The sequence below is a fragment of the Idiomarina sp. 017G genome, assembly GCF_004362265.1.
Lineage (GTDB): Bacteria > Pseudomonadota > Gammaproteobacteria > Enterobacterales > Alteromonadaceae > Idiomarina > Idiomarina loihiensis.
This window is the reverse complement of sequence record NZ_SNWT01000002.1, coordinates 1-115,343: the sequence shown is the minus strand read 5'-3', so window position 1 is coordinate 115,343 and position 115,343 is coordinate 1. Positions and strand designations below refer to the sequence as shown.

The window sequence follows — 115,343 nt, the reverse complement described above, 5'->3', positions numbered from 1 at the left end:
CAACGGGCGCAGCAGTCACCGTATCAACCGCATTACAGGGCTGTGCAAGTGTTGGCAAAACCAGTGAGCGCAGCTCCGTCAAGTTTGACCATGGCGTAGCCAGTGGCGATCCAACTTCAAACGCCATTTTGTTGTGGACGCGCGCCGTGCCGGAAAATAGTACAGAAAAACAAGTAGCGCTGGGCTGGGAACTGGCCGCCGATGAAAACTTTTCAAGTATCATTCGTTCTGGAACAGCCACAACAAGCGCCAGCAGAGACTACACAGTTAAAGTCGACGTTACTCAATTATCGCCAAACCAGCGTTACTACTATCGTTTTTTAGGTAAGAACAGCAAAAGCCCCTCTGGCAAAACGCAAACGCTTCCTGAATCTGGCTTAAAACCGCTGAAGTTTGCGGTTTTCTCCTGCTCTAACTACCCCGCCGGTTACTTTAACCCATACTCCGAAGCAGCAAAGGACGATTCTATTGATGCGGTCATTCATTTAGGTGACTACATTTACGAGTATGGCGCAGGCGGTTACGCCACCCAAGGTTCGCAAGAAATTGGCCGCGGCTTACCCGACAACAATAATACAGAACTTTTTACCCTGACTGATTATCGTCGCCGCTACGCGCTTTACCGCACCGACGAAGGGTTACAGGCACTGCACGCACATGCCCCTTTTATTGCCGTGTGGGATGACCATGAAATTAGCAATGACACCTGGAAAAACGGTGCAGAAAACCACCAGGAAGATGAAGGCAGCTTTATTGAAAGGCGCGCAGCCGCAGTTCAGGCGTATTATGAGTGGCTGCCTATTCGTCCGCCACAGGGCGAAGCCAACCTCACTATTTATCGTGATTTCAAATTCGGTGACTTAGTTGATTTGATCATGCTGGATACCCGCGTTATCGGACGTGATAAACAGCTGAATTATGACGACTACCGCGATGCAGAAAGCGGTCAGTTCAATACCCAAAAATTCCAGCAGGACATGTCTTCTGACCGCAGCATCATGGGCAAAAAGCAGTTACAGTGGCTGGTTAATAAACTGAATAACAGCTCAGCGCGCTGGCAAGTTTTAGGTCAACAATTGCTTATGGGGAAAATGAACTTTCCTTCGGCCGCATTCGCGGCAGATGACCGCAGTAAAGTCACACCACTGCTGTTACAAATAGCAGAGCTTAAAAAGCGCCTGCAGAACGGCGAAGAGTTAACACCTCAGCAGCAGGCGATGGTCACTCAGGTTACGCCCTACAATCTCGATGCCTGGGACGGTTACCCCATTGAACGTGAAATGCTCTATCGGGCAGCGAAAAAAGCCAACAAACAACTGGTGGTTATTGCCGGTGACACTCACAACGCGTGGCACAGCGAACTGCGTAGTTCAGATGGAGCTCATATTGGGGTGGAGTTTGCCACGTCTTCGGTATCATCTCCGGGAATGGAAGCTTATTTAAGCCTGGACACAAAAACCGCAGAGCAGTTGGCCAAAGCATTGCCTACCCTTATAGAAGACTTAAAATATACCAACCTGCATCAGCGCGGTTATATGAACCTCTTTGCATCCGAGGACGCGGTAGAAGCAGAATGGGTGTTCGTGGACACGATTCGTAGCAAAGACTATCGGGTAGTGAATAAGCACAGAGCGCGCTACACGGGAAGTTAGTTTCTAGCTCGTAAAATAAAAAGGGAACCATGACACAGGTTCCCTTTTCTCGTTTAGCGTAAATTTACATGCCAAACTTCTTGGTAAACTCTAAATAGAATAAACGCGGTGGACCTGAAATAAAGGTTGGGTTACCAAAACTCCCGCCCGTATTCCCGGCATCAACCAGGTATTCTTTGTCGAACAAGTTAGTTGCTTTCAACGCCAGACTCCAGTCAGCAGAGTCATTATAAAGACCCAGCGACGCATTCACTAAAGAGACCGAATCCTGACTGATATCCAGGCCAGCTACCGGTGCATTTTCTGGTTCAAAGAACACTTCTGACCGATAGGTACCGACTACAGAGCCACGCACTGCGTATTGACTGGAAAGCGCTGCTTCGTATATCACCCCAAGGCTTGAAGTCCATTCAGGCTGAAGGCGGAAGCGGTTACCGGCTAAACTCCCGTTGGTGCTGTCGTCATCAATTTTCGCATCCAGATACGCCAGGTGGCCAAATAGCTCAATGCCTGCGCCTAAATTCGCATTAATTTCAGTTTCGACACCAAAGTTCGTCGCAGAGCCTGCGTTTGCGGTGTAAAAGTTACCCGAATCGTCCTGCAGCGTTACCTGAAAGTCTGAATAGTCCTGATAAAACACTGACGCAGAATAACGTACGCGGTTTTCCGTTAAGCTTCCTTTAAGGCCGGTTTCGTAGTTCCAGATAACTTCCGCCGGAATTAACCCAAAATCCCCTACGGCTTCACCGTCGGCATCAAGAGTCGAGCTCACATCAACAACTTCCGAACGACGACCTTTTGAAACCGTTGCAAACCAGTTGTTATCGTCATTCAGCTTGTAAATAATATTAAAGCGAGGCAACCATGCGTCTGAACTGTTACTAGCAGTGAACACTTCTCCATCCGTTGAAACAGTCGGCAACAAGGTTTGTGTTGGCAGACCCAACAGAGGTAACAACTGGCTGTTCGGCATGGTCGCAGCAAAGCCACTTTCCCGATCTTCTGAAACGTAACGAATACCCGCAGCAACTTCGGTTTTATCGTTTAACTGATAAGTGAAGTCAACAAAGGCAGACCAGGACTCATTATCGCCAAAGTTGGTAAACTCGCCGGCGTATGGAATTTCCTCTAAGGCTCCCCCGGTTAATACCGGTGTCAGTTGGTTGACTGAACCATCGGCATTAATACAGGGCAAACCACTGGGTAAAGCCCCGGCGCAGTTCAGGAAAATAGATTCTTCGGTGCTAAAGGGGACACGCTGGCTGCCGTCTTCTGTAAAGTAATTGATACCCCACAGCATTAATAGGTTATCGCCAGCATAGTTAAAACGAAATTCCTGACTGAACTGGTCGCCCTCGGCATCTTCACCAAACTCCAGGAACCATGCCTGAGTGCCGTCTGCGTCAAACACTTCCAGTGAATCGAAGCTGCGGTAACCACTCACCGAGGTAAAGCTTAAGCGCGGGCTAATGGTCCAGTCCAGGGTTAAATTAATATCATCGACGGTTCTGTCCAGACCCAGTTTTTCGCGACCTAGTACCGAGGCCGAGTAAGGACTGCCGGTCATTTCAACAAAACTGTAGGGGCTGGTGTCGCCGCCGGTTGGTGCGAAAATACCATTTTTAAATGAGGTTCCGGTATCTTCGTTTTTCTCGTAACTGTAAATTAAGTCAGCAGTTACCGTATCGCTGGGCTGAAAACGAAGTGAACCACGCAAGGCTTGTCTGTCAACGCCGTTCATGTCGTCCTGGTCAGGAGCTATGTTCTCAATAAATCCGTCGCGTTCACGGTAACTGAACGCCAGTCGTCCGCTGACTAAGTCGCTGCCGCCGTTAATGAAGCCGCCCACTCGTTTCTGAGACTCATTACCCGCGCCAACACTCATTTCGGCAGAGAAATCCGCTTCTGGCTTACGGGTTATAACACTAATGGCGCCAACCGATGCAGCCGTACCAAATAACGTTGCCTGCGGGCCTTTAACCACCTCAACACGCTCTATATCAAACAGTTCAAAGTAGGAGCCACGTGAGCGTGAGACATCCACTCCGTTGTAATAAACCGACACCCGCGGAGATGCCTGAGCCGAACCGCTGTCTGAGGTAATGCCACGAATAACAAAACCAGGGTTGTTCGGGCTTTGTTCCTGAATAACCAAACCCGGCGTCAGATCGGAAATCATATCCAGTTCGTTTAAGCCCAGCTCGTCCAGACGGCTTCCTTCAAACGCACTGATACTGGCAGGCACATCATTAATAGACTGCACACGCTTTTGTGCAGTCACTTCAATTCGCTCAAGTTCATCTGAGGTGTCCTGTTGCGCAAAAGCAACCGGCGCACTTAACGCACAAAGCGCAGCAACAACAGAGTTTAATACTTTATTTGTTGGGAACGGTAATGCCGATGTTTTCTTATAAGTAGTCATAACCCTTAAAACCTTAATGTGAGTGGTTAACGCGTTAACGCCGGGCTAATGTACTGAGGTCAGTTGACGATACGATGACGAATAAATGACGCATTTGTTGCTGATCTGTCAATTTTGTTGAGCCGCCTTTTAAATACTTGTATGGTCTCTAGTCCTTTATATTTAAAAACATTAAAGCGGGTGGTATTACTTGATAAAGCTTCCTCCAAAACTGGCAGTCTGCGGGCTTATTATTTTCTGCCTGACTTATTCTCATGCCTCTGCTGGTGACAATTCTTTGCAGCAAGTGTCTTTCCAGTCAGTGCTCGAACTGCCTTCCGGCAGCCCCGATAACAGCTACAGTTACGGCTCTCACCCCTCCCAGTTTATTCAGTATTGGAATGCACCAAAGCAGCCAAACACGGCCGCTAATGTGATTTTTATTCACGGTGGTTGCTGGCTAAAAGAATACGATATTACTCACACCAACCCGGCAAGCAGTGCAATGAGAAAAGCGGGTTTTAATGTCTGGTCTGTTGAATATCGCCGTTTGGGCGAGCAAGGCGGAGAGTGGCCGGCGAGTCTCAATGACGTGAAAACCGCAATTCGCTTTATACAGCAAAAGCTCAATAATCAGCCGGTAGCGGTTATGGGCCACTCTGCCGGTGGGCACCTCGCACTTCTGGCTACCACCCGGAATACGCCCTCGGCTGAAAATATAAACGCAGTTATTGGCCTAGCCGCCATTACAAATATGGTCAGTTACACTCAGGCGCAAGGCAGTTGCAACCGTGCAGCCAGCAACTTAATGAAAACAGCTTACACCAGCGAAGAAGACTATCGTGCTGCCAGCCCAACAGCACAAAAGCTCCACGCCAACACCTGGCTGATGCAGGGTACCAAAGACAAAATTGTCCCCATGAGCCAAACCGCTGATATCAACGTAAAGACAGAACAACTTGAAGGCGCAGGTCATTTTGACTTAATACACCCAAACTCAACTGCCTGGGAAGCCATTATTCAGCGACTGAACAAAGAGCTAAAACCATGAACTTTACTGACATACAGGAACTCGACAGCATTGACCCCTTTGCCCGGCACCGTGAACAATTTAAGCTGCCGGTTAATAAGGTTTATCTGGATGGCAACTCGCTGGGTGCAATGACCAAAGCAACGGCAGCCCGTATACAGCAGGTTATCCAGCAGCAGTGGTCGCAGGATCTTATCAGCAGTTGGAACGAACATAACTGGATTAATTTGCCGCAACATGTCGGCGAAAAAATTGCCCGCCTGATAGGCGCAGCACCAGAGCAGACTATTTGCTGTGACTCAATATCGGTGAATTTATTTAAGACGCTGGCAGCGGCACTGTCACTGGCTCAAAGCCATGACTCTGAGCGCAACATAGTGCTATCCACCAAAGATAACTTCCCGACAGACTTATACATGGTGCAGGGAATTTCACAGTTTGTTGGTGAACACCGTTGTCAGCTAAAGCTGGTTGATGAAAACGAGCTGGAGCAACAGATTGACGATAAAATCGCAGTAGTTTTAGCAACCGAAGTGAATTTCAGAACCGGAAGACGGCTTGACGCTAAACAACTTATTACCAGCGCACACAGCCACGGAGCCCTGGTTATTCTGGATTTAGCCCACAGCGCAGGGGCAATGCCCGTGCACCTGGACGACTGGAAAGCAGACTTTGCGGTTGGCTGTACTTACAAATATTTAAATGGCGGCCCTGGCGCGCCAGCCTTTATTTATGCCGCAAAACGTCATCACCAGAATATGAGTCAGCCTTTAAGCGGCTGGTTCGGACACGCCCGCCCGTTTGATTTCACACCAGACTACGAGCCCGCTACCGGTATTCAACAAATGCTGACCGGCACCCCTTCTATTCTCGCCATGGCAGCGGTCGATTCCGCGCTCGAAGCTTTTGAGAACGTGGACCTGGAAAAGTTAAGAGAAAAGTCCTTACAGCTGGCCGACGTTTTCCATCAATTACTAGAAGCCGCGTCACTGAATAGCAACCTGGAACTTATTTCTCCTCCGCAACGGGAGCAGCGAGGCAGTCAGTTGTCGTATCGTTATGAGCACGCCTATGGCTTATGTCAGGCGCTTATTCAAAGAGGTGTAATAGCTGACTTTCGTGCCCCAAATTATATCCGCTTTGGGTTTACCCCTCTTTATAACAGCTTTGAGGATATCTGGCAGGCTATTGAGCAATTAAAGCAAGTTATTGAAGCCAAAGAACATCTCGATCCGCGCTGGCAAAGCCGTAATACCGTAACCTGAAATAAAAAAGCCTCAGTCGAATACATTCGCTGAGGCTTTTCATTACTACCTTTTTATCACCAAACAATAATTACATCATTTTCGCGATTGGAATTTTCTGACCGTTCAGTACACCTTCACCGTTTTCCATCTGGAATTCGCTGCGGTACTCGTCATCTTCTTCCTTCAGCAAACCTTGTTGTATGTACATATCAATCATCATTGGCGCTTGTTGCTCAGCCATTTGTTGCAGTTCAGCTTCATCGGCACCTGGCATTTGCATGCGCATTGTTGACAACATCTGCTGTTCAGCGACCCATTTCAACAACGGCTTATCAATAGCAATGGATGAGTCAACAATCAGGCTGGAAAGCCAGAATTGCGTGTCTTCCATATTGTCCGGCATTTGGTTTACACCCGCCAATTTAGCGCTTAGGTCACCTTTAAATTCGCCCGGCTCCATTTTCCCGCTAAATTCACTAATAACGAACTCAGGCTCTGCCTGCAGTAACTTAGGTAGGTTTTCCTTTACCAGCTTTTGCGTCGCAACTTCTATTTCGTCGGGGTTCTGGTCATAAATCTTTTGCATCATTTGGTTATAAGCAAGCAAGAACTCAGAATCGATGTTATTAAAAGCCATCTTTAACTTCAGATCGTCAAGGTCAAAGTCTTCGGCTTTCAGCGACTCTACAGAATAGTTCATATCAATATTCATGCGTTCTTTATCGTCGCTGAAATAACTAACGAATTCAATTCCAAGATCTTTCAATTCAAACAGGGCGACATCATCCGGCTGGCCTACAATGACTTTATCAAGCTTCATAGACATTTCGCCTTCATAAAGCTCGCCCTTCACAATTTCCAGCATGTTGCCTTTAGCTTCAGTGCTTATTTCAAACTCACCAATGCTGATAGCCTGGCCCTCAATAAGACCTTCTGCGCCTTCCAGTTTTCCTTCGTAACTGAACTCATCCGAAGAAATGGAACCTTCACCTTCATAGCCAGTAAAGGTCAGTGACGTTTGCTCATCATTCGGTTTAGAACTGAACGCGACAATTTCATCGTCATAACTAACACCACCAAAAAAACCAGCTGAACCAGTCAGGTGATAAAAAGGCGTGTTCTCTTCCCATTCAATATACTCACGTAACCCATCGTCCTTGGCATGAGCTTCAAACGAAGCCATACCCAGACCAGGAGAAAATTGAGTCAGAACCGGACCGTGCTGAACATCAATAACCACTTCAAAAGACAAGTCATCAGGTGCTGACCCTTCCGGGTAAATAGAACCGAAATCTACGCCCAGCGATATTGTTGCAGTTGAACCGAACCAGCCACTATCGAATGACACCATACGGGCGTTATAAGTGGGCAATTGATTGATAACTTCGACATGTTGTTTTAATGCATCCTCAACTTGAGGACCAACGAATTTAGGGCCGATTAGAGCGGCAGCAACAATGACGATACCGACGCCACCTAGGAGTCCTTTCTTATTCATATTATACCTTTCATTTATAGGGCTGGATTGTAATTATAATGTTGTAAATCATACAGAAACTTTTTATCGACGGCAAAATTTTTGAGTGTAAAGCCCTCGTAAATCAAACACGAGTTATGATGTGAGCTTTTATGTAAGCTATAGAGTAGTAAGTAACAGGTTTTTGTTTAAAACAGGTGTAGCCAATATGACCAGAGTATTAATTTCTACAGCTATGGCGCTGCTTTTGCTTGGGTGTTCGTCAGGAGACTGGCGCGATGCGTCCAGAGACCCCGCTGGTATTGCGCCTGATCCTGAAATTGAAAAGCAAGCCATAATAGAAGCCTATGCAGCCGACGCCTTTGGCTGGCGTGGCTGGTTTGCGGTTCATACCTGGTTGGCAGTAAAGCCTGAGAATGCCAGTGAGTATACTGTATACGAGGTTGTGGGTTGGGGTGTCGAGCACGGCCGTCCCGCACTGCGGGTTTACCAGACAGCAACTCCCGACCGTTACTGGTATGGTGCCGAACCCGAAAAAATACTGTCCGTATCGGGAGGTCAGGCTGCCGAAATGATCTCACGCATTGAAGAAGCGGCATCGCGCTACCCCTGGGCAAATGAATACGAAGTGCTGCCCGGCCCCAACAGCAATACCTTTCCGGCCTGGATAGCCATACAAGTTCCTGAGCTTGGCCTGAAATTACCTTTTAGTGCCATTGGCAGTGGCTACGCGGATAATGATCAATAAGTAAAAAAATGGGATAATGCCGCCTATTGCTCGCTGACAGCAGTCAACTTATCAACCGCGGTGCCCCTTAAATGGAAATCAATGTAAACTTTCTCGACAATATGCGCCTTGAGGCAAAATTCGATGACTTCACGGTTATTTCGGATCAGCCTATTCGATACAAAGGCGACGGCTCCGCCCCCGGCCCTTTTGACTACTTTCTGGCGTCTTCGGTTATGTGTGCGGCACATTTCATTCGACTTTATTGCGACACACGCGATATTCCAACCGAAAATATCCGTATTTCACAAAACAACGTTGTCGACCCCGAAGACCGCTACAAGCAGCTGTTTAAAATTCAGGTTGAGTTACCGGCCGATATTTCCGAGAAAGACCGCAAAGCCATTATTCGTGCAGCCGAGCGTTGTGCTGTTAAGCGCGTTATAGAAAACGATTTAGAGTTTGACGTCGAAGCCGTTGAAAGCATTACTCAGGACGCTCAGGCGTTACTGACCATACGCCCGGACAGCGACAGCCGAACCTTTATTGAAGGCAAAGACTTACCGCTGGAACAAACCATAGCTAACATGACGGCGATACTGGCCAATTTGGGCATGAAGATAGAAATATCCTCCTGGCGTAATATTGTCCCGCATGTCTGGTCGCTGCATATTCGCGATGCCGCCTCCCCTATGTGCTTTACCAATGGCAAAGGCGCCACCAAAGAAAGCGCTTTATGCTCCGCACTGGGCGAGTTTATTGAACGTTTAAGCTGCAACTTCTTCTATAACGACCAGTACTTTGGTGAAGAAATAGCAAACGCAGAGTTTGTACACTACCCCAACGAAAAATGGTTTAAACCCGGCGCAAACGACGAGCTGCCAATTGAAATTCTGGATGAATACTGCCGTGAACTTTATGACCCGGAAGGTGAACTGCGCGGTTCACACTTAATTGATACTAACTCAGGTCGTGCTGACCGCGGTATAGTTTCATTGCCGTTCACACGCCATTCCGACGGCGAGACGGTCTATTTCCCGTCGAACTTAATTGAAAACCTGTATTTAAGTAACGGCATGAGTGCGGGTAATACATTGCCCGAAGCTCAGGTTCAGTGCTTGTCGGAAATTTTTGAACGCGCCGTTAAAAAGCACATTATTGAAGACGAAATTGCCCTACCCGATGTGCCCCAAGCGGTGCTTAACAAGTACCCGAATATTCTGGAAGGAATAAAAGCCTTAGAAGAACAAGGCTACCCGGTGTTAGTTAAAGACGCATCATCGGGCGGTCAGTTCCCGGTGGCCTGCGTTACCTTAATGAACCCACGCACCGGCGGTGTTTTTGCTTCTTTTGGTGCGCACCCAAGCTTTGAAGTGGCGCTGGAGCGCAGCCTGACCGAGTTATTGCAAGGCCGCAGCTTTGAAGGTTTAAACGACCTGCCGGCACCAACTTTCAACTCCATGGCCGTAACCGAGCCAAATAACTTTGTTGAGCACTTTATTGATTCGTCGGGTGTGGTGTCCTGGCGTTTCTTTAGCGCTAAGTCCGACATTGAATTCGTTGAGTGGGACTTCAGCGGCTCTAACCAGGAAGAAGCCGATACGCTGTTTGGTATTTTGCAGGACATGGGCAAAGAAGCTTACATAGCCGTGCATGAAGATTTAGGCGCGCCGGTATGCCGTATTCTGGTGCCGGGCTATTCGGAAGTTTACCCCGTGGAAGACCTTATTTGGGACAACACCAATATTGCTCTGCAATACCGCGAAGACATTCTCAACCTGCACCGCTTAACCGATGAGCAGCTAGAAGACTTAGTTGAGCGCCTGGAAGACAGTCAGCTTGATAACTACATGGATATCATCACCCTGATTGGCATTGAGTTTGATGAAAATACGGTTTGGGGTCAGCTCACCATTCTTGAATTGAAACTGCTCATTTACCTCGCGCTGCAACGCCATGACGACGCTTTCGAATATGTAGAAATGTTCCTGCAATTCAACGACAACACGGTTGAGCGTACGCTATTCTACCGTGCCATTGAGGCCGTACTGGAAATTACTCTGGACGAAGAGCTAGAGTTGGATGACTACCGCTACAACTTAGGCCGTATGTATGGCGAAGAGACCATAGAAGCCGTTATAGGCTCTGTTAAAGGCACTACGCGCTTCCACGGTCTAACGCCAACAAATATGCAGCTTGAAGGTCTGGACAGACATTTACGCTTAATAGAAAGCTACAAGAAACTGCACGCGGCACGGGCTGAACGGCAGGTTTAAAACTAAAAGTTCAGCCCGACAAAGGCTCCGCGGTTACGTTTAGCAACAGCCTGCATGAAGGCAGCAAAGGTTTCCGCGTTGCCTTGCGCGCGGCTAAAGCCTATTCCATGAATACGCATTACCGGCTTGCCATCGGCTCCCTGGTTCTGACTGGTTATCTGCCGAACTATGGCGTCTAAGTCACTGGCCCGGTAGTCGTCACCAAAAACGTACAAGCTGGTTGTGCCTTTGGTTTTTTTATAAAGGTTAATGGCTTTCAGAATACCCAGCTCAGGCGCACTTTTACCGCCGGTAAAGTTTGGCATTTGTTGCATGGCCATTTGTCTGAACCGTTTGCTGTCCGGTAACCAGTCACCCGCTTTACTGCTGAACATAAAGTCACCGTCGGCGGCCATAATCTGAAAGCCCTTCATTTTCGGGTGACTTTCTATAATGTCGTTAACGACGCTAATGACCCGGCTCCAGCCCCGGCCTCCCGACATGGAGCCGGAATTATCAATAACAAACACCACGTACTCAGCGTCGGTTGGGATACCGCCTACGTCATCATCCGGTGTGTCAGTGCTGTTCGGCGTGTTTAGCATTGCCGTGGCTTGGCGTATTTCAGCCCTTAACGACGAGGCTTTATCCTGCAACTGTTGCAGGGTTTTCTGTGCCCGCGGAATAGAGCTTTCTAAATTCTTCTCCTGCTCAGTGACTGATGCGGTCTTTTGCTCGGCGGCAGACAGTTCATCTTGTTTGTCTGATAAAGCGCCCTGAAGCTCCTCCACCGACTGCTGCGCCAGCAATACTTCTGCAACTAAGGTACTGAGGTTAGCCGGCCCACGTTCAGTGTCTTCAGTACCGTTTTTCGCTAACAACACCAGCATAATCACCGCACCAAAGGCACAGGAAATAATGTCCAGAAAAGCCAGGTTAAACACCTCTATTGGCGCACGCTGAATTTTTCTCATTATGGCCACTCCGGAGCGGGTGATAAGAAAGTACCGCCGCTAACCCGCGACCAGTTCCAGTAAAGCGGAGAAGCGTAGGGGTCACCCTCTATCGGCAGCAGTATAATATTGTAGCGAACACCTTTAGGCGCAAGATCAACCGTCTTTACCATCAGCGCCTGACGGCAGTCTGAGGAAATAGATTTCTTCGTCGAAATAAAATTACGACAGGTGAGAGGCAGGCCGTCTCCCAATGTTGGCAGGCCATCCGTTACTATGTATACGTCAGTAATATTCGGGTTCGTCTCAAATAACGTACTAATGCCCAGCTGAAGGTTAGTGCCGCCCTCTGGCACAACCGCGCCTAAGTCCTTCACAATAGAATTCATAGAGCCGCTGACAGAGGCGGTACTGACATCTCTCTGCCCTAGGCGTTTTGCCGTATCGGAAAAGGTCACCACACTCACTTTTGAGGTTTGCGGAAGCCGTGCCAGCAACCATTGAGCAACCCGGCGCGTCCTTATCCATTTAGCGGTAGACACTTTTTTGCCGTCGCTCAAAGCCAGTTTGCTCAGCACGTCAATTAAGTTATCGCCCATCATAGAGGCGCTCTTATCTACCAGAATGCCTATTTGCTCGCCTTCCACTTTCATGCCGGTAATAAAGTTCTGCTCACCCGTACCCGAAAGCTCAACGTTGGCTGACTTCTCAACTTCTTTGGACAAGGCCGCTAACTGGTTTTCCAAATCGGCAACTACGGCCAGCTGAGTCGACAAGTCCTGCAAAGCTTTGGTTTGATCCTGGGTGGTGTCGTTTTTCGCTTCTTTAGAGTCTTCCTGCTTAGCCGACTCCAGCGCAATTTTGTCATTAATTTCGTCAATGGATTTTTTCAGGCGCTGCTGCTCATCCATTGACGCCGCCAGCTCCTGCTCAAGCTTTTCTTTTTCTTCTGAAGGGTCGGGCGTAAAAGCTTTAAAATCTATCAGGATAAAAATAAGGATAACGGCGCCCAGCCCGCATGCCATGACATCCAGAAAAGATAGATTAAAGCCGTCGCCAGCCTGGCGTGTTCGTCGCATCTGAGTCGCTCAATTAACTGTGTAAATGAGACAGCAAGTGTTTCTCGCAGGACTCTTGCGTGCGGATCACCATCTTGTCCTGACGGCTGTTCAGCAAGTGCATAAACAACATCAGAATCAAAGAAATGAACAGCGCAACCAACGTTGAGTTAAAAGCCACCCCCAGCGATGCAGTCATACCCGCAATGTCACCATCCAGTGCTTTGTCAGCCTGCGCCAGCGCCGAGCCAATACCGCGAACCGTACCCACGAAACCAATAGACGGAATAGCCCAGATAATGTAGCGGATCATGTTGTTGCCGCTTTCTAACTGAATGGCAATATTGTCTACCGACGACTCGATGGTGTCAGCCGCATGCTGAACGTTTTTGGTGTTCTTAAAACGACGAATACAGTTAATCCAGGTGCTGTATGCGGGGGTTTCTTTATAAGCCGAGCTTTCTAAATCATTTAATGCCGCATCAACGTCCAGCGCTTCAGATTTGTCGTAGCTTTCCAGTAAGTCGCGCGAGTAAATTTCTTCTTCGTCAATTAATCGCCACAGCTTATACAGCATAAGGAACAGACAAAACAACATAAGCGAAATACACACCTGCTGCTCAACATCTTTGAAGATAACCGAAAACGCAGTTAAAGCTTCTGTTCCTTGCTCTGCCATTGCTACTTCGGCCGCGGGGCGAATAAGCCCTGCATACAGCAAATGTATCAGGGTAAAAATAGCCAGTAGCACACCACCACTGACAAAAAAGTTTGGGCTCATTGAAAGCGTATTATTTTTAGACATTATGCATTCCGGGCGTTAAATGTTGGTGGGGAAATCTTGTGGTGCATCCAAAGACACAAAATAAGCCGTCGCGCTGCCGGCCAAAGCCAGCAGTATGACGCCCAAAATCACGCGTTTTTTCATGATGTTTCTCCTCATCACTCATAATAGCGGGCTATTCTAAAGCCGATATCATCTTTTGTATCATTCTCACCATCGCGAACGCTGGCACGAATATTCTTCATGCGTCCGGTTTTATAAGACGCACCTTTGACCACATTCCCATTGCCGCGAGCCGCGCCCAGGTAATCGGTGTAAACCCGGTCAAGGTCAGGCGGGTTTAAAGTGTAACTGTCGTGTACCCACTCTTTGACGTTGCCGTCTAAATCAAAAAAGCCGCCACGCTCTGCTTTAAAACTGCCTACCGGTGCTTTACCGGCAAAGCCGTCATTGTAGCCGCGTAAAATGAAAGTTTGCTGACCTTTTGCGGACTCATCGGCAAAGTTGCCCTGCTTGTCACGCAAGTGATCCTGGCTACCCCATACATAAATAGTGGAGTCAGCTCTGCGATTAATTTTGGCTATGTATTCCCATTCGGCTTCGGTCGGCAAGCGGTAACCACGCGAGCTCGCATCGGTTCCCACCACCTTACTGTTACGAACTTTATAAAAAGGCTGCAGGCCTTCCTGTTCACTCAGCCAGTTGGTAAATAACGCAGCTTCATCCCAGGACACATTCGTAACCGGCATTTTGGTTTTACTACCCGAGCCTTTAAACGCGGCAAACTGCGCTTCGGTAATTTCGTGGCGCGATATCCATACGTCCCGTGAGAAATCCACTTTCACCTGATGCTCATTACGTCCGCGGTTTGGCTCATTAACCGGCGATCCCATAGTGAATTTTTTCGGCGACAGACGGTTCATTTCAATGCCTAAAGTACTGACAAACAACGGTCTGCCTTCTTTTCTTCTGGCATCAAACTCACGCAGCATCTCGGCTTTTACGTTCACCAGCCGATCGCTGCTTGGCTGAAACTCCTGCTTAACCGTACGGTAACCGGTTTTACGAAACTCAACGTCAGAAGGCAAAGCTTGCAAAGTGGTCCGAAGCGGCGTTACGCCCTGCTTTTGTCCGTTAATGTAAACGTCGCTGGGTTCGTTGGAGGTAAAAGCTACGTCGCCCATTTCCAGGTCTAAGTTAAAGGTCAGCTGCTGATTTTCGGCCGGCCCCAGCTTAATTGTCCGGCTTTGCTTAATGTAGCCGGCCTTTTCGTAACGAATAACATGTTCTTTATTGGCATCGACGCTAATTGGACTTTTTGCCGGCGCGCCGTTAACCAGTAACGCGCCGCCCTTCGGGTTCACTGAGACATTAACAGTTGCCTGCACTGGCTGAAGACGGTAATTACGCTTCGGTTCTTTATTGCGCACGGTTAAAGACACGGTGTCCGTTACCGGTTCATACCCCGGATAATTCACCACCACAGGGTAGTCGCCACCCACTTTAGCAACAGTTACCGGCGTTGAACCCACCTCTTTGCCATCAAGAGTAACCGACGCGCCAGCCGGGCTGGAGTTAATAGAAATAGTGCCACTAATAGGGGTTAGCCGAAGTTGATATTCAACTTTACCGTCTATTAACGCCTCAATAGCCACTGAGGCCGGTTCGTAAGCCGGATGCGAGGCCGACACCGTATAAGTTCCGGGCGCGAATTCACCCTCAAAGGTAGAAGCCGTTTCTCGCTGCTCACCGTTAACTGACCAGACAATATTATTTGCGCCCGGCTCTGTTGTTATCGTCACTTTTGCCGGCTTAGGCTCCAGCTCAACTTCAATGGTTGAAGGGCTGTTGTCATTTACCTGCACTTCTTTGCTTTGGTACTTGTCGGCAGACACGGCTACAAGGCCACCAGAGCCTACCGCGTAATATTTATTGTCGATGAAAAAACCAATACCGGAATTAACCGCAAAGCGCTGAGTTTGCGCCGCTTCTGCTGGCTTTACAGTAAAACTGTAGCCTTTGGTTAAAAACAGCCAGCCAAAATAAATAACCAGCAGTGCAAGAATACTGACCGAGAAGCCAATAGCCATTAACCGTCGTTTACGTCGTCCTTTCTCAATGGCTTCGTCAAGTGTGGCCACGAAGTCTCTCCTGTTTTTTAATTATTCTACGCTAAATTATGCTAAACGCGTTCGTTACACTGAACGTTAATAACAATTGGCGTGCCCGACTTCTCCACCACAACATCGACAATGGTTGAGCGGTAGCCTTCGCGGCGGCCTTCTAATTGGTACTTACCCGGCTTTAACTGGATGGTTTTTTCTCTTACCTCACCCACAACACCAACACCCAGTACTTTTATATAAGTGCGGTTGTCAGAACGAATCGTCACATCTATGGGCTGATTTTCCTTTTCAATAAGCTGCTCAACCTGGTTTATTTTTTCACCCAGCTTTGCGCTCAATTGCGTGAGCCCACTGTATTTGGACACCGCATTCACGGCATTTTGGCGAATGTTGCTGTCAGCAAGCCGGCCCGGTCTTTCAATATAAACATCCAGCGCACTGCTGGCGGCTAATATTTCTTCCGCGCTTTGTTTAGCCTGCTGCACAACCCGGCTGTCCGGATAATCGACCAAACCCTTTTCTGCCAGCATCTGTACCGTCTGCCATTCGTCGGCACCGGCAAACACCTGAATGCGTTTTTCTAACGACTTCACACCCTGACTTTTTAGTTCAGCGTCAATTTGCGCCTGCAGGGTTGCCAGTTCCGGCCGGTTGTTGTCTATAGCTGAAGCTTTGGTTAATGCCTGCTGGGCGCGATCAAAGTCTTTTTTATCAATGGCATTGACCGCCGTTGACAAGGCACGGGCAAAACGTTGTTGTTTAATTTGCTGTTCCACTTTCGCTAAGGCTGCCTTGGCTTCCTGCTGTTGCGGATCAAGCTTTAGAATTTGTTGATAAGCAGCGCGTTGCTTCTCTATATTGCCTTCTACACCGCCCACTCTGGCCTGTTCATACAAATCAGCGACTTCATGGTAGGTATCTATACGTTTCTGCAACGCCAGCGCGTCGCTAAAATCGCCTTTTACCTTTAAAGCCTGAGCATTCAACTGGGCGGCGTCATCAATGTCGTCTGCAGTAAAGGCTTTTGCTGCGTCTGCATAAGGTTGTTTATAAGCCTTTTCAAACGCGCTTTGGTAGTTTGCAATATCCGTATTAAGTTGCTCGATAGTGGTTTGCGCCTGGCCGTAATTACTGGCGCCATAGTCATTAAAAGCCTGAGCTATGTCGGCCTGAAAAGCCTCAACTTTGGCGGGCTGCCACGTCGATATATACTGGGTAGCAACAAGCTCAGAAACGCGCTGATTGGTCTCATTTAAGGCCGTTTGCAGCGCTTTTCTGTCTATTGCCTGGTTAGCGGAGCTTGTTTGCGGCTCGCTTTTTTCTTGCTTTTCCGCGGCTACCGGCGTGTTACCCGAAACCGGAAAATAAGCGAGCAAAGTAACGACAACGCCAATCAGCAAACAGGCAAAAACAGAAGCAATTACGCCTGTTACTATGACTTTTTTCTTTTTAGCACGGTTTTCTGCTATTTGCTGATCAACAGACGACATCGTTACCTTTCCTTAGGTGAATTAAAGCTGAGTTAACGGCGTTGATTCGAGATCATAAATCTCTTTCAGCTTTTCGCGTAATTGCGCGTATTGCTCACCCGCAGTACCGGTTAATTCAATGTTCTGGTCATTAAGCTCAACTACCTGCGGTGTTACTTTTATATCCAGGTTTTGTCCCATTTCATCAAGCAATGCGCGTTGAGTGCCTAATTCACGGTTGGTTTTTATTGCTTCGCTTAAGCTGTAAACCGCACCTAAACCTGCCGCAGCACTGGCCACCTGACCCGCGCTAGAGCCTGAGTTTTTACCCAGCAAAATAGCAGCCGTAGCTAAAATACCAGCACCAACCTGCGCACGGGTTCTTTCTGCTTTTTTGCGGCGAATATCAATAGCAACCGGTAAAGTCTCTTCCTGATAAGCACGGTACGCGTCATGAGTGGTTGCATAAAACGTGTCGTAGCTGTCCTGCAATGAGTCAACAAACTGCTGGTCTTTCGCTTTAATCACATTAACCCGCTGATACATTGGGTCTGATTCAGCCGGAGCTCCATTCAACGTAATCGTTGAGCGGTTCGAGAAGAAGCTGCTGGACTCACCCAGGTAGCCACCAAAGGCTTCAGGGCTGTACATAGAGGCGTAACGCATATCAGAAACCGCCTGAATGGTTTTCTTCTCTTCTTCAGACTTTTGAATTAGCAAGTCATAAACATAACCCGCAATGCTTTTAAAAATTGGCCCGTAAGGGTTCTCGCCTTTTCTTAACGCGTCACGGTAAAAGCCTGCGCCTACTTGATACTCAAACTCTTCCTCGCCCCAAATTTGGTTACTGGCGTCCATAACACGAACACCAATTTCAACGGTTTCGGTATCTGAGTAATTAATTTTTCCCAGGACGTAAACATCGGCGCTGACATTCGCATCGGGAGTAACATTCACAGCACCAAAGGCTTCCGTGTCAGAAAGTGCTTCGCGGGTATTTACCGCAAAACGGTTCGCTTCTAAACGGCGTACCTGTGGCCAAATGTCTTCTTCAACTATGGCTTCATCATCAATATTGCCGGAACTGTCTTTCGGCAAACCCGGGTCAAACACCGGAATAGCCACATTAAGGTAAATATCAGAGTTGTAACTGTAGCTACGCTCTTCTTTGCCCAAGGCTTTAGAGTCTGACGGACCATTCATGCTTGGACCAACGCTGGTAACATTAGTTTGGGTTGACTGGCAGCCGGCTAATGTAAACATTGCTGAAAGCGTCATAACGACTGAAAATCGCTTTAGTTTTTTTAGTTGAGCTAGTGTATTCATGGTTCTTCTTCCGTTAATTATTAACATCCATACTCGGCCATTAAGCCTTTAAAATGCTCTTTCTCAGCTTCTGTTGTTGCCGAAGCCATGCCTTCTTTCACAGCGTCGCACACAGCCGAACTGCCACTACCCGTGTTGCCACGCTGATGATCTTTGGTGTCCACCGAACTTTCCGATGCCGTAGATGTAGATTGTTGTTGCTGTTCACTGGAGTTTGCGCCGCTATTACCCGAGCTGCCATCAGAGCCCGAAGCACCACCTGCAGCACCAGAACCGCTGCCACTGGCAGCATCAGCAAGGCTACCGGAAGCCGACGCAGTGGCCTCTTCCATACACTCTGCCGAGTCATCTAAAGAGGCAAAAAGCGCAGCTTCTTCAAGCGCAATGCGTTCTTGCAGAGTGAGCGTGCTGGGGTCGACGTCGTCGAACTCTATGTAAGCGCAATCGGAATAGCTTTTTTCCTGTGCTTCAGCCACACCACTACCCAAGCACAACACCGCCAGAAAACACACGGGCACGTAGGCAAAGAAGTTAATGAGTGATGAACTGATTTTATCCACGGTAGGAACCTATAAAATGACTTGAGGGCAGTACTCAGATAACGTTAAGTTAAGGTTATTATATTCCCGAATGTAAATAAACTGTAAATGTAAATTTTTTGTGGGGAAGCCGTTCGTTTGCTGCTATTTACAGCACACCATCATTACCCTGGAAGCGCTGTAACATAAAGTCAATCAACAGCCTTACCCGGTAAGGTATATTGTCTCTGTCGCGGTAGAGCATTTCACACCCGCGAGCCTGGTTGCTCCAGTCCGGTAAAATGTGTTGAATTTTGCCCGACTCGAGCAGAGGTTGTGCGTGGTAGTCGGGAATAAAGCCAACGCCTATGCCACCGGCTATCACTTCAGTAAGCAAACTCATGTCATCCACTTTTAAGCGTATGTTGTCGGTAGCCGTATAAGCCTGCTTTTCACCCGAGTGAATATGTTGCAGACTCCAGGTCAGCATAGGCGAACACAGCACCGTGGGTAACCCGGCTAAGTCGGCGGGAGCCCTTATGTGGGATACGTCCAAATTTGCCGGAGCGCAAATAGCAAAACGAATATTGGTTAACTGTCGGCCAATCCAGTGAGTTGCGCTTTGATTATGGCGCTAAGCCCGTTAACCACATCGCTAATTGGTTCTTTATTACAGCGTAAGCTGCTGACCCGCGGCGCCGTATTCAGCCTGGTGGTGTGCTTGTCGGGCGTGTTGCTTGTGCTGACCAACGGCGAACTGAAACGCTTACTCAGTTTTGAATTCAACCACGGCGACCAGATCATCTTTTTAGGTATGCTGTGCTGGAGCCTGTACACCTATTTAACGCAAGGCATTAGCCGCTGGATGCCCATGATCCCCTATACCTTTATTGGCATGTTAGCCGGCCTTGGCGTTATTTCTGTAGTAGCGGCGTTTAGCGCGGAAGCCCACCCTGTTCAGGAAAGCCTGGCAATAAGCCAAATTGTCTTAGCCGACTTACTCTTTATTGGTGTTTTTGGCACCGTGGGTGGCTACCTTTTATGGATTTCCGGCGTCAAACAGCTTGGTGCAGCAAATGCCTCTTTGTTTTTTAACTTCGTGCCCATTTTCGCTGCACTTACGGCCGTAACTTTTGGCCAGAACGTTACCGGTTTGCAGCTGCTTGGTATGGCGGTTGTCATTTCAGGACTGCTACTGCCCCGACTAACTCATTGGCGACAGCAGCGTTTTGCGCGGATGGGGTGAGATGTGTTTTAGCGTGACAGTAGTGCTTCTAATTAAGTGACCACATTTAGTTGACCACTACAATTCACAGATTTTTTTAAATTCGAAGATCGCTAGAAAGATTTTACGTAAAACACCTTGCAGATTGTCAACTAATAGTATAACTTTATACAACAACTTACCCATCTTCCACGCGTGGCGACATACAGACCCCTGGAGTTGGGCGAAAGAACCGACCTTTGCGTCGGTTTTTTCATTTCAGGGATGGAAAGTTTGAGAACAAGAATTTATATCGATGGCTACAATTTGTATTTTGGCTGTTTAAAGGGGACTCCCTATAAATGGCTTAACCCAGTCTCGTTATCTGAAAAACTTCTCACTCGCTCAGGCGCTCCGAATTCGAAGTTAGACCCGCTTGCAGTTAAATTTTTCACAGCTGAAATTAGTCAACGAGCAGCTGCTGACTCCAATTCTCTTAATGATCAACGTGCTTATCACTTAGCTCTCAAGCTCCACTTGGGTGACCGTCTGGAAACCTTCAAAGGTAGCTACTCAATTGATAAAACAAAATTCCCTAAAGTAGAGTACGGTAACGACGGTAGGGAGTTAGAGCCACGCGCTTCTGAACGCATTAAAATCTGGAAAATGGAAGAAAAACAAAGTGATGTTCACCTTGCGCTTGAAGCTGTTTACGACGCGATGATGGAACCAGAGCTAGAACAAGTCGTTTTTGTAACGAACGACACAGACTTTGTACCTGCTCTAAAGAAAATTCGAGAATACAACAAACTAAACCGTCATCGTCAAATACAAATAGGTGTTGTTATTCCTATAAAACGGTACGAAGACTACCGTAAACCCAATAATAGCTTAAGCACCCTATCCGATTGGACTATTCATTTTATAGATGAATGTGAGCTTGCTCAGTCTCAGATGCCTTGCCGCGTTCGAGGCGCAAGAAAATCGGCAATAAGGCCTTTTAGCTGGTTCAAGCACCCCGAAGAAATTGAAAAAATTATATCAATTTTAAGTGATAAAACCCTAGAAGCAAGTCCTGCTAAAGCTTGGAAGTGGCTTGAAAAACCACTTTATCCATCGGAAGATCTTGAGAATATTAACGGCTTACCCTGCGACCAGCTAGACAATAAAGATTCGCTAAAAATCATTCTACAGCACGTTCAAGCCTATGCGGCCTATAAACGCTCACGACTCTAATTGACAGTGTTAGTTAAATCGACATTAATCTTGTAGTTAAACCATCGACTCACCAACTAATTTTCATTAGTAATAACTAATACTGAAAGCCTTTAAAAATGGTGGCCCCTCCCAGATTTGAACTGGGGACCAACCGATTATGAGAGAGTTTTGGCATTGTATCTCGGTGAACAACGAAGAACAAATAAAAACAAAATAACCTTTAATTTCATTAAGTTAAATGAATAAAGATTGTTTACTCTTGTTCACCGAGATCCCATGTAGCACAATCACTTTGCTACATATTTGCTACATGGGAAATTTCAATGGCTATACGAGCTAAGATCACGAACGCCTCAATCAAAAAACTGACACCTTCTGATCAACGTCTTAACGATACAGAGATCAGTGGCTTTCACGCTCGTATAACAAACAAAGGAAGTGTCTCTTACTACCTTTACTATCGCAAGGATGGAAAGCAGGTAAATTATCGCCTTGGTACTCATGGAAAAATCACACCTGCTGAAGCCAGAGAACTGGCTCGAATAAAAGCGGGTGAAGTGACCAAGGGTACAGACATTCAGGAAGAGAAGAAAAAACAGAAAGTTGAAGCCGAACGCGAACGGGCTAATCAACTCGAAAAATACCTAAACGAACATTACGAGCCTTGGCTTAATGCAAAAAATGCCAAAACAGCGAAGCGCATCATAAAAACCATAAAATCTGGCTTCCCTGACTTTCTGAAACTACCCCTGTCAGAGATTAAAGCTCATAAAGTAGAACAGTGGCGAAACAAGAAGACTAAATCCAGCGTGACCAAAGCTACGGTTAACCATTACGTAAACTCGTTAAAAGGGGCTATGAGCCGCGCAGTGGAATGGAACCTGATTAGCTATCACGACCTTAATAAAGTTAAAACCCTAAAGACCGACAACACGCGATTGCGTTATCTGACCAAAGATGAAGAAGCTAATCTGTTAGAAAAACTTCGTGAACGTGATGAACAAATCAAAGCCGCCAGAGACAGCGCAAATGAACACAGAAGGATTCGCGAATACGAGGAAACCGATAGTTTACGGGGTCAAATGTATGCAGACCATTTAGAGCCGATAGTGTTACTTGCTATGAATACCGGAATGCGGCGCGGTGAAATCTTTCAACTGAAATGGTCCGACATAGACTTTCTAAGTAACACGCTCGCTGTCAAAGCCGACAACGCGAAATCAGGTAAGTCTCGTATTTTGCCGCTGAATAAAACAGCTATGACGGTCTTGGAAGAATGGCGAAAAGTAAGCCAAAGCCAGTTCGTTTTTCACGGCAAAGAAAAAGATCCTTTAACTGATATTAAGAAAGGCTTCCTGAAAGTGCTTGATGAAGCCAACATTGAAAATTTCAGATTCCACGACCTACGCCATCACTTTGCCAGTAAACTTGTCATGGCGGGCGTTGATTTGAATACTGTCCGTGAGCTGTTAGGCCATGCTGATATTAAAATGACTTTGCGGTATGCTCACTTAGCACCTGAGCACAAGGCAAAGGCAGTAGCGTTGCTCAGCTTCAATCAATAGAAATGCGTGGGGAAAATGGACGAAGAGCTAATACGCTGGGGCATTACTACACTTATCGCAATATTAGGTGCTTCAGTTGCCTTTTATGCACTTAGCAAGAAGCTGTTCATAAAAATACGAGCTTCGTTTAGGCTAGTTAATTCTGCAATGTACGATGATATCTATATTTCATCAGTTTTACTGATCAACGAAAAAGACAGAACTGAGGCAATATACGGAATCTATTTAAAATGTGATAGGTACATCTATATTCAACTCAAAGAATTTGAGTCGCCTCTACTTCTGGGGCCTTATGAAACTGTAAATTTAGATTTGGAACCTGTTTCTTGGTACGGTCTAAGTGATACCAAAGTAAATTTAAATAGTTTCCTATCAGATAATCCTGACCTCAGGATTATCTTAAGTACACGGCGAGGGAAGCATAAAACTAAAAAAGTCAAAAATTATTGGAATCCGATTTACGAACAGCTGAAAAGTGGTCAAGCAGCAACAGTTCATAAAGTTCAGCTAAGAAGCACAATCGACTCTACTAATTCTCCAATTATTAGTAACAACGCAGATTACCTGATTCATTGTCAAATTGCTGGCCAACGATTTCTATTCCAGATATTTAACTCACAAATCAAAAGGATTAATAACCCTAAATTCTTCAACCTTAATAGTTCGTCACTCGAAAGCGAATCTACGTTGATTAACCATTTAACGAATAACGAGTTTGAAGACCATCTAGGTAATATTATTGATATCTTATCGATTAAGAGATTAGACGATGATCAAGAAGTTGAAATCTATAGAAATATATACCAGAACAGCATTGAACTGCCTAGCTGGGGAGTTTTTGATTATTATATTATCGCTCCTCTCTCTATGTGGATACACGATATCTATTTAAGTAAAAAAAACTTCCGACCTGATAATTTTTCGTCATTCCTCGAAAGAGTTTTTATGTCCGCTTTACCATACATTTTAATCGCAATTTTAATTTTTATTGTTATTCTGTCTAATCTAAGAAATTGAAAAACTTATGAATTTAGAACGAATTGAAAGTAAAAAAACTATAAGTATCGCAAGCTTAGCAGATCTTCTCACTTTGGTTGAGCAAAGAAAAATCGTACTTTTCGCCAATATCAAATCGACATTAGCTATAGCTCGACGACTTGCTTTTCCAAATGAGTTTGTAGGCATGGCTACAGCTTCGATTGATACATTCGCTCCTGTCTCAAGTAAAATTGCAGAAGATGTGATTCGGAAAGGTGAATCAACACTTAAAAGAATACGAGTGAGGGCGTCAGAATTAACTGAGTGGAACCCTGAATTCCCTTACGACAACATAGACGATATTGACGGTCTTGACGATTGGGAAGGCACTGACTTCGACACGGCAAAACAAAAGTCAGTCGAGCTACTGTTAGAGCCTACTGTAGCCCCAGACCTTAAGTCATTAGCAGACTTACTCACTCAGTTAGTTGCTAAGAAAATGAATAACGAAAATGCAGGTGGATTGGATAGTCAGAAAAGGTTATCGAGTAAAGGGTACAAAATTACTAAGTTCGATTTGTTTGTTGAAATCGATAAACTTCATGAAGCTCTAAATGAAACGTCACTCACCGTCAACGATCAGTTAGCTGGTTGGCAGTCTCTGAGCGAGCAGGAAATTATTCATTTAATCAAAGAAGCTGACGCACAGATTGATCCACTTAATATCATTCTTTTTCGCCTATTAGCGGCTCATCCAGAATCACCAATGAAAACCTTATGGGCTGAATTAGAAAGCGAACATAAAAATGAAATACGCTTTTACGACACCGAACATCTAATTGAAGATTTTGATATTGATGCATTGTTTTGGCTGAATGGTAGACGGACTAAGCGTTGTTCATATCGAACCGCTGAAAATCGCATTTCTCAGGTCAAGATTGCAGTAAATAACTATTTTTCACAAAAAGTCTCATAGTTTCACAGAAAGTCTCATTCCTTTAAAACACCACGCTAACCTCACTGTGAATCCATAAACACAGAAGGTTGACACTATGAACGTTGAGAAACGTGCATTTTCAGAAATTGAAGCATCCGAGTACATCGGAATGAGCCGCTCATACTTGCGTCAGTCACGCATGGATGGGCAAATTGGTAAACGCAAACCTGCCCCACCATTCATTAAAATTGGGCGGACTATCCGCTATCTCAAAGAAGACCTAGACGCTTGGCTTAACAGCTTTTGTCGCGCTTCCAATTTAACGGAATTGGAGGTTCGCCATGACTAAGTTATCCGATGACCAAAAAGCACTGCTGAACTATTTACGGAACGGGAAACCGCTCCATATCTGCATTGACTTAGTTCCTTTTATGGGTGCAGTCATGGCATTAGATGAACTGCCAAGCTGTGACCGAAAAGCATTGGTCTCTCTCAAGGAAAGGGGGCTGATTGAAACAGAAGCGAGAAAAATATACGGCGTTTGGTGCTTACTAGTATCTGCTACCGAAGGAGTTTCATCATGCTAAATGACGCTCAGAGAAAACATTACTCATTGCTTTATCCTGAATTGGCAGACGACATTGAAAAGTTTGATATTGGTAGTGTCGAATATTTTGCTTATTACTTATACAAGCTTCCTCAAGAATTTAGTTCGAGATTGCGTAAAGCCTATTTCAAACGCCCTACCATTCGTGAACGTAATATATTTATACGAGATTTAAGCGACAGAATATTCTCAGATGTACCGACTTTCGTAAGGAACCTGAACGCTGATCAGTCCGATATACGTTTATGGGCAAATCAACAGTCTGAAAACTGTTTACGGATGATGAGAAATACCCCTTATACCTATACGGGAAAATCCGGCAAGAAAATCCCTTATACGGAAAAACAACAAAATACCGAAAAACTGTATACGAGGATGGCCTCTTATACGAGAAGCCTTAATCTCGAGCCACCAGAACCTAATTCAATGGTTACCATTGAAGGCTGTATAAGGAGGATGACTGACGCAAGTTGGTGGATGCGCCGTATAAAGACAAGCTTGAAACAAGCCCGAGAAAATACGGCTATCAACTTGAATATAGTTTCGAAAAACCGCGACATTTATTGCAGCAGTTTAACAGCAAAAGCACGACAAACTGAAAAAGCCATGGAGAAAGAGTTTTTAAAGAACAGTTTTCGCGAGAACGAAAACGGAGAGCGAGTATCACTGTTCGATCTTTCGCAAACAACCGTTGCTAACCCTGTAAATAGACGGAATGAAATGATGATTCGCATTCGCGGCTTCGAGAATCAAGCTGATAAGCTAAATCACGAAGCTTTATTTTTAACACTCACTTGCCCCTCGAAATATCACAACAACTACGCGAGATCGGGCAAAGCTAACCCTAAATGGATGGGAGCAACACCCAAACAAGCTCAAAGCTATTTAACGAATTTATGGGCCCGCATTCGCGCTAAACTGAACCGTGACGGCATTATGATATACGGAATGAGGGTTGTTGAGCCTCAGCACGACGGAACCCCACATTGGCATCTACTGGTCTTTTTACCACCTAGCCAGGTTGAAGCCTTCTCTCAAATATTCCGGCATTACGCCCTCCTTGAAGACGGAGACGAATCAGGAGCACAAGAAAACCGTTGCGATATTACTCGCATCGACAAGTCTAGGGGCAGTGCATCCGGTTATATCGCCAAATACGTTGCTAAAAACATAGACGGCGCACACCTTGAAACGGGTACTTATGGCGAATCAGTTAACATCACCGTAATGCACGTAGAAGCATGGGCCTCCTGTTGGTCAATTCGTCAATTTCAACAACAAGGTGGTCCTCCTGTTTCTCCTTACAGAGAATTACGCCGCGTACGTCACGAACAACCTGAAGATTCGCCTTTTGAGATTCCAAGACAAGCGGCAGACAAAGGCGATTGGTGCGGCTACCTTGAGGCCATGGGCGGGCTATTCGTAAAGCGCAAAGACCTGAAGTTAAAACTCGATTATGAAATCGAAGTGGACGAAGAAACAGGAGAGATAAAGTCGACCAAATACGACTGCAATATCAGCAGAAAGTTAACTGGATTAAAAGCGGGCAACGAACGCTTAAAAACCCGTTTTCATACGTGGCGTCCTGTGTCTTTAGGAGCCGATTAATCGGCTCCACTTGGAGTACTGGGAATAACTGTACGGAAACTCATAGTCCACTATAGCTACTCCTACTTGTTTAATTTAAATATTTCTGGTAGCAATAGCTTATATCTCAAAATGGTTGAGCCAAATGAAAAATACAATTTCTGATCACGAGCTACAAAGTATAGCCCGTATCGTAAAAGAGAAAATATTTGTTCCTAGAGGAGAAAAGAAGACTACGATTTTCCTTTGCGGAGCAGATATAAAAGATAGTTCGACCATTCGCGCAAAAGTTGCCTCTATATTCCAAGAGTACCCTAGATTCGAGCTACTATACCCAGAAGACTTGTTCGACGACTTGCTTTCCGGACAAGGGCAACATAGCCTGCTGGAGCTTGAAAACATACTAGCGCGGAGTGTTGACTCAATAGTAATAATCCCTGAAAGTCCAGGGTCTTTTGCTGAGTTAGGTGCGTTTTCAAACAATCAAACACTTGCCGCTAAAATAGTTTGCATAGCCAATAAAAAATTCAAGAAAGAAAAGAGCTTCATTAATTACGGCCCTTTTAGGCTCATCAAAAAGTCTAATTCGGGTAAAGTAATTTTTGAAAACTATAGTGAACTTTCGAATCGAGAGGAAAGGCACAAACTTTATAGACGGATAAGCAGCATTATAGCGAAAATCAAAAAGAGTAATCCTGTTAAGAAAACCATAACAAATATACTCGAAACCGATAACTTCATTTTACCTTGCATCTATCTGATGGATGAAGTTGATAATGTAAGTCTATATAAGCTGGTAGAAAGTGCGACAGGTGCTAGCAACTCGTTATGTGAAATCGCTACAAAATCGTCTTTAAGCTCCCTTATTAGCTCACGAAAAATAACCCGAACACCTGACGGATACGTAGTAACCCAGTCAGGGATAAAGCATGTAAGAGAAACTTACGAGAAGCTATATTTAGATAAAGCAAGAATCGAGTTGTTAAATAGAAAAAACCGTAGAAATACTAAGATTAAATATGATAGGGTCGATGTTGGCGCTCACTTTTAGCAAACAGACGTCAGTCTGTTGGACGGCGCTTCGCCGCCCTAGTAATAATCTAGTGTCTGCTGTTTTAAAATCTGTACCTCAAGTATCTCTCGATACTTGATCTACACCTTTTAACACATTTCTTTAGACGTAAAAGTGACGCGCCTATGCCTCAAGACTCTCATATTTATAGACTAAGAAATCTTGGCTTACCGGTAATGAAGTCATCGGAAGACTTTGCTAATTATACAAAGTTATCAGCTAGCAGAATTCGATTGCTACACCTGCGGGCAGATAAGTTTTATAAAGTATACCGTTTACCTAAAAAATCTGGAGGGACTCGATTAATTGCGCAGCCGTCCAGAGAGTTAAAAGCCTTACAGGGATGGATACTTCGCAATATTCTAGACAAGCTGCGAGCTTCAGATCAATCTAAAGGTTTCGAAATAGGCTCTAGTATTTTAGATAATGCAGCTCCTCACACTGGTGCTAATTTTATTCTAAATATAGACCTAGAGGATTTTTTCCCAAGCATTAAGGCCAACAGAATATTTAGTATTTTCCGAAGTATTGGCTATAACAAAGAGCTATGCGTTTTACTCACCAACCTCTGTACATATTCAGGTAGATTACCGCAGGGAGCTCCTACATCTCCCAAACTTGCAAACTTAACTTGTGCTCAACTTGACGCCAGAATACAGGGCTACGCTGGCCCTAAAGGGATAATTTACACTCGCTATGCAGATGACATAACTCTATCAGCACAAACAGCAACTAAAATATATAAAGCAAGATATTTTTTAGACTACTTAATAGCAGATGAAGGCTTCACAATTAATAGGCAGAAAACTCGCGTTTATGGAACGATGAGTAGAAAATGCGTAACTGGTCTAGTTGTATCTGAGTCAGCCGTTGGAATAGGGCGAGAAAAATATAGAGAAATACGCGCTCAAATTCATCATCTTTTTTCTGGCAAGGCTGATTCTTACAGATACTTAAATGGGCTACTGGCATTCTGCTTCTCTGTAGATACAAAATCATACCGGAGGGCATATAAATATATGCGAAAATTACAGGAAAAATATCCAAATTCCAATGCAATGAACTCAATAATTCCCGAGAAAGAATGATAATCAGCTAAAGACGGCTACGTAATTGTCGCTTAATAATAGCCTAAGCCTTATTCTCCCACGTACTTTAATCCGTCATCTTTAACCAACTGTTCCCACTCTTGATTATCCAACTCTTGCGCTATAGCCAAAGGATCATCTTTTTCATCTTCTCCCACCACTTCAACTAAAAAGAAGTCCGCAGAGTCGCCATAAACCCCCTCCACTCGCAAGTTTAAACTTCGCCCTTTAGACGAAACGTAGAGGCCTACTTTGGGCTTTGAGTTCATATAGGTTAACCTCGTTGAAATATAGAGAATTAAATTATAGTTGTTAAAAATACTCTTTTTATGAAAAAGAGTATCCCAATAAATTCACAAGTTCATTTTTCGAGCGTTGTGTCAAATCAATATGCCCTTCTAAAAAATTTCTAACTCTGGACCAAGAGTTGTAGGGCTTATCAGAGCTAGGAGCTATTTCATTTTCCATTTGGTCCCAAAGAATATGCTCGAAAGTATCATTGATCACAAAAGGCTCACACCTACCACATTGTTCTTTAATTTTCGTATTCGCCCTATAAGGATGGAGGTGATGTAATTGATCAAGCTCATCATCCCTTTTTTCTTTTTGATCTTTATCATGCACAACCCTGAAGTCGACACCTAAACCATTTAAAGTTTTTAATATCGCAGGGATAGTCCATTTCCCACCTGCTGAGACAACTGTAGTGTCTTTATATAAAGGAATATCAACGCCTAACTTATCTGCCAGTTCCTTCGCTAAGGAAAATACTGCAAGCTCGGTATCCCCTTCCACTATCAAAGCTCTCTTTGCAAAGAAGCTTTCGGCAACAGATGGGTGAAAGTCTAATGCTGCTCTAAGATGGTTTCTCTCGTTATAATCATCATTTTCTTCAAAGATCTGACTAGTTACTTCTGTAATGGTTCGGTCACCATTTTGATCTTTTCTCATTAATTTTAAAGATTCAGGATTATTCCCTATATCAACAAGAAATGGCGAATGCGTTGAGCAAATCACCTGAAATCCATTTTGCTCACTGCGGCTTACAAGAACGGATTTTAACCTCCGCATTAAATGGGGATGAATATAAAGCTCTGGCTCTTCATACAAAACTATAATAGATCTGCTTTCATCGCCTCGCTTTGCAAGTTGATAAGCATTACTCTCCAACAAAGCATAAGCTAACGCGCGCTGAACGCCGCTTCCTTGATAAATTAAATCTGTATCTATTTCTTCATTGATGATCAATTTCGAAGCTTTCAGAAAAGACTCTTCGATTTTTATGTCACCTAGCTCAAGTCGAACAGAAGAGCTAAAGTCTAAAACTTCATTTATAGAATCAGATAACTTGGATAAGGTATCATCGAGCTCGGGAATTGGGCCATCCTCGCCTTCGCCTTTAACTCTTCGATTTAACTCATCCGCCACTTTCTTGTAGTCCTCAAAGCAATCATTCTTTTTTATGCTCGGAAATAAAGTTTCATTAAACAAAATTGCAAAAGGACTAGTTTTATTTGTGTTCCGCAGCTCTTCATCAATAGTAAACGTTGCAGGCACATACATTACGTGGGGAACCGCTTGCTGAAGAGAGTTAGGGAAGCCTTTTTCAACCCAATCCGCGACGGTAGGACACTTATCTGCGTGATAAGTATCCATATATTCTTCAACTTTACTAATGTCGCTAAAAAAATCTTTTTTACTTTTTCCAAAATGTTCAGACAACTCACCAAAAAGATCATGCGATTTAAAATCTGCCCATTTTAATTCTACCCACGGATAGTTTGTATACTCGCAATACACCGAATACTCAGTTTCGACTTTTAATGTTTCTGCATTGCATGACGCCTCCATCCTTACGATTAGAGAGTCACGGTACAAAAGTTTTGAAATTGATGGTCGACGTTTCTCCCAATCTTCTAGCTCCTCAAAGCGGCATGTGATTCTCATCAAATCGCCATTAGGATCTCTATTTGGCCAATCATCTAACGTCGGTTTCTTATTATCTAAAACTAAATTGAGCGCAGCTAGCACTGTTGATTTCCCGATGTTATTGGGGCCTACAAGGGTAGTAAAGTTCTCAAAATTTATCTTGGTTTCTCTAATTCCTCTAAAATTATCAATCTCCACTTTAGATAATTTCATAGTTAGTCGTCCCTGATTACTTTGTAAATATAAAGTTAATAGGCTGCCAGCTAAAGAAAGTTAGTTCAAGAACTATTCAGGAACATAGTGCTTTCTGCTACATATTTGCTACATGGAAAATAAAAACAAAGAAAAGTTAGTGGAAACTTCGGCTGAAAGCCTTTAAAAATGGTGGCCCCTCCCAGATTTGAACTGGGGACCAACCGATTATGAGTCGGGTGCTCTAACCACTGAGCTAAGGGGCCATTTTTGATTGGAAGCTGTGAAGCGGCGCAAATTATACGAACTTTTTAGGCTTTTGTCATGGGTATCAGCACGTTAAATCGTGAAGTTTTATCAACTTTTTCATAACTGATGTCGCCACCCTGGCTGTGCAGTGTGTCCCGCACTACCTTAAGCCCTATGCCATACTGGGTTGGTGCCAGCTCGTCGGCGTGGAAAAGTAAATGCTTGTTTTTCTCTTCTATGCCCGTGCTTTCGTCGCTAACGGCAATTTTTATAAAGTTTTCTTCAGCAGTTGCCTGCAACATAATTTCGGAATTTACCGGCACAAAGCTCATTATATGGCGTATTAAATAGTCCATTGCAAAACGCACAAGTAAGGGGTCAGCCTCTAGCTTCAGCCCTTTTTCTGCTATGGCGGTTAGCGTAATATCTTTTTCGTTACTATGGCCTTCGTGGTAGTCGGCCAGGTTCTGCAGAAAGTCTTCTACATCCAGTGACACGGCTTTGCCATTGCCCATTTCTGAGGTAACTTTCTCAAACGAATTAAACAGTTCGGTTAGCTGCGAAACCTTGCCCTTAATGTCGTCTTCACTCATTTTTGAGAGCTTGCGCTGCATGTCTTCCAAATCGGCTAATACCAGCGCTGTCATTGAGCGCGCAATGCGCCCTACCAGGGTTTTCTGGTTAGCCATAATAACTTTGTTCATCTGCTGGCTAAGCTCACGCTCTTTGGCCTGAATTTTCTGACGCGCCTGGTACAACAACAGCAATAATGGCTGAATTTCTGGTATCTCGGTGGTAACGGTAACGGCCTGAGAGCTGTCTTCGGCCTGCACCACAATGCGGTCACGTTCAGAGTGCCAGTTGCGGTTAAACACCGACTCGCACACCACCAATATGCCACCAATAATGGCCAGCAAAACAAAGAGTACGCTGACAATAATAGAGAAGTCTGCCGGTACCAGCTGCACTTCTTTTTTCAGCCAAATGCCCAGGTTGTAATGGTTGGTCTCGGGGCAGGCGGCGACCACGGTTGCCACACGGTCATTCGACTGTACCGAAACTACCTCGCGTTGCTGCTCTAAAGAGCGCTGTACTGCGGAACGAACAATAGGAACATCGTCATTACTAATGCCAATTTCCGAGGCGCTACTGCCGCTGGTTGGGAATGCGAAGCCCATAAAGCCTTGGGCTGTGTGCCAGAAACCACCTTTAACGCCCTTAGTGTCAGCTATAGCGTCGCTGAGCGCCTGATGCATTAAGTCGGGGTTGGCTACTTGTTGTTGCGGTGATTCAGAAGCAGGGAACAGGCTATTTACCGCTAATTGCACATTCTGGCAGGAGCGACTCATGGCATTTTGATTGCGCTGCAGGGTTTCGCCTGCAGAAAACCAGAACGCAACTAGCAAACCGCCGACAGCCACTGCAATTAACGCAATAGCCAGACGGCGGTTATGTTTAGTGTGAGATGAGAGAGACTGCACTTACCTCACTCTCTATTTTTAAGGTAAATTGTAAAAACTGCGGGCATTTTGATAAAAGACTTTATCAACTGCCTCTTCGCTATCCAGAGCATTCACAATATTGGTGATATCTGAAGGCTCGAATGAACGATTACTGCGTGTGCCCGGTAAATCGGTACCAAACATCAACGCGTCCGGGTTCGTTTCATTCAGGGTTTTAATGGCCTCTTCAATATTCACTTCAGTACGACCAAAACCACTGGCTTTAATTTTTACGCCACCTTCGGCTAAACGACGAACCTGAGACAAGCCCGACTTCGCCATACCTAGGTGGTCAACACTGAGTTTCGGCAGTTTAAGCAGAGTAGGAACCATGTCGTCCAGCTCGCGGCTGTCAACATAGATTTCCAGGTGCCATCCGGCTAAGTCCCAAATGCGCTTACCAAAATCAACAATACCTTCAATATCACGATGCACACCGCGCTTCAAGTTAACGCGCACACCGCGAATGCCGTGCTCTTTCAACTGCTGAATTTTTTCATCGCTAACAGTTCCCGGCAACTGGGTAACACCCACAAAGTTGTTGCCCAGGTTCTCCAGCGCGGCTTTCAGGTAGCGCTGTTCAAAACCCTGGAACGAACCTGACACAATGACTCCGCCTTCAATAGGCATGCCACGTACCAGGTTACGATAGTCATCAATGTAAAAAGGCTCAGGGATATGACCTTGGTTTTCAATTAGCGGAAACTCGTCATCATAAATGTGTAAATGCGAGTCAATAATACGTTTCGGCCAATTGTCACGGTTGTTACCCATGCTGCCTCCTTTGTCAGAGAATATCTTACTCATCCAAGAACGATTTAAGCTGCTCTGAGCGGCTTGGATGGCGAAGCTTTCTTAATGCTTTGGCTTCAATTTGACGAATTCGTTCACGCGTCACATCAAACTGCTTGCCCACTTCTTCTAAAGTATGGTCGGTATTCATATCAATACCAAAGCGCATACGCAATACTTTCGCTTCACGTGCCGTTAAACCACCAAGCACATCGCGAACCGAGTTACGCAGGCTTTCTGATGTTGCCGAGTCAATTGGCAAGTCCAGCGTGCTGTCTTCAATAAAGTCACCCAGATGCGAATCTTCATCGTCGCCAATTGGGGTTTCCATTGAAATAGGTTCTTTCGCTATTTTCAGTACTTTGCGAATTTTGTCTTCCGGCATCATCATGCGCTCTGCCAGTTCTTCCGGCAGTGGCTCGCGGCCCATTTCCTGCAACATTTGGCGAGAAATACGGTTCAGCTTATTGATGGTTTCAATCATATGAACCGGGATACGAATAGTACGCGCCTGGTCCGCAATTGAACGGGTAATTGCCTGACGGATCCACCAGGTTGCATAAGTTGAGAACTTATAACCACGGCGGTATTCGAATTTGTCCACGGCTTTCATCAAACCAATGTTACCTTCCTGAATTAAGTCCAGGAACTGTAAGCCGCGGTTGGTGTATTTTTTCGCAATGGAGATAACCAAACGCAGGTTAGCTTCAACCATTTCTTTTTTCGCACGGCGCGCTTTGGCTTCGCCAATGGACATGCGACGGTTAATTTCTTTAACTTTACCAATGGTTAAGCCAGTTTCGCGTTCAACATCAACCAGCTTGTTTACACAGCGTTCAATTTCGCCGCGCACTTCTTTCAATGTGTCGGAGTAGCTTGCACCAGAGTCAATTTCTTTATCAACCCAGGCCATGTTGTTTTCATGGGTAGCAAAAGCTTTCATGAAGTTGCGTTTAGGCATTTCGCCCTGTTCAACGCTTATCTTCATAATAATACGTTCCTGCACACGAACACGCTGCATCATGGCACGCATGTCTTTAACCAAACGGTCAAATTGCTTAGGAACCAAACGGAACTGTTTGAATAAGTCGCTTAACTTATCGATTTCAACACGAGCACCGGCACCATCACGGCCATGCTTAGCAATCGCCTGACGTGTAGCTTCGTATTGTTCGCGCAGTGCATTAAATTTGCTGCGTGCAAATTCCGGATCAATACCAGTATCCGCTTCTTCCTCGTCTTCGTCATCATCGTCGTCTGATTTTTCCAGCTCTTCGGTTGGAAGTTCAGAACCAACGTTAGTAGCGGCTACAGGCGCTTCGTCTACTTCGTCTGGGTCGATGAATCCGGAAATAATGTCGGTTAAGCGCAGCTCTTCGGCTTCGTAAGAGTCCCACTGCTCAAGCAAGAAGTTAATGGCTTCCGGGTATTCTGCAACAGAGCACTGAACCTGGTTAATGCCTTCTTCAATACGCTTGGCAATGTCAATTTCGCCTTCACGAGTCAGTAGCTCAACGGTCCCCATTTCACGCATGTACATGCGCACTGGGTCAGTTGTGCGGCCAATTTCGCCATCGACAGAGGCTAATGCTTGCGCAGCTTCTTCGGCAGCGTCTTCATCTGCAGCACTTTCTGCCATCATCAGATCATCGGCATCGGGTGCGCTTTCAAACACGCGAATACCCATGTCGTTGATCATGCGAATAATGTCTTCAACCTGATCGGAATCAACAATTTCCTGCGGTAAATGGTCATTGACCTCAGCAAATGTCAAAAACCCTTGTTCTTTGCCTTTCGCAATAAGGACCTTAAGTTGCGATTGCCGATTCTGCTGCATACAGACGTTCCACCTGTGACTGTGAATGTAGAGTATCCAAAATGACCAAATAGTATATCAGAATACTGATTTTGAAGCTAGCGTAAGGCGTACCCTGATGTACTATCTTGCCTTACTTAAATACTGAATCAGCGTCTGATATTCCTGACGCTCAACTCGTGTTAATGCACCTTCCTGCTCTTTCTTTAAAAGTGCGTTCGCGCGCTGCTCAAAATATTGGTCAATTAGATAAATAAATATATCGTTAAATTCTTGCTCAACGTTATCTTCGTCAAGCTGATGTTGCCATAACGCGAGTTTCTGCAAAGGCTGGTAATACTCGGTATCGCGCCAGCCTTCTAACACCTGCGCCGTGGTCATTTGGCGTTCTGCACACTGCTTGTGCAAAGCTATTAGTAAATCAATGCCGCTAACCTGCAGTTCTCGTAGTTCCTCACGAACCGGAACCGATTGCGCCAGTTGCGGGTATTGCAGTAACAAAGCAATGGCTTTGCGTAACGGCGTCATTTTTACGCTTTCTTTTGGTCGCGACTGACGTTGCGGCTTTTCAAACTGACGCTCCAGTTGCGACGTTTCGCGGCGAAGCTTTTCTGCTAACCGCTGCATTAAGGTGTCGCGATAATATTCACTCGCCACTTTCTCAATTAAGGGTTTTGCAATATTCAGTAATTGAGAGCGTCCGGCATCGCTACTAACGTCAATGTCGGCCTGTAAATGCTCGAAGAAATATTCAGTGAATGGTGTCGCCTTTTTTAATTCACGCTCAAAGGCTTCGGCACCGTGCTCGCGCACAACTGAATCTGGGTCTTCACCTTCCGGCAAGAACAGAAACGCCATATCCAGGCCGTCGCGCAACAGTGGCAACGCATTTTCTAATGCACGCCAGGCAGCGTCGCGGCCTGCGCGGTCACCGTCGTAACAACAAACAATTCTGCCACTAGTACGGAATAAACGCTGTAATTGTTCACTGGTAGTAGCCGTACCCAACGACGCAACGGCGTAGTGAATGCCCGCTTCGGACAAAGCCACCACGTCCATATACCCTTCGACAATACAAACCTGTTCTGGTTTCCTTACGGCCTGTTGCATATGCCAGTAACCGTATAACTCACTGCCTTTGTGAAACAGGCGGGTTTCCGGAGAGTTTAAGTACTTAGGTCCGTCGCCATCAATAATGCGACCACCAAAGCCCACCACCCGGCCACGCCGGTCATGAATAGGAAACATGACCCTGTCACGAAAAAAGTCGTAATGCCGGCCTTTCTCGTTACGGTTAATAAGCTTTAATTCCAGTAACTGCTGGCGTTGCGGGGCCGAGCTACCAAATGTGCTTAGCAGGCCGTCCCAGGCGTCGGGTGCATAGCCAATTTGAAAACGTTTTACCGTTTCGCCGCTTAAACCCCGACCTTTTAAGTAGTCTATAACCCGATTTGAGTTTTCATGGTGCTTTAACTGATGCTGGAAAAAACGAGCTGTTTTACTCATAAGCTCCGAGTCGTCCTGCATCTGTTGTTGTTTCTTTTGTGCTAGCTGAGGGTTCTCCGGTTGTTCCCGAGGAACCTCCACTCCCATAATGCCGGCCAGTTCTTCCACCGCGTCGGGGAAGTTTAAACCGTCAAATTCCATTAGAAAATCAATAGCGTTACCGTGCACCCCACAGCCAAAGCAATGGTAAAACTGCTTGTCTTGGCTAACGGTAAACGACGGCGTTTTCTCATTATGGAACGGGCAACAGGCCTGATGGTTTCTACCGGCCTTTTTCAACGGTACGCGGCTATCAACTATTTCAACAATGTCTGCTCGTTCGAGCAAGTCATGGATAAAGCTTTTGGGGATCAGGCCTGCCATATTGTTTCAATACCGAAGTTGCGAAAACAAGAAAGTTGCGAAAACAAAAAGTAGCAGAAACACGAAAGCCGCGACGATATAGTCACGGCTTTCAGCACTTTACGGAAAAGTGAACACTCAAATTGTCGTAGGTATGGTCTTAGTAAAGACGAGTACGACGAGCGTTATCACGAGACAGTTTTTTCGCGTGACGCTTTACCGCAGCAGCTTTCTTGCGCTTACGCTCTGAAGTCGGCTTTTCATAGTGCTCGCGACGACGAACTTCAGAGAGAACACCTGCTTTTTCACAAGAGCGCTTAAAGCGACGCAAAGCTACGTCAAACGGCTCGTTTTCTTTCACTTTAACGACTGGCATTAAAAAATCACCTCGGGTAAATTATCTGTTTCGGTTAAAAATTAACCACTACGGGTTCAATTGGTGCTGAATTGTACCGACTCAGATTCGCCTTGTAAAGTGTTATCCGAAGCATCCCATCCAGGGTCATTATCGCTAAGCAGTTCGCGGACTGGCGTAGAGTGCAGGAAAAGCGTACTGACTAAATCCTGTAAATTATTTGGTTTTTCTTTGTACGACAAACCGAGTTGCCATAACTGTGGGCCGACCGACCTAATACTTCGGGTTATCAATTGCTGAAGCAAAATGGTTTCGTCGTCTGTTTTGACTCTGACTTCAGCTTCTAAGCCTCTGCTGTCCTCGATATTAACCGGCGAGGTGCCAAAGTAATTAAATGCGATGCCTTTATTGGAAATATCCACAATTTTACCGGTAAGAGGCTCACCGAGTTTATCTTTTAGCTGCAGCTGGAGTCTTGCATCGCAATTTACGCCAACCCTTGGTGACGACCGCAGAATTTCCACACTGGCATTTCTGGGGTAACTGACAAACAAAAGTTTTTGTGGGTATTGAGTAATGTGGAGAATGTCGACCACGCCGGTTACCTGCTCGCCTTTTGGAGAGACCGTTTTTATTGCAACATTCTTTTCTGTAGCCAGCATTGGCAAGATATCTTGCCAGCAATACTGTCTGGAAAGTTCCAGAATAAGATAATCGGGATGCTGTTGACCCACCAGCGTCATATTTAAGCGTTTATAGCTCTGCTTATCTTTAATCTGGACTTCGACGGACTGCCTGAATCCACTGTTTGCCAAAACATCGCTGTTCTCCCGCATCAGTGTTAACCCCTGCTTTATTATTTTTATGAAACTCATCATAGCTTATATCTAAGGTTTTTTAAGCCACAGACTAATTATTTTTATTTGATGTCAATTGACGTCATTTAATGCATACACTGTAAGCTCTTCCTCAAAACCTGTTGTTTGGTGTTTGTCATCGTTAGACTGGATTTGAGCTTAAGTAGTAAGGATACGAGTTTGGCTGAAGTGCATCCGGACAACAATTTTCCCTATCCAATACCAGCGCGTTACCAGTCAATAAAATTGCTGGGACAAGGTGGTAGTGGCCTGGTCTATAAAGCCTACGACCAGCGTTTAAAACGCACGGTTGCGATTAAGTTTGCCCGCTCGCCCTCTATTGTCAGCCGCCACAGGCTGGTAAATGAAGCGCGTTTGTTATCCAGTGTTGACCACCCTGCTCTTTGCCGCGTGTTTGATGTTGGCGAACCGGAAGTTTCTTCCTCTTCACTGTTTATGGTGCTTGAGTACATTGAAGGCAAACCTTTAAGCAAGCAACGCAGCTGCCTGTCTGTTTATGACGCCGCCAAAGTGGTTAAATCTCTTACTGACGGGGTTTGTCGTATGCACGAGGCTGGTTACGCTCACAACGATATTACCGCCCAGAACATTATGATCCGCTCAGCAGACAATGCTGAAGGCGAGAGCAATAATTCCGCGGTTCTGGTTGATTTGAGCATTGCGGCACCGAGTTCACCCACAACCATTAAGCGCGATATATACCAACTGGGCGCGTTACTTTTGTCGTTACTGACTAACATGAAGCCGGAGCATTTTTTTCAGCACCCAATAACGCACCGCAACCGGCTTCCTGCCGAACTCAGTCGCATAGTAAAGAAAGCGCTCTCGGCTGAGCCAAATGAAGGTTTTCAGCATTGCCGTGAGCTTCAGCAGGAGCTTGATGGCTGGCTCCGTAACTATCAGTTAAGAAAACGTTTCTTCTGGCTGGGGGCTGGTGGTGCTGCCATTTTGGTTATTATTTTTGTCTTGTTCATTTTTTTGCGGGAGCAGACAAACCGACATTTGCTGGACGGTTACTCGGTTGAACAGAACCAATACGCACATGCGCTTGTTTTTGCTCATTATTCACGACATCTTGCCAACGGCGGCCAGCTTCAACAGGCAGCGGAGCAGGCTGAGTTAGCGCTTACCCACTTCGACGACGCTGTAGCAAGCAGTCCTGAGCTGCTGAAGTACCACTCTGAACGCGCTCATTTTGTGCTAAGTTCAGACAATATTTTTACCCGCTCACAACGCACGACTATGCTGCTTAATGCCATTAATGAACTGGGTAACCCGGATATCTATGAAGAAAAAGCGGCTGCCCATTATTTGCGGGCAGAAATGTATTTAGGTCTCGCTGAACTGAATAGCGAACAACCACATTTAGTTGAACGATGGAAAGCATCTGCGCTGAGTTCAGTAGAAGCAGCGATCAAGCACCAGCCTGATGTCGATCGCTACCAGCAATTACGTACTGAAATCGATAAGTCTCAGTCCAGTGCCGGGACGGATTGATCTCTTAAGCGGTAAAACTCTTTTACATAGTCATCAAAAGTACCGGCATCCAGTGCGTCGCGCATATCACTCATTACTTTTTGATAAAAGCGCAGGTTATGAATGGTATTCAGGCGTGACCCCAACATCTCATTGGTACGATCCAAATGGTGCAAATACGCCCGCGAATAATTTTTGCAGGTATAGCAGTCGCAGTTTTCATCCAGCGGAGAGGTGTCTGTACGGTGCACCGCATTACGGATTTTTACTACGCCAGTGCTAATAAATAAGTGACCGTTACGCGCGTTACGCGTTGGCATAACGCAGTCGAACATATCAATGCCGCGACGTACGGCTTCAACTAAGTCTTCCGGCTTGCCCACACCCATTAAATAGCGAGGTTTTTGCTCGGGCATTTGCGGCGCAGTGTGCTCTAAAATGCGCATCATATCTTCTTTCGGCTCACCTACCGACAAACCACCAATAGCGTAACCGTCGAACCCGATATCGGTCAGACCTTTCAGAGAAATATCGCGCAGCTCTTCGTACATGCCGCCCTGAATAATACCGAACAACGCGGCTTTGCTCTCACCGTGTTCTTGTTTAGAGCGTTCGGCCCAGCGCAACGAAAGCTCCATTGAACTGCGTGCTTCTGCCTGCGTGGCAGGAAACGGCGTGCATTCATCAAATATCATGACAATATCTGAACCCAGCTCGCGTTGAACCTGCATAGACTTTTCCGGGGTCAGCAGTATTTTCTCACCGTTAATGGGCGAACGGAAAGTCACGCCCTCTTCGGTAATTTTACGAAGCTCACCCAGACTGAACACCTGAAAACCGCCGGAGTCGGTCAGAATAGGCTTGTCCCAGTTCATAAAGTCGTGCAAGTCGCCATGCTGCTGGATAATTTGCGTACCCGGACGCAGCATTAGGTGAAAGGTATTACCCAGGCAGATTTGTGCGCCGGTGTCTTTTACCTCTTCTGGTGTCATACCTTTTACGGTACCCAGAGTACCTACCGGCATAAACGCTGGCGTTTCTACGGTTCCACGTTCAAATACCATGCGCCCACGACGCGCGCGACCACTGGTTTTGTCTAATTCAAATTTCATTGTCATAAGTATTCACTTCAGTGTATTAAGTTTAGCGCTGTAACAGCATGGCGTCGCCGTAGCTAAAAAAGCGATAGCGCTCTTTAATGGCTTCATTATAAGCCTTCATAATTAAATCACGACCAACAAATGCCGAAACCAGCATAATGAGCGTGGACTCGGGCAGGTGGAAGTTGGTTATCATGCTATCGACCACTTTAAATTCATAACCCGGATAAATAAAAATATCGGTGTCATCAAAAAACGGTTCAATGCTTTCATTAGTTGATGCCTGAGCGGCCGATTCCAGCGAACGAACCGAGGTTGTGCCTACAGCAATAACCCGGCCACCCGAGGCTTTGGTCTGCTTAATGGCGTTACAGGTTTCAGCACTGACTTTCGCGTATTCGCTATGCATAACATGGTCGTTAATGTCTTCCACACGCACCGGCTGGAAGGTTCCGGCGCCTACGTGCAGAGTCACATAGGCAAAGTTCACGCCTTTATCGCGCAGCTGTTGCAGTATCTCGTCGTCAAAATGCAGACCGGCGGTAGGGGCAGCAACAGCACCCGGCTCGCGGTTATAAACGGTTTGGTAACGCTCTTTGTCAGAGCTTTCATCCGGACGGTCAATGTACGGCGGCAAAGGCATATGCCCGTATTGCTCAAGCAGTTCCAGTACCGTCTCGTCATGCTCAAACTTCAGTTCAAAGAGTGCGTCGTGGCGCGCCAGCATCGTTATCTTTACGTGGCCTTCCAACAGCAATTCAGCACCCGCTTTGGGAGCGCGGTTAGCACGGACATGCGCAAGCACCCTATGGTCATCCAGTAGGCGCTCGACCAGAACCTCGACTTTACCACCGGACACTTTTTCGCCCAACAAACGCGCAGGAATAACCCGGGTGTCATTAAACACCAACAAGTCACCGGCGTTTATCTCATCCACAATATTTTTAAAGTGTTTATGCTCAATGCTGTTTTCATTGGCTTTTACCGAGAGCAACCTACTGGCACTACGTTGCTCCTGCGGATAGCGGGCAATAAGCTCATCGGGTAGCTCAAATGAAAAGTCACTGACTTTTAAAGTAGAATGATTGGTATCTGACATATCCGTGCTGTAATTGCGAGATGTAGTGAAGCGCGGATTTTACTGGAAAGTAGGCAGCCTGTCACTGTTGCAGGCTGCCCGTTTATCGCAAGTTTATGCTACGCCGAAAATTGCTTTTAAAATGTAGAAGAAAATAATCGACATAATGGCACCCGCCGGCAAGGTAACGACCCACGAAATAACGATGTTGCGAACAACACCAAGATTCAGAGCGGCAATACCGCGCGCCATGCCGACACCCAATACCGCGCCGACTAGCGTTTGCGTGGTTGATATTGGCAACCCGGTACCTGAGGCAAGAACCACGGTTGACGCAGCAGCAAGTTCCGCCGCAAAACCACGACTGGGGGTTAAGTGCGTAATACCATTACCAATGGTGGCAATAACACGTTTACCCAGCATGGCAAGACCAGCCACAATACCAACAGCGCCTAAAGGTAATACCCACCAGGCTAATGTCGCTTTACTGCCAATATCACCACCGCTGGTAACCACGCTCACTACAGCGGCCAGTGGCCCGATAGCGTTAGCAACGTCGTTTGAACCATGAGCAAAGGCCATAGCACAGGCGGTTACAACCATTAATATCGCGAAGACCTTCTCCACGTTGGTGTAGTGCATGTCTTTGTCGTCTGAAGGGTTAAACTTAAGACGTCCAATTGCCATCTTACCAATAGCAAAGACCAGTACCGCAATACCTAATGCCCACAGGTAACCTTCAATGCTGCCAAGGTTTAACCCTACGTGCTTAAGACCTTTTTTGATGGTGACCAGCGACAACACAAAGCCCGCTAACCCCATATAGTAAGGAACATAACGCTTGGCCATTGCTAACGGATTAGAGCGGTCAAAAATGAGCTTCTGTGCACTCATAAATATGAGGTAAGCAATGAACCCGGATATGGCCGGAGTGACGACCCAGCTTCCAACCACCCCCCCGACTTTTGCCCACTGTACCGACTCCATGCTAACGCCGACAGCAGAGAAACCAACAATGGCACCAATAATGGAGTGAGTGGTTGATACCGGCCAGCCAAGATAAGAGGCAATTAAGAGCCAGAACCCGGCAGCTAATAACGCTGAAATCATACCGAACACAAGCAGTTCTGGCTGATTGACAAAGTAAGCCGAGTCAATAATCCCCTTCCGAATGGTTGAGGTAACCTCACCACCCGCCAGGTAAGCCCCCGCAAACTCAAAAACCATTGCGATAACAATCGCCTGCTTTATGGTCAGCGCCTTGGATCCAACGGAGGTACCCATAGCATTGGCAACATCATTTGCGCCAATACCCCAGGCCATAAAGAAACCAAAAACCGCAGCCATCCCGATAAGCAGGAGGCTATAGCTAGAAATAATATCCATAAATCAGACTCCGCTTAGACGCGTGCTAGCATTAGTTCAAAACGCGCACCGACTCGCTCGGCCAGGTCGGCTAAGTCGCCAACCCAGTCGAGAATACGGTATAAGAACATCGCATCCACAGGGTTCATATCGAGTTCGATTTTGCGTAGATCCTGACGTAGTTTAATTTGAAGCTGATCGGTATCCGCTTCAATGGCATCAAGCTCTATAATGAAGTTGTCGACAAGGTCTCGTTCGCGTCCTTTAAAACCGGTTTCCAGCAAGTCATCAAACTCGCCGATGGTTTCGCGGGCTTTATCTGTCGCGTCCAGACAGCGGCTTAAGTAAGCGTCAAAATCTTTGACCAGAGGCTCAGGAATAACCAATTCACGCCCCGTAACCAGACCGGAGATGTCTTTGGCTTTATTGGCAATTTTGTCCTGCTGAGAAACAAGCTCGAGCAAGTCGGCACGCTCTACAGGCATAAATAAGCCACTTGGGAGGTTCAGACGGATTTTACGTTTCATATCATCCGCGGTTGATTCGTGTTTTACGATGGTTGCACGAGCCACTTCTGCGCTCTTCCAATCCTTCGAATAAACCGCCTTAAAGAAATCTTTAAGCGCATAGGCGCAGCGGTGCACTTCGTCCATGTGCTCAATCATCGGTTTGATAGGGGACTTTGCAAATACCCCAAGAAATGAGTTCACTGACATAACATTATCCGATTTTTTTCAGCCGATGTTAGCTGCCGCGAATGTTAGCGAAATCTAAAGGTAAAGGGAACCGTAAGATTTCATTAATTCATCATGCGCTGAACGCCCGTTCTATTTCAGTTCTCTGAGTATCGACTTCAGCCTCCACTTGCCTTAACAACTGGTGCGCGTTGTTCATTTCGTTAACTAATTGCTGTAACTGTACTGAGAATCCGTTAACTTTGTCTGTCTGCTGTTCCGCCAACCGGAATGAGGTTTTAGCTTCTTCGGTTGAAGCCTGTGCCTGCGCAGACACCTCATTTGCAGTTTCCACCAAACGTTCAACGAATTGCTGCTGCGAATGACTTGCCCCGGCAATGTCCTGATAGCCTTTTTCAATGGAAAGCGAGGCGTCCGTCAGTTGGTTCAGAGAGTCGTTAATGCCACCAAGAGAGGACTGTGTTTTCTGCGCCAGCTGCCGGACTTCGTCAGCCACCACTGCAAAACCGCGCCCTTGCTCGCCCGCTCTGGCCGCTTCAATAGCCGCATTCAGTGCTAATAAATTAGTTTGGTCGGCAATACCCGAAATAATAGACAGCGCGTCTTTTACCTCTTTTACCGAATGGTCCAGCTCTTCTGCCGAGCGCTTGGCCGTTTCTATGGCTTTTTCATTTTGCTCTGAGGCGTCTCTCAATTTCAGAATATGCTGGCGGCTCTGCTTCATTGAGTCCTGGGTATCGAGCGCATTCTTTTCCAGGGTATTGGTGCACTGGTTTAATTCTTCGGTCAACTCGCTCAGTTCAGTAATACCGTGAATAGTGACCGAAGCGGATGACTGCGTATCGGCAGAGGATTGCACAATCTGCTGCAACTCTTGTATTACCCGCTTCAACGCTTCATTGACCACCGTCATTTGCTGAGACTTTTCCTCGTCGCTACGCTGAGTCTGTTCGAGAATGCCGTTAAAGAATCGGGCTATCTCTGCCATCTCGGTATCGCGATCGGCGTTGGGTAAATAATTGAGCTCCTGCTTAACCAGTAAAGTTTCCATGGCGTCGCGTAAGCTTCGCAGAGGAGTCAGAACCATGCGTTTAAGTAACACAAAGTTCAGTATTGCAAACACCAATAGCACAGCCACCAAGGCTACAAGACTCAGCTTCATCTGCATCAGGCTGGCTTGCTGGTCTTTCAAGAGACTCTGCTCTACCTTTACCGCCAGCGACTGAATGTTGGCAATGTCATCAGAAATTGAAGCAAAGGCTTCACGGCGCGACTCTATAAGCTGTAACGTTGAGGACAACTCTTTGGGGTAACGCTGAATTAAGCTGTTCATTTCTGAAATGATTTTCGGACCCAGCTCTTTGGCTTCTCTCGGTACAAGCATCATTGACTGATCGGGAAGCTGTTCTTTTATCCCCAGCTCGGGTAGCTGTTGCAACCGACCAATTTCTTTTTGCATCGCATTGAGAACCTGGTTCAGAGCCTGCTCATCAGCTTCACCGCTCGATAGCCGTTCCCGCGTATGTACCAGGTCGGCAATTAATAATACTAAGTCGCTACCGATACTTTGGTAACTTTCGGCAGCTGCAGGGTTATTGCTGCTGCCTTTTTGCACGTAGTCAAACAAACGAGATAATTCGTTAAATAAAGACCGCTCGGCATTAACCAGCAAAGCAGCCTCCTGGCCGGAGAGTTTACCTATGGCGCGATAGTCATCAGAAATTCTGCTACGGATATTATCCAGCTGTTCCTGCATAACCGAAGTGGAGGTTAAGTTCAGCGTATCGAGCTGAGCGTTCACTTCATTGACCGAGGCCTCGGCTTGATTCAATAAAAGCGCATTCCCCGATTGCAGATAACCACTGAGCTCGGTTACCACTTCAACCATGAGTTTCTCTTTTATCGATGAATAAATATTCTGCTGTTGTTCAAAGTGCTGTAATTGACTATTAGCCCAAATAAGCACTGACAAAAACACTAACGATAAGCCCAGCAAAGAAAACGACGAAACACGACTAAAGGTTGAAACGCGCATAAATAAGCCCAGTTGGTATCACCCGGACAGCTTAAGACGTTTTTATGACAGCTTAATGAAAAAAGCCGCGACAATTGCCGCGGCTCTGAGGTTTCTCGAGGTATAGAACGCTGTTTTCTTAGAAAGAATAAACCAGTGTAACGGCCGTTTCTGTATCGAGCTTCTCAATACTCTCATCAGAAACATGAGAGTTGTGATTCGCACCCAGAGACACTTTCATAGCCAACGCGCTGTTAATGTTCGCTGACACTGACAGTTCGGCTTTGCTCTTCGTGTTGTCTTCACCAACTTCAGACGACAGTAAAGCACTGAAACGCGAGTTTTCACTGATTTTCCAGTTTAAGCTACCGGCTAAACGCAGAATCATTGAGCCATCGGATTCAACCGGTGGTTCACCTTCAACCTGCACAGGTTTGGTGCGTGAATAACCCGGACCAATTTCGTAATCAGCGTAAATGTCTTCGTCGTAACGATAACGAGCACCATAACCCGTTGCGACAGTAGCTTGATAAGCAAAGCCACTGAATTCATCTTCTTCGTATGAACCGAATACAAACAATGAATCGCGACTGTCAGGATCAAACTTATAGTTGCTCTGCGCCGAAATAAATATCCGGTCTGCAGTTTCGTTCATTTCACCTGTATCCTGATCTTTCTGCTCAGAGGTGTAATAATCGAATACGCCTTTATGGCGCCAGTTCTGCACGTCCCGCGATGCGGTAAACTTGCCTTTAAGACTTTCTGTTTCAGTGTTACCTGAGGTGTAAAGCAGGCCGAATTCGGCACTGGCTTCCCACTCTTCTACGGTTTCAGTATCAATGTCGTCAGCATCGTCAAACATAAACGTTTGCGCACTTGCTGCAACCGGTAAAAACAAACTAGCGAATAATAAAGAAAGTCGCACACTAACCTCGTATCTGTATCTTTTATAAAGTTCTTAATTACTTAACTATGGCGTCTAATTCGCCGTTTTCGTAACGTTGGAACATTGTTTCTAAATTAATTGGCTTTATTTTACTCGCCATACCCGCGCAGCCAAAGGCTTCGTAGCGCGCGCGACAAATATCTTCCATCGCTTTGGTTGCCGCGGTAAAGAATTTGCGCGGATCAAAGTTTGACGGGTTCTCCGCCAAATGACGACGAATAGCACCGGTTGAAGCCAGGCGTAAATCGGTATCAATGTTCACTTTGCGCACGCCGTGTTTAATACCTTCCTGAATTTGCTCAACTGGCACACCATAAGTTTCCGGAATTTCGCCGCCAAATTCGTTAATAATTTTTAGCCATTCCTGCGGTACAGATGATGAGCCATGCATAACTAAGTGTGTACCCGGAATGCGACGATGAATCTCTTTAATGCGGTCAATGGCTAAAATATCGCCTGTTGGCGGACGAGTAAACTTGTAAGCACCGTGTGACGTACCGCAGGCAATTGCCAGCGCGTCAACGTTGGTGGCCTTAACAAATTCCGCCGCTTCTTCAGGGTCGGTCAGCAGTTGTTCGTGCGACAACTTACCTTCAGCACCAACACCGTCTTCTTCACCAGCTTCACCGGTTTCCAGTGAGCCCAGACACCCCAATTCGCCTTCAACAGAAACACCACAAGCGTGCGCCATTTCTACGGTCTGTCTGGTTACTTTTACGTTGTAATCGTACTCTGCCGGCGTTTTGCCGTCGTCCAGTAGTGAGCCGTCCATCATTACCGAACTAAAGCCCAGCTGAATGGAGCGCTGGCATACCGCCGGAGAAGTACCGTGATCCTGGTGAACAACCACCGGAATGTGTGGCCATTCTTCAACCGCAGCCTGAATTAAGTGGCGCAGGAAAGGTGCACCGGCGTACTTACGAGCACCAGCTGAGGCCTGCACAATAACCGGGCTGTCAGTGGCATCGGCGGCTTGCATAATTGCGCGCATTTGCTCTAAGTTGTTGACGTTAAACGCCGGTACGCCGTAATCGTGTTCTGCGGCATGGTCTAGTAACTGTCGTAATGACACCAGGGCCATAAAAATACTCCTTAATTAAAAAACTTGTGTTCAGGCGTCTTTAGCCCGTTCTTGTAAAATAGCAACGGCTGGTAATGTTTTACCTTCGAGGAATTCCAGGAACGCCCCGCCACCTGTCGAGATATAACTAATCTTATCAGCGATAGCGTATTGATCAATTGCTGCTAAAGTGTCGCCACCTCCGGCAATTGAAAACGCATCGCTTTGTGCAATAGCTTCGGCTATGGTTTTTGTACCATGCCCAAACTGCTCAAATTCAAAAACACCAACCGGCCCGTTCCAGACTATGGTGCCTGCATTTTTCAGCATAGACGCTAAATGCTCTGCGGTGTCAGGGCCAATATCAAAAATCATATCGTCATCAGCAACAGCATTAACGGCTTTGGTTTCTGCCTTGGCTTCTGCGCTGAATTCTTTACCTGTTACCACGTCGACAGGTAATGGAATGTCGCCGCCTTTGCCTTTTGCCTGCGCCATTAAACGGTTCGCTTCGTCGGTTAAGTCCGCTTCGTAAAGCGACTTACCCACATTATGGCCTGCTGCCGCAACAAAGGTATTCGCAATACCGCCGCCCACAATTAACTGATCAACAACACCGGACAAGGACTCTAATACCGTGAGTTTCGTTGAAACTTTAGAGCCACCGACAATGGCCACTAGCGGGCGCTTCGGATTTTCCAGCGCCTTGCCTAAAGCTTCTAATTCTCCGGCCAGCAAAGGCCCTGCGCAGGCAACTGGTGCGTATTTAGCAACACCATGAGTAGATGCCTGAGCGCGATGCGCGGTGCCAAAAGCATCCATCACATAGACATCGCATAGGCTGGCTAATTTTTTAGCCAGCTCTTCATTATTCTTCTTTTCGCCAACATTAAAGCGGACATTCTCAAAAACTACCAGTTCTCCGGCCTTTAGTTCAATACCGTCCAGGTAGTCTTTACATAAGCGCGCAGGGCAATCCAGTGCCTCTTTTAGGTAATCAACAACGGGTTGCATAGAGAACTGCTCGTCGTACTCGCCTTCAGTTGGGCGCCCCAGATGAGACATTACCATGACTTTAGCGCCAGCTTTCAACGCTTGCTGAATGCTGGGCAGTGCGGCTTTTAAACGCGCATCGGATGTCACTTTTCCGTTTTTAACCGGAACGTTTAAATCTTCCCGAATCAGCACGCGTTTGTTACTTAAATCCAAATCAGTCATAGCAATGACAGACATGCGATATCCTCTCTAAGCTTAATGTTCTGTTTGTTCAGCCATCGTTTTTGCTGTGTCCAGCAACCGGTTCGCAAAACCCCACTCGTTGTCGCACCAGCACAGCAGCTTAACCAGCCGCTTGTGACTAACGCGGGTTTGCGTGCCATCAACAATGGATGAATGTGGATCATGGTTAAAATCTATTGAGACTAAAGGCTCTTCGGTGTAATCCAGTATACCCGCCAGCTGCCGCTCGCTCTGCTCACGTAAAACCTGATTAATTTGCTCAATAGTGGCGTCGCTGTTTAGCGTAACGCTTAAATCCATAGCGGTCACATTGGTGGTTGGCACGCGCACGGCAATGGCTTCAAAACGGCCTTCTAAGTGCGGCAGTATTCGTTCAATGCCTCGTGCCAGCCGGGTGTCTACCGGAATAATAGAACGTCCGGCGGCGCGGGTTCGTCTTAAATCCGGATGGTATGCATCAATAACCTGCTGGTCGTGCATAGCCGAGTGAATGGTCGTAATAGCACCGGAGTCTATACCAAACGCATCGTCCAGTACTTTAATGACCGGCACAATGCAGTTTGTTGTGCAGGAGCCGTTCGATACCACTTTATGGTCAACGGTGAGTTCTTTTTCATTCACGCCATAAATTGCGGTGAAATCAACGTCCGGCTTGCCGGGATGAGAAAACAACACACGTTTTACGCCTTGCTGCAGATAAAGCTGACCATCGGCCTGACTGCCAAATACACCGGTACAATCAACAACAAAATCGACCTCATGGGCGCGCCAGTCAATGGCTTCAATCTCGGTCTGGTGAGTTAAAGCGATATCATCTCCGGCAACCGTCAGCGCATCGCCCGACTGTGTTACCTTTTCTCCAAAACGACCGTGGCTTGAGTCGTATTTAAGCAAATGCGCTATCGCTTCCGACGCCGCAGGCTCGTTAATAAGCACTACCTGTACGCTGTCGCGATAGCCGTTTTCGTATAGCGCACGCAAAAAGCTCCGGCCAATGCGGCCGAAACCATTAATCGCAATACGAGCCGGTTCGCTCATTTAAGCTCCCAACAAACGTTTAGCGGCAGCCACGGTGTTTTCTGTGGTAATGCCAAAGTGTTTGTACAAGTCGCCGGCCGGAGCAGATTCACCAAAGGTTGTCATGCCAACGACTTCACCATTAAGCCCAACGTATTTGTACCAGAAGTCGGCAATACCGGCTTCAACGGCAACGCGGCGAGTCACGCTGGATGGCAGTACCGACTCTTTGTATTCAATATCCTGAATATCAAACACATTGGTCGATGGCATAGAAACAACGCGAACCTTGTGCCCCTCATCAGTCAGTTGCTCAAAGGCGTTAACAGCTAAGTCAACTTCAGAACCTGTCGCAATTAAAATAACGTCCGGCTCGCCGTCACTGTCTTTCAGCACATAACCACCACGGGCAATGTTCGTTAACTGGTCGTCATTGCGCTCTTGCTGCTGCATGCCCTGACGGCTGAACACTAACGCCGAAGGGGTTTTACTGCTTTGTACTGCGGCTCCCCAGGCTACGGCTGTTTCAACCTGGTCACACGGACGCCAGCACTGCAGGTTTGGTGTTTGACGTAAGTTAGCCAGTTGCTCGACCGGCTGGTGCGTCGGCCCGTCTTCACCCAAGCCTATAGAGTCGTGAGTGTAAACAAAAATACTGGGCTGCTTCATAAGCGCAGACATACGCACGGCGTTGCGCGCGTATTCCATAAACATCAGGAAGGTAGCGCCATAGGCTTTAAAGCCGCCGTGCAAAGTAACGCCATTCATTATGGCAGACATGCCAAACTCGCGGACTCCGTAGAACACATAGTTACCACTGGCGTCATCGGCAGTAATACCTTTTGCGTCGCTCCATAAGGTTAAGTTTGAGCCAGCTAAGTCGGCGGAGCCGCCTAGCAGTTCCGGTAGTTTAGGACCGAATTCATTCAGTACGTTCAGTGAGGCTTTACGAGTCGCTACCGCTTCAGGGCTGCTCTGTAACTGCTTCGCGTAATTGTGCACCGTATTCTCAAACCCTTCAGGCAGTTCGCCGTTTAAGCGACGCTTCAGTTCTTTTGCCAGCTGCGGATACTCCTGCTCATACGCAACCCAGCGCTTATTCCAGGAGGACTCAACTGCTGCGCCTTTATCCACCGCAGACCATTTTTGGTAAACATCGGCCGGTACTTCAAAGGCTTGGTGCGGCCAGTTCAATTGCTTACGCGCAGCAACAATTTCGTCGTCACCCAGCGGGGCTCCATGGCAGCTTTCAGAACCTTGTTTGTTCGGTGCGCCATAGCCAATTACCGTTTTGCAGATAATAAGAGTCGGTTTGTCGTCATTCGCACGGGCTTCATCAATCGCACGGGTTATGGCAGCTGAATCGTGTCCATCAACTTTATTAATTACTTGCCAGCCGTAAGACTCAAAACGTTTTGCGGTATCGTCGGTAAACCAACCTTCTACTTCGCCGTCAATGGAAATGCCGTTGTCATCGTAAAAGGCAATGAGCTTACCTAAGCCTAAAGTGCCGGCCAGAGAGCAAACTTCGTGCGAAATGCCTTCCATCAAACAGCCGTCGCCCAGGAAAGTGTAGGTGTGGTGATCAACAATTTCATGGTTGTCGCGGTTAAATTGCGCAGCCAGTACTTTCTCGGCCAGCGCCATACCCACGGCATTTGCAAGTCCCTGGCCCAGCGGCCCGGTAGTAGTTTCCACACCTGGCGTGTAGCCGTATTCAGGGTGACCCGGGGTTTTTGAGTCTAACTGACGGAATTGTTTAATGTCTTCAATGCTCAGGTCATAACCGGACAGATGCAATAGCGAGTAAATTAGCATTGACCCGTGCCCGTTAGATAACACAAAACGGTCGCGATCAGCCCAGCCTGGGTTATGAGGGTTATGTTTTAAATAATCACGCCAGAGAACTTCTGCGATATCCGCCATACCCATGGGCGCTCCGGGGTGGCCTGACTTGGCCTTCTGAACCGCATCCATACTAAGCGCGCGGATGGCATTGGCGAGATATTGACGTTCTGACATGAAAAACCCCCTGGAAGATGAAGAGCAACTTGCGATGCGCGTATTCTCCACATTTCAGGGGGTACAAGCAAATTTATAGGCAATATTTTGTTTAAATATCAGCCTGTAAATCGGCAGCTTTGTCGGTTTGTTCCCACGGCAGGTTGTCCCGGCCAAAATGCCCGTATGCCGCTGTCTGTTTATAGATTGGGCGTTCCAGGTCAAGCATTTTGATTAATCCATATGGACGTAAGTCAAAATGACGACGAACCAGCGCAATTAATTGCTCTTCTGAGTGCTTAGACGTACCAAAGGTATCGATGCTAATTGAGGTTGGCTCAGCCACACCAATGGCGTAAGAAATTTGCAGCTCGCAACGTTCAGCCAGACCCGCAGCGACCAGGTTCTTAGCAACATAACGCGCGGCATAAGCCGCACTGCGGTCAACTTTTGACGGGTCTTTACCCGAGAAGGCTCCACCACCATGACGCGCCATGCCGCCATAGGTATCGACAATAATCTTACGCCCGGTCAGCCCGCAGTCGCCCATAGGCCCGCCGACCACAAAACGGCCGGTTGGGTTAATGTGAAACTGTGTGTCTTTCGAAACCCATTGCTCAGGTAATACAGGCTTGATAATTTCTTCCATCACCGCTTCGCGCAGCGTTTCCTGAGTAATGTCTTCTCGGTGCTGAGTGGAGAGCACGACTGTATCAATGGCAACAGGCTTACCGTTTTCATAAACGAAGGTCAGCTGACTTTTCGCGTCCGGACGTAACCAGTCCAGTGTACCGTTATTGCGTACTTCCGACTGACGCTGCATAACCCGGTGCGCGTAAGTAATAGGAGCCGGCATTAAAACGGAGGTTTCGTTTGAGGCATAACCAAACATTAAGCCCTGATCACCGGCGCCCTGCTCTTCCGGGTTAGCACGGTCAACGCCCTGATTGATATCACCACTTTGCTTACCAATGGCATTTAAGACAGCACACGAAGCACCATCAAAACCCATGTCAGAGTGTCGGTAACCAATATCTTTTACGGTTTGACGCGCCAAGTCTTCGACATCAACCCAGGCCTTTGTCGAAATTTCACCACCAACCAGTACCATGCCGGTTTTCACGTAGGTTTCGCAAGCAACACGGGCTTTAGGATCTTTTGCTAAAATTGCATCTAAAACTGCATCGGATATCTGGTCGGCAATTTTGTCCGGATGCCCTTCGGACACTGACTCTGAGGTAAACAGGTGACGTGACATATGCCCACTATTCCTTAATTTTAATGAAATCGTTTAATACTGGTTGCATAATGTAACCGATCACTCTATTTTTTTCTACTTCTGGACGTCTAAAAGTCCGAATAAGGCTGACGACATGCGAGTACCGCGGATTTATCACCCCGCCTCTATAAGCTTACAAACTGAAACCGAATTGAGTCCGGATGCTTTCCAGCACCTGATCAAAGTATTGCGTTTGAACGTAGGTGATAGCATTGTTTTATTTAACGGTGACGGGCAGAACTATGAGGCGAAAATTACCTCGGTCCAAAAAAAATCAGCACAGTTTATTGCAACCAACAATCAGGCTAACGCATCTGAGTCATCGGTCAATGTTCATTTAGCACAAGTTGTTTCGCGCGGTGACCGTATGGACTTTGTACTGCAAAAGTCGGTAGAACTGGGGGTAACCGAAATTACCCCACTGTTTAGTGAGCGCTGCGGTGTTAAATTAAGTGGCGACAGGCTGGAGAAGAAACAGCTGCAATGGCAGAAAATTGTCCATTCTGCCTGCGAGCAATGTGGCCGTAGTGTGGTTCCACAAGTAAGGCCAGCACAGCAACTCACTGAGTTTATTGAAAGCAGCTTTGAAGGGTTGCGCCTAACCTTAGACCCAACCGCCACCCAGCCGTTGTCGTCATTTCAGCAGGCCGATAAAGGAATACAATTATTGATTGGTCCAGAGGGCGGATTCACTGATACTGAAGTCAGTGCCGCCGAGCAACAAGGGTTTAACCCCATGCGTTTAGGGCCAAGAGTACTAAGAACAGAGACCGCAGCGCTTTCAGCGCTAACCGCCGTGCAGTACCAGTTTGGCGACTTAAGCTAAAGGAGTTTACATGAAGAAGTTAGCTATGGTGATGGACCCTATCGCCACCGTTAAAACCGAAAAAGACACGAGCTTTCGTTTATTGTTGGAAGCTCAGGCACGTGGTTATCAGTGTTTCTATCTGGAAATGGGCGACTTAGTTATTGATAACGGTCAACCAATGGCCTTTGCACGGGAAGTTCGCGTTCAAGATCAAAAGACGGACTTTTACAGCTTAAGCGACAGTGAATACCGTCCGCTGGAGGATTTTGACGTCATTATGATGCGTAAAGATCCGCCTTTTGACAGCGAGTTTTTATACGCCACGCAGATTCTGGAACTGGCCGAGCAACGCGGTAGTCTGGTGGTGAATAAACCGCAGAGCCTGCGTGACTGCAACGAAAAACTCTTTACTTCGTGGTTCGCGGATTCTATTGCCGACACGCTAGTGAGTTCCAGAGCGGATGTCATTAAAGCTTTCCATAAAAAGCATGGTGAGGTGATTTTAAAACCGCTGGACGGTATGGGAGGCGCTTCAATTTTTAAAGTGGGCGCCGATGGCAGTAACTTAGGCGTTATTATTGAAACTCTGACTGAGAAAGGTCAGCGCTACGCCATGGTGCAAAAGTACTTGCCAGAGATTAAAGACGGCGACAAGCGCATTTTAATTATTGATGGTGAGCCTGTGCCTTATTCTTTAGCGCGTATTCCCAGCGCCGGAGAAACCCGTGGAAACCTTGCCGCCGGAGGCAGCGGGCGCGCTCAGCCTTTATCTGACAGTGACTGGGCTCTGGCTCGTAAAGTCGCACCGGAACTGAAAAAACGTGGGCTCATTATTGTTGGCCTGGACGTTATTGGTGATCGCATTACGGAAATAAATGTGACCAGCCCAACTTGTATGCGCGAAATTGAAAACGCCTACGACATTAATATTGCTGAACAGGTCTTTAAGGCAATAGAAGCAAAACTGAATTGAAATTCAACTATGCGCCCCCATGTTGTAAGTAGAGATTATCGTTAAGGAGTCGGTGAATCGATGAACAGTTTGCAGAACCATTTATTGATAGCAACACCTATGCTGAACGATCCAATGTTTAAACGGACCGTGACCTATATCTGCGAGCACAATGAAGAAGGCGCTATGGGCTTAGTTATTAATCAGCCGGCCGATTTAAGCGTAACCTCGCTGCTGGATAAACTGGAAATTGTTTACCCGGAAAATAACCAGCACTTACAGGGCAGCGTTTATCAGGGCGGGCCTGTAGGCCGTGAGCGTGGCTTTGTGATCCACCCTCCGCAGGACAATTGGCGCGCAAGCCAGAAGATGAGTGACGATATTATGGTGACCACCTCGCGCGATATTCTGGAAGCTCTTGGATCATCGGCTGCGCCACCACAGTTTCTTCTGACGTTAGGTTACGCAGGCTGGGAAGCCGGACAACTGGAAGAGGAGCTAGGGGAAAATTCCTGGCTGGCAATTCCGGCAGACCCGGAATTGCTGTTCAATACACCACCCTCCGAGCGTTGGCAAAAAGCCACCGAGCAACTGGGGTTTGACGTGTGGCAACTGGGGCCGGATGTAGGACACGCATGAGCACAGTAATAGGCTTTGATTTTGGCACCAAAAGTATTGGCGTTGCGGTGGGCCAGACTATAACAGCAACTGCATCGCCTTTAGCAGCCATTACGGCCAAAGAAGGCATTCCCGACTGGCAACTGATTGAAAAGCTGTTTGCCGAATGGCAACCCGAACAGTTGGTAGTGGGCTTGCCCTTAAATATGGATGGCACCGAACAGCCACTAACCCAAAAGGCCAAAAAGTTTGGTAACCGCTTACATGGGCGCTTCGGTTTACCGGTAGCATTTCAGGACGAACGCCTGACTTCGACCTCGGCACGAGAAAGCCTGTTTGCTGAAGGTGGCTTTCGTAAACTGAAAAAAGGTGCGGTTGATAGTCAGGCTGCATTAATTATTGTTGAAGATTTTATGAACGGTTATTTGCCAAAAAGCGATAATTCGTTATAGTGTCGTCAGTAATAAGTTAAAGCGATAGGAGCTGGCCTTGTTTGGTAATGAAGAACCCTATTCAGTAACAGGTAACACCATTTTACTGAAAGATGAAAATAAAAAACTACTTTTAGTTACTGGTCCTCGTTACCAAAACATATTGGTTTCGCGCGGCTCTGTAGAATTAACGGACATGCCGGCTGAGCGTCGCCCGGGTTTCCGGATTGTGACTCTGCAGGAAGTCTTTAAAAAAGACAAAACCTACTTTTTTGTTCGTGCCGGTGGCGTCGAGTATCAAGTTGACCTTAAATTTGAAGACAGCCCTATTACAGAAATGAAGTTCTAGAAATTAACGGGAGTAGCCAGAATGACACATAAACTCTGTGCTGTTGTCTGGTTACTCTTTGTCATCCCCTCTGCCGCGTACAGCCAAAACTTCTTCCAGCTTAACGAAACCGAAAACGATCAACTCGCTTTTTCTTACCAGTGGCGTGATTTCAATGATCGCCAACAGTCATTCAGTTTCCAGGTCGATAAAAAAGAGTTCCTACAGCCGCTGAAGCGTTATCGCGGGTTTAACCGGGAACGCAGTCAACGCGAACTGGCACATCAACTCAACCGTTACATTAAGCAACAACAGTGGCAAGGCATTCAGGCTCGTTTAACCCCGCGCCAGCAGTCCGTTGAGTTGGTTACGGCTAACGCCAGAACAGCACAAAAACAGCAACAACTTAACGACTACAAAAAGCGCTTACGTGACTATTACCATGAGCGCTGGGACGATTATCTTAATGCAAACTTCTACCGCCAGTTGAGTTTGCCTCCGGGTGAGCAGGGTATTATCCCTGATCATCCGGCTATAGCCAGTGAGGTAACTCCAACGCTGAAGCCGTTAATAAAAGCTATTGGTGAGCAGTTAGGTACGAATACACAACGTAATTACATCAACTATGTTGCCAGCTTTATTCAGCAAATACCGTACAACGATTTAAACAGCAAACTGGATAGCCGGGGCGATGGCTTTGTCCCTCCGAATCAATTGCTTTATTACAATCAGGGGGACTGCGACAGCAAAGTCACCTTAATGACATCGGTGATAAAGCAAATTATCGAAACGCCCAAAATGGCCATTATTTATTTGCCTGAGCACGCAGTTTTTGGCATTGCCATTAGTCGGCAGCCCGGAGACACCACAGTTAAACACAAAGGCAATAACTACGTGCTGGTTGATGTGACTGGCCCCGCGGCAATGCCGATGGGCCAGGTTGGTGAAGAGACTAAATTTCAGGTAAAAACTCAGCAATACACTGTAGTGCCGCTAAACTGATTACAAATGCTCTTCCGCAAATTTAGCCAGAGGACTACGCACCACTCCGTTTAAGTTGATGGTTGCGCTACCCGGATAGTCTTTAAACCGCTCAACGATGTAAGTTAGCCCCGAAGTTACGGCAGTTAAATAGTAACTATCAATTTGTGCCAGGTTACCCGACACCACTAATTTAGTGTTCTCGCCACAGCGGGTAATAAGCGTTTTTAGCTGAGACGCAGTTAAATTCTGAGCTTCATCCAGAATGACAATAGCGTTCTGTATGCTGCGCCCGCGCATAAAGTTCAGTGACTTAAACTGAATATTTGCCTTTTTCATAATGTAATTGAGGCTCGACTCCATGCTTTCATCTTGCTTATGCAGGGCTTCCAGCGAATCGGTTATGGCCGACAGCCAGGGTGCCATTTTCTCTTCTTCGGTGCCGGGCAAATAACCAATAGATTCGGCAATTTCAGGCGTATTGCGGGTAACGATAATTTTTTCATAAATGCCCTGCTCCACCACCATTTGCAATGCAGCTGAAAGGGCGAGAAACGTCTTACCACTACCGGCCGGGCCGGTGAGAGTCACCATATCCATACTGGTATCCAGTAAAGCGTGCAATGCCATAGCCTGATAAATATTCTTCGGGTGAACACCCCAGGCTCCATAAGACATCATCCTTTCTACGCTTAAATCCATCAGCGTTACAGTTTCGCTGTCGTATTCTTCCACCCGCGCCGCAAAATTATTGGTTGAGTCAATAATGTATTCATTAGCAAAAACCTGAGGCAGCAATTCGCGACTCACCGTGTGGTAAGCATCGCGGCCTTCCTGCTGCGTTTGGACTTCACCCACCTGCGACCAGAAGTCGCCTTCAAACTTATAAAACCCTTTGGTCAGCAAGCGAATGTCGTCAATAAGCTGGTCGGTGCGATAATCATCAACGTACTTCATACCTGCGCCTTTGGCTTTCAGGCGCATATTGATGTCTTTGGTAACCAGCACCACGCCAGCCGGCGAGCGCTCCCGTTGAATTTCCAGTGCCGCCTGAATAATGCGGTGGTCGTTCTCTGCCAGCGACAACACTGACTCGGTCTGCTCCAGCTGATAGTCGGGGAAAATGGCCAGGGTTCCGTTCGCCGTATGCTCGCCTTGCACCCTGTTTAACGGAACACCAGCAACAATTTCTTCCGGTGTGGCCTCTTTCAAAACCTCCTCGAGCGAGCGAATGGCGACCCGTGCTTCGCGGCTCACATCTCTATTGCGATCTTTTATATTGTCGAGCTCTTCCAGAACCACCATGGGGATAACCACGTTGTGTTCATCGAAGTTGAGAAAAGCGAGAGGGTCGTGCAGAAGAATGTTGGTATCCAGGATAAAGAACTTGCCAGCGTTTGTTGTCATTAGCGCGTACCTTTGCATGTGATTATTCTTTTCTTACAGCTTAGCCTAAAATTCATGACACAACGGTTACAGAAATAAATTTTTCCTCGGAATTGGCGAGCGAATTAAGTACCATTGCGACCTTGGTAAATGGCGCGCGGGAGTGTGTAGTGAGCGAGTTTAGAGTTGGACAGCGTTACCTTAGTGAAACTGAAACCGAATTAGGGCTAGGCATGATCACCCAGGCCGAAGGGCGTCACTTAACCGTGATGTTCCCCGCAACCGGTGAAGTGCGACTGTATTCAGCTCAGGAAGCCCCTCTGGCCCGTTATCAACTGCAAGTACAGCAACAGGGCAAACACGCCGATGGCTGGAGCTTCACAATTCAGGAGCTGACAGAGTCACAGGGTATTGTGACCTACCATGGTTTACGCGATGACAACCAGGAGCCGGTTGTGGTTCCGGAAACCCAGTTATCACATCAGGTGGACAGTAATCCGGCATTAACCCGTTTACTGGCCGGCCAGGCCGACCGCCTGGATATGTATCAGCTGCGCTGCGAAGCCAGTGAACACCTGGCGCATCATCAGGCCAGTGAGGTTGCCGGTTTATTAGGTGTTCGTACCCATTTGCTGCCGCACCAATTGTATATTGCCAAAACCGTTGCCGACCGTTACCACCCGCGAGTGCTTTTAGCCGATGAAGTGGGCTTAGGTAAAACCATTGAAGCCGGCATGATCATCAAGCGCCGCCTGAATACCGGCCGCTCGCAGCGGGTCTTAATTGTGGTACCGGAATCTTTAATGCATCAGTGGCTGGTTGAGTTACGCCGCCGCTTTGCGCTGAACTTTACTCTGTTTGATGATGAGCGTTGCGAGCAGGCGGAAGCCGACAGTGAAAATCCGTTTTTAACTGAACAGCACATTATTATCAGTAGCCGCTTTATGCACGAGTCGCGCTGGAGTCAGGCGTTGCTTGAGGCGGAATTCGATCTGCTGATTATTGACGAAGCGCACCATTTACAGCCCGAGGCACCGGAATTTAGTGCGGTTAAAAGCCTTTGTAAAGCGGTACCCGGCTTGTTGCTGTTAACGGCAACCCCGGAGCAAGAAGGTGCCGAAGGCCATTTCCAGCGACTGCAGCTACTGGACCCGGACAGGTTTTCCGACTTTGCTAGTTTCCAGCAAGAGCAAACACAGTATAAAGAATTAGCAGAACAAGCCGAGTCTGTTACTGACCCGGCAGAACTCGATGACCTGCTGGATAAACATGGTACTGGCCGCGTTATGTTCCGTAACCGTAGGGCCGATATTGGCGGTTTTCCTGAACGCCATTTTCATCCGGTAGAACTGGATGAATGCGAACCCGATGAAGACATGCCCTGGTGGATGGAAGATCCGCGCATTGACTGGTTATTGAATCACATTAAACAGAACCGCTCGGAAAAAGCACTGCTGATATGCAAAACGGCAGAGCAAGTACTGGATTTGTCGGAAGCCTTGCGCGTACTGGCGGGGGTACAGGCGGCAACCTTCCATGAAGGTATGACGCTGACCGAACGTGACCGCTCCGCCGCCTTTTTTGCCAGCGAAGAAGACGGCAGCCCTATTCTGCTGTGCTCAGAAATTGGCAGTGAAGGTCGTAACTTTCAGTTTGTTCATCAACTGATTCTGTTCGACTTGCCAACGAACCCTGACCTGCTGGAACAGCGTATTGGCCGCTTAGACCGCATTGGCCAGCAGCAAAATATTGATATTTACCTGCCTTACTGCAAAGGTTCCGCAGAAGCCATATTGCTGCCATGGTACGAGCAGGGTATGAACGCCTTCTCTCAATGTAATGCGATAGGCCGTAAACTGTACGATGCTTTTGGTACGGACATTGAGCAGGCTGTTGCTGAGCAGAAGCCACTCAGTGACGAGTTGCTGGAGCAGACGAAAGAACTGCACAAAACCTGGCTGGAACGGAACCGTGAAGGGCAGGACAAGTTGCAGGCACTAAACGCCTGTCGTCCTGAAACCGCTGAAAAAATCATAGAACAAATTCATAGCGACAGCGATACCGACACTCTGGCAGACTTTATGATTGCCTTCTTTGACCGTTTTGGCGTGACTAACGAAGTGCTGGATGAAGAGCGCTGGTTTATTCGCCCGGGTGAGCATATGCGTGTCGGCAGCCTGCCGGGACTGCCGGATGATGGCATCACCATAACCTTTGACAGGGTGACCGCACTGAACTTTGAAGATACTGACTTTTTAAGTTGGGATCACCCCATGGTGCAGGCTGCGCTTGAACTGCTGACTGCAGATGACTTTGGCAGCACCTGCGTTGCAGAGCTGAAAAACCCGGCTATTCCGGCTGGCAGCTGGTTCCTGGAACTGGACTTTGCCAGCATAGTACCGGCGCCTAAAGCCGCGGCATTGCAGGAGTTCTGCCCATTGCAGAGTTTACGTCTGTTGTTTAATGGTCAGGGTCAGGAGCTGTCCGCTAAAGTGTCACGCGAGCTGCTGGACCAACAATCCAGCTTTATTGATAAAAAGACCGCGCGACAGATATTGCGTCAGTTACGTGACCCGGCGCAAAAGATTATTCAGTCCGGCCAGCAACAGGCTCGTGAGTGGCAGCAAAAGCAGCTGGATGAAGTAAAGCAAAATGCGCTGGCTGCACTGCAACACGAACGCACGCGCTTGCTGGAATTACGACAGAAAAACCCGTCGGTGCGCAGCAGTGAAATAGAGGCGATAAATTGGCGCGAAGAGCAAATTACGGCGGCGCTGGAGAGCCCGCAGTTATCGCTTCAGGCAGTGCGTATCCTGGTGAATAACCATTAATGACGCTGCTCCATTATCAGCCGCCGACAACGCCATTTCTTCAGGTTATCTATGAGGACAGCCAGTTGTTGGTGGTTGATAAGCAAAGCGGGCTGCTCAGTGTTCCGGGCAAGCGACCAGAACATAAAGACTCGGTTTATACCCGCGTACAGCGCGTACACCCAGAAATAAGAGTGGTCCACCGGCTGGATATGGCAACTTCCGGAGTTCTTTTACTGGCAAAAACTAAAGCCGCGCAAAGTCACCTGAACCGGCAGTTTCAGAATCGCACAACCAGTAAAAGGTATATTGCCCGAGTTTGGGGCAAACCACCTTCTCCGCAAGGGGAAATAGAGTTGCCGTTGTCCTGCGACTGGCCGAATCGCCCGCGCCAGCACATGGATTTTTTCACCGGCAAACCCAGCACGACCTTTTATCGTGTAACGGATTTTGATAACGGTTGTAGCCGCCTTGAACTGACACCTCATACCGGACGCTCACATCAGCTCAGAGTTCATATGCAGGCCCTTGGCTGCCCGATACTTGGAGATAAATTCTATGCACACAGCGATGCTTTCGCTGCTGCTGAGCGTTTATTACTGCATGCGGAATACCTTGGCGTAACCCATCCGCAAACCGAACAACCTATAGAGTTTTTCAGCCCCGTTCAGTTTTAGCAATTTGCACTCAAGCTAGCGCCGCTTCAGCCGATACAGGCTGCATGAAGCGCTATCTATTAATTCTGCTGGCGGTTGTTTTCATCAACCCCGCAGTAAGCCAGGACGACCTAGAACGTTATTTGCCGCAAGACCAGCTCCATTGGTTAACCGGAAATGACGGCGAACGCTATTTGGCGTTAAAGAAAGAGTACTTGCAGGCCTTTGAGCGCGGGCAAATGGTGCTTTTACCAGATTGGTACTACCATCCACTGCAGTCTTTTTATATTCGCCCGGTTTATGAAAACGCACCGGATTTTGGCTGGACCACCTGGGCTTTAACCCCGCCCGACAACGACATACGTACAGACAATTTGCAGACACCTGCTACGACAACGCATTTCCCTGAGGCTGCAGACGAAGAGGTCTTTACGGCACCAGTGAATGCTTTGCAGCAACGCATGACTCTGCTGCTGAACGAAACCCTGGACCGCCCGGGCTTTTCTGTATGGGTAGTAGAAGGAATTACCGCAGACATAGCCCTGCGTTTGCTGGAAAGTGAGCCTTCAATAATGCCCGATGCTATTGTATTGGTTAACGCTTATGTGCCTCAGTTTCAGTATAACCGCACTCTTGCTGAACGCATTAGCCAGTCGCAACTGCCGGTTCTCGATATTCGCAGTGCGGAAGCTAACCGTTGGGTGAGTGAACACTGGGCCTTGCGTAAAAAACTAGCGAATAAATACCAGCACCCAGCGTACCGCCAGCGTCAGCTGGTTAATTCCGGTAACACCGGGCAGCGTGAATTAATCTCTACTATAAAAGGCTGGCTGGAATTTCACGGCTTTTAACCTTTCCAGTTTTAACACCCTTTTTTAACGGACGCCGCGCTTTTCTTTGATCTTCTCATAAGCCGCCTGAATGTCCTGAGCACGTTGCTGAGCCTGCTTCATTACCTCTTCCGGTAACCCCTTAGAAGCCAGCTTGTCCGGATGATGCCGAGCCATTAATTTACGATACGCTTTCTTAATTTCGGCGTTACTGTTTTGAGCTGTTACGCCAAGCACTTCATAAGCGTTATTTATTTCATCCTGGCTGGTGGTTTTTCGCTGTTGCTGATGCTGCTGCCGACGATGCTGATGAAAACGAAAAGCCGCTTTTTCCATCATCAACCACTGGTCCAGCTGAAAACGAGTAAACCCAAGGTGCTTAGCCACGTTAACCAAAACTTCATGCTCTGACTTTTCCAACACACCGTCATTTAACGCAAGACCAATCAGCTGCTCCATAAAAAGCTGCAGAACATCGCGGTTACCGTAAAAGGAGGCACTAAAATCCTTCATGACTTGTTGCAGAGGAAACGTCGGCTCTTTACCTTCGCGAAAGGCTTCCTGTGCTTCGCGGGTCGCGTCCTGATTTAAATTCAAACGACGCATTAGCTCCTGAGCCTGAGAAATATCGCTAGTGGTGACTTTACCTTTTGCCTTAGCAACGTGGCCCATTACTGCGAACAGTGTGTAAATAAAATTAGCGTCCCCGGCGGCTTGCTCTGCCCCATACAAAAAACGCCCCCAGGCGCCTTTTTGGGAAAAGTCCTGAGCCATGCCCCGATCAAACCAGTGACCAATGAGCGCCCCCAGAATAGCACCCGGCCATTTCATAAACGCAAAGCCAGCCAGTGCGCCGACTACCTTTCCCCAAACCATGTTATTTCTCCAGCCGCTGGTTAACTTGATGCAGGCGTTCCGGTGTACCTACGTCTGTCCAAAATCCATCCTGATGGCTTGCTGCCAGTTGCTTCTTATTAATTGCCCTGTCGAAAAAAGGCTTTAATGCCCGTTTCCCCTCAGGGTATGGCGCCAACAGTTCTTTGCGATACAGACCAACACCGGAAAAAGTTTTACGGGCATCATTCTCATTTTCCCCATTAACCAACAATCCATTTTCAATAGCAAAGTCACCATTTGAATGATGAATCGGATTATCCACCATAATTAAATGTCCCAGCAGCCCTTTTTCCAGATCCGTTGGTAAATCCCGGTAATCCCAGTCTGTCCAGATATCACCATTAATAACCCAAAACGGGTCATCTCCGAGCAGTGGCAAGGCTTTAATAATACCCCCTGCAGTCTCAAGTCCACCCTCAGGTTCCGCAGAGAATGAAACCTGCAGACCCCACTGGCTGCCGTCCCCGACAAAATCTTCAATTTGCTCACCATGCCAGGCATGATTAATAACCACTTCATTAACACCTGCGTTTGCCAGCTTTTCCAGGTGATAACCCAACAAGGGTTTTCCCGCTACCGGCAACAAAGGCTTTGGCTGATTATCCGTTAACGGGCGCATTCTACTGCCCCGTCCGGCAGCTAAAATCATCGCTCTCATAGGCTGTCCTTCCAGGCTGGGATAATGCGCTCACGCAACCAGCGGTTGTAATTTGAAAGCTGCGGATAGTTAGCACTTACTCGCTGCAAATACCCGAGGGTTCTGGGCACATCCTGTAAATAGCCGGGCTTATGATCGCGATGCGCCAACCGGGCAAAAATACCTGCCGCTTTGGTGTGCCGCTGCAGCCCCATCCAGTCAAACCAGTGTTGCCATTGTTGTGGTTCAACCTGCGCCGCTAAGCAGTCAGACTCAACCAGATGTTGCCTTAACCCTTCACTCAATTCGTTGACCAATTCCTCTGGCCACTCAATATAGCAGTCGCGTAGTAACGACACCGCGTCATAGGTCACCGGACCCAGCACCGCATCCTGAAAATCGATAATACCAATACGGTCATCGTCCAGCAGCATTAAGTTACGTGAATGAAAGTCCCGATGCACTCCCACCTGCGGTTGCTGCAATGCGTTATCAATCATTTGTTGGCTAAACTGACTCCAAACTTCATCGTCCCCGGTATGCCAGTCTAAGTTCAGGTGATGTTTTAATAACCAGTCCTTAAATAAAGAAAGTTCACGTTCCAACAAAGCGGTATCGAAAGCGGGCAGCTCACCCTGCTCAGTCCGGCGTACCGACATAATGTTAGGCAGCGCGGTAAGTGCCTGCTGGTAGTATTGCCGCGCATTTCGTGGATGCAGTTTACTCAGCAACAGTATCTGACCAAAATCGGATTGCAGCATAAAGCCCTGTTCTAAATCCGCCGCAATAATCTCTGGCACAGTAACGCCGGCTTCAGAATAGGCTTGTGCAACGGCCAAAAAAGGCTTCATTGGTTCTTTTTCGGGAGGACAGTCGACCGCTATCAGGCTTTCCTGGCCATTAGTTGCCCGAAAATAGCGACGGAAACTGGCATCACCGGATACAACTTCTAAAGTTGGTTGTGAAACACCTGTCTGGGCTTCACACCAAGCCTGCAGAGCCACTTCTCGTTTGTCTTCCAAAATATCCTCCACCAAATTTGTCGCAAAGCCTTAAAACTAGCAGTGTACCAAATAGCGAAACAAACAAAATTGCTTTATTATACCCTCGCGCTGCAAAACAGAATAAATGCATTTAACAACAACGACGGAAGATTAAATTGCTGCAACGGTTTATTACTTCGCTAATGCTACTGCCCTTTCCCGGCAGCGCGCTAGCGGCTTTACAAAATCAAGACGCACCACAACACATGACTTGCACCGTGCCTCAGTCTACTGAGAGTACGATTACCGCCGTCCAGTTGCAGGAAACCGATGCAGGAACTATTGGTGTTGAATCGCGTAGCGCCGAAATTCTGGCCAATGAAAAAGCGTATTTTACCGGTAACGTCATCATTCAGCGTAACGGACAGTGGCTTTCAACTTCAAAAGCCACTATCGATCAGCAGCGGGGTGAGATTATCGCCTCAGACGGCATTACTTTTAATGACGGCTATTTAAGCGTTACGGGTGATTCGTTATCGCTAGACTTAAACGATGACGAGGCCAAACTCTACAACAGTGATTACCGACTGCGAAATCATAACGCGCGTGGCCACGCAGAGTTGCTTTCATTGTCCCGGCAGGAAGTTTTATTACAGGACTCAAGCTTCACCACCTGCCCGGGCGAGACTCCGGCCTGGCAATTACGCGCAGAACGTATTCAGATAAATGAAACCAGCGACTTCGGTGAAGCCTGGCACGCCCGATTTGAGTTATTCGACGTACCGGTGCTTTACTTACCGTATTTTAATTTTCCATTGAGTGACGCGCGTAAAACCGGTTTGCTCTACCCCACGTTCGACTCATCATCAAACAGTGGTTTTGAAGTAGAAGTTCCCTACTACTTTAATATTGCTCCCAATATGGATGCGACAATAGCTCCGGTTTATATGTCCGAGCGCGGCACCATGATGAAAGGCGAGTATCGCTATTTATTTGAGCAAAATGCCGGACAATTCAATTTAGAATATTTAGGCAATGACGACACTCGCATCGCAAATAAAAAACGCTACCTTTGGCACGTTCAGCATTCGGCGCAAATAAACCAGGACTTGAGTTTTTACCTGGATGCGACCGAAATTAGTGACGACAACTACCTGAATGACTTTGGTAGTGATTTTGCAGGCCGGGCTGACACTCACTTATATCGCGTAGCCCAGCTTGATTACGACAACGAAAACTGGACCGCACAATTACGTACCGAAGACTACGAGCTTATTGGCGACTACCGCAGCCCCTATCGCACACTGCCGCAGCTTAGTATCGATTACAACACTGGCGACTTCACCGGCTTTAGCGCCAGCTTATACAACGAACTAACCTATTTTCAGAATCAGGATCAGACCCGCGAATACGCGACCCGGGCACATATAGAGCCGAGCATTCAGTACCGTTTTGAGAAGCCTGCTTTTGATACAGAAGCCGAGCTTTCTTATCTTTATACGCGCTATTGGCAGGAAAGCCCGGACAACAAGATTGCTGAGGAAGTTTCACGTGCGCTTCCCCGCGCTCGTGTAAGGGCTCGTTTGCATCTCGAGCGAGCCATTGAACTGGGTGACAGCCAGTACCGTCAAACCCTGTCGCCGCAAATTCAGTATTTGTATGTGCCCTATGAAAACCAACAGAACATCGGCATTTATGATACCTCTTTATTGCAGGACGATTACCACGGGCTGTTCCGTAGCCGCCGTTTTTCGGGGTTGGATCGCATCGCCGAGGCTAACCAGATAACGTACGGTGTCAGCAGCAGCTTATTCACTCAGAATGAACGCGAAGTGCTGCGAGCCAGTATTGGGCAAATTTACAATATTAATGACAGTCGTACGCAACTGTTTGCCAGCGATGAAGAAACCACAACCTCCAGTAACAGTGAGTGGGTTGCCGACATTAACTGGGCTGTTGATGAGAACTGGTCAATACGCAGCTCAATTCAATACGATACGGAACTTAACACCACCCGTAAGAGTCAGACCGCGGTAGAGTTCCGTAAAGATGAATCAAACTTGATACAGGTCAGTCATCGCACCGCAACCAACATTCTGAACAACGATATTGAACAAGTTGGAACGCAGGCAGTTTGGTCAGCAAGTTCGCGCTGGCAAGTCGCATCAAATGTCTTTTACGATCTCACACATGATCGTTTAAATGATGCTATGGTGGGCATTCAATACAGCAGTTGCTGCTGGGCCTTACGGGTTAGCGCGTACAGACGCATAAACCGTGATCTTGAGCCGGCTTTTAGTGCGACTCAGATAAACGGCGAAACTCAATTTGACAATGGCATTAGTATACAATTTATTATCAGCGGTTTAGCTTCTGATAGCAGTGGTCTAATTAACATGCTTGAGAAAAGTACGTACGGTTACCGCCGTCCTTTTTATCTCAGTAACTAGTGGTAGGTATAATGAAAAAAATTGCATCGTTTTGTTCAGCAGCTGTGCTGATTGCATCGTCTTTTTTGCTGAATAACACCGTTCAGGCTCAGCAAATACTGGATCGCGTTGTCGTCGTAGTCGATGACGGCGTAGTGCTGCAAAGCCAGATTGACCAACTTATCCAACAAGTTAAGAACGGTCAGAACTTCAACTCGAGTAACGCGCCTTCAGACGAAGTTCTGGAAACTCAGGCTATAGAACGCCTGATTCTGCAGGAAATTCAGTTGCAAATGGCTAACCGCATGGGTATCGAGATTGACGACAACCAGTTAGAGCAAGCCATCAACGAAATAGCAAATAACCAAGACCTTACAACAGCTGAGCTTCGGGAAAACATGGTCAGTAGTGGTATGAGCTGGGCAGCCTACCGCGAAAATATTCGTAACGAATTGGTTATCCAGCAAGTTCAACGAGCAGCTGTACAGCAACGCGTTTCTATCACACCGCAAGAAATTAATAACCTGGTGAAACTCATAGAGAGCAACCAGGAAGTTCAGACAGAGTATCGTTTGGCTCAAATTCTGATTTCCGCTGACTCAAACTCATCACAAGCCGAACTTGAAAAAGCCAAAGAGCGTGCCAACACAGTTTTGAATTTACTGGACAAAGGTAGTGACTTTGCTGACTTGGCGGTACGTTCCTCCTCCGGTTCTGCGGCATTGGATGGCGGTGACCTGGGCTGGATGACAGTTAATGGCATGCCGACCTTGTTTGCGGAAGCGGTAGATGGGAAGTCTGTAGGTGACGTTGTCGGCCCAATCCGCAGTGGTATCGGCTTTCATATTTTGAAAGTACAGGACAAGCGCGGAGAGCAAACAGTCGAAGTACAAGAAGTTAAAGCACGTCATATTTTAATCAAGCCTTCCGTTATTTTGTCAGACAACAAAGCGAAAGAGATGCTCAATCAATACCGTGAGCAAATTGCCAATGGCGAAAAGACTTTTGCTGAACTTGCACGTGAACATTCAGCTGACCCTGGTTCGGCCTCTCGTGGCGGCGATTTGGGCTGGGCTCGTCCCAATAAATACGCACCAGAATTCAAGCAAAAAGTAGAAAGCATTGAACAAGACACAATAAGTGAACCGTTCAGCACACAGTTTGGCTGGCACATTGTAGAAGTTACCGGTCGCAGAACTCTGGATGCCACTGAAGAAAACAAGCAAGAACGCGCATACCAAATGCTGTTTAGCCGTAAATTCCGCGAAGAGCTTGATAACTGGCAGCAAGAAATTCGCGACCAGGCGTTTATCAGAAGAGTTGCTGAGTGAGTATACCAACTCTTGTATTTACACCGGGTGAGCCGGCAGGTATTGGCCCGGACTTAATTATAAAAATAGCGCAGCAGCCCTGGTCGGCTGCTGTCGTTGTCTGTGCAGATAAAAATTTACTAAAACAACGCGCCGAGCAATTGAACCTTCCTATTACCTTGCACAGGTATAGAAAAGGTGAAGAACTGCCGCAACATGAACCCGGACATCTTTGGGTAGAACATATTCCAGTGTGCGAAGACGTGACTCCTGGCGAGTTATGTACAGCCAACGGTCATTATGTGGTTGATTGCTTAAAAAGAGCCTCTGACGGTAATCTCTCAGGCGAGTTCGATGCCATTGTTACCGGCCCTGTACACAAAGGTGTGATTAATCAAGCCGGCGTGGCGTTTTCAGGACACACTGAATTTTTAGCTCATGAAGCGAACTGCAATGATGTCGTTATGATGTTGGCTACAGAAGGCCTGCGTGTGGCGCTGGTCACGACTCACATTCCGCTGGCCTATGTGGCAAAAGCCGTTACCGCGGAGCGTCTGACCAACATTATTACCATACTGCATAACGACCTGACTAAGAAATTCGGCGAGTCGTCGCCCAAAATATTGGTTTGCGGATTAAACCCTCATGCGGGAGAGTCGGGACATTTAGGCAGGGAAGAAATAGACATTATTATTCCGGTTCTGGAACAACTTAAAAAGCAAGGCATGAACTTGCACGGCCCGTATCCCGCAGATACCATTTTTCAGCCAAAGTACCTTGAAGATGCCAGTGCGGTAGTTGCTATGTATCACGATCAGGGTCTTCCGGTGCTAAAATATAAAGGTTTCGGGCAGGCCGTAAACATTACACTCGGGTTACCTTATATCCGGACTTCTGTTGATCACGGTACAGCACTTGAGCTGGCCGGGTCTGGCAAGATTAGCGACGGTAGTTGCCGCCTGGCAATGCAGACCGCTATAGATATGGCAAGAGCAGCGTATTATGAGTAAAAACCAAGGTGGGAATAAACACCAGGGCGGAAGTAAAACCCACTTGGGCCACCGGGCACGTAAACGGTTTGGCCAGAACTTCCTGAATGACGACTATATTATTGAGCAGATTGTTGATGCCATTAACCCTTTGCCCGGTGAAAACCTAATAGAAATTGGCCCGGGGTTAGCAGCACTAACTGAGCCGACAGTAGATCGCAGTGGCCATTTAAAAGTTATCGAAATTGACCGTGACTTAGTTGAAAGGCTTCAGCATCACCCTTTTTTAAGTTCAAAACTGGAAGTGATTCAAGCCGATGCGCTAAGCATAGATTTTAGTCAGTTTGCCAAAGAGAGTCCGGCACGAGTGTTCGGTAACCTGCCCTATAACATCTCCACGCCGCTTATCTTTCATCTGCTGAAGTTTGCCGATGATGTAAAAGATATGCACTTTATGCTGCAAAAAGAAGTGGTTGATCGCTTAGCAGCAGAGCCCGGCTCAAAAAGTTATGGCAGAATCAGCGTCGGTGTACAGCAAGCCTGTAAAGTCACTCCGGTGGTTGCTGTCCCGCCATCAGCGTTTACGCCGCCACCGAAAGTAGAATCATCGGTGGTTCGGTTAGAACCCTATGCCGAAAGCCCTCACCCAGTTAAAGATAAAGCGCAACTGCATAGCTTATGTTTGACAGCGTTTAACCAACGCCGTAAAACAATAAGAAACAACCTTAAACAGTTGGTTCCTGCGGAGCAGCTGGAAGCCCTTGGTATTGACCCGGGCGCAAGGCCGGAGACGCTCTCTGTAGACGATTACTGCAGGATATCCGACTGGCTCACTGAACACTCGCTCACAAAACAAGCGGAAAAGAATGACAGTCAGTAACATTACAGTAGAGGTTAAAACACAATATTTAGCGGCGCAGTCAAACCCTGATGCCGGACAATATGTGTTTTCTTACACCATAACCATAACCAATGAGTCCAGCCAGTTAGTGCAGTTGCTTGCCCGCGAATGGCGAATTACCGACGCTGACAGTAAAATAACCCGAGTGGCTGGAGATGGCGTTGTAGGACAACAGCCTAAACTGGCTGCCGGTGAATCATTCAGTTATACCAGCGGTACCGTTCTGGCTACGCCTATAGGCACTATGGAAGGGCATTACCTAATGATAGATGAACAGGGCTCGCAGTTTAAAGCACCTATTCCTTCGTTCCGGCTGGCCATCCCTAATATTATTCATTAATTATGAGCAATTACGTTGTCGGTGATATCCAGGGTTGCTTCCGCGAACTTGAAGCTCTGCTTACCCAAGTCAGTTTTAACCCTGCAAACGACTCTTTATGGTGTGTAGGTGATATTGTCGCGCGCGGCCCCAGTTCGCGCGATGCGTTGCGTTTTTTCTATGAAAACAGTAACTCGGTACACAGCGTATTAGGTAATCACGATTTAAACTTAATGGCAGTGTTGCTGGGTTATCGGCAGCCTAACCCAAAAGACAAACTCAATGCGTTATTAGAAGACAGTGATCGCTATGACTGGTTAGAGTGGTTGCGTCACCAACCTTTGATGCATCAGCTAGAAGAGCACAATACGGTAATAACTCACGCTGGTATTTACCCATGGTGGACACTCAAACAAGCCAGTCAATACGCACAGGAAGTGACAAAAGTTCTTACTGGCAATGAGTTTAAAAACTTTATGCAGCAGTTATTTGGCAACTCGCCGGAAAAATGGGACTCAAGTCTGCAAGGTTTTGACCGATACCGTTTTATAGTGAACGCGTTTACCCGAATGCGTTACTGTAATCCGGAAGGTGAACTGGATTTTTCCCAAAAAGATAATCCATATGAACGTTCATCGCAGGATTCGTATAAGCCATGGTTTAACTTTTGGTCAGAATCCGAGAATCGAGTATTATTCGGGCATTGGGCTGCGCTAATGGGCGAAACCCGGCGTCAGGATGTGATAGCGCTGGATACTGGCTGTGTCTGGGGTCAGTATATGACGTTATATAGCGTTGAGAATAAAACCTTCTTTCATGAACCGGCTTTGACCGGAAAGTGACAATAATAATTATGCAGTGCTGAGGAAAGTTTCATGAAAATTACTGTTGCCATGCGAGTTATCGGTGGTTTTGCCATCATTACTTTGCTGTTACTCATCATTAGCTTAAGTTCGTTGTTTAATATCAACAGCATCGGCTCGTCGGTTGATAAACTCAACGATGAGGCGGTACCGGCACTGAATCAAGTTTCGGCTATTAAAGTCGATATTCTTGAGCTAGGAACTGTTCAGCTAGAAACCTTCTATGACGAAAGTTTAGAGCAGGTCGAAGCTCACAAAAAAGAGTTCAACGAATCTAACAAGTTGCTTTTTTCCTCTCTTGAGGAGCTTAAAAAGCTTATTCAAGGTAACGGTCAGAGTGACGAGATTAACGAGCTTGAAAAAGACTCACGCCAGTACATTAACTTGATAGACCGCCTGTTTAGTCAGCACAGCGAATATCTGGAATTACAAAACGTTACCGCTTCTCAGTTAGATGAAATTGCATTCAATATCGATGATGCGGCTATTATGCTGCTGGACACCATGGATGCCTCTAATAACGAGGTCATCTCTCGTGAAGCCAACAACATCGAGTCTTCGCTGTCCAGCCTTATCACCTTAATGTATGACTTGAACAAAGCAAATAAGTTAGACAGTGCCGAAATCATCCGCAGCGAAATTGATATTAATATCGACAGCATCCGCCCGCGCCTTCAGGTATTAGACGACGAACCAACAGGGGCTGCCGGGACAATGGTTGACGACGCAATTGCAACCGTTCGCGATGCGCTCGACAGCCTGCAGGGTGCAGGTTCTTATCCTGACAATGTCATTCGTCGCCAGCAGCTGCGCGTTGACTCAGAAGATTCACTTAATAAATCAGAAGTTCAGTTAAATAAATTGATGGGAAAAGCCGACCGTTTGCAAACTGCGGTTCGCGGAATAGCCGATGGCACACGGGTCTCAGTAACAGATTCTATCTCTACCAGTAGTTGGCTCAATAGCATTATCACCATTATTTCTATTGCTCTGGCTGTGCTTATTTCATGGTACACCGTACGTAGCATCAGCCGTCCATTGTCACGCGTTAACCACATGCTGAACATTATGGCGGATGGTAACTTAACCGAACGTGTTGACTATAACGCTCAGGACGAATTTGGTGAGCTCGCCTCAAACACCAATAAACTGACCGGTAATTTACGTAAACTTATTGAAGGTATTGCGAACCGCGCCACTCAGCTGGCTACGGCCGCGGAGCAATCTTCCAATGTTTCTGACGAGACAACTAACGCCATTGACGAACAACGCCGTCAGATTGAGCAAGTAGCCACGGCCACTCAGGAAATGAACAGTACGGCCAGCGAAATGGCCGACGGTGCAGAACAGGCCTTACGCGAAATTCAGCACTCTGATGATGAAGCCAAACGTGTTCGTCAAATTTCAGACAAAAACCGTGCGACTATCGAAGGCCTGGCTAGTGAAATTAAAGGCGCTTCGGAAGTTATCGATCAGTTGTCAGAAAACAGTAAAAACATTGGTGGCATTCTGGATGTTATTCGCGGTATCGCCGACCAGACCAACTTGCTTGCACTGAACGCGGCCATTGAAGCGGCACGTGCCGGTGAGCAAGGTCGCGGATTTGCGGTTGTTGCTGATGAGGTTCGCACTCTGGCCAGCCGTACTCAAGAGTCCACCGAAGAAATTCAGGATATGATTGAGAATCTGCAGAATGACTCTCAGCGAGCGGTTACCGTTATGAATAAAGGCCGCGAGCAAGCTGAACTCAGTGTGCAGCAGTCCGATGAAGCAGCTCAGGCACTTCAATCTATTACTGAGTCAGTGCATCAGGCGTCTGACAGCAGTAACCATATTGCTAATGCAGCGAAAGAGCAAAGCAGTACTGCGCAGGATATCAGCGAGCGTCTTGAGTCTATTGTTTCCATTGCCGAACAAACGGCTTCTGGTTCCAAACAAACAGCTCAAGCGTCTAACGAAGTCGCTAAACTGGCCGATGAGCTCCAGGACTCAATTAAGAGTTTCAGAGTCTAAAGTAAAAACCTCTGAACTGCAGAAACGGAAAAGGCGCCTTTTAAAGGCGCCTTTTTATATTTTACGGTTTTATTGCCTTAATAATTAACGCTGTTACGCCGTTAAGTTAATTTTAGCGAAGCGACGTTTACCTACCTGATAAACTCCAGAGTCTTTTTCTGTGCACAGATAACGCGAATCGCTGAATTTCTCGCCATCCACTTTAACGGCATTTTGTTTTATCATTCGTAACGCTTCCGAGGTGGACTCAACCAAGCCGGCTTCTTTTAGCACATTACCTATTGCCATTCCCTCAGCTCCGACTTGCACCGTCTTTTCCGGAATATCGTCCGGTAAAGCATTTTTCTGGAAACGCTGAATAAAATCCTGTTCGGCTTTCTCAGCGTCGTCTTCCGAGTGAAAGCGAGCGATGATTTCTTTTGCCAGCAAAACTTTCACATCACGTGGGTTTTTGCCGTCGGCTACAGCCGCTTTCAGCTCGTCAATTTCAGTAATGGAACGAAAGCTGAGTAACTGGAAGTAACGCCACATGAGCTCATCTGACACCGACATAATTTTACCAAACATGTCATTTGCCGGTTCCGTAATGCCAATATAGTTATTCAGCGATTTTGACATTTTCTGCACACCGTCCAGCCCTTCCAGTAACGGCGTCATAATGACAGTTTGTGGACGCTGCCCTTCTTCTTTTTGCAGTTCGCGCCCCATGAGCAGGTTGAAGCGCTGGTCGGTTCCGCCAAGCTCAACGTCAGCTTTTAATTCAACCGAATCCCAGCCCTGAACCAATGGGTATAAAAACTCGTGAATAGCTATCGACTGATTGTTCTGGTAGCGTTTTTTAAAATCATCACGTTCTAACATACGGGCTACAGTCTGGCGCGCAGCCAGTTTAATCATATCGGCCGCCCCCATTTTCGACATCCATTCGGAGTTAAAACGGATTTCGGTTTTAGCCGGATCGAGAATTTTAAAAACCTGTTCTTTATAAGTTTCAGCGTTAGCAATAACCTGTTCCGTGGTCAGCGGCTTTCTGGTCACATTCTTACCTGTAGGGTCACCTATCATGCCGGTGAAATCACCTATAAGGAAAACCACTTTATGACCAAAGTCCTGAAATACTCTCAGCTTGTTGATTAAAACAGTGTGTCCCAAGTGTAAATCAGGTGCCGTTGGGTCAAAGCCAGCTTTCACTGTCAGTGGCTTACCACTGGCCAACTTCTCAGCCAGTTCCTGCTCGAGTAAAACTTCTTCGGCACCGCGAGTAATCTCGGCAATAGCTTCCGCCACTTCGGTTTTCATCCTCATCTCCAACTGTAAAAACTCATAAACCAGCCATTTTACGCCATTATTACCACTGTTTTAAGCTCAATGATCTGGTATTCTTCATTTTTTCGTATTATCCTCGAAACCATAAGGTTATTCTGTGGTCGTAAACAGGTGCGGTAATCCCCGTGTTTGCTGACACATGTTTACTGGATAATCACAATAAAGAAAGTGAAGTGCGCTATAATATGACATTAAAATCTGTCACCAAAATTCAGCGGATGTTTCTGCAACTTCCGCATTCTCATAAAATTCTGATCAGTGCGATCAGCGTTGCCCTCTTGCTATTACTGATCATTCCGTCGGAACCTGCCACGGCATCTAAGAACAGTACTTCAGCCGAGCAGTTGATGCCAGGTAAACGTTACCAGCTCGATTTAGCTTTTGAGCAACCCAGCTCAGATGAAAGTACCGAAAACTCAGAGCTGACATGGCAAACCTATCAGATTAAATCGGGTGACAGCTTAGCTAAAATATTTAGCAAAGTAGGCTTTAGTGCCCAGCAACTGTATCGCGTTACCGAGTCCGGCGATGAAGCCAAATATCTTCGTAAAGTTCACCCTGGCGATTTGCTTCGCTTTGCGACTGACAGTGACGATAACCTGGTGCAGCTAGCGCACCAGATAAACGATACAGAAACGCTTATTATCACTCGTCAAAACGACAGCTTTGTTGCTGAAATCGAAACTAAAAAAGTTGAAGTTCGTACAGAATTCACTCATGCCGTTATTGACTCCAGCTTCTGGAATGCCGGTATCGACTCGGGCTTGACTGACAACCAAATTATGCGCATTGCCAATATTTTTGGCTGGGATATCGACTTTGCCTTAGACTTGCGTAAAAACGACGAATTTAGCGTACTTTATGAAACGCACTATGTAGATGGCGAGTTTGTTGGCTACGGCAAAATTTTAGCGGCAGAGTTTGTAAACCGCGATGAGAACTTCCAGGCCATTCTTCACGATAATGGACAATATTATACGCCGAACGGCCGCGCCATGCGCAAAACCTTCCTGCGTTCACCCGTTAACTTTACCTACATAAGCTCGAGCTTCAACCCTCGCCGCTTACATCCGGTTACCGGAAGAGTGCGCCCGCACAATGGTATAGATTACGCAGCCTCTACTGGCACGCCAGTAATGTCTTCTGGTGATGGTAAAGTTATCGCGGCTGGTTATACCTCGTTGAATGGTAATTATATTTTTGTGCAACACGGCGAACGCTACGTGACTAAGTATTTACACCTTAGCCGTAAGCACGTGAAAACAGGCGACCGTGTTAAACAGGGTCAGGTAATTGGTCGCGTCGGCGCGACAGGCCGGGTAACGGGCCCACACTTACACTACGAATTCCTTGTTGACGGCGTGCACCGTAACCCTCGTACGGTGGAATTGCCGGAAGCCAAGTCGCTGGGTGAATCAGAATTACCGGCTTTCCGTCAACACGCGGATCAGGTAATGGCCATACTAAACGACAACAGACGCGTTTACCTGGCGATGCAGTAATGTTTCAGCGTTATATTGGACTGATGTCGGGCACCAGTATGGATGCGGTTGACGCGGCATTAGTCCAGATAGATGCGCAAGGCACGCCCAGACTTGAAGCTCATCACTCTTTGTCTTTCCCCCCGGAATTGCGTACTCGTTTATTGGCTTTAAGCCACACAGACAACTGGCAGGCCGATGAACTGGCCGGTTTAGACATTGCTTTTTCCGAGCTCAGTGCCAAAGTCGTAGAGCGGCTTCTTGAAAAAGTCAGTATCGCAGCAAAAGACATTACCGCCATAGCCAGTCACGGACAAACCGTTCGCCACAAGCCCAACTCAATACCAGCCTACACCTGTCAAATTGGCGACCCTACACGGTTAGCTTTGGGTACGGGTATTGATGTGATTTACGATTTTCGTCGCAAAGACATCGCCGCAGGTGGTCAGGGTGCGCCATTGGTTCCGGCTTTTCATAAGCAAGTTTTTTCCCGCAAGAATCAAAGCATTGCGGTGATTAATTTAGGTGGTATTGCCAATGTCACCTGGCTTGGCCATAACGGCAACATACTGGGCTTCGATACAGGACCTGCCAACACCTTGCTCGACCAATGGGTTCAGCATAATGACTCAAGTAAAAGCTTCGATGAAAATGCTCAGTTTGCGAGAGCAGGCAAACTTCAGCCTGACCTGCTAAAGCGTTTATTGCAGCATCCGTTTTTTGCTAAGCCAGCTCCCAAAAGTACGGGTCGCGAGGAGTTCAACTTAAAATGGCTGCAACAACAATTGGCCGGGCAGGATATATCCCCGGCTGATATACAGCGCACTTTGACCGAACTTACCGCTATTAGCATCAAAGATGCACTGACAACCCTGCCACAACAACCCGATACGGCTTATTTTTGTGGCGGAGGCACCCGAAACCCATTATTGATGGAGCGCTTAACTCAACTTTTAGCGCCGATTCAATGCGATACTACAGCGAGTTTAGGCGTTGACCCGCAATGGGTTGAGGCAATCGCTTTTGCCTGGTTAGGCTGGTGTTTCGAGCATAAAAAACCGGGCAACCAGCCTGAAGTTACAGGAGCCAGTCACCCGGTTGTTTTAGGCGCTAAAGTCCTACATCAATAGACTCTTTATTCGGCACCCAGTTCTTTAAACGCATCACGCGTCAGGTTTTCATTGCCATCGGCTCCAACCACGATGCTGTCTTCAATACGTACACCGCCGTATGGACGCAGCTCATCAACTTTCTCCCAGTTAATATCTGCGCTGTCTTTGTGCTCTTCCAGTAGCTGATCGACCACATATAAGCCCGGCTCAATTGTGAAGACGTGGCCAACTTCAATGTCTCTTAATAAGCGTAAAAACGGATGACGCTCACTGCGCTCGTAGCTGTTACCTTTGTCGTCCTTCAGGAAACCACCAACATCGTGTACCTGCAAACCAATAAAGTGCCCTAATCCATGTGGCATAAAGGCACTGGTGTAACCTTTGTCATAAATGCTTTGTGCATCACCTTTAATAAACTCAAAGTCACTTAAAATTTTCGCGACTTTCAGATGCATCGACACATGCAGGTCGTAATAGCTCACACCGGGCTTAATCTCGCTCAACAGCTCTTGTTGTGCTTTATCCATAGCTTCTACCAGATTCGCGTAGAAACCTTCTTCATAAGCGTATGAGCGGGTTATATCGGAGCAATAACCACGGTAGCGTGCGCCAGCATCTATTAAGAACGAACGGATTTGCTTAGGCGGAACAGTGTCGTATACGTCATAATGCAAAATTGCCGAGTGGCTGTTCAGCGCAACGATACTATTGTAAGGCACCTGTGACTCACGAAAGTCGATAGCGCCAAGGTAAGCATGATGTATTTCCAACTCGCTTTTACCGGCAAAAAAGGCTTCTTTTGCTGCAACATGGGCTTTTGCCGCTAAGCGGTTGGCTTCGCGCAAATTATCCACTTCCCATTGAGTTTTTATTGAGCGGTGAAAGTGCAGATGATCAATCAATGCCTGCGGGTTACGTGCTTTTACTCTCCAGTCACTGACCGGCTGTGCAAAGTCTTCACCAATAAAAGCGGACTGCTCCAAGTCGCTGCCTAAGTCTTCAGTCAGCATGCTTAAGTCGTCGATAATTTTTAAATCAACATGCTGCTGCCATTCTTCTTCCGGCACATTCACTGGAGCATGCCAAAAGTCCCGAGCCTGAAATAAGTAAACCGTAGGACGTTGGCTGCCCTTGCGATAAAAAATAGCGCTTTTGGGGCTTTCTGTGACCGGAACCCAGTATTTAAATAGCGGATTAACCCGGTACGGCGGCGCGTTATCATCGAGAAAATCAACTCGTGGCTGGCCCGAGTAAACCAGTACCGATTCAAAATTGTTGTCCTCTAACGCTTTATCAAAGCGGCTACAAACTGTCTTGATGTGTTCTGCGTACGCGCTCATAAAAAAACCTCACAAAAAATTGTGAGGTTATTCTAGCGGAAAAGCCGAAAACTTTCAGCTGTTCCCGAGGGAAGGAACTAAAGCCTAAACGGAAAAACTCGAACCGCAACCACAGGTTGTTGTGGCATTAGGGTTGTCGACAAAAAAGCGTGAACCCTGCAGTCCTTCTTCGTAGCTGACCACGCCCCCCATTAAATACTGTAAACTCATTGGATCAACCAGCAGGGTGACGCCGTTTTTTTCTATTTCCATATCACCCGGGTTTTTCTTTTCATCAAAGGTAAAACCATATTGGAAGCCCGAACAACCGCCTCCGGTTACGTAAACACGCAACTTCAAGTTTGGGTTTTCTTCTTCAGCAATCAGCTTACCCACTTTGCTTGCCGCTTGTTCAGTGAACTCAATCGGCATTGCCTGCTCTGCTGCACTGCTCATGATTTCTCTACCTTGGTTGAACTCTACTGCTATTTTCTCTTACCTGAGTATTTTGGTCAAGTATCGCCGTCACTACGCACACCGGGGTTGGCATCTCCGCGGCTAATTTCTTTCCAGAAAAAGGTTCGGTCCAGTGTCCCTCTACCACCTTTGGTTAGCTGCACTTTTACTTCAACCCGTTCTGGCACAAGCCCTTCAGGCATAAAGAAGTCGCCTTCGTACAAAGAGAAATAGCGCATAGAAAAGCTCCGTTCATCTTGCGCTATATTGGCCAGTTTCAGTAAGTCATAACGCTCTTTCTTACCATCAATGCGGCCGACCAGTTCAACTGTAACATTCCCCTGAACAAAGTTACGACGCTGCTCAATTTGCAATACCGCCAGAGAGAAATGAAAATGATTTTCTGAACGGTTCTTCGTAACCGTTAAAGAATCTATCGTAACGCCGCTTTCCTGTAGCTCCGGCGCCATAATCTTCTGATAAAACGCTAAATCTCGGCGTAAACCATAATTATCGTTCTGTAACGCACTCAACTCGTCCTGCAAACTTTGGTTTGCCGAGCGCTCAATGTCTAGCTCAACTTGCAGCACATGGCGTTGATACTCCATCTGCTCAATACGCTGATAAAGCTGCTCAAGTTGTTGCGACTGTTTGGAAACTTCTTCTTTCAAGGCTTTTGCATGCCAAACTCCGGCTAGGTAAGCCAGGTAAACAACCAAAACAGCAACACAGATCAACAACACAAATACCGGGAAAGCTCCCCAGCGCTGTTGCCAGTATTTCAGGTTAAAATAGGGCTTCATAACTTCCAGCTCATTTCCATCAAGCGTTTATGCTGATATGTTATTGATAAATATGCAAGCTCATCCCACGGTTTAAGGTAAGGATCTTATTTTAAATGGCCTCTAACTCGGTATTCCGACAGCAACTGCGCAAACAGCTGGCGACCCCGTCGACCACTATCGCCATTTGTTTAATGGGTCTTGCCGGCGGTATTCTTGCAGCTCTTATGATTGCCGGATTCCGTTTGGCGATTGAGCAAGGCGCTTATCTTGTCGGCAATGGTAGCTATTGGCAACAGCCTTTACCAACTACTTACCGCTTTTTACTCCCTATTATTGCTGCCGCCATTGTTTATGTTCTGTTTCGGCTATCGGGATCTAAACACGTGCGGATGGGTATCCCCTACGTTATCCACCGTATGAAACAGCACTACGGCATGCTGCCCTGGCGCAGTACGGTGAACCAATTCTTTGGGGGAATAATTTCATTAGTTGCCGGCTTCAGTGTCGGCCGTGAAGGGCCCGCCGTTCATTTAGGTGCAGCGGCAGCTACCTGGCTTGGTTTTCATTTCGACGCCCCTAAAAACGCCATACGAACCCTTGCCGCCTGTGGTATAGCCGCAGCTATCGCGGCCTCTTTTAATACACCTTTGGCCGCTATGGTTCTAGTAATGGAAGTGGTACTGCGGGAATACAAAGTTCACGTTTTTATACCGGTTATGCTGTCGGCGGTGGCTGGTTCGCTCATTACCGAAGAAATTTTTGGTGTCGCTTCTGAGCTGGCCGTGCTCTCAGCCCAGGATATCCCCACCACACAATTACCCTGGGTGATGCTACTGGGCGTTGTACTGGGTTTTGTCGGGGTTTTGTTCAAAAAGCTCATGCTGGATGTCATGGAAACCGTACAAGACATGTCATTGCTTACCCGTTTGCTCTTTGCCGGCCTTATAACGGCAATGCTGGCCGTCATAATTCCCAGCAGCTTAGGTCCGGGGCTTACAGCCATTGAGCAGGTATTGAATCATCAGGGTGAAATGTCGCTGCTGACCACCTTGCTCATAGCAAAGCTTTTTGCCTCAGCTATTGCTTTGGGCATGGGTATACCCGGCGGTTTAATTGGTGCCGTGTTCGGTATTGGAGCCATTATTGCAGCGGTATTTGTCGGTGCAGTTAACGGTTTGGATATTCAACAGCCACTGTCCTTCGACAGCTTCATTCTGTTGGGAATGGCAGGCATTTTAGCGGCCTGTATTCACGCACCAATGGCAGCTCTGCTCGCTATTGTCGAGTTGTCTCGCAGTGTCGAAATTATTATTCCCGCTATGCTAGTGATTGTACCTGCTTATCTCATTTCCAGTCAGTTACTGAAATCCAAATCCATTTTCATCTCCCAGCTAGAGTTGCAGGGTTTGCCTTACCAGCTGGCTCCGGTGCATGTCGCATTACAGAAAACCGGTGTTGAAAACGTCATGGAAACAGATTTCAAATTGCTGCTTGAGCCCACTCAGAACGAACTGGTTGACTCACTTGAATCTGCGCAGGCGAAAACCGTTATTGTCATGTCAGTCGATGAAGATAATCAGGCACTTTATCGTCTGGTAACTTATGATATAAACGCCGGGGACAGTCCCAGCCTGAGTTACACTCCTATCAAAGGAGTTCGGGTCACATCGACTCTGGCCGAAGTGTATGATGAAATTGGACCCAAGCGTCGGGGGGCTGTGTACATTTATGAGACCGATGATGGCCAGCCCTGTGGCATTGTTACCTGGGAACTTGTTCGTAAAGCCCTACAGAGAGAACTCGCATGACATGGATACTTTGGGTTAAAGCCCTGCACATTGCTTTTATGGTGGCCTGGTTTGCCGGCATCTTCTACTTACCACGTTTGTTTGTTTATCACGCAATGAACGCCAAGCCTGCCGTGGACGAGCAACTCTGTATAATGGAAAGGCGTTTACTGTATTTCGTCACCCCCTTTGCCATTCTTACCCTCATTTTCGGTGTGGTGCTTATTTTTGCCTACGGTTCAGCCTGGTTTGCTGCCAGTGGCTGGATGCACACTAAACTGGTACTGGTGTTACTACTTTTTGTGTATCACGGTTACTGTTTCAAACTATTGAAAGACTTTAAAACCGGCACCAACCGCCGCAGCCACCGGTTTTACCGAGTGTTTAACGAGCTCCCGGTACTGGCACTTTTCGCTATTATCATTTTAGCGGTAGTTAAGCCTTATTAGATTCTCTTGTGCCGCATGATTTGCTATAGTGTGCGCCCAGTGACATTCTGCGGCAGAGGCGCACCCAAAGATGAATTTCACCGGCTCCAACATTCTTTCTGTAAATCAGTTCAATCGCGACAGCATTGACTACATATTCTCCGTTGCGGACAAGATGCAACCTTACGCCCGACGTAAAACACGCACTCGAGTTCTTGACGGCGCTATCCTTGGTAATCTTTTCTTCGAACCTTCAACTCGTACCCGGGTAAGCTTCGGCACGGCGTTCAACCTGTTAGGGGGCGAAGTCCGTGAAACTACCGGCATGGAAAGCTCTGCCATTGCAAAGGGCGAATCGCTTTACGACACCGCTCGCGTATTAAGCAGCTACAGCGACGTTATTGCCATGCGCCACCCCAAGTCGGGCTCAGTAAAAGAGTTTGCTGAAGGCAGTCGGGTACCGGTCATTAACGGCGGTGACGGCGCAAACGAGCATCCGACTCAGGCATTGCTGGACCTTTACACTATCCAGAAAGAACTGGCGTACCATCAGCAGAGCATTGATAACATGCACATTTGCATGATTGGCGACCTGAAGTACGGACGTACAGTACATTCACTGTCCACTTTACTCTCTATGTACAAGAACATTAAGTTCACTTTAATTTCGCCACGTGAACTTTCTATGCCGGGCTCCGTATTAGATACGCTGGAAAACGCAGGTCACCGTGTAACGGTTACAGAAAAAGTCGACGGTATTGTCGACGCTGATATTGTCTATCAGACTCGCATTCAGCAAGAACGTTTTGCCAGCCCGGAAGACGCTGATCAGTATCGCGGTAAGTTTCGTTTAAATCAGGACATTTACACTAAACACTACAAACCCAATACGGTCATCATGCATCCTTTGCCGCGGGATTCGCGCGCCGAAGCTAATGAATTGGATAATGACTTAAACCAAAACCCCAACCTGGCTATTTTCCGTCAGGCTGACAACGGAGTTCTCATTCGTATGGCTCTGTTTGCATTAACACTAGGGGTCGTTGATCAGGTTGATAAACACCAATGTGATGTCATCTGGTACAGCGAAAAAAGCCAACAGTAAAGAGGTAGTTACGACATGAGTCGCTCAGAAGAATTATACACTCAAGCACAAATCAGTATCCCTGGCGGCGTTAACTCGCCGGTTCGGGCTTTTAACGGCGTTGGTGGCAGCCCCATCTTCTTTGAGAGTGCTGAAGGCGCTTATATGATTGATGCAGACGGCAAACGTTATATCGATTACGTCGGCTCATGGGGCCCAATGATTTTGGGGCATAACCACCCGGCAGTGTTAGAAGCCACCCTGCAGGCCGCCAAGCGAGGCCTGAGCTTCGGCACACCGACGGAAGTTGAAATCACCATGGCGGAGACTATTCGCAAAATAGTCCCTTCTATTGAAAAAGTGCGTATGGTGAATTCCGGTACTGAAGCCACTATGACTGCCATTCGTCTGGCACGCGGCTATACTGGTCGGGATAAAATTCTGAAGTTTGAAGGTAACTACCACGGTCATGCCGACTCCTTGCTGGTTAAAGCTGGTTCAGGTGCTTTGACTCTGGGCGTTCCTAACTCTCCCGGCATTCCGGAAGACTTTGCGAAACATACCTTAACCGCAACTTACAACGATATTGAATCGGTGAAACAGATTTTCGCTGAAATGGGCGACGAGATTGCCTGCATTATTGTTGAGCCGGTAGCCGGTAACATGAACTGTATTCCACCGGTTGACGGTTTTCTGGAAGGCTTACGCAGCATTTGTGACGACCACGGTTCAGTTCTGATTTTTGACGAAGTTATGACCGGTTTCCGTGTAGCTCCGGGCGGCGCTCAGGATCGCTATAAGATTAAACCAGACCTCACGACTTTAGGTAAAGTGATTGGCGGTGGCATGCCGGTTGGTGCCTTTGGCGGCAAAAAGGAAGTGATGGACTACATTGCGCCAGTGGGGCCCGTGTATCAGGCAGGAACCTTATCGGGTAACCCAGTCGCCATGGCAGCAGGCTTGGCAGCGTTACAGCAGTTATCCACCCCAGGGCTTTACGACCAGCTTTACCAACGCGTTGACACACTGCTTGACGGTTTACAGGAGCGTGCTGACCGGGCTGGCGTGCCAATGACAACAAATCGCGCCGGTTCTATGTTTGGTTTCTTTTTTACTGAAGAGCCCGAAGTAACCACTTACGCTCAGGCCACACAGTGTAATATGGAGCACTTTAAGACGTTTTATCACGCCATGTTAGAGCAAGGCGTGTATCTTGCGCCATCGGCCTTTGAAGGCGGCTTTATGTCGGCAGCGCACAGCGAAGAAGACATTCAAAACACTCTGAATGCCGCTGAAAAAGCTTTTGCTAAGTTAGCGTAACACTACGGCTGTAGCGCCTGGCCTTGGCCCGGGCGCTTTTAGCCACCAAATAAACGTTCCCACCAGCTTTTCTCGCGGATAGTGCCTTCACAGGTAATATCCTCGGGGAGCCTGATTTCCTCAGCCGGTAATTTCCGACCATTGTTGCAGTCTTCAGGAATTCGCTGTCCCGTTGTCGGGTGAAAATTTTGCATTTGCAGAGGCTCCGGTACATCTAAAGCCATGCTCAACGGCGGTAAGTAATCATAAAAATCCGCCACAACTTTGAGAGCGCCGCTACTTCCGGTTAAGCCAACCGGCTGGTTATCATCACGACCTAACCAAACCGTAACCACGTGCTCACCATCTACTGCAACAAACCAGCTGTCGCGATAATCATTCGTTGTACCTGTCTTGCCACCAACTACCTGACCGGCTAAAGCACGTTGCAGACGACTTGCGGTACCCTCAGCCACCACTCCCCGTAAACCATAGCGAGTCAGATAAGACACATTTTTATCGAAAACCACATCTGCTTCAGACTTCTGACGCCGATACAGCACTTCGCCCTGATGGGTGGTGATAGACGACACCGCAGCTAAAGGCTGATAACGGCCATCATTCATAAGCGCACTGTATATTCGTGTCACCGCTACGGGAGACAACGATGCTGATCCTAAAGTCAACGATGGATAGGCTTGTAACGGCGTTGTCACACCTAATTCGCGTAAGTAACTCACTAACTGGTCTATACCCACTTCAATGCCCACCCGAACTGCCGGTAAGTTGCGCGACTGAACCAACGCATCGTACAACAGCAAACTACCATCAAACTCTTTATCGTAGTTTTGCGGCTTCCATTCTTTTCCCTTTTTATCCGATAAAGTAATGGGTTCATCTGCAACCGGCGTGTGCAGACCAATGTCTGAATCCTGCATCGCGGCTGCGTATATAATAGGCTTCATTAATGAGCCTATTGGCCGCAGTGCCAGCAACGCCCGGTTATAACCTATAGCCTGACTTAAGCGGCCACCAGCGAGCGCGCTAATAGTGCCGTTGCGGTAATCAGCAACGACCATTGCCCCTTCTAACTTTTCATCTTCGCCGTCAGCCATAAGCTGTTGTGCTAACGAGCGTTGTACTGCATTTTGTGCATCCACCTGCAAATGCGTGAAGATTTTCAGCCCAGTTTCCTGCCAGTCTTCCGGCAGAATAATACGCTTCATTTCCCGACGTACTAAGTCCATATAATGGGGGTAAGGATGCTCAACCAGACGGCGGCTTTCTTTAACGTCAAGCGCCTGTTCAACCGCAGCAACGTAGTTATCTTTACCGAGTAAATCCTGTTCAAACATGACTTTAAGCACGGTGTCCCTGCGGCTACGGGCACGCTCCGGGTAGCGTCTTGGGTCATAATAAGAAGGCCCCTTTATCATCCCCACCATTAAAGCAATTTCGCTTGGGTTCAGCTCCTGCACCTGCTTACCAAAATAAAACTGACTGGCAAGTCCTATACCGTGAATAGCGTTGCTTCCGTCCTGGCCAAAGTACACTTCGTTCAGGTAGGTCTCTAATATGGTGTTTTTATCAAAACGGTAATCGATAACCAGCGACATCATGGCTTCGTGAAACTTACGCCATAACGTCTGGTCTCGGCTCAGGTAGAGGTTTTTGACCAGCTGCTGAGTCAGCGTAGAACCGCCCTGAACCGTCCTGCCTGCTTTCAGGTTGGCAGCCAACGCCCTTAAAATTGACCAGGGCGATACCCCCTGATGATGATAAAAATTTCTGTCTTCAACTTTTAATAGGGTTTCAATGAGTAAGTTAGGCACGACTTCCAGCCCAACTAACAAACGGTCTTCTTTACTTAAGGTACTAATGCGGCCTATTAGCTCAGGTTCCAGGCGAAAGCTTTCCAGCTCTCTGCCACTGGGCCAGCTCTTAATAGACTTAATTCGGTCGCCGTGAAAGTTGATTTGCACTCTTTGCGCCATTTGCGGCCCATCGGAAAAGTCGAAAGGTCGACGATGCACCATGACATTATTTTTACCCACCGAGTAGTAACCCGACTGCTCGGTATTACTATTACGCTGATAACCGACTCGCTCCAGAATGCCGACTAGCCGTTGCAACCGCATAGGATGATTGTTTCTCAGCGTTACCTCATCCGCGTAAACCAAAGCAGGGGCCTGATAGCGCTTGTTACTAAAATGACGGGATAAACTGGCATCCAGATAAATGGCATAAAGCCCAATAACGGCGATAAGTACCAGCCCTATCTTAAAGCTTGTCCAGAATAGGTATTGAAACCATCGACTTTTTATCACTACTGCTGCCTTTTGGTTTTAAACGTTGCGGTTGCATTCAGAGGGTCTTCGGGCCACGGATGCTTAGGATAGCGACCGCGCATTTCTTTGCGCACGTCGGCGTAAGCATTTTGCCAGAAACTCGCGAGATCATTGGTTCGCTGTAACAAACGCCCTGCCGGCGACAGAAGATCAACGGTCACAACTTGTCGGTTATCGATAATTTTAGGCGACTCAGAGACACCAAACATTTCCTGTAATTTGACCTCAACCCGGGGGGTGTCGTCCAGATAATTTATAAACACTTTACGTTCTGTCGGAGTTTGCCACCATTCAGGACAGGCCGTATTAAGACGTTGCAGTTCTGAGTAGTCGAGAAAATAACACAAGGCCTCGTATGGATCCCACTGCTGCAATTGTTTTAGTGACCGGAAATTCGTCCAATACGGCGCCGCCCAGCGCTCCAGGCTATTAAGTAATCCTGCATCGCCCATGTCGTAGGCGCTCAGCTCTCCGGCTTGTTGCAACCAGTAGACCCGCCGTTGTAGCTGTTTCGCGCGTTGACTCCAGTTGAGTTTATCCAGTCCTTTATCGCGCAACCACAGGCAGAAGGCTTCGGCTTTTTGTTCATTGGAAACCTGTCCACTATTAGTAGTCTGGCTGAGTACCAAGGAGCCCAGTTGAGTACGAGTTATTTGTCGCAGTTGTTGCTGCTCACCTACCCATTCAGCTGTTTGCAAGGTCTGCAAAGGAATGCCTGCTTCTTTCAGTAACGCCCGGGCATCGTCCACAGGTAACAGGCAGCGGCTGCGGCCTATCGTGTCTTGCTCATGAAAGGTGACATCAAAAATAATTGCCCAGGCTGGCTGCTTAAGGCGACTGCTGTCGCCACTGACCCGACCACCACAAGCCAGTTGAAAGTCACCTCGGCTGACATCGTACTTTGCAACTCGGTCGGGGTAACCCTGCAGTAAGGCGACGGCAAGTCCTTCTGCACTGGCTTCTGCGGTTTCTGCAGCTTCTTTCAGCCCAAAATGGTTTAACCAATAGCGCCAGCGTTGTTGCCACAAAGGCGCCTGGTTTCGTTGTTGATAATGCTGCTGGGTACGTTCAGACAGATCGACTGATTTTATGCTAGTTTGCGGCTCTTCCAGTGTCGCCAGAACACGAGCCATAGCGGCTTGCTGCTCGTTCTTCAGCATTTTGGCTGCATCCGCCACCAGTAAAATTCTGGGATCAAAACCGCCGGACTCCAGCTGACGGGCTTTTGCGGTTAACTGCCCCTGCCTTATTAAGCCGGTACTGGCTAAAAAATCGGTCGCCGCGGCACAATGCCCCGGGTCAGGCTGAGAAAACCAGGCCAGTTGGCTCACCTCACGGCCCCAGCGCAACACATCCAGTACCAGTGCTGATAAATCCTGAGTGGCAACGTCCGGAGGCGCATAATCGGCAAAGCCATGCTCGTCGGAGCGCGCCCACAAACGAAAACATTGCCCCGCCTGCTGACGACCCGCACGCCCGGCACGCTGTGTTGCTGAAGCTTTAGCAATACGTTGCGTCGTTAACTGGCTTAATCCGTATTGAGGCAGGTACTGAGCCCGGCGCTCGCGACCACTGTCGACAACCACATCAATACCGTCCAGAGTTAAGCTGGTTTCGGCAATATTAGTTGCCAGAATAATGCGTTTTTCGTCCGATGCTTTTAATACTTGCCGCTGTTGCTGCAAGGGGATACGCCCATGCAGGGGTAAGATGAGTGTGCCCGGCGGCATTCGCTGACTCAGTTCAGTCGCAATCTTTTGTATTTCATAAACGCCCGGCAGGAAAACCAGAACACCTTTTTCGGCAGCAGCAAAGGCTTCGACAACCACTTTGGGTAATTCAGCCAGCCATTGAGTAACATGAGATGCTGGGCGATAGTGATACTCAACCGGATAACTGCGGCCTTCGCTGCGCAAAACCTGCACCTGATCACAGTAATTCTCTAGCCAGAGTTTCAGATTTTCTGCGGGCAAGGTGGCCGACATAATCAGCAGGTTTAAATCCGGACGCAATGGCAGGGCATCAATCACCAGCGCCAGACTTAAGTCACTGTGCAAATTGCGCTCGTGGAATTCATCGAAGATCAGCGTGCCAATGCCGCTAAGTTCAGGATCGTCCTGCAGCCATCGAACCAATACACCTTCCGTAATGATAAGTAACTTAGTTGCCTTACTGCGCTTGCTGTCGCCGCGCACCGTATAGCCGACCTGCTCACCCACCGGTTCTCCCAACTGCTTAGCCAAATAATGAGCAATATTCAGCGCAGCAACACGCCGGGGCTGCAGCATGACAATAAGGCCGTCATCGGCAATACCCTGCTGCAACAGAAATAACGGAAGTTGTGTTGATTTGCCGGCACCGGGCGGTGCCTCAATAACGACACGTGCTGCCGGAAAGGCTTTCGCCAGCTCTGGCAGCACGCTCTCAATTGGCAAGGTCATGCCAAATTAATCACCTTGTACGGTTGCGGCTATGGTGCGCACACCGGCGGCGGTAGCGCCTGTCGCCCACATAGAGGTCGCCGATTTTTGGTAAGCGCCAGCTAAATCGAAGTGCAGCCAGCCTTTGCCGCTGTTCGGCGCAAAGCGCAGTAAAAAGCCTGCGGCGTTGCTTGCACCACCGGCACCACCGCCTTTTTGCGGACGGCTGTTTGCCGTATCAGCAAAAGCTGACGGACAGTTTTCACTATGCCATGGGGCTAAAGGTAAGCGCCACAATAGCTCATTTTCTTTATCCGCATTAGCCAATGCTTTAGTGGCAGCCACTTCATCCACACTAAACAGCGCGTTGTATTCATTACCAACCGCCATTTGCGCGGCGCCGGTCAGCGTTGCCGCATCAATAATCTGTTTCGCACCAAACTCACCCGCTGCCTGTAAGCCATCGGCCAGCACCAGACGACCTTCGGCATCGGTATTAACAACTTCAACCGTCAGGCCGTTTTTATAGCGAATAATGTCGCCTAATTTGTACGCGCGACCATCAATCATGTTTTCGGCACAGCAAAGAATGAGCTTCACGCGCTTGTTCAGACCCCGGCGTATTGCCAGCGACAATGCACCGGATACGGTAGCTGCACCACCCATGTCGCACTTCATAGCGAGCATGCCTTCGCTCGGCTTAATACTGTAACCACCACTGTCGTAGGTAATACCCTTACCTATTAACGCAGTTTCTACTGGCGCATTCTCATCGCCGGTTGGGTTGTAATCTAATACCAATAAGCCTGGTGCGTGCTGACTGGCACGACCTACGGTGTAAATTCCCATCCAGCCAGCATCTTTCAGCGCTTCACCTTTTATAAATTCCGCACTGATGGCGTCTGGCGCCAGAGCCTTAAAGTGTTCGGTTACACGTTGCGCCAAACTTTCAGGGTAAATTTCTTCCGCTGACAAATTGGTCAGTTCACGGCTGAAACGAGTCGCTTCACGCATGGCATCAAGTTCTTTGACTGCAGGCTCGTCAGTTTTATTCCAGATAACCTGATTGGTCGACAAGGTTGAAGTAAAACCTTGTGACAACGCCCACTGACGCTCCAGGTTCCAGTCACTGCCGGCAGCTTCAATGGTTACTGCTCCGGTGTTGTCCAGAGTCCGGCCTGCTTTCTGAATACGCCGCAAGTTTTCAGCTTCATCTTCAACTAAGATGATTTGTGCTTTGTTGTCACCAAAGACTAAGTTTGATTTTGGATTCCAATAACTTGCGGGGGCTTCCTGAGTTAAATAGATTGCGAGTGCGCTGGACATTCTGTACCTCTCCCGATAATTTGCTGTCTGTTTATACTAGAGTTATGAGGTCTCTGATGCAATTTAACAAGCCCCTGCGCCAGGGAGTTTTGCAAAAAAGATACAAACGTTTTCTCGCCGACATTGATTTTGGTGACAACGAAACGACGACAACCCACTGCCCTAATACCGGAGCCATGACCGGGTGTGCAGAGCCTGGCTTTACAGCCTGGTGCAGTGTTTCCGATAATCCCAAACGTAAATACTCACTGACCTGGGAGCTCGCTCAGAATAACAACGGTGAAATGATTGTAGTCAATACACAGCACGCTAACCGCATGGCCGGAGAATTACTACAAACCAACCTTGTACCTGAATTAAGCCAGTGGCAAGAGCTGAAACCAGAGCAACGCTACGGTAAGGAAAAAAGCCGCATCGACTGGTGGGGCGTAGACCAGCATAACCGTGAATGCTTTATTGAAGTAAAAAGCGTCACTTTAGCGGACGCAAGTCAAGGTTACTTTCCCGACGCAGTCAGCCAACGCGCTCACAAACACCTTAATGAACTGATGCAGGTTGTGGCCGATGGTCATCGCGCAGTGCAGCTTTACATGGTAATGCACGACGGTATCGAACGAGTTTCTCCCGCCGCACATATTGACAGCCAGTATGCTGAGCTGTGTAGAAAAGCAGCGTCAGTCGGAGTCGAGTTTTATGCAGTAAAGTGCCGCGCGTCGGCGAAAGAAATAAAACTGGAGAGACCAGTTCCCGTAAGCCTTTAAAACTCAATGCCTTCACAATTTCACCGCAGAAATTTAATCCGAATGACGTTGCCAACCGTAAACCTTTCTGGTATACGTAGCGTCCTTTTTTTAATGTACTGCTTTTTAAGCACTCTTTTATAGAGAATGTAGGAGATCCATGATGCCTCAAGGCAAGGATAAGAAAACCCATGGCATCCTGGCGATGGCCGGCCTGGAGCCGTATCAGGAAAAACAGGGCGAAGAGTACATGAACGATGCGCAACGTTCGCATTTTCGTCGTATTCTGGAAGAATGGCGTCGTCAATTACGTCAGGAAGTTGATCGCACAGTGCATCATATGAAAGACGAAGCAGCGAACTTCCCTGATCCGGTAGACCGCGCTGCGCAGGAAGAAGAATTCAGTATCGAACTGCGTACACGTGACCGTGAGCGTAAGTTGATTAAGAAGATTGAAAAAACCTTACAAAAGATAGAAGAAGATGATTTTGGCTTTTGCGAATCGTGCGGAATTGAAATTGGTATCCGCCGTTTAGAAGCTCGCCCAACAGCTGACCAGTGCGTCGACTGTAAAACGCTGGCCGAGATGAAAGAGAAGCAAATGACCGGAGCCTAAAGGCTCATGTATCGTGGCCGTTTCGCTCCAACGCCTTCAGGGCCTTTGCACCTGGGATCATTAGTAGCTGCCGTTGGTAGCTACTTAGATGCTAAAGCGCATAGAGGTGAGTGGCTGGTTCGCATTGAAGATGTCGATAAACCGCGAGCCGTGCCCGGAGCGGCCGATACTATTTTAACGCAGTTGGAAGCCCATGGTTTAGAATGGGACGGTTCCGTTTTATACCAAAGCCAGCGCGATTCGGTTTACCAGCATCAGCTCAATCAGCTGGAAAACGCTCAACGTCTTTATCAATGCGACTGCAGTCGCCGGGCTATTCGTGCCCGCAGCGATCACTACGATGGCTACTGTCGTAACCGCCAGCCTCGTTCAACCCCTTACGCCCTGCGCTTCATTAATAATAACCCGGTTGATACATTTAATGACCGCGCACACGGCTTATTAGAAGATCACTCAGCCTCAGTCAGTGAAGACTTCGTACTTAAACGTCGCGACGGATTGTATGCTTACCAGCTGGCTGTGGTCGTTGATGATATTGAACAGGGTATTACCGATATTGTGCGTGGCAGCGACTTGATAACTCCAAGCTTCTGGCAGCTGACTTTATGGCAGTATTTCACCGGAAAGCAGCCGAGAATGATGCACTTACCTCTGATAATGAATGACGATGGACTCAAATTGAGTAAGCAAAACCATGCACCGTCAATTGAGTCCAGCCAGGCAAGAAATAACCTTTTCACAGCGCTGGATTATCTGGGTATTAAACCAGAATCAGAGCTGCGACACAGCCCTGTCAGTGAAATATTGCAACAGGCGTTGCAAAGTTGGTGCAAAAAGTGGCATATAGCAGGTCGTTAACGGTACAATATGCAGACAACAACTGATTCTAAATAAAAACAATGGTAAGGGAGAACCACCATTATTAAGCGAATAAAAGCACTGGCAAAGCGCGCCTTTTCCAGTAAAGCGGCAGAGCCTGAATCCAGCCGGTTACCCAAATTACAAGTTATCTCACGGGACAAACATCCAGTATCCCGCAACGATATCAGTAAAAATGCAATAAAGGTTCTTTACCGCCTGCACAACAGTGGTTTTGAAGCCTATCTGGTTGGCGGCTGCATCCGCGATATTCTTCTGGGGCTTGAACCAAAAGATTTTGATGTCACCACTAATGCCACACCAGAGCAAATTAAGTCCCTATTTCGTAACTGTCGCCTAATTGGTCGTCGCTTCCGCCTGGCCCATGTGGTGTTTGGAAAAGAAGTTATTGAAGTTGCGACTTTCCGCGGCCACCACGGTGCCAGCCCGCAGGAAGAAAATAAGAAAAACCGCACGGCAGACCAGGACGAGCACGGTCAGCTGGTTCGCGATAATGTCTATGGCAGCATAGAAGAAGACGCCGAGCGTCGCGACTTTACCGCCAATGCGCTGTATTACAATATCGCTGACTTCGCCATTTACGATTTTGCCAACGGCGTTGATGACATTAACGCTGGCATTTTGCGGATGATTGGTGACCCGGAAGTGCGCTACCGTGAAGATCCGGTACGCATGCTTCGCGCCGTTCGCTTTGCCACAAAACTGAATATGCAAATGGATAACTCGGTCAGCGGCCCGTTAAAAGAACTTGCGCCGTTACTGATAAACATTCCACCGGCGCGTTTGTTTGACGAATTCCTGAAAATGTTTATGTCGGGTAAAGCAGAAGCTAACTTCCTGATGATGAAAGATTTCGGACTGTTTCAGCAGTTATTCCCAATGCTGAAAGATTACGTCGCTGACGAACAAAGCCCGGCCTACCAAATGATGCTGAAAGCCTTTAAAGACACCGACAGACGCATTGCAGAAGAGCAGCGTGTTACTCCGGCCTATTTAATTGCCGTGTTGTTGTGGTGGCCATTACAGGCTCGGCGCGAACAACTTGAGAACGAAGGTGGCCTGCCACCTATGGACGCATTAAACGTTGCCGCCGCTGATGTTATTCACAGACAGTCGCAACGCGTTTCATTACCCAAACGGTTCAGTCTGCCAGCCAGAGATATCTGGCAGTTACAGCGTCGTTTGAATATCACTAAAGGCGTACGCGCTCAAAAAGTGCTTGAGCATAAACGGTTCCGTGCGGCCTACGACTTTTTATTGTTACGCTCTTATGCGGAAAATAGCGATAAAAAATTAGCCGGGCTGGCAGAGCACTGGAGTAAAGCGCAGGACAACCCGGCGCAATTAAAGTCCTCAAAGCCGGAAGCGGGATCAGGCCGACGCAAACCGCGCCGTCGTCGTGGTCCACGCCGTAAGCCTCAGGAAAATAAAGGTAATGACGCAACATAAAGCCTTTATTGCGCTGGGTAGTAACCTGGGTAAGCCGATGGACAATATTCTGTCGGCTTTAAAGGCGCTGAATAATGATTCTCGCTGGCAACTATTAGCTTATTCCTCTCTTTACGGTAGCAAACCTATGGGCCCGCAAGACCAGCCCGATTACGTTAATGCAGTTTGTTCCGTAAGCACTAGCTTACCGGCGGCCGAGCTTTTGCAAGCCTTACACGATATAGAAGATGCTTTTGGTCGTAAACGAGTCAGGCATTGGGGCGAGCGCACGCTGGACCTGGACCTGCTGCTGTTTGATGAGCAGCAACATCAATCGGACTCTCTCAGGGTTCCTCACCCGGGGTTATATGAACGCAGCTTTGTACTTTATCCTTTGGTCGAAATAGCCGCCGACAAACTTTTGCCTAATGGCAATACCGCAAAACAACAAACAGAGACTCTTACCGAAGAGGGTCTGGACGTGCTAATCTGTCGGTCTGATATAACCATCTAAAACTGCTGAAGGTGCGTCATGGCAACAACCAAAACCAGCATTGCAACGTTACAAAAAATGAAACGGGAAGGAACCAAAATCAGTTCCCTCACCGCCTATGATTCAAGTTTTGCTAAACTCATGACCGAGCAAGGCGTCGACTTTATTCTGGTGGGCGATTCACTGGGTAATGTTGTGCAGGGACGCGACTCAACTGTACCGGTAACTGTCGATGATATGATTTACCACACTCAGTGTGTGCGTCGAGGTGCCAGCAATGCCTTTGTTATAGCAGACATGCCATTTATGACTTACAGCACACCCGAGCAAGCCTATGATGTGGCGGCAGCTTTAATGCAGGCAGGTGCCAACATGGTCAAACTGGAAGGTGGTCACTGGCTGGTTGAAACCATTGAAGGCTTGAAAACCCGGGGCATTCCGGTGTGCGCTCACCTTGGTTTACTGCCGCAATCGGTTAATGTTCTTGGTGGTTATAAAGTACAGGGCAAAGAGCAGCAACAGGCCGACGACACACTAAACCAGGCTTTGGCTCTCGAACAGGCCGGCGCGCAATTGCTTGTTCTGGAATGCGTACCCGCGTCTCTGGGTAAACGTATTACCGAGCAGGTATCTATTCCGACTATTGGTATTGGCGCAGGCGCAGACACGGACGGACAAATTTTAGTTATGCACGATATGCTCGGCATGAACAGTGACTATCTGCCTAAATTTGCCAAAGACTTTTTGGCTCAGGGCGGCTCGCTTGCTGATGCATTCCGTTTATATTCGGAACAGGTGCGCTCAGGCGAGTTCCCGACAGCAGAGCATAGCTACAAATGAGAATTTTAAAATCACTTGCTGAGCTTCGCAGATGGCGTCAACAGCAGTCTGAAGTAGCTTTAGTACCGACTATGGGCAACCTGCACGATGGTCACCTGCAGCTGGTTAAAACAGCGTTAGAACGATGCGACAACGTGGTTGTCAGTATTTTTGTCAACCCGATGCAATTCGGTGCAAACGAGGATCTCGACAGTTACCCACGCACGCTGGAGGCCGACTGCCAGGCGCTGGACGCTTTAGGTGTTTCTGCGGTATTTACGCCTCAGGTAAATGATGTCTACCCGCGCGGTCTCGACAAACAGACTCGTATTGAAGTGCCCGGCATCAGTGACATTCTTTGCGGAGCCAGTCGCCCGGGGCATTTCACCGGCGTCGCAACTATTGTTTGTAAACTATTTAATATGGTGCAGCCACAGCTGGCTGTATTTGGCGAAAAAGATTATCAACAGCTTCAGGTTATTCGCTTAATGGTACAAGACCTAAGCCTGCCAGTAGAGGTTCTGGGAACAGCCACACAGCGTGAAACCAGTGGTCTTGCCATGAGCTCGCGTAACGGTTACTTATCCACAGAGCAAAAGCATCAAGCGGCGGAGCTTTATAAAACTCTGGAAGAAACCAAAGCTAAACTGAGTGTAAACACTGACTTTGGTGAGCTGGAAGCTGCAGCAAAAGAAAAGCTGACCCAGGCGGGGTTTGTGCCGGATTATTTCAGTATTCGTAACGCAGCAGATTTGCAGGAAGCGACGCCTGAAGACCACGAATGGGTCATTCTGGCAGCCGCTTTTATGGGCAAAACACGCTTAATTGATAACTTACGAGTTACCAACGCAGCGGCTAAATAAGCATACCCAGTTCGCGCATTTCAGTATGCAGAGCGCCACGCAAACTGGTGGCTTTTGCCGCAATTTTACGCTGTTCGCATAAAACTTCCTGCAGCATCTCATTGGTTGTTAATGGGTTTGCCAGCACCACGCGGAAAACCACCGTTGGTTCATGATGATATTGAGCCGGTGTTAACTTAGTCCGGGATACAAATGACTGTCCCGTCTCCCGCTGACGCTTCTGAATATATCGCGTCAGTGCGTTTAAGTGCGGAGTTAGCCGCGCCAGCTGCTCTGGCGTCGCTTTATCCAACACCGTTTTTACTTTGATTGGTACAAAACGATAGGTCAGAATACAAAGTTCAGGCTCAGTAATGACTTCAAAGTCATCCTGCTCAGAAATCAGCTTAGAGAAATAACGTGCTTTATCAATACTGTTATTAATCAGCAGCTCGTAACCACGACGTCCGATAACATGCATGGCCGAAAATACCATCATAGCCATGCCCGCGCGTGAACCTTCCATGGTATGCGAACCTAAATCTTTTGAGCCCTGACGAATAATATACTCGGCATGGTATTCTATGGACTTAACCAATGATGGGTTCTTAAATAACACCAGCCCAGCGCCCATAGGGACGTACATTTGCTTATGCGCATCAATAGTCACACTGTCGGCTCTCTCGATACCGGCCAGTAACGGACGATGCTGTTCAGACAATAACGTCGCACCACCCCACGCGGCGTCTACATGAAAGTGAGCATCCACTTCTTCTGCAACAGTCGCCATTTCGTCGAGCGGATCAATGTGGCCGGTTTCTGTTGTACCAGCGACACCAACCAGCGCAAGCACCTTACCGCCTTCTTTTGCAATTTTTTCGCAGGTTTTTCGTAATTCATCAATACGAATACGGTTATCACTGTCTGTTGCCACCGACACTAAATTTCGGCGACCAATACCAAGTACATCCGCAGCTTTACTTAATGAATAGTGCCCACGCTCGGACACCACTACAGTTAACTTTGAGTAGCCATAATGCTGAAGACCTGCGGCCAGTCCATCGGCTGAAATGCCCGCGAAATCACCATCTGCCTGTAACAACCGGTTGCGCGCTACCCACAGAGCCGTCATGTTGGCTATGGTTCCGCCCGAGCAAAAAGCTCCCAGCGAGTGCTGAGCGCTATGCATCCAGCGATTATAAAACGGCGCGTCCTGCTGATACACCAGATGATGCATCATGCCAATAACGTTACGCTCCAGCGGCGTAAAGGCTTTAGAGGTCTCAATTTTAACCAGATTCTGATTCAGCCCCACCATAAGCTTAGCTAAAGGCAGCAGGAAATACGGCAAGGCTGATGTCATATGGCCGATAAAACGCGGCGACGCCGTATGCACCGAATGAGCGACCAGCTTATCCAACAGAAATTCAGTATGGTCGGAAACAAAAGCGGGTTCTTCTGGTATCTGCGACTTATCGAAGTCACGCTCAATTTCCTGCAGCGGCTTTTCGCGGGCAACAATATGTTCCCCCAGAAAACCCATCAGGTTTTCTGAGAGATGCTTTTCGATTTTACCCAGCGTTGAATCAGGAGCCTCGGGTATCGTAAATATGCGATACAGCGATTCCTGATTTACTTCCGCTATGTCTGTTTTAGGGCTCAATCAAGACTCCTTAGATAAATTCGCGTGCAGTTGCCATAAAGCCTGACCGCTGTTCTTATATTTGCGCTCAAAAGGCGTTATTGGCTCAGCGTCATCGGACAACAGTGAGATATCGGCATAATGCCCGCTCACCTTAAGTGCCTGCGCCACTTCTAACAAGTATAGGCTCCAATTAGAACGCATATGCAATTCACCACCAAGCGCAACCACATCTTTCCATACCGGACTACCATGCCAGCGGCGTGCTAAATGAGCCGATTTAGGCCAGGGGTTAGGGTAAAAAATGCAATGCTGCCGGGGCTGCCATCCGGCTCTGTTCGCCAACCGCCAGAAGTCATTCAGGTCGGCTCTTACCACCCAGTACCGCTGACCATTCTCGCTGGTCTGATAGTGGCTGTGACGGTCAACCCGATGCGCCGATTTATCAACGCCGATAACCATAGCATCGGAATGAATTTCTGCCAGTTTTGCAGTACTTTCGCCCACGCCGCAGCAGGAATCCAGAATAATCGGCCCACCCCAGCTTTCAACTTGCGCGTTGATTTCGTCAAACGCCTGCTGGTTGTGCTCCTGAATAGGTTTCAGAAACTCACTTTCTAAATGGCGACGGACTGCTGCTTCAGTGTCTTCATGCGGTCCATTCTGGTTGGTTGTAACCGGTCTTGCCTGCTGCATCAGGAACGGATTCCTATGCCTTTATCGAGAATATAATAAGCCGCCGCAAAGAACAGCACATTGAAGCCCACCAGAACCGCTATGGCAAGACCTATACCCACGTCTGACTGGCCTAAGAAACCATAACGGAAGCCATTAACCATGTACAACACCGGGTTTGCCATAGATACTTTCTGCCAGAATTCCGGCAACAGACTGACCGAGTAAAACACACCGCCTAAGTAGGTTAGCGGCGTCAGTACGAATGTCGGTACGATAGAAATATCATCAAAGGTTTTGCCGTAAACAGCATTAATTAACCCGCCCAGACAGAAGAGTGTGGAGGTTAAAATGACGGTTAATATGACATAACCAATATGAGCAATTTGGATGTCTTCTACAAAGAAGAAAGACACACAAGTGACAATAACCGCGACGATCAAGGCTCTGGCCATACCGCCACCGACATAACCGGCAATAATAACTGCGGTAGGAACAGGGGACACCAGCATCTCTTCGATATTGCGCTGAAACTTAGCACTAAAAAAAGACGACGCGACATTGGAATAGGAGTTAGTAATAACGGACATCATAATAAGGCCCGGAACAATGAACTCCATGTAGCCGACGCCACTCATTTCACCAATTCGTTCGCCCACAATGCTACCGAAAATGACGAAGTACAGCGTCATGGTAATAGCCGGCGGCACCAGAGTTTGTATCCAAATACGAAGAAAGCGGGTGCACTCTTTTATCCAGATGGTTTTTAACGCAATAAAATTAGCTGCAGAATGGCTCATTTGGCTTCCTCCTGCTGACGCCCTTGCTCGACCATAGACACAAACAATTCCTCTAAACGGTTGGCTTTATTACGCATTGACAATACTTTTACTTTTTGGGCAGAAAGCTGCTCGAACACGGCGTTCAGCCCGGCATTTTTATCAACTTCCACTTCCAGTGTCTGCTCATCTGTCCAACGGTGATTAAAGTTCTCTATTTCTGCGCCGTTATGGCCCGGCTCTAAATCTAAGACAAAGGTTTCCCGGCTTAGCTGCGCCAGCAAGCGCTTCATTGACGTGTTTTCAATAATCCGGCCACTATCAATAATACCGATGTTACGGCACAGCGTTTCGGCCTCTTCCAGATAGTGGGTGGTCAGAATAATGGTAATACCCTGTTGGTTAATCTTGGTCAGGTAGTCCCACATAGAGCGGCGCAATTCGATATCAACGCCTGCCGTTGGCTCATCCAGAATCAGTAATTTAGGTTCGTGCAGTAATGCGCGGGCTATCATCAACCGGCGTTTCATGCCTCCAGACAAAGAGCGTGCCGGTTCATTGCGCTTATCCCATAACCCCAACTGTTTCAGGTATTTTTCAGAACGTTCCTTAGCCAGCGAGCGAGGAACACCATAGTAACCCGCCTGATTCACGACAATTTGCTGAACCGTTTCAAACTGATTGAAGTTAAATTCCTGCGGCACCAAACCAATCTGGCGTTTTAAATCGGTGAGCTGCGTGTCTAAGTCGTAACCAAAAACCTTCACCTGACCCGAGGTTTTATTTACCAGCGATGAAATAATTCCGATAGTGGTCGACTTCCCGGCTCCATTAGGGCCAAGCAGTGCATAGAAATCACCTTCTTCAACCTCTAAATCAATACCTTTTAAGGCTTCAAAACCACCACGGTATGTTTTGCGTAAGCCTGTAATTTCTAAAGCTTTCATAGACCTCTTTATGACTCCTTTCCATAGCCCCAGCGGCTGACTAAACGCTGCTCAAGGCCAAGATGATCCAACATTCTGGCCACCATAAAATCGATTAAATCATCAATGCTTTCTGGTTGATGATAGAAGCCCGGCGCTGCCGGCATTATCGTTACGCCCTGCTGACTGAGTTGCAGCATGTTCTGTAAGTGGATTGTCGAAAGCGGAGATTCTCTCGGAACCAATATCAATTGGCCGCGCTCCTTCAATACGACATCGGCGGCGCGCTCGATCAACGTATTACTACTGCCATGCGCAATTGACGACAAGGTACTGGTTGAACAAGGGCACACCACCATTTTCGCGGGCGCCGCTGAACCCGAAGCCACCGGCGAAAACCATTCTTCTTTGCCGTAAACTTTGAGTTGCTCAGCACCAACCGAAAAGTGTTCACACAGCATTGCCGCAGCTTTGTCAGGAGCAGCCGGAATTTGCATGTCCTGCTCCGTTGCCAGTACGACCCGGGCAGCACTGGAAATGAGCAACAGCACCTGTTGATCCTGATCAAGCAAACATTGTAACAAACGCAGCGCGTAAGGGGCACCCGAGGCACCGGTTATCGCAACAGTAATTCTATTGTCGGTTTTCATTGAACGGTTCCTGTGTCATCCAGTTATTGCAAGGCTTTAAGAAAGCGCTGGTGCAAACCATCAAAGCTGCCATTACTCATAATAAGTACGGCGTCTCCTGCTCTGACTTCGGCTAGCAACCCTGCCAGCAAGTCGTCGGTCGACTCAAACACATGCGCCTTGGGCATTTTTTCGGCCAATTGCCATTGTAGCCCTTCGGGCTGCAATACGAATACATTGTCTGCGTATTCTAATGACTGAACCAAGGTGTCGCTGTGGACGCCCATTTTCATGGTATTTGAGCGCGGTTCAAGTACCGCAATAATGCGACTGTCAGGCTGATGCTGCCGCAAACCGGATACGGTTGTCTTAATCGCGCTTGGGTGGTGAGCAAAATCATCAAAGACTTTTACGCCGCGGTGCTCGCCCAGTAACTCCATACGTCGTTTGGGACTTCTAAAACGGTTTAACGCCTGCGCACTCTGCTCAGCTTTTATGCCAACATGAGCGGCGGCGATAATGGCCATCATGGCATTATTAACGTTATGAGTACCCAATACGTTCCAGCGAACCTGCGCAATACATTTGCCCTGATAATGCACTTCGAACTCCGTACCGTCAGCTTTAAGCAATTTAGCCTGCCAGTCGCCCTGCTCACCCATACGCACCACTGGGCTCCAGCAGCCTTGCTCCAGAACTTCATCCAGTGCTTTATCGCCCGCGGGTAGAATCACCTGACCGGTGTCGGGAACAACCCGCAGCAAATGCGCAAACTGTCGTTGGATAGCTGCTAAATCAGGGAAGATGTCTGCATGATCAAATTCCAGATTATTCAGAATTAACGTATCTGGTGCATAATGAACAAACTTGGATCGTTTATCAAAAAACGCCGTATCGTACTCATCGGCTTCAATCACAAAGAAGTTCGAATCGGTTAAACGTGCACTGACCGGAAAGTTCCCCGGTACGCCACCAATCATAAAACCGGGGGCGAATCCGTTGTCTTCTAAGATCCAGGCCAGCATACTCGCGGTGGTGGTTTTGCCGTGAGTTCCGGCAACCGCCAATACCCAGCGCTGGGTTAATACGTTGTCGTGCAGCCATTGCGCGCCGGACACATAGGGAATGCGCTCGCGTAAAACAGCTTCAACTTCGTCGTTACCACGGCTTAACGCGTTACCGATAATCACTATGTCGGGGCGTGGCTTTAAATTGTTATGCGAGTAGCCCTGCATCAATTCAATACCGAGATTTTCCAGTTGCGTGCTCATGGGCGGATAGACCTTAGCATCAGACCCGGTCACCCGATGGCCCAGTTGCTGTGCAATGGCGGCCACGCCTCCCATAAAAGTTCCGCAAATCCCAACAATATGAATGTGCATGTGCTCTCTAAATCCGTTCGCTTTAAAAATACCGAAAGTGTACCACCGTACTCACTGACAAGCAGGATTTTTACCAAAAAATAAGGTATCATTTGCGCTCTCTGAACAAACATTTGTTAGCACCCAATAACCAGAGCTGCAGGAACTTTCATGAAACGTTTATTACCAACACTGAGAGCGGATCAAACCAGTGAATCGCTTATCTCTGTTATTAACACCATTCAAATTGCAGCCAAGGAAATTTCTTTCCGTCTGCATCAGGGCGCATTAGCCGGTGTATTAGGCTCAACTCTGGACGAAAACATTCAGGGCGAAACGCAAAAGAAGCTCGATGTTGTCGCCAATCAGCTGTTAAAAACTCTGTTGCTTGAGTCACCTAACGTCCATGCTGTTGCTTCTGAAGAAGAAGATTCCATTGTTGAGAGCCCGAATTCAGGCCATTACCTGGTGGCATTTGACCCACTGGACGGTAGCTCTAACATCGACATAAACGGTGGTGTGGGTACTATTTTCTCTATTCTGCGTAAGCCTGAAGGCGAAGAGACCAGCGAGAACATGTTCCTGCAACCAGGTAAAGCTCAGGTTGCTGCCGGTTATGTTTTGTATGGTCCTGCAACTATGCTGGTTATGACGACCGGTAAAGCGGTGCGCATTTACACTCTGGATCAGACCGTTGGTGAATTCTTATTGACCCACGAGAAAGCGGAAATCCCGAAAGATACCAAAGAGTTTGCCATTAATATGTCGAACCGTCGTCACTGGGCTGACCCAATCCGCGCTTACATTAGCGACTTGCTGGAAGGCGAAGAAGGTCCGCGCGGCAAGAACTTTAATATGCGCTGGAATGCCGCGATGGTCTCTGATGTGCATCGGGTTATTTCGCGTGGTGGTTTATTCACTTACCCCTGGGATGCTCGTAAGCCGGAAAAACCCTTTAAGCTGCGTCTTTTATACGAAGCTGCGCCTATGGCTATGCTGGTGGAAAAAGCCGGCGGGAAAGCCACTGACGGTTACAGCCGTTTAATGGAAATTGTACCCGAGCATATTCACCAGCGCGTCTCGGTGGTTATGGGATCTGCCAATGAGGTAGATGTGTGTATGGATTACCATAAGCAACATCCAAAACCTTATTAGACTGATGTCGATAGTGCGCGGCTATTGCGTGAGTAGCCCGAGCCGCTATAATCGCGCAGTACCTTTTATTATTTTATTACTACAGCAGGAAGTACTATGAGCTTAGGAAACGTAACGGCTGGCGCAAACATGCCAGAAGAAGTTAACGTCATCATCGAGATTCCGGCAAACGCCGATCCGATTAAATACGAAGTTGATAAAGACACCGGTACATTGTGGGTTGACCGTTTTATGGCAACCGCTATGTTTTATCCGGCTAACTACGGTTTTGTTAACCAGACACTGTCTCTGGATGGTGACCCGGTTGACGTACTCGTCCCGACTCCGTATCCGCTGCAAGCTGGCTCTGTTATTAAATGCCGCCCGGTTGGCGTGTTAAAAATGACTGACGAGTCAGGTGAAGATGCGAAAGTTATCGCGGTTCCGGTCAGTAAGCTGACTAAAGAGTACGATCACATCAATGACGTTGATGACCTGCCTGAGTTGTTAAAAGCACAAATCACTCACTTCTTCGAGCGTTACAAAGAGCTGGAAAAAGGTAAGTGGGTTAAAGTTGACGGTTGGGGTGATGCCGCTGCAGCAAAAGAAGAAATTGTGTCTTCTTTTGAACGTGCGAAAAAGTCTTAATATAAAGTGGTAAGCAGCACCGACGTGATGAATGCCGTCAATCTAGAAAAACTGAGTTTTTCCTGGGCGGGACAAAAACCAACCCTGGATATTCCTGCCTGGCAGGTAAAACAGGGTGAAACGGTGCTGCTGCGCGGCCCCAGCGGTAGCGGTAAATCAACATTACTATCGCTGTTGGCCGGCATTAATACACCGGAACAAGGCCGGTTAGACCTGTTTGATACTGCATTCTCCAGTCTGTCCGGCAGACAACGAGACCATTATCGTGCTGACAATATTGGCTATATATTTCAGCAATTTAATTTGCTGCCCTATTTATCCGCCTTAGACAACACTTTACTCGCCTGTCAGTTCTCGAAAAAGCGCAGACAACGTTTAGCAGAGCAGGGAACATCGGCAGAAGCGACTGCGCTGGAAATGCTCAAACGCTTAGGTTTATCCTCAGAACAAATTCAGCAACAGGCTCATACCCTCAGCGTTGGTCAGCAACAACGGATAGCAGCTGCCAGAGCCTTACTGGGAGCACCTAAACTGCTGATAGCGGATGAACCAACCTCGGCGCTGGATGCTGAGCACCGGGATACCTTTATTCAATTATTACTCGAGCTGAGTAGCCAAAATAACACCACGGTTATTTTTGTGACTCATGACGCCGCTTTGTCTTCTTATTTTGATAAACACGTCGAGCTTAACGAACTTAATCGGGCGGGGGCTAAATCATGATCCGCCTTGCTATAAAAAGCCTATTGAACCGACGCGCGAGTGTGCTTTTAACTGTTATGGCGATTGCTGTCAGCGTTACCTTATTACTGGCAGTGGAGCGTGTCCGTGACCAGGTACAAAGTCATTTTGCCAATACAGTTTCTGGTACTGACTTAATTATTGGCGCCAGAACCGGACAGACACAGTTGTTGCTGTCTTCGGTATTTCATATTGGCAGCATGACCAACAATATGAGCTGGGAAAGCTTTGCCGATATTAGTAGCCGTCCTGAAGTCAGTTGGGCCGTGCCAATTTCGCTGGGTGACAGTGTCCAGGGATTGCCAGTTGTAGCGACAACCAATGCGTATTTCGAGCATTTTAAATATGCTGATAAGCAACCTTTAGAGTTTTCACAAGGCCAGCCTTTTGCCTCAAATGAAGACGTTGTATTAGGAGCTGATGCGGCAGAGAAGCTGTCAAAAGCCATTGGTGACGATATCATTATTGCCCACGGCAGTGGCGGCATTAGCTTTAGCGAACACGATGAGCACCCATTGACGGTTACTGGTGTTCTGCAGCGGACAGGAACCCCGGTTGATCAAGCGGTGCTGGTAACCTTGCACAGCCTCGAGATGATTCACAGCGGTGGGGCCGGGCACGACGAAGAACATAACCACAACCATGAACACGAACATAACGATGCTCATGCCGACGAGCACGAGCATCATGGCGAAGCCCCGGCTGAAAGCATCAGTGCCGCATTACTTGGCTTAAAGGCCAAGCCTCTGGCTTTGCGCCTACAACGTCAAATCAACACCTATGACAAAGAGCCTTTAACCGCTCTGCTACCGGGAATGACGCTGCAGGAGCTATGGAAAACCTTAAGAGTTTTCGAGCAGGCGTTAACCGCCATCTCGGCTATGGTGGTGCTGATTGGTCTGCTGGGTATGCTGACAATTATGCTTGCCAGTTTAAGGGAACGCCGTCGCGAAATGGCGGTCTTAAGAGCCGTGGGCGCAGGTCCGGGAACAATATTCGGCTTATTACTTAGTGAAGCCCTGCTACTTACCGTGGTCGGCGCTTTCTCTGGCTTACTCTTGCTATATGGCCTGCAATGGTCGTTGGCCGGCGTTATCCAGTCGCAGACAGGGTTAATCTTCACCAGCTCATGGCCCAGCATTAGTGAGTGGTGGCGCATAGTACTCGTGATTGGTGCAGGCTTTATGTTAAGTTTAATTCCCGCATGGCGTGCGTATCGCCAATCTCTTGCAGACGGACTTACGGTGAAAATATGAAGAAGTTATTTGCGGTTGCACTCTTAATGCTAACCCTTCCCGCATTCGCGGCTGCTGAAAAAATTGGCTGGAAGGATCTCATCCCTGAAGGATTTACTCCGCCTCCGGTCAAGCCTCAGTCATATTATGATGCCAACCCGGACGAAGACAAGCAGGTTAGCCTTGACGCGCCTGTAGTTGAATCTCTGGACGGCAAAAAAGTGCGGATTCCTGGCTACGTTGTGCAACTGGAAGGGAACGCTGATAACGTCACTGAATTTTTACTGGTTCCTTATTTTGGTGCGTGCATCCACGTTCCGCCACCACCGCCAAACCAAATTATTCACGTTGAATACCCGGAAGGTGTTCCCTACGAAAACACTTATGATGCTGTTTGGATAGAAGGCACCATTAAGGTAGAACGCAAAGAAGGTGACCTTGCGGTTGTAGGCTATCAGATGAAAGCCGATAGCGTAGAAGTCTATAACTAAGAATAACTCATTTGCTTTTGTAACAAGCAAATTAACTGGTCAGCGGGCATTGGTTTAGCAAAGAAAAAACCTTGCCCCTCGGTGCAGTCCAACCCTAAAAAGTAGTCCAGTTGCGACTGCTCCTCGATACCTTCAGCCAGCACTTTTAAACCTAAACGACGAGCCATGTCGACAATAGTCTCTATGATGATCTTGCCGCTCTTCTCATCTGAATTATTCACGAAGGTTTTGTCTATTTTAATTCGATCTAAGGGCAGCTTTTGTAAGTAACTGAGTGATGAAAAGCCGACACCAAAATCATCAATTGCCACCTGAATTCCTTGCTGCTTCAAACGCCTTAAAATGTCAGCAACCAGATCAGGGTCTTCCATCACAATACTTTCTGTAATTTCCAGCTCAATTCGCGTCGGATCGATTCCCCATTGTTCTATTTGCTTTTCTACCAGCTCAGGAAAGTCACGCTTTCGAAATTGTGGTACTGAAACATTTACCGCCACCCGAAGCTGGGGAAGACCAATTTCATCAAAGGCATTAATTTGACGACAGGCTTCTTCAATAACCCAGGGGCCTATTTCTACAATCAGCCCGGAGTATTCAGCCAAAGGAATGAACTCTGCAGGAGAAATAAAAGAACCGTCGCTTTGAGGCCAGCGCAGAAGTGCTTCTACACCTACAACTTTTTTTGTTTTCAGCTCAACTTGAGGCTGATACCAAACCTGCAGTTTTCTATTGGCAAAATCAGCGCGCAACCTACGAACCAGATGAAGCCGTCGTTGAGTGTCTTGTTCCATCGACGGCTCATAATAGTTATAACGGTCAAAAGAGTTATTTTTAGCATTTTTTAGAGCGATATAAACTTGCTTCAGCAATCCTTTGCCATTAACACTCTCAGGGTTTGTGGCTGAGGCAAAGCCACAAGTTACCCGCAATGGTATGTAATGTTCCCCGGCTCTAAAAGGTAAGGCAAAAAGCTCACTGAAAGCATTAGGCGTGACAATATTCGCAGGACCGTAAACGCCGAATACGTCGGCAGAAATCCGCGAAACAAAGACTTTATCGCCAAGTTGGTCCGTGAGACGCAGAGCCACAGCTCGCAACAGTAAGTTACCCACATCCTGCCCTAATCCATCGTTAACATCAGAAAAGTGGTCGATGTCGATGACAGCGATCATTTTATCCTTATCCGACTTTTCAGACAGAGCTTGAAGACACCGTGTAAACTCGGCTCGATTAGGAATGCCAGTTAAAGGGTCAAGGTACGCTGCAGTCCGCAGTTCTTCGAATAAATTTGCATTCTCGAAGCCAACCGCAATATTGGCTAAAAAGACTTCCAGCAACTCCTGATCATACCCAGCTACAGCATTTTGGGTTTCTATGTAGGCAGCCGCCTGATGCGCCTGGCCATCAATAAAGAAGACCGTCGCGGTGTCTGTATGAATATGGCGCTGTTCACTCAGGCATTTTATGACATTTTTTTCTATTTCTTCAGAGTTAAGAGTGGATAAACTCTTATTAATACTATCGGCGAAGTGCCCGGCAGCTCCTAGTACCAGAATATCATTGTTTTTATGAGGCGCTCTGGCACCAACAATCCCTTCAGCGCGTAAGCCAAGCAAAGAAGCAATTTGTGTGACTACACCTTCAGAAAAGTTAACAATGGAATGTTTTTCCATTAAGTTGGAAGCCGAGTGAATGATTTTACGCAAACCCCGACGATTTTCATTAATGGTGCAAAGTTGCTGATACGAGCGGACAGCAGAAAATACAGTGGTTAAAAGACGGCTTCTTGTAAGTTCTGTTTTTGTCTTGTAGTCGTTAATATCATAATTTTTTACAACACTCTCTTCGGGAGCATAACCCGGTTGCCCTGTTCGCAGCACAATCCGAATCTCGTCATTGCCTAACTGCTCCCTAATGGCCTGAGCCACTTTTAAACCGGCGTCATCGGTTTCCATTACAACATCAAGCAATACCATGGCGATGTCGTCATGTTCAGTCAGGCGATCAAGCGCTTCACTGCCACTATAAGCATGGAAGAACTCTAGCTGGCGGCCACTTATAATAACATCAGCAAGCGCCATTTTAGTGACCGCATGAATTTCCTGATCATCATCAACAATCAGAATTTTCCAGAAACCTTTACTGTACTCTGCCGGAGTAACTTCATCGTCGTCGTGAAGAAACAGCGGTTCATCTTGACTACTGACCATGCGTTGAGGCCATCCATCTATAAGAAATTACAAACATATAACAATTTAGCTTATATGCTGAACGACCTGCAAGCTTTGAATAGTCTAATTAATCGATTAAAAGTGAACTTCGACTCCAACAAACGGGCCTTTAAAGGTCACATCTGAATAAATATCATCGACATCATCAAGCTCTATCACCGAATGGCGATAACCTGCATTAAGGCTTACATCGACAGCTAAGTTATCAACTAAACGATATTCGATGCCAATTTGCGCATCCTGAACTTTACTGTCTTTCGCGCTAAGCGCACTGGCATCAGCAAAGAAGGTCCAGTCGGTAGCTGGTATTCCAACTCGCGCTGCTACATAGGCTGTAGGCACAACAACGGAAAAGTCCTGGCGGCCAATAGTATCGCTGCCTAGCACCCACAAACTGCCGTCGAAATCCATAGCATTGACGCCAACATCAAATGAAACTAAATCATTATCGAAAATTTCGTAGTAAAAAATGTAATCTCTATGACTAAAGTCATTTTTTCCGTAATCGCTGGTAACTTCCAAACTATTTTCCCGTACTTTAATATTTGGGATAAATGGAACCGGGTGCTCTAATGCGATGTAGTAACTGCTTTGACTTTCATTCTCGAAATTAGGTTCTATTACGTTAGAAGCAAAAGCATACTCGCCTTCACTGTCGGCATCCCAGAATTGTCCACCGGCATAAACACCAAAAACTGTATCAGCCAGCGCACTGGCAGGAGCAACCGCTAATACAACGGCTAACGCTAATGTCTTTTTATACATAACTTTTCCTATTAGATGTCGAGTTCTCTATTTTTTAACTAGAAATTGAACGGTTTGTTTGGAGCCTGACTGAAAATGTAAGGTCAGAGAAAAGCTTTCTTTGGCTTCAAGCGGAGATTTCAAGCCAAACAACATAAAGTGATACCCTCCTGGTTGAAACTTAATTGTTTCACCCGGAGCAATAGACAGCGATTTAACCTCTTCCATTTTCATTACATCGCCAGACATTGTGTGTCGATGTACTTCGGCTACTTTACTAACGTCTGAGCTAATGCGGGTAATTTCGACAGGGGTATCTTTCAGGTTTTCAAGTGTGGCATAAGCCGCGCCATTTTCGGTTCCCGGGATAGTCGCACGAGCCCAGGCATCGTCAATTTTTAATGTCTCGGCGGCGACTATAACCGGTAACAAACTCAATACAGCAATTATTGTTTTAAACATAGCCTAAGCCTTATTGGATTTAACTTAGGCTTTATATTACACGTGATTAACCCGTTCTAGAAACCTTTGGTTTGCGAAATATAAAGTAAAGAACCAGAACACAAAGAATCAGCGGCCAAAAGAAACCTATTCCACTGAGTATTAGCGCAATAAATGCTGCACCAGCGCCTAAGAGCACGCTACCGAATACCGTAACCACCACAAAAAATACCAGACCGACAAAAAATAAACTGATCAATAAAGTAACCGACAACTCAATCACCGAGCCAAGAGCCATTCCGAAAACTGAAAATATCTCTTCAGCGAAAAAGAACAGGCCAATAACAGATAAAACTAATAACCAACCAAAGCTGCGATTCGACATGACAATAACTCCAATAGTGAGCAATTTAACTATACTTAGTCTTTTGATTACAACTACCATGCCAACTATTTATCTTATATATTTCAGTTAGTTAAAATTTAAAACCTTAACCTGAAATAAAAAAACCGCCAATAAATGGCGGTTTTTACTAATATTAGCTCTCGGAGACAATTAAAATTTATATTCAACTTCCGAGTAGAAATAGCCACCATTGAAGCCGATAGGCGAGTTAGTTAATGGGTACTTAAAAATACCATTAAACTGATTTCCTTCTGAGCGCTCGTCAGGATACTCGTTGAACAGGTTCTGCGCTCCCACTCTCACAGCCAGAGCATCGTTCCACTGATAATTAACGGTGACGTCTGTTATCCAGTTAGGACCGTATGTCTCGGTTCCACTGCTGTAACCAATGGCATAGTTACCAAAATAACTGAACTGGACATTACTGGTCCATTTGCCCTTAGTATGGGTTAAACCAATTGACCCTGAATGATCAGGTGTGGAGCGCGTCATACGTATTTGCTCATCACTATCAAACAGAACATCGTCCAGCCCATCTAATAATTGCGGCAGGTTAATAGAGTCAATGTCCGTAGTATTATAACCATAAGCTAACTGCGCTTTAAGGTCGCCGTAGTCGCCGATACCGAAGGTTTTACTGGCTACAATATCTAGCCCTTTGGTTGTCGTATCAACAGCATTAAGAAAAAACCGCGCGTTTTCCGCCGCTGTACCGGCAAGCGCTTCTTCCACAGCCGGAGAATCACCAGGGGCAACATCGCCGGATAAAATTATCCGATCCTCAATTTCGATTTGAAATGCGTCAATGGTGATTGCCAGACCATCATAACCATTCCAGACCATACCCAGGCTAACGCTTTCAGATTCTTCCGGTTGAAGAGCACCAATACCCAGAGCCTGAGTTACCGGGCTAATATTATTAAAGGTTCCTGACTGTTCAGGCTCCAGCCCGTTGCCGCGATCAACAAACAGGGTAGAGATATTGCTAAAGTACAATTGTTGTACGCTAGGTGCTCTGAAACCTGTATTAATGGCACCACGTACCGCAACTCTGTCGGTTAAATCATAACGACCGGAAAGCTTCCAACTGGTGTTATTGCCAAAGTCTGAGTAATCTTCATATCGAACCGCAGCGCCCCACATAAAGTCGGTTGTGAGCTGGTTTTCTGCTTCAACATAAACACCCACATTATCGCGCGACTCATCTACTTCCGAATCAGGAGAAAATCCAGTGAAGCCCTGACTGCCACCGGGTCTATCTTCGTAGCCACCATTAATGTAAGAAGCTTCTTCACCGGCAATAACTTCATAAGAGTTTTCGCGGTAACTAATACCCATAGCCAGGGAAATTTCTGAGTTATTCGCAAATGGGATAAAGCGTTGGGCGTCTAAGGTAACATTGGATTCACTGTTTTCCAGCGTACCTGCATCAAATGAAGTTGGTGTAAGTTCCGGGCCTAAAGACGCATTTAATGAGTTCTCAACGTTATACTGAAACTTACTGAAGCCATAGCCACCGCTAAAATCTAACGTCCATTCGCCGACTAACCATTCGTAGCCAGCATAAATTGAGTGATCATTAACGTCAGGGGCTAAAATAGGTAAAAAGCCGTCCGGATACAATTCAGTTAATGTATTACTTTGAAGAGCCCGACGATAAAACGCACCTGATTCAGAAGTGCGATCACTGATCCCACCGAACGCATAAAAATTGCCTTCACCTATAGCGATGTCCATGTTCGCAAACAACGAAGCATTTTCGTATTCTGCGTCACCAACATGAAAACTCTGTCTGTCAAAGGTCTCTTCTCTTGGATCGGGATCGCCATTTGGTAGTTCTGGATACTGTTGGCGCGGATCGGGGCCAGCACGATTGGTTCTGTTTTTATGATGCAACTCGCCAGACAGAGTTAGTGCACCGTCGTTTCCAATAGCAAACCCGGAGCTGGCAGAAAGTTTCCATTGCTCGCCATCACCTTTATAGGTTTGGCCACCTTGTATACTGGCATTGCCGCCACTGGCATTGTCTTTCAAAACGATATTGATAACACCAGCGATAGCATCTGAACCGTATAAAGCCGCGGCGCCGTCCCGCAAGACTTCAATACGTTTTATTGCCGCCATAGGAATAGCATTCAAATCCACGTTTGAACTGCCTCTTCCTGTTGTTCCGCTTAAATGAACTAAGGCTGACTTGTGACGTCTTTTACCGTTAATGAGTACTAATGTGTGATCCGGAGACAGGCCTCTTAAAGAAGCCGGACGAACTGCATCTGTGCCGTCTGTAACCGATGATGATGGAAAATTAAAGCTAGGTACCGCGTACTGAAGAGCTTTAGCGGTTTCAGTAATACCTGTCGCGGCTAAGTCCTCTCCACTAATGATGTCCACTGGTGCAGCGCCGTCTGTTGCCGTTCTCATCGATAATCGGGAACCTACAACCTGAATCACTTCTTCTACGTCTTGCGCAGAATCTTGTTGCGCTGACGCAACTGGCGTAATGAAAAATGAGCTCGCCAAAGCAAGCGTAATAGCATTGAAACGTTTCATACTGCTCTCCCTATAATTATTACAGTGAATATAGCAGTAAATTGGCAGTTTGGTTCAGTCTGTAAAGCAATTAGGTATAAGCAAACGTTATAGTAGCCTGATGCTCTTGCATCAGGTGAGGTGGTAAAGGAGTAAAGCCTCAGAGAGCTCACCTGACGTGAACGTCAGGCTACCCAGCAGACATAAAAAAAGCCCCCAGCGTGAGCTGAGGGCTGTTTTATTTGTAGTCTGGACAAGGTTTCGAAGAGCTCAACCTGTTCAGCGGGGTAAAGCCAAATGCTTGGCTTTACCAGGGACCCGCTTCACCCTACTCTCGTCGTAGGTCCACACCAGAAATAAAAAACCCCAGCCGATTGGGCTGGGGTTATTTATTTGTAGTCTGGCGGTGACCTACTCTCGCATGGGGAGACCCCACACTACCATCGGCGCTGGTGTGTTTCACTTCTGAGTTCGGAATGGATTCAGGTGGTG

The 115,343-nt window shown here is 47.3% G+C and carries 101 protein-coding genes, 1 tRNA gene and 1 rRNA gene (1 of these 103 running past the window's edge); 50 read left to right on the top strand and 53 right to left on the bottom strand.

Annotated elements, in window-relative coordinates; genetic code table 11:
- Positions 1 to 1,652 carry the 3' portion of an alkaline phosphatase D family protein gene (locus DEU30_RS05655; RefSeq protein ID WP_114981689.1) on the top strand. Its footprint begins 43 nt before the window's first position, so the window shows 1,652 of its 1,695 coding nt (coding positions 44–1,695); its start codon lies beyond the left edge, outside the window; its stop codon occupies positions 1,650 to 1,652.
- A 64-nt stretch (positions 1,653 to 1,716) separates the two neighbouring features.
- Here DEU30_RS05655 and DEU30_RS05650 read toward each other — a convergent pair whose 3' ends face one another.
- Positions 1,717 to 4,074 (bottom strand): TonB-dependent receptor, encoded by a 2,358-nt coding sequence (locus DEU30_RS05650; RefSeq protein ID WP_114981688.1) that lies wholly within the window; start codon positions 4,072 to 4,074, stop codon positions 1,717 to 1,719.
- Positions 4,075 to 4,264: 190 nt separating this feature from the next.
- On the opposite strand from DEU30_RS05650, the gene DEU30_RS05645 reads away from it, so the two are divergent.
- Both DEU30_RS05645 and kynU read left to right on the top strand, forming a co-directional pair.
- Positions 4,265 to 5,104, top strand: a complete 840-nt coding sequence (locus DEU30_RS05645; protein WP_114981687.1) for an alpha/beta hydrolase — start codon at positions 4,265 to 4,267, stop codon at positions 5,102 to 5,104.
- The gene (gene kynU / locus DEU30_RS05640) at positions 5,101 to 6,348 is read left to right on the top strand and encodes a kynureninase (protein ID WP_114981686.1); all 1,248 of its coding nucleotides are present in this window, start codon (positions 5,101 to 5,103) and stop codon (positions 6,346 to 6,348) included. The genes DEU30_RS05645 and kynU overlap by 4 nt, the downstream gene beginning before the upstream one ends.
- Positions 6,349 to 6,418: 70 nt before the next feature.
- On the opposite strand, the gene DEU30_RS05635 is transcribed toward kynU, so the two are convergent.
- Positions 6,419 to 7,828 (bottom strand): YdgA family protein, encoded by a 1,410-nt coding sequence (locus DEU30_RS05635; protein ID WP_114981685.1) that lies wholly within the window; start codon positions 7,826 to 7,828, stop codon positions 6,419 to 6,421.
- Between the two features lie 187 nt (positions 7,829 to 8,015).
- Here DEU30_RS05635 and DEU30_RS05630 point away from each other — a divergent pair, with 187 nt between their 5' ends.
- Both DEU30_RS05630 and DEU30_RS05625 read left to right on the top strand, forming a co-directional pair.
- Positions 8,016 to 8,555, top strand: a complete 540-nt coding sequence (locus tag DEU30_RS05630) for a DUF3750 domain-containing protein (protein WP_114981684.1) — start codon at positions 8,016 to 8,018, stop codon at positions 8,553 to 8,555.
- A 71-nt stretch (positions 8,556 to 8,626) separates the two neighbouring features.
- Complete coding sequence (locus DEU30_RS05625) at positions 8,627 to 10,810, top strand: OsmC domain/YcaO domain-containing protein (protein ID WP_114981683.1); 2,184 nt, start codon at positions 8,627 to 8,629, stop codon at positions 10,808 to 10,810.
- A 2-nt stretch (positions 10,811 to 10,812) separates the two neighbouring features.
- Here the strand turns inward: DEU30_RS05625 and DEU30_RS05620 are convergent, their stop codons facing one another.
- From DEU30_RS05620 to DEU30_RS05585, 8 genes are all read right to left on the bottom strand, one after another.
- Entirely contained in the window at positions 10,813 to 11,763 is a 951-nt protein-coding gene (locus tag DEU30_RS05620; protein WP_114981682.1) for a vWA domain-containing protein, read from the bottom strand.
- Positions 11,763 to 12,821: a vWA domain-containing protein gene (locus tag DEU30_RS05615; RefSeq protein ID WP_114981681.1), complete on the bottom strand. Its 1,059-nt coding sequence runs from the start codon at positions 12,819 to 12,821 to the stop codon at positions 11,763 to 11,765. Before DEU30_RS05615 ends, DEU30_RS05620 begins: the two co-directional genes overlap by 1 nt.
- A 13-nt stretch (positions 12,822 to 12,834) precedes the next feature.
- Positions 12,835 to 13,605, bottom strand: a complete 771-nt coding sequence (locus DEU30_RS05610) for a MotA/TolQ/ExbB proton channel family protein (RefSeq protein WP_114981680.1) — start codon at positions 13,603 to 13,605, stop codon at positions 12,835 to 12,837.
- Positions 13,606 to 13,742: 137 nt separating this feature from the next.
- Positions 13,743 to 15,725 (bottom strand): PEGA domain-containing protein, encoded by a 1,983-nt coding sequence (locus DEU30_RS05605; RefSeq protein ID WP_166649028.1) that lies wholly within the window; start codon positions 15,723 to 15,725, stop codon positions 13,743 to 13,745.
- Positions 15,726 to 15,766: 41 nt separating this feature from the next.
- Positions 15,767 to 17,200 carry a tetratricopeptide repeat protein gene (locus DEU30_RS05600; protein ID WP_114981679.1) on the bottom strand — a complete coding sequence of 478 codons (1,434 nt, stop codon included), beginning with the start codon at positions 17,198 to 17,200 and terminating at the stop codon, positions 15,767 to 15,769.
- 21 nt (positions 17,201 to 17,221) lie between these two features.
- Positions 17,222 to 18,505 (bottom strand): hypothetical protein, encoded by a 1,284-nt coding sequence (locus DEU30_RS05595; RefSeq protein WP_114981678.1) that lies wholly within the window; start codon positions 18,503 to 18,505, stop codon positions 17,222 to 17,224.
- A gap of 20 nt (positions 18,506 to 18,525) precedes the next feature.
- Complete coding sequence (locus DEU30_RS05590) at positions 18,526 to 19,065, bottom strand: hypothetical protein (RefSeq protein ID WP_227016321.1); 540 nt, start codon at positions 19,063 to 19,065, stop codon at positions 18,526 to 18,528.
- 127 nt (positions 19,066 to 19,192) lie between these two features.
- A complete protein-coding gene (locus tag DEU30_RS05585) occupies positions 19,193 to 19,630 on the bottom strand; it encodes a LysR substrate-binding domain-containing protein (protein ID WP_227016326.1) in 438 nt (145 codons plus the stop codon).
- Positions 19,631 to 19,651: 21 nt separating this feature from the next.
- Between DEU30_RS05585 and DEU30_RS05580 the strand changes: the two genes are divergently transcribed.
- From DEU30_RS05580 to DEU30_RS05535, 10 genes are all read left to right on the top strand, one after another.
- Complete coding sequence (locus DEU30_RS05580) at positions 19,652 to 20,269, top strand: DMT family transporter (protein ID WP_235598947.1); 618 nt, start codon at positions 19,652 to 19,654, stop codon at positions 20,267 to 20,269.
- 252 nt (positions 20,270 to 20,521) lie between these two features.
- Positions 20,522 to 21,463: an NYN domain-containing protein gene (locus tag DEU30_RS05575; protein WP_034822182.1), complete on the top strand. Its 942-nt coding sequence runs from the start codon at positions 20,522 to 20,524 to the stop codon at positions 21,461 to 21,463.
- Positions 21,464 to 21,768: 305 nt separating this feature from the next.
- A complete protein-coding gene (locus DEU30_RS05570) occupies positions 21,769 to 23,010 on the top strand; it encodes a site-specific integrase (RefSeq protein WP_114981677.1) in 1,242 nt (413 codons plus the stop codon).
- Between the two features lie 15 nt (positions 23,011 to 23,025).
- On the top strand, positions 23,026 to 24,027 hold the full coding sequence (locus DEU30_RS05565; protein ID WP_133493648.1) for a hypothetical protein: 1,002 nt from the start codon (positions 23,026 to 23,028) through the stop codon (positions 24,025 to 24,027).
- Positions 24,028 to 24,034: 7 nt separating this feature from the next.
- Positions 24,035 to 24,964, top strand: a complete 930-nt coding sequence (locus DEU30_RS05560; RefSeq protein ID WP_114981675.1) for a hypothetical protein — start codon at positions 24,035 to 24,037, stop codon at positions 24,962 to 24,964.
- A 76-nt stretch (positions 24,965 to 25,040) separates the two neighbouring features.
- The gene (locus tag DEU30_RS05555) at positions 25,041 to 25,274 is read left to right on the top strand and encodes a helix-turn-helix domain-containing protein (RefSeq protein WP_114981674.1); all 234 of its coding nucleotides are present in this window, start codon (positions 25,041 to 25,043) and stop codon (positions 25,272 to 25,274) included.
- On the top strand, positions 25,267 to 25,512 hold the full coding sequence (locus DEU30_RS05550; RefSeq protein ID WP_114981673.1) for a hypothetical protein: 246 nt from the start codon (positions 25,267 to 25,269) through the stop codon (positions 25,510 to 25,512). Before DEU30_RS05555 ends, DEU30_RS05550 begins: the two co-directional genes overlap by 8 nt.
- Positions 25,506 to 27,140: a replication endonuclease gene (locus DEU30_RS05545; RefSeq protein ID WP_114981672.1), complete on the top strand. Its 1,635-nt coding sequence runs from the start codon at positions 25,506 to 25,508 to the stop codon at positions 27,138 to 27,140. Before DEU30_RS05550 ends, DEU30_RS05545 begins: the two co-directional genes overlap by 7 nt.
- A 124-nt stretch (positions 27,141 to 27,264) precedes the next feature.
- A complete protein-coding gene (locus DEU30_RS05540; protein WP_114981671.1) occupies positions 27,265 to 28,170 on the top strand; it encodes a retron St85 family effector protein in 906 nt (301 codons plus the stop codon).
- Positions 28,171 to 28,316: 146 nt separating this feature from the next.
- Positions 28,317 to 29,279 (top strand): retron St85 family RNA-directed DNA polymerase, encoded by a 963-nt coding sequence (locus tag DEU30_RS05535; protein WP_114981670.1) that lies wholly within the window; start codon positions 28,317 to 28,319, stop codon positions 29,277 to 29,279.
- Between the two features lie 50 nt (positions 29,280 to 29,329).
- On the opposite strand, the gene DEU30_RS05530 is transcribed toward DEU30_RS05535, so the two are convergent.
- The 9 genes from DEU30_RS05530 to DEU30_RS05490 all read right to left on the bottom strand — a co-directional run bounded on the left by DEU30_RS05530 (position 29,330) and on the right by DEU30_RS05490 (position 38,840).
- On the bottom strand, positions 29,330 to 29,548 hold the full coding sequence (locus DEU30_RS05530; RefSeq protein ID WP_114981669.1) for a hypothetical protein: 219 nt from the start codon (positions 29,546 to 29,548) through the stop codon (positions 29,330 to 29,332).
- A gap of 58 nt (positions 29,549 to 29,606) precedes the next feature.
- Positions 29,607 to 31,421: an AAA family ATPase gene (locus tag DEU30_RS05525; RefSeq protein WP_114981668.1), complete on the bottom strand. Its 1,815-nt coding sequence runs from the start codon at positions 31,419 to 31,421 to the stop codon at positions 29,607 to 29,609.
- 169 nt (positions 31,422 to 31,590) lie between these two features.
- Positions 31,591 to 31,666, bottom strand: a tRNA-Ile gene (locus DEU30_RS05520).
- A gap of 45 nt (positions 31,667 to 31,711) precedes the next feature.
- Positions 31,712 to 33,130, bottom strand: coding sequence for a HAMP domain-containing sensor histidine kinase (locus DEU30_RS05515; protein ID WP_034822135.1), 1,419 nt, complete (start codon positions 33,128 to 33,130; stop codon positions 31,712 to 31,714).
- 18 nt (positions 33,131 to 33,148) lie between these two features.
- Positions 33,149 to 33,925: an amidohydrolase family protein gene (locus DEU30_RS05510; protein ID WP_011235426.1), complete on the bottom strand. Its 777-nt coding sequence runs from the start codon at positions 33,923 to 33,925 to the stop codon at positions 33,149 to 33,151.
- A gap of 25 nt (positions 33,926 to 33,950) precedes the next feature.
- A complete protein-coding gene (gene rpoD / locus DEU30_RS05505; RefSeq protein ID WP_034822133.1) occupies positions 33,951 to 35,780 on the bottom strand; it encodes an RNA polymerase sigma factor RpoD in 1,830 nt (609 codons plus the stop codon).
- A 102-nt stretch (positions 35,781 to 35,882) separates the two neighbouring features.
- Positions 35,883 to 37,628: a DNA primase gene (gene dnaG, locus DEU30_RS05500; RefSeq protein WP_114981667.1), complete on the bottom strand. Its 1,746-nt coding sequence runs from the start codon at positions 37,626 to 37,628 to the stop codon at positions 35,883 to 35,885.
- Positions 37,629 to 37,767: 139 nt separating this feature from the next.
- Positions 37,768 to 37,983 (bottom strand): 30S ribosomal protein S21, encoded by a 216-nt coding sequence (rpsU, locus tag DEU30_RS05495; RefSeq protein ID WP_011235429.1) that lies wholly within the window; start codon positions 37,981 to 37,983, stop codon positions 37,768 to 37,770.
- Positions 37,984 to 38,039: 56 nt separating this feature from the next.
- Entirely contained in the window at positions 38,040 to 38,840 is an 801-nt protein-coding gene (locus DEU30_RS05490) for a glycosyltransferase (RefSeq protein ID WP_227016319.1), read from the bottom strand.
- Positions 38,841 to 39,008: 168 nt separating this feature from the next.
- Here DEU30_RS05490 and DEU30_RS05485 point away from each other — a divergent pair, with 168 nt between their 5' ends.
- A complete protein-coding gene (locus DEU30_RS05485; RefSeq protein ID WP_227016325.1) occupies positions 39,009 to 40,337 on the top strand; it encodes a protein kinase in 1,329 nt (442 codons plus the stop codon).
- Here the strand turns inward: DEU30_RS05485 and tgt are convergent.
- The 11 genes from tgt to metK all read right to left on the bottom strand — a co-directional run bounded on the left by tgt (position 40,313) and on the right by metK (position 54,089).
- On the bottom strand, positions 40,313 to 41,428 hold the full coding sequence (gene tgt, locus DEU30_RS05480) for a tRNA guanosine(34) transglycosylase Tgt (protein ID WP_016341397.1): 1,116 nt from the start codon (positions 41,426 to 41,428) through the stop codon (positions 40,313 to 40,315). The genes DEU30_RS05485 and tgt overlap by 25 nt on opposite strands.
- 31 nt (positions 41,429 to 41,459) lie before the next feature.
- On the bottom strand, positions 41,460 to 42,515 hold the full coding sequence (gene queA, locus DEU30_RS05475) for a tRNA preQ1(34) S-adenosylmethionine ribosyltransferase-isomerase QueA (RefSeq protein ID WP_114981665.1): 1,056 nt from the start codon (positions 42,513 to 42,515) through the stop codon (positions 41,460 to 41,462).
- A gap of 93 nt (positions 42,516 to 42,608) precedes the next feature.
- A complete protein-coding gene (locus DEU30_RS05470; protein WP_114981664.1) occupies positions 42,609 to 43,880 on the bottom strand; it encodes an inorganic phosphate transporter in 1,272 nt (423 codons plus the stop codon).
- Positions 43,881 to 43,894: 14 nt separating this feature from the next.
- Positions 43,895 to 44,575 (bottom strand): TIGR00153 family protein, encoded by a 681-nt coding sequence (locus DEU30_RS05465; RefSeq protein WP_114981663.1) that lies wholly within the window; start codon positions 44,573 to 44,575, stop codon positions 43,895 to 43,897.
- A gap of 91 nt (positions 44,576 to 44,666) precedes the next feature.
- Positions 44,667 to 46,589 (bottom strand): methyl-accepting chemotaxis protein, encoded by a 1,923-nt coding sequence (locus tag DEU30_RS05460; protein WP_114981662.1) that lies wholly within the window; start codon positions 46,587 to 46,589, stop codon positions 44,667 to 44,669.
- A gap of 118 nt (positions 46,590 to 46,707) precedes the next feature.
- Entirely contained in the window at positions 46,708 to 47,493 is a 786-nt protein-coding gene (locus DEU30_RS05455) for a DUF481 domain-containing protein (RefSeq protein WP_114981661.1), read from the bottom strand.
- A gap of 37 nt (positions 47,494 to 47,530) precedes the next feature.
- Entirely contained in the window at positions 47,531 to 48,595 is a 1,065-nt protein-coding gene (gene fba, locus DEU30_RS05450) for a class II fructose-bisphosphate aldolase (protein WP_034822116.1), read from the bottom strand.
- A 30-nt stretch (positions 48,596 to 48,625) separates the two neighbouring features.
- Complete coding sequence (locus DEU30_RS05445) at positions 48,626 to 49,807, bottom strand: phosphoglycerate kinase (RefSeq protein ID WP_114981660.1); 1,182 nt, start codon at positions 49,805 to 49,807, stop codon at positions 48,626 to 48,628.
- 18 nt (positions 49,808 to 49,825) lie between these two features.
- Positions 49,826 to 50,851 carry an erythrose-4-phosphate dehydrogenase gene (epd, locus tag DEU30_RS05440; protein WP_034822110.1) on the bottom strand — a complete coding sequence of 342 codons (1,026 nt, stop codon included), beginning with the start codon at positions 50,849 to 50,851 and terminating at the stop codon, positions 49,826 to 49,828.
- Complete coding sequence (gene tkt, locus DEU30_RS05435) at positions 50,852 to 52,852, bottom strand: transketolase (protein WP_114981659.1); 2,001 nt, start codon at positions 52,850 to 52,852, stop codon at positions 50,852 to 50,854.
- 91 nt (positions 52,853 to 52,943) lie between these two features.
- The gene (gene metK / locus DEU30_RS05430; RefSeq protein ID WP_011235442.1) at positions 52,944 to 54,089 is read right to left on the bottom strand and encodes a methionine adenosyltransferase; all 1,146 of its coding nucleotides are present in this window, start codon (positions 54,087 to 54,089) and stop codon (positions 52,944 to 52,946) included.
- Between the two features lie 115 nt (positions 54,090 to 54,204).
- Between metK and DEU30_RS05425 the strand changes: the two genes are divergently transcribed.
- Genes DEU30_RS05425 through DEU30_RS05400 form a run of 6 tightly spaced genes read left to right on the top strand, consistent with a single transcriptional unit; the run spans position 54,205 to position 58,249 of the window.
- Positions 54,205 to 54,936, top strand: coding sequence for a 16S rRNA (uracil(1498)-N(3))-methyltransferase (locus DEU30_RS05425; protein ID WP_114981658.1), 732 nt, complete (start codon positions 54,205 to 54,207; stop codon positions 54,934 to 54,936).
- 10 nt (positions 54,937 to 54,946) lie between these two features.
- Entirely contained in the window at positions 54,947 to 55,891 is a 945-nt protein-coding gene (gene gshB / locus DEU30_RS05420; protein WP_034822102.1) for a glutathione synthase, read from the top strand.
- Positions 55,892 to 55,951: 60 nt separating this feature from the next.
- Positions 55,952 to 56,509, top strand: coding sequence for a YqgE/AlgH family protein (locus DEU30_RS05415; RefSeq protein ID WP_011235445.1), 558 nt, complete (start codon positions 55,952 to 55,954; stop codon positions 56,507 to 56,509).
- Positions 56,506 to 56,940: a Holliday junction resolvase RuvX gene (gene ruvX / locus DEU30_RS05410; protein ID WP_011235446.1), complete on the top strand. Its 435-nt coding sequence runs from the start codon at positions 56,506 to 56,508 to the stop codon at positions 56,938 to 56,940. Before DEU30_RS05415 ends, ruvX begins: the two co-directional genes overlap by 4 nt.
- A 37-nt stretch (positions 56,941 to 56,977) precedes the next feature.
- The gene (locus DEU30_RS05405; RefSeq protein WP_011235447.1) at positions 56,978 to 57,268 is read left to right on the top strand and encodes a hypothetical protein; all 291 of its coding nucleotides are present in this window, start codon (positions 56,978 to 56,980) and stop codon (positions 57,266 to 57,268) included.
- A gap of 21 nt (positions 57,269 to 57,289) precedes the next feature.
- Positions 57,290 to 58,249 (top strand): hypothetical protein, encoded by a 960-nt coding sequence (locus DEU30_RS05400; RefSeq protein WP_011235448.1) that lies wholly within the window; start codon positions 57,290 to 57,292, stop codon positions 58,247 to 58,249.
- Here DEU30_RS05400 and DEU30_RS05395 read toward each other — a convergent pair whose 3' ends face one another.
- The gene (locus tag DEU30_RS05395) at positions 58,250 to 59,653 is read right to left on the bottom strand and encodes a PhoH family protein (protein ID WP_181813906.1); all 1,404 of its coding nucleotides are present in this window, start codon (positions 59,651 to 59,653) and stop codon (positions 58,250 to 58,252) included.
- 131 nt (positions 59,654 to 59,784) lie between these two features.
- On the opposite strand from DEU30_RS05395, the gene rapA reads away from it, so the two are divergent.
- The 3 genes from rapA to DEU30_RS05380 are packed head-to-tail and all read left to right on the top strand — an operon-like array spanning position 59,785 to position 63,931.
- A complete protein-coding gene (rapA, locus tag DEU30_RS05390) occupies positions 59,785 to 62,445 on the top strand; it encodes an RNA polymerase-associated protein RapA (RefSeq protein WP_114981657.1) in 2,661 nt (886 codons plus the stop codon).
- Positions 62,445 to 63,101: a pseudouridine synthase gene (locus tag DEU30_RS05385; protein WP_034822079.1), complete on the top strand. Its 657-nt coding sequence runs from the start codon at positions 62,445 to 62,447 to the stop codon at positions 63,099 to 63,101. Before rapA ends, DEU30_RS05385 begins: the two co-directional genes overlap by 1 nt.
- Before the next feature lie 44 nt (positions 63,102 to 63,145).
- A complete protein-coding gene (locus tag DEU30_RS05380) occupies positions 63,146 to 63,931 on the top strand; it encodes a DUF3530 family protein (protein ID WP_034822076.1) in 786 nt (261 codons plus the stop codon).
- A 24-nt stretch (positions 63,932 to 63,955) separates the two neighbouring features.
- Here DEU30_RS05380 and djlA read toward each other — a convergent pair whose 3' ends face one another.
- The 3 genes from djlA to DEU30_RS05365 are packed head-to-tail and all read right to left on the bottom strand — an operon-like array spanning position 63,956 to position 66,466.
- Complete coding sequence (gene djlA / locus DEU30_RS05375) at positions 63,956 to 64,786, bottom strand: co-chaperone DjlA (protein WP_034822074.1); 831 nt, start codon at positions 64,784 to 64,786, stop codon at positions 63,956 to 63,958.
- A 1-nt stretch (position 64,787) separates the two neighbouring features.
- The gene (gene murU, locus DEU30_RS05370; protein WP_034822071.1) at positions 64,788 to 65,465 is read right to left on the bottom strand and encodes an N-acetylmuramate alpha-1-phosphate uridylyltransferase MurU; all 678 of its coding nucleotides are present in this window, start codon (positions 65,463 to 65,465) and stop codon (positions 64,788 to 64,790) included.
- The gene (locus DEU30_RS05365) at positions 65,462 to 66,466 is read right to left on the bottom strand and encodes a phosphotransferase (RefSeq protein ID WP_034822179.1); all 1,005 of its coding nucleotides are present in this window, start codon (positions 66,464 to 66,466) and stop codon (positions 65,462 to 65,464) included. The genes murU and DEU30_RS05365 overlap by 4 nt, the downstream gene beginning before the upstream one ends.
- A 137-nt stretch (positions 66,467 to 66,603) precedes the next feature.
- Between DEU30_RS05365 and lptD the strand changes: the two genes are divergently transcribed.
- Genes lptD through DEU30_RS05330 form a run of 7 tightly spaced genes read left to right on the top strand, consistent with a single transcriptional unit; the run spans position 66,604 to position 75,251 of the window.
- Positions 66,604 to 68,877: an LPS assembly protein LptD gene (gene lptD, locus DEU30_RS05360; protein WP_034822068.1), complete on the top strand. Its 2,274-nt coding sequence runs from the start codon at positions 66,604 to 66,606 to the stop codon at positions 68,875 to 68,877.
- Between the two features lie 11 nt (positions 68,878 to 68,888).
- Complete coding sequence (gene surA, locus DEU30_RS05355; RefSeq protein WP_110014315.1) at positions 68,889 to 70,187, top strand: peptidylprolyl isomerase SurA; 1,299 nt, start codon at positions 68,889 to 68,891, stop codon at positions 70,185 to 70,187.
- Complete coding sequence (gene pdxA / locus DEU30_RS05350; RefSeq protein WP_034822059.1) at positions 70,184 to 71,176, top strand: 4-hydroxythreonine-4-phosphate dehydrogenase PdxA; 993 nt, start codon at positions 70,184 to 70,186, stop codon at positions 71,174 to 71,176. The genes surA and pdxA overlap by 4 nt, the downstream gene beginning before the upstream one ends.
- Positions 71,169 to 72,035 carry a 16S rRNA (adenine(1518)-N(6)/adenine(1519)-N(6))-dimethyltransferase RsmA gene (gene rsmA, locus DEU30_RS05345; RefSeq protein WP_114981656.1) on the top strand — a complete coding sequence of 289 codons (867 nt, stop codon included), beginning with the start codon at positions 71,169 to 71,171 and terminating at the stop codon, positions 72,033 to 72,035. Before pdxA ends, rsmA begins: the two co-directional genes overlap by 8 nt.
- Complete coding sequence (gene apaG / locus DEU30_RS05340) at positions 72,022 to 72,396, top strand: Co2+/Mg2+ efflux protein ApaG (protein WP_114981655.1); 375 nt, start codon at positions 72,022 to 72,024, stop codon at positions 72,394 to 72,396. Before rsmA ends, apaG begins: the two co-directional genes overlap by 14 nt.
- 2 nt (positions 72,397 to 72,398) lie before the next feature.
- Entirely contained in the window at positions 72,399 to 73,217 is an 819-nt protein-coding gene (locus DEU30_RS05335) for a symmetrical bis(5'-nucleosyl)-tetraphosphatase (RefSeq protein ID WP_011235461.1), read from the top strand.
- Positions 73,218 to 73,250: 33 nt separating this feature from the next.
- Positions 73,251 to 75,251 (top strand): methyl-accepting chemotaxis protein, encoded by a 2,001-nt coding sequence (locus DEU30_RS05330; RefSeq protein ID WP_034822050.1) that lies wholly within the window; start codon positions 73,251 to 73,253, stop codon positions 75,249 to 75,251.
- A gap of 93 nt (positions 75,252 to 75,344) precedes the next feature.
- Here DEU30_RS05330 and tyrS read toward each other — a convergent pair whose 3' ends face one another.
- Positions 75,345 to 76,550 (bottom strand): tyrosine--tRNA ligase, encoded by a 1,206-nt coding sequence (tyrS, locus tag DEU30_RS05325; protein WP_011235463.1) that lies wholly within the window; start codon positions 76,548 to 76,550, stop codon positions 75,345 to 75,347.
- Between the two features lie 152 nt (positions 76,551 to 76,702).
- Between tyrS and DEU30_RS05320 the strand changes: the two genes are divergently transcribed.
- Together DEU30_RS05320 and DEU30_RS05315 are read left to right on the top strand one after the other, a co-directional pair.
- Positions 76,703 to 78,079 (top strand): peptidoglycan DD-metalloendopeptidase family protein, encoded by a 1,377-nt coding sequence (locus DEU30_RS05320; RefSeq protein WP_034822047.1) that lies wholly within the window; start codon positions 76,703 to 76,705, stop codon positions 78,077 to 78,079.
- Entirely contained in the window at positions 78,079 to 79,188 is a 1,110-nt protein-coding gene (locus DEU30_RS05315; protein ID WP_114981654.1) for an anhydro-N-acetylmuramic acid kinase, read from the top strand. The genes DEU30_RS05320 and DEU30_RS05315 overlap by 1 nt, the downstream gene beginning before the upstream one ends.
- A 5-nt stretch (positions 79,189 to 79,193) precedes the next feature.
- Here DEU30_RS05315 and pepQ read toward each other — a convergent pair whose 3' ends face one another.
- The 3 genes from pepQ to DEU30_RS05300 form a co-directional block, all read right to left on the bottom strand.
- Entirely contained in the window at positions 79,194 to 80,510 is a 1,317-nt protein-coding gene (gene pepQ, locus DEU30_RS05310; RefSeq protein WP_114981653.1) for a Xaa-Pro dipeptidase, read from the bottom strand.
- An 84-nt stretch (positions 80,511 to 80,594) separates the two neighbouring features.
- Complete coding sequence (erpA, locus tag DEU30_RS05305) at positions 80,595 to 80,945, bottom strand: iron-sulfur cluster insertion protein ErpA (RefSeq protein WP_011235467.1); 351 nt, start codon at positions 80,943 to 80,945, stop codon at positions 80,595 to 80,597.
- A 56-nt stretch (positions 80,946 to 81,001) separates the two neighbouring features.
- Positions 81,002 to 81,748 carry a DUF6776 family protein gene (locus DEU30_RS05300; protein ID WP_011235468.1) on the bottom strand — a complete coding sequence of 249 codons (747 nt, stop codon included), beginning with the start codon at positions 81,746 to 81,748 and terminating at the stop codon, positions 81,002 to 81,004.
- A gap of 95 nt (positions 81,749 to 81,843) precedes the next feature.
- On the opposite strand from DEU30_RS05300, the gene DEU30_RS05295 reads away from it, so the two are divergent.
- The 4 genes from DEU30_RS05295 (at position 81,844) to hemL (ending at position 86,349) form a co-directional block, all read left to right on the top strand.
- Positions 81,844 to 83,538, top strand: a complete 1,695-nt coding sequence (locus DEU30_RS05295) for a chloride channel protein (RefSeq protein WP_110014308.1) — start codon at positions 81,844 to 81,846, stop codon at positions 83,536 to 83,538.
- Positions 83,535 to 83,966: a protoporphyrinogen oxidase HemJ gene (gene hemJ / locus DEU30_RS05290; RefSeq protein WP_114981652.1), complete on the top strand. Its 432-nt coding sequence runs from the start codon at positions 83,535 to 83,537 to the stop codon at positions 83,964 to 83,966. Before DEU30_RS05295 ends, hemJ begins: the two co-directional genes overlap by 4 nt.
- A gap of 70 nt (positions 83,967 to 84,036) precedes the next feature.
- Positions 84,037 to 85,050: an aspartate carbamoyltransferase gene (locus tag DEU30_RS05285; RefSeq protein ID WP_011235471.1), complete on the top strand. Its 1,014-nt coding sequence runs from the start codon at positions 84,037 to 84,039 to the stop codon at positions 85,048 to 85,050.
- A 15-nt stretch (positions 85,051 to 85,065) separates the two neighbouring features.
- The gene (gene hemL / locus DEU30_RS05280; RefSeq protein ID WP_114981651.1) at positions 85,066 to 86,349 is read left to right on the top strand and encodes a glutamate-1-semialdehyde 2,1-aminomutase; all 1,284 of its coding nucleotides are present in this window, start codon (positions 85,066 to 85,068) and stop codon (positions 86,347 to 86,349) included.
- Between the two features lie 38 nt (positions 86,350 to 86,387).
- On the opposite strand, the gene mrcB is transcribed toward hemL, so the two are convergent.
- The 3 genes from mrcB to pepB are packed head-to-tail and all read right to left on the bottom strand — an operon-like array spanning position 86,388 to position 92,422.
- Positions 86,388 to 88,655 carry a penicillin-binding protein 1B gene (gene mrcB / locus DEU30_RS05275; protein WP_114981650.1) on the bottom strand — a complete coding sequence of 756 codons (2,268 nt, stop codon included), beginning with the start codon at positions 88,653 to 88,655 and terminating at the stop codon, positions 86,388 to 86,390.
- On the bottom strand, positions 88,655 to 91,117 hold the full coding sequence (gene hrpB, locus DEU30_RS05270) for an ATP-dependent helicase HrpB (protein ID WP_114981649.1): 2,463 nt from the start codon (positions 91,115 to 91,117) through the stop codon (positions 88,655 to 88,657). The genes mrcB and hrpB overlap by 1 nt, the downstream gene beginning before the upstream one ends.
- 6 nt (positions 91,118 to 91,123) lie before the next feature.
- The gene (gene pepB, locus DEU30_RS05265; protein WP_011235475.1) at positions 91,124 to 92,422 is read right to left on the bottom strand and encodes an aminopeptidase PepB; all 1,299 of its coding nucleotides are present in this window, start codon (positions 92,420 to 92,422) and stop codon (positions 91,124 to 91,126) included.
- 56 nt (positions 92,423 to 92,478) lie between these two features.
- Between pepB and sfsA the strand changes: the two genes are divergently transcribed.
- The 7 genes from sfsA to panC all read left to right on the top strand — a co-directional run bounded on the left by sfsA (position 92,479) and on the right by panC (position 98,260).
- The gene (gene sfsA, locus DEU30_RS05260) at positions 92,479 to 93,183 is read left to right on the top strand and encodes a DNA/RNA nuclease SfsA (RefSeq protein WP_011235476.1); all 705 of its coding nucleotides are present in this window, start codon (positions 92,479 to 92,481) and stop codon (positions 93,181 to 93,183) included.
- A gap of 142 nt (positions 93,184 to 93,325) precedes the next feature.
- Positions 93,326 to 93,778 (top strand): RNA polymerase-binding protein DksA, encoded by a 453-nt coding sequence (dksA, locus tag DEU30_RS05255; protein ID WP_011235477.1) that lies wholly within the window; start codon positions 93,326 to 93,328, stop codon positions 93,776 to 93,778.
- A 6-nt stretch (positions 93,779 to 93,784) separates the two neighbouring features.
- Complete coding sequence (gene gluQRS / locus DEU30_RS05250; protein ID WP_011235478.1) at positions 93,785 to 94,636, top strand: tRNA glutamyl-Q(34) synthetase GluQRS; 852 nt, start codon at positions 93,785 to 93,787, stop codon at positions 94,634 to 94,636.
- A gap of 150 nt (positions 94,637 to 94,786) precedes the next feature.
- Entirely contained in the window at positions 94,787 to 96,106 is a 1,320-nt protein-coding gene (gene pcnB / locus DEU30_RS05245; protein ID WP_041291761.1) for a polynucleotide adenylyltransferase PcnB, read from the top strand.
- Complete coding sequence (gene folK, locus DEU30_RS05240) at positions 96,093 to 96,599, top strand: 2-amino-4-hydroxy-6-hydroxymethyldihydropteridine diphosphokinase (protein WP_011235480.1); 507 nt, start codon at positions 96,093 to 96,095, stop codon at positions 96,597 to 96,599. Before pcnB ends, folK begins: the two co-directional genes overlap by 14 nt.
- 18 nt (positions 96,600 to 96,617) lie before the next feature.
- Positions 96,618 to 97,418, top strand: a complete 801-nt coding sequence (panB, locus tag DEU30_RS05235) for a 3-methyl-2-oxobutanoate hydroxymethyltransferase (protein ID WP_110014300.1) — start codon at positions 96,618 to 96,620, stop codon at positions 97,416 to 97,418.
- Positions 97,415 to 98,260 carry a pantoate--beta-alanine ligase gene (gene panC, locus DEU30_RS05230; RefSeq protein WP_011235482.1) on the top strand — a complete coding sequence of 282 codons (846 nt, stop codon included), beginning with the start codon at positions 97,415 to 97,417 and terminating at the stop codon, positions 98,258 to 98,260. The genes panB and panC overlap by 4 nt, the downstream gene beginning before the upstream one ends.
- Here panC and panP read toward each other — a convergent pair.
- From panP to mpl, 6 genes are read right to left on the bottom strand one after another with little or no spacing between them, the layout of a single operon-like run.
- Complete coding sequence (gene panP / locus DEU30_RS05225; protein WP_114981648.1) at positions 98,253 to 99,902, bottom strand: pyridoxal-dependent aspartate 1-decarboxylase PanP; 1,650 nt, start codon at positions 99,900 to 99,902, stop codon at positions 98,253 to 98,255. The genes panC and panP overlap by 8 nt on opposite strands.
- Positions 99,903 to 100,577 (bottom strand): SAM-dependent methyltransferase, encoded by a 675-nt coding sequence (locus DEU30_RS05220; protein WP_114981647.1) that lies wholly within the window; start codon positions 100,575 to 100,577, stop codon positions 99,903 to 99,905.
- Complete coding sequence (locus tag DEU30_RS05215; protein ID WP_034822007.1) at positions 100,577 to 101,356, bottom strand: ABC transporter permease; 780 nt, start codon at positions 101,354 to 101,356, stop codon at positions 100,577 to 100,579. The genes DEU30_RS05220 and DEU30_RS05215 overlap by 1 nt, the downstream gene beginning before the upstream one ends.
- Positions 101,353 to 102,282, bottom strand: a complete 930-nt coding sequence (locus DEU30_RS05210) for an ABC transporter ATP-binding protein (RefSeq protein WP_011235486.1) — start codon at positions 102,280 to 102,282, stop codon at positions 101,353 to 101,355. Before DEU30_RS05210 ends, DEU30_RS05215 begins: the two co-directional genes overlap by 4 nt.
- An 8-nt stretch (positions 102,283 to 102,290) precedes the next feature.
- Positions 102,291 to 102,911, bottom strand: coding sequence for a flavin prenyltransferase UbiX (locus DEU30_RS05205; RefSeq protein ID WP_114981646.1), 621 nt, complete (start codon positions 102,909 to 102,911; stop codon positions 102,291 to 102,293).
- A gap of 23 nt (positions 102,912 to 102,934) precedes the next feature.
- The gene (gene mpl, locus DEU30_RS05200; RefSeq protein WP_114981645.1) at positions 102,935 to 104,272 is read right to left on the bottom strand and encodes a UDP-N-acetylmuramate:L-alanyl-gamma-D-glutamyl-meso-diaminopimelate ligase; all 1,338 of its coding nucleotides are present in this window, start codon (positions 104,270 to 104,272) and stop codon (positions 102,935 to 102,937) included.
- 150 nt (positions 104,273 to 104,422) lie between these two features.
- Between mpl and DEU30_RS05195 the strand changes: the two genes are divergently transcribed.
- From DEU30_RS05195 to DEU30_RS05175, 5 genes are all read left to right on the top strand, one after another.
- Positions 104,423 to 105,406, top strand: coding sequence for a class 1 fructose-bisphosphatase (locus tag DEU30_RS05195; RefSeq protein ID WP_011235489.1), 984 nt, complete (start codon positions 104,423 to 104,425; stop codon positions 105,404 to 105,406).
- 96 nt (positions 105,407 to 105,502) lie between these two features.
- Positions 105,503 to 106,033: an inorganic diphosphatase gene (gene ppa, locus DEU30_RS05190; protein ID WP_011235490.1), complete on the top strand. Its 531-nt coding sequence runs from the start codon at positions 105,503 to 105,505 to the stop codon at positions 106,031 to 106,033.
- Between the two features lie 27 nt (positions 106,034 to 106,060).
- On the top strand, positions 106,061 to 106,756 hold the full coding sequence (locus DEU30_RS05185) for an ABC transporter ATP-binding protein (protein ID WP_110014324.1): 696 nt from the start codon (positions 106,061 to 106,063) through the stop codon (positions 106,754 to 106,756).
- Positions 106,753 to 108,030, top strand: coding sequence for an ABC transporter permease (locus DEU30_RS05180; RefSeq protein WP_110014296.1), 1,278 nt, complete (start codon positions 106,753 to 106,755; stop codon positions 108,028 to 108,030). The genes DEU30_RS05185 and DEU30_RS05180 overlap by 4 nt, the downstream gene beginning before the upstream one ends.
- Positions 108,027 to 108,500 carry a DUF3299 domain-containing protein gene (locus DEU30_RS05175; RefSeq protein ID WP_011235493.1) on the top strand — a complete coding sequence of 158 codons (474 nt, stop codon included), beginning with the start codon at positions 108,027 to 108,029 and terminating at the stop codon, positions 108,498 to 108,500. The genes DEU30_RS05180 and DEU30_RS05175 overlap by 4 nt, the downstream gene beginning before the upstream one ends.
- Here the strand turns inward: DEU30_RS05175 and DEU30_RS05170 are convergent.
- The 6 genes from DEU30_RS05170 to rrf form a co-directional block, all read right to left on the bottom strand.
- Positions 108,497 to 110,710, bottom strand: coding sequence for an EAL domain-containing protein (locus DEU30_RS05170; RefSeq protein ID WP_114981644.1), 2,214 nt, complete (start codon positions 110,708 to 110,710; stop codon positions 108,497 to 108,499). The genes DEU30_RS05175 and DEU30_RS05170 overlap by 4 nt on opposite strands.
- A 96-nt stretch (positions 110,711 to 110,806) precedes the next feature.
- Positions 110,807 to 111,496 carry a TIGR04219 family outer membrane beta-barrel protein gene (locus DEU30_RS05165; RefSeq protein ID WP_011235495.1) on the bottom strand — a complete coding sequence of 230 codons (690 nt, stop codon included), beginning with the start codon at positions 111,494 to 111,496 and terminating at the stop codon, positions 110,807 to 110,809.
- A gap of 27 nt (positions 111,497 to 111,523) precedes the next feature.
- Positions 111,524 to 111,937 carry a copper chaperone PCu(A)C gene (locus DEU30_RS05160; protein WP_114981643.1) on the bottom strand — a complete coding sequence of 138 codons (414 nt, stop codon included), beginning with the start codon at positions 111,935 to 111,937 and terminating at the stop codon, positions 111,524 to 111,526.
- Positions 111,938 to 111,983: 46 nt separating this feature from the next.
- Positions 111,984 to 112,301 carry a hypothetical protein gene (locus tag DEU30_RS05155; RefSeq protein ID WP_011235497.1) on the bottom strand — a complete coding sequence of 106 codons (318 nt, stop codon included), beginning with the start codon at positions 112,299 to 112,301 and terminating at the stop codon, positions 111,984 to 111,986.
- Positions 112,302 to 112,472: 171 nt separating this feature from the next.
- The gene (locus tag DEU30_RS05150; RefSeq protein WP_114981642.1) at positions 112,473 to 114,872 is read right to left on the bottom strand and encodes a TonB-dependent receptor; all 2,400 of its coding nucleotides are present in this window, start codon (positions 114,870 to 114,872) and stop codon (positions 112,473 to 112,475) included.
- Between the two features lie 377 nt (positions 114,873 to 115,249).
- Positions 115,250 to 115,343, bottom strand: a 5S ribosomal RNA gene (gene rrf, locus DEU30_RS05145); the annotation flags it as partial.

Bases quoted from the DNA above. Each gene is read 5' to 3' on its own strand.
- DEU30_RS05215 (WP_034822007.1), bottom strand. From the start codon at position 101,356: ATGAGCCATTCTGCAGCTAATTTTATTGCGTTAAAAACCATCTGGATA.
- rpoD (WP_034822133.1), bottom strand. From the start codon at position 35,780: ATGCAGCAGAATCGGCAATCGCAACTTAAGGTCCTTATTGCGAAAGGC.
- pepQ (WP_114981653.1), bottom strand. From the start codon at position 80,510: ATGAGCGCGTACGCAGAACACATCAAGACAGTTTGTAGCCGCTTTGAT.
- DEU30_RS05415 (WP_011235445.1), top strand. From the start codon at position 55,952: ATGAACAGTTTGCAGAACCATTTATTGATAGCAACACCTATGCTGAAC.
- dksA (WP_011235477.1), top strand. From the start codon at position 93,326: ATGCCTCAAGGCAAGGATAAGAAAACCCATGGCATCCTGGCGATGGCC.
- DEU30_RS05400 (WP_011235448.1), top strand. From the start codon at position 57,290: ATGACACATAAACTCTGTGCTGTTGTCTGGTTACTCTTTGTCATCCCC.
- kynU (WP_114981686.1), top strand. From the start codon at position 5,101: ATGAACTTTACTGACATACAGGAACTCGACAGCATTGACCCCTTTGCC.
- DEU30_RS05295 (WP_110014308.1), top strand. From the start codon at position 81,844: ATGGCCTCTAACTCGGTATTCCGACAGCAACTGCGCAAACAGCTGGCG.
- panC (WP_011235482.1), top strand. From the start codon at position 97,415: ATGAGAATTTTAAAATCACTTGCTGAGCTTCGCAGATGGCGTCAACAG.
- sfsA (WP_011235476.1), top strand. From the start codon at position 92,479: ATGCAATTTAACAAGCCCCTGCGCCAGGGAGTTTTGCAAAAAAGATAC.
- DEU30_RS05530 (WP_114981669.1), bottom strand. From the start codon at position 29,548: ATGAACTCAAAGCCCAAAGTAGGCCTCTACGTTTCGTCTAAAGGGCGA.
- surA (WP_110014315.1), top strand. From the start codon at position 68,889: ATGAAAAAAATTGCATCGTTTTGTTCAGCAGCTGTGCTGATTGCATCG.
- mpl (WP_114981645.1), bottom strand. From the start codon at position 104,272: ATGCACATTCATATTGTTGGGATTTGCGGAACTTTTATGGGAGGCGTG.
- DEU30_RS05220 (WP_114981647.1), bottom strand. From the start codon at position 100,577: ATGCAGCAGGCAAGACCGGTTACAACCAACCAGAATGGACCGCATGAA.
- djlA (WP_034822074.1), bottom strand. From the start codon at position 64,786: ATGGTTTGGGGAAAGGTAGTCGGCGCACTGGCTGGCTTTGCGTTTATG.
- rsmA (WP_114981656.1), top strand. From the start codon at position 71,169: ATGAGTAAAAACCAAGGTGGGAATAAACACCAGGGCGGAAGTAAAACC.
- DEU30_RS05630 (WP_114981684.1), top strand. From the start codon at position 8,016: ATGACCAGAGTATTAATTTCTACAGCTATGGCGCTGCTTTTGCTTGGG.
- fba (WP_034822116.1), bottom strand. From the start codon at position 48,595: ATGGCCCTGGTGTCATTACGACAGTTACTAGACCATGCCGCAGAACAC.
- DEU30_RS05385 (WP_034822079.1), top strand. From the start codon at position 62,445: ATGACGCTGCTCCATTATCAGCCGCCGACAACGCCATTTCTTCAGGTT.
- DEU30_RS05600 (WP_114981679.1), bottom strand. From the start codon at position 17,200: ATGTCGTCTGTTGATCAGCAAATAGCAGAAAACCGTGCTAAAAAGAAA.
- DEU30_RS05170 (WP_114981644.1), bottom strand. From the start codon at position 110,710: ATGGTCAGTAGTCAAGATGAACCGCTGTTTCTTCACGACGACGATGAA.
- DEU30_RS05150 (WP_114981642.1), bottom strand. From the start codon at position 114,872: ATGAAACGTTTCAATGCTATTACGCTTGCTTTGGCGAGCTCATTTTTC.
- dnaG (WP_114981667.1), bottom strand. From the start codon at position 37,628: ATGGCAGGCCTGATCCCCAAAAGCTTTATCCATGACTTGCTCGAACGA.
- DEU30_RS05300 (WP_011235468.1), bottom strand. From the start codon at position 81,748: ATGAAGCCCTATTTTAACCTGAAATACTGGCAACAGCGCTGGGGAGCT.
- DEU30_RS05165 (WP_011235495.1), bottom strand. From the start codon at position 111,496: ATGTATAAAAAGACATTAGCGTTAGCCGTTGTATTAGCGGTTGCTCCT.
- DEU30_RS05425 (WP_114981658.1), top strand. From the start codon at position 54,205: ATGCGAGTACCGCGGATTTATCACCCCGCCTCTATAAGCTTACAAACT.
- DEU30_RS05565 (WP_133493648.1), top strand. From the start codon at position 23,026: ATGGACGAAGAGCTAATACGCTGGGGCATTACTACACTTATCGCAATA.
- DEU30_RS05330 (WP_034822050.1), top strand. From the start codon at position 73,251: ATGAAAATTACTGTTGCCATGCGAGTTATCGGTGGTTTTGCCATCATT.
- epd (WP_034822110.1), bottom strand. From the start codon at position 50,851: ATGAGCGAACCGGCTCGTATTGCGATTAATGGTTTCGGCCGCATTGGC.
- apaG (WP_114981655.1), top strand. From the start codon at position 72,022: ATGACAGTCAGTAACATTACAGTAGAGGTTAAAACACAATATTTAGCG.
- tgt (WP_016341397.1), bottom strand. From the start codon at position 41,428: ATGAAATTTGAATTAGACAAAACCAGTGGTCGCGCGCGTCGTGGGCGC.
- queA (WP_114981665.1), bottom strand. From the start codon at position 42,515: ATGTCAGATACCAATCATTCTACTTTAAAAGTCAGTGACTTTTCATTT.
- DEU30_RS05285 (WP_011235471.1), top strand. From the start codon at position 84,037: ATGAATTTCACCGGCTCCAACATTCTTTCTGTAAATCAGTTCAATCGC.
- murU (WP_034822071.1), bottom strand. From the start codon at position 65,465: ATGAGAGCGATGATTTTAGCTGCCGGACGGGGCAGTAGAATGCGCCCG.
- folK (WP_011235480.1), top strand. From the start codon at position 96,093: ATGACGCAACATAAAGCCTTTATTGCGCTGGGTAGTAACCTGGGTAAG.
- DEU30_RS05395 (WP_181813906.1), bottom strand. From the start codon at position 59,653: ATGCAAAGGTACGCGCTAATGACAACAAACGCTGGCAAGTTCTTTATC.
- metK (WP_011235442.1), bottom strand. From the start codon at position 54,089: ATGTCACGTCACCTGTTTACCTCAGAGTCAGTGTCCGAAGGGCATCCG.
- DEU30_RS05460 (WP_114981662.1), bottom strand. From the start codon at position 46,589: ATGCGCGTTTCAACCTTTAGTCGTGTTTCGTCGTTTTCTTTGCTGGGC.
- DEU30_RS05545 (WP_114981672.1), top strand. From the start codon at position 25,506: ATGCTAAATGACGCTCAGAGAAAACATTACTCATTGCTTTATCCTGAA.
- tyrS (WP_011235463.1), bottom strand. From the start codon at position 76,550: ATGAAAACCGAAGTGGCGGAAGCTATTGCCGAGATTACTCGCGGTGCC.
- DEU30_RS05465 (WP_114981663.1), bottom strand. From the start codon at position 44,575: ATGTCAGTGAACTCATTTCTTGGGGTATTTGCAAAGTCCCCTATCAAA.
- pepB (WP_011235475.1), bottom strand. From the start codon at position 92,422: ATGTCCAGCGCACTCGCAATCTATTTAACTCAGGAAGCCCCCGCAAGT.
- DEU30_RS05445 (WP_114981660.1), bottom strand. From the start codon at position 49,807: ATGTCTGTCATTGCTATGACTGATTTGGATTTAAGTAACAAACGCGTG.
- DEU30_RS05635 (WP_114981685.1), bottom strand. From the start codon at position 7,828: ATGAATAAGAAAGGACTCCTAGGTGGCGTCGGTATCGTCATTGTTGCT.
- DEU30_RS05625 (WP_114981683.1), top strand. From the start codon at position 8,627: ATGGAAATCAATGTAAACTTTCTCGACAATATGCGCCTTGAGGCAAAA.
- hemL (WP_114981651.1), top strand. From the start codon at position 85,066: ATGAGTCGCTCAGAAGAATTATACACTCAAGCACAAATCAGTATCCCT.
- DEU30_RS05560 (WP_114981675.1), top strand. From the start codon at position 24,035: ATGAATTTAGAACGAATTGAAAGTAAAAAAACTATAAGTATCGCAAGC.
- DEU30_RS05540 (WP_114981671.1), top strand. From the start codon at position 27,265: ATGAAAAATACAATTTCTGATCACGAGCTACAAAGTATAGCCCGTATC.
- DEU30_RS05160 (WP_114981643.1), bottom strand. From the start codon at position 111,937: ATGTTTAAAACAATAATTGCTGTATTGAGTTTGTTACCGGTTATAGTC.
- DEU30_RS05185 (WP_110014324.1), top strand. From the start codon at position 106,061: ATGAATGCCGTCAATCTAGAAAAACTGAGTTTTTCCTGGGCGGGACAA.
- ppa (WP_011235490.1), top strand. From the start codon at position 105,503: ATGAGCTTAGGAAACGTAACGGCTGGCGCAAACATGCCAGAAGAAGTT.
- DEU30_RS05180 (WP_110014296.1), top strand. From the start codon at position 106,753: ATGATCCGCCTTGCTATAAAAAGCCTATTGAACCGACGCGCGAGTGTG.
- gshB (WP_034822102.1), top strand. From the start codon at position 54,947: ATGAAGAAGTTAGCTATGGTGATGGACCCTATCGCCACCGTTAAAACC.
- DEU30_RS05595 (WP_114981678.1), bottom strand. From the start codon at position 18,505: ATGAATACACTAGCTCAACTAAAAAAACTAAAGCGATTTTCAGTCGTT.
- DEU30_RS05525 (WP_114981668.1), bottom strand. From the start codon at position 31,421: ATGAAATTATCTAAAGTGGAGATTGATAATTTTAGAGGAATTAGAGAA.
- DEU30_RS05555 (WP_114981674.1), top strand. From the start codon at position 25,041: ATGAACGTTGAGAAACGTGCATTTTCAGAAATTGAAGCATCCGAGTAC.
- DEU30_RS05210 (WP_011235486.1), bottom strand. From the start codon at position 102,282: ATGAAAGCTTTAGAAATTACAGGCTTACGCAAAACATACCGTGGTGGT.
- DEU30_RS05380 (WP_034822076.1), top strand. From the start codon at position 63,146: ATGAAGCGCTATCTATTAATTCTGCTGGCGGTTGTTTTCATCAACCCC.
- hemJ (WP_114981652.1), top strand. From the start codon at position 83,535: ATGACATGGATACTTTGGGTTAAAGCCCTGCACATTGCTTTTATGGTG.
- erpA (WP_011235467.1), bottom strand. From the start codon at position 80,945: ATGAGCAGTGCAGCAGAGCAGGCAATGCCGATTGAGTTCACTGAACAA.
- DEU30_RS05510 (WP_011235426.1), bottom strand. From the start codon at position 33,925: ATGGGTAACAACCGTGACAATTGGCCGAAACGTATTATTGACTCGCAT.
- panB (WP_110014300.1), top strand. From the start codon at position 96,618: ATGGCAACAACCAAAACCAGCATTGCAACGTTACAAAAAATGAAACGG.
- DEU30_RS05550 (WP_114981673.1), top strand. From the start codon at position 25,267: ATGACTAAGTTATCCGATGACCAAAAAGCACTGCTGAACTATTTACGG.
- DEU30_RS05470 (WP_114981664.1), bottom strand. From the start codon at position 43,880: ATGGATATTATTTCTAGCTATAGCCTCCTGCTTATCGGGATGGCTGCG.
- DEU30_RS05570 (WP_114981677.1), top strand. From the start codon at position 21,769: ATGGCTATACGAGCTAAGATCACGAACGCCTCAATCAAAAAACTGACA.
- hrpB (WP_114981649.1), bottom strand. From the start codon at position 91,117: ATGACCTTGCCAATTGAGAGCGTGCTGCCAGAGCTGGCGAAAGCCTTT.
- DEU30_RS05205 (WP_114981646.1), bottom strand. From the start codon at position 102,911: ATGAAAACCGACAATAGAATTACTGTTGCGATAACCGGTGCCTCGGGT.
- DEU30_RS05620 (WP_114981682.1), bottom strand. From the start codon at position 11,763: ATGAGAAAAATTCAGCGTGCGCCAATAGAGGTGTTTAACCTGGCTTTT.
- tkt (WP_114981659.1), bottom strand. From the start codon at position 52,852: ATGTCAGAACGTCAATATCTCGCCAATGCCATCCGCGCGCTTAGTATG.
- DEU30_RS05175 (WP_011235493.1), top strand. From the start codon at position 108,027: ATGAAGAAGTTATTTGCGGTTGCACTCTTAATGCTAACCCTTCCCGCA.
- DEU30_RS05615 (WP_114981681.1), bottom strand. From the start codon at position 12,821: ATGCGACGAACACGCCAGGCTGGCGACGGCTTTAATCTATCTTTTCTG.
- DEU30_RS05580 (WP_235598947.1), top strand. From the start codon at position 19,652: ATGGCGCTAAGCCCGTTAACCACATCGCTAATTGGTTCTTTATTACAG.
- DEU30_RS05335 (WP_011235461.1), top strand. From the start codon at position 72,399: ATGAGCAATTACGTTGTCGGTGATATCCAGGGTTGCTTCCGCGAACTT.
- DEU30_RS05490 (WP_227016319.1), bottom strand. From the start codon at position 38,840: ATGATGAGTTTCATAAAAATAATAAAGCAGGGGTTAACACTGATGCGG.
- DEU30_RS05315 (WP_114981654.1), top strand. From the start codon at position 78,079: ATGTTTCAGCGTTATATTGGACTGATGTCGGGCACCAGTATGGATGCG.
- rpsU (WP_011235429.1), bottom strand. From the start codon at position 37,983: ATGCCAGTCGTTAAAGTGAAAGAAAACGAGCCGTTTGACGTAGCTTTG.
- gluQRS (WP_011235478.1), top strand. From the start codon at position 93,785: ATGTATCGTGGCCGTTTCGCTCCAACGCCTTCAGGGCCTTTGCACCTG.
- ruvX (WP_011235446.1), top strand. From the start codon at position 56,506: ATGAGCACAGTAATAGGCTTTGATTTTGGCACCAAAAGTATTGGCGTT.
- DEU30_RS05195 (WP_011235489.1), top strand. From the start codon at position 104,423: ATGAAACGTTTATTACCAACACTGAGAGCGGATCAAACCAGTGAATCG.
- DEU30_RS05535 (WP_114981670.1), top strand. From the start codon at position 28,317: ATGCCTCAAGACTCTCATATTTATAGACTAAGAAATCTTGGCTTACCG.
- DEU30_RS05610 (WP_114981680.1), bottom strand. From the start codon at position 13,605: ATGTCTAAAAATAATACGCTTTCAATGAGCCCAAACTTTTTTGTCAGT.
- DEU30_RS05650 (WP_114981688.1), bottom strand. From the start codon at position 4,074: ATGACTACTTATAAGAAAACATCGGCATTACCGTTCCCAACAAATAAA.
- DEU30_RS05155 (WP_011235497.1), bottom strand. From the start codon at position 112,301: ATGTCGAATCGCAGCTTTGGTTGGTTATTAGTTTTATCTGTTATTGGC.